Origin of the sequence: Salinibacter pepae, assembly GCF_947077775.1 — a bacterium.
Taxonomy (GTDB): Bacteria; Bacteroidota; Rhodothermia; order Rhodothermales; family Salinibacteraceae; genus Salinibacter; species Salinibacter pepae.
In genome coordinates, this window is the sequence record NZ_CAMTTE010000001.1 from 3,416,167 (window position 1) to 3,531,509 (window position 115,343).

Annotated in this window: 93 protein-coding genes, 1 tRNA gene and 1 pseudogene (2 of these 95 only partly in view); 59 read left to right on the top strand and 36 right to left on the bottom strand. The window is 67.0% G+C overall.

The genetic code is table 11. The features are described 5' to 3' along the window. The 8 genes from thiO to OJA40_RS14435 all read left to right on the top strand — a co-directional run. Positions 1–762 carry the 3' portion of a glycine oxidase ThiO gene (gene thiO / locus OJA40_RS14400; protein ID WP_263810942.1) on the top strand. 378 nt of this gene lie to the left of the window's left edge, so 762 of the gene's 1,140 nt are visible here — the last part of the coding sequence; the start codon falls outside the window, past its left edge; the stop codon is at positions 760–762. Continuing rightward, positions 759–1,001: a sulfur carrier protein ThiS gene (gene thiS / locus OJA40_RS14405; protein ID WP_208427525.1), complete on the top strand. Its 243-nt coding sequence runs from the start codon at positions 759–761 to the stop codon at positions 999–1,001. The genes thiO and thiS overlap by 4 nt, the downstream gene beginning before the upstream one ends. Before the next feature lie 48 nt (positions 1,002–1,049). Next, positions 1,050–1,871, top strand: a complete 822-nt coding sequence (gene thiG, locus OJA40_RS14410; protein WP_208427524.1) for a thiazole synthase — start codon at positions 1,050–1,052, stop codon at positions 1,869–1,871. 364 nt (positions 1,872–2,235) lie between these two features. Next, complete coding sequence (locus tag OJA40_RS14415) at positions 2,236–2,868, top strand: thiamine phosphate synthase (protein ID WP_208427506.1); 633 nt, start codon at positions 2,236–2,238, stop codon at positions 2,866–2,868. A 48-nt stretch (positions 2,869–2,916) separates the two neighbouring features. Next, positions 2,917–3,792: a bifunctional hydroxymethylpyrimidine kinase/phosphomethylpyrimidine kinase gene (gene thiD, locus OJA40_RS14420; protein ID WP_208427507.1), complete on the top strand. Its 876-nt coding sequence runs from the start codon at positions 2,917–2,919 to the stop codon at positions 3,790–3,792. 82 nt (positions 3,793–3,874) lie between these two features. Further along, positions 3,875–3,948 (top strand) — tRNA-Arg (locus OJA40_RS14425). A gap of 194 nt (positions 3,949–4,142) precedes the next feature. Next, entirely contained in the window at positions 4,143–4,412 is a 270-nt protein-coding gene (locus OJA40_RS14430; RefSeq protein WP_208427508.1) for a cyclase family protein, read from the top strand. A 412-nt stretch (positions 4,413–4,824) separates the two neighbouring features. Beyond that, complete coding sequence (locus OJA40_RS14435) at positions 4,825–7,065, top strand: ATP-binding protein (RefSeq protein WP_263810943.1); 2,241 nt, start codon at positions 4,825–4,827, stop codon at positions 7,063–7,065. 69 nt (positions 7,066–7,134) lie between these two features. Here OJA40_RS14435 and OJA40_RS14440 read toward each other — a convergent pair whose 3' ends face one another. Both OJA40_RS14440 and OJA40_RS14445 read right to left on the bottom strand, forming a co-directional pair. Next, positions 7,135–7,662 carry a rhodanese-like domain-containing protein gene (locus tag OJA40_RS14440; RefSeq protein ID WP_208427509.1) on the bottom strand — a complete coding sequence of 176 codons (528 nt, stop codon included), beginning with the start codon at positions 7,660–7,662 and terminating at the stop codon, positions 7,135–7,137. Positions 7,663–7,699: 37 nt separating this feature from the next. Further along, the gene (locus OJA40_RS14445; RefSeq protein ID WP_208427510.1) at positions 7,700–7,993 is read right to left on the bottom strand and encodes a DUF493 domain-containing protein; all 294 of its coding nucleotides are present in this window, start codon (positions 7,991–7,993) and stop codon (positions 7,700–7,702) included. Positions 7,994–8,200: 207 nt separating this feature from the next. On the opposite strand from OJA40_RS14445, the gene OJA40_RS14450 reads away from it, so the two are divergent. From OJA40_RS14450 to OJA40_RS14460, 3 genes are all read left to right on the top strand, one after another. Continuing rightward, complete coding sequence (locus tag OJA40_RS14450; protein WP_263810944.1) at positions 8,201–9,757, top strand: insulinase family protein; 1,557 nt, start codon at positions 8,201–8,203, stop codon at positions 9,755–9,757. A gap of 61 nt (positions 9,758–9,818) precedes the next feature. After that, positions 9,819–12,029 carry a M16 family metallopeptidase gene (locus tag OJA40_RS14455; protein WP_208426505.1) on the top strand — a complete coding sequence of 737 codons (2,211 nt, stop codon included), beginning with the start codon at positions 9,819–9,821 and terminating at the stop codon, positions 12,027–12,029. 171 nt (positions 12,030–12,200) lie between these two features. Beyond that, positions 12,201–13,124 (top strand): hydroxymethylglutaryl-CoA lyase, encoded by a 924-nt coding sequence (locus OJA40_RS14460; protein WP_208426504.1) that lies wholly within the window; start codon positions 12,201–12,203, stop codon positions 13,122–13,124. A gap of 37 nt (positions 13,125–13,161) precedes the next feature. Here the strand turns inward: OJA40_RS14460 and OJA40_RS14465 are convergent, their stop codons facing one another. From OJA40_RS14465 to OJA40_RS14485, 5 genes are all read right to left on the bottom strand, one after another. Next, complete coding sequence (locus OJA40_RS14465) at positions 13,162–13,998, bottom strand: UDP-2,3-diacylglucosamine diphosphatase (protein ID WP_208426503.1); 837 nt, start codon at positions 13,996–13,998, stop codon at positions 13,162–13,164. A gap of 133 nt (positions 13,999–14,131) precedes the next feature. Continuing rightward, positions 14,132–15,145, bottom strand: a complete 1,014-nt coding sequence (locus OJA40_RS14470) for a DUF4340 domain-containing protein (RefSeq protein ID WP_208426502.1) — start codon at positions 15,143–15,145, stop codon at positions 14,132–14,134. A 67-nt stretch (positions 15,146–15,212) separates the two neighbouring features. Beyond that, positions 15,213–16,802, bottom strand: coding sequence for a GldG family protein (locus OJA40_RS14475; RefSeq protein ID WP_208426501.1), 1,590 nt, complete (start codon positions 16,800–16,802; stop codon positions 15,213–15,215). A gap of 51 nt (positions 16,803–16,853) precedes the next feature. Next, entirely contained in the window at positions 16,854–17,579 is a 726-nt protein-coding gene (locus tag OJA40_RS14480; RefSeq protein ID WP_208426500.1) for an ABC transporter permease, read from the bottom strand. Between the two features lie 101 nt (positions 17,580–17,680). Beyond that, the gene (locus OJA40_RS14485; RefSeq protein ID WP_263810945.1) at positions 17,681–18,652 is read right to left on the bottom strand and encodes an ATP-binding cassette domain-containing protein; all 972 of its coding nucleotides are present in this window, start codon (positions 18,650–18,652) and stop codon (positions 17,681–17,683) included. Between the two features lie 240 nt (positions 18,653–18,892). On the opposite strand from OJA40_RS14485, the gene proB reads away from it, so the two are divergent. Then, a complete protein-coding gene (proB, locus tag OJA40_RS14490) occupies positions 18,893–20,026 on the top strand; it encodes a glutamate 5-kinase (RefSeq protein ID WP_263810948.1) in 1,134 nt (377 codons plus the stop codon). Positions 20,027–20,164: 138 nt separating this feature from the next. Then, positions 20,165–21,445 carry a glutamate-5-semialdehyde dehydrogenase gene (locus tag OJA40_RS14495; protein ID WP_263810950.1) on the top strand — a complete coding sequence of 427 codons (1,281 nt, stop codon included), beginning with the start codon at positions 20,165–20,167 and terminating at the stop codon, positions 21,443–21,445. 36 nt (positions 21,446–21,481) lie between these two features. On the opposite strand, the gene OJA40_RS14500 is transcribed toward OJA40_RS14495, so the two are convergent. Then, positions 21,482–22,333 carry a DUF3667 domain-containing protein gene (locus OJA40_RS14500; RefSeq protein WP_208426497.1) on the bottom strand — a complete coding sequence of 284 codons (852 nt, stop codon included), beginning with the start codon at positions 22,331–22,333 and terminating at the stop codon, positions 21,482–21,484. A 237-nt stretch (positions 22,334–22,570) separates the two neighbouring features. Between OJA40_RS14500 and OJA40_RS14505 the strand changes: the two genes are divergently transcribed. Then, a complete protein-coding gene (locus OJA40_RS14505; protein WP_208426496.1) occupies positions 22,571–24,220 on the top strand; it encodes a potassium channel family protein in 1,650 nt (549 codons plus the stop codon). A 23-nt stretch (positions 24,221–24,243) separates the two neighbouring features. Here OJA40_RS14505 and darG read toward each other — a convergent pair whose 3' ends face one another. The 3 genes from darG to OJA40_RS14520 form a co-directional block, all read right to left on the bottom strand. Then, entirely contained in the window at positions 24,244–25,320 is a 1,077-nt protein-coding gene (gene darG / locus OJA40_RS14510; RefSeq protein ID WP_208426495.1) for a type II toxin-antitoxin system antitoxin DNA ADP-ribosyl glycohydrolase DarG, read from the bottom strand. A 136-nt stretch (positions 25,321–25,456) separates the two neighbouring features. Beyond that, positions 25,457–28,369 (bottom strand): aminomethyl-transferring glycine dehydrogenase, encoded by a 2,913-nt coding sequence (gcvP, locus tag OJA40_RS14515; protein ID WP_208426494.1) that lies wholly within the window; start codon positions 28,367–28,369, stop codon positions 25,457–25,459. A 202-nt stretch (positions 28,370–28,571) separates the two neighbouring features. After that, positions 28,572–28,796, bottom strand: coding sequence for a hypothetical protein (locus OJA40_RS14520; RefSeq protein WP_208426493.1), 225 nt, complete (start codon positions 28,794–28,796; stop codon positions 28,572–28,574). A gap of 179 nt (positions 28,797–28,975) precedes the next feature. On the opposite strand from OJA40_RS14520, the gene OJA40_RS14525 reads away from it, so the two are divergent. The 3 genes from OJA40_RS14525 to OJA40_RS14535 all read left to right on the top strand — a co-directional run bounded on the left by OJA40_RS14525 (position 28,976) and on the right by OJA40_RS14535 (position 32,555). Further along, positions 28,976–30,412, top strand: coding sequence for a pyridoxal phosphate-dependent decarboxylase family protein (locus OJA40_RS14525; RefSeq protein WP_263810951.1), 1,437 nt, complete (start codon positions 28,976–28,978; stop codon positions 30,410–30,412). A gap of 154 nt (positions 30,413–30,566) precedes the next feature. Further along, positions 30,567–31,763 (top strand): MFS transporter, encoded by a 1,197-nt coding sequence (locus OJA40_RS14530; RefSeq protein WP_263810952.1) that lies wholly within the window; start codon positions 30,567–30,569, stop codon positions 31,761–31,763. 102 nt (positions 31,764–31,865) lie between these two features. Beyond that, positions 31,866–32,555, top strand: a complete 690-nt coding sequence (locus OJA40_RS14535) for a haloacid dehalogenase type II (protein ID WP_208427463.1) — start codon at positions 31,866–31,868, stop codon at positions 32,553–32,555. A 124-nt stretch (positions 32,556–32,679) separates the two neighbouring features. Here the strand turns inward: OJA40_RS14535 and OJA40_RS14540 are convergent, their stop codons facing one another. From OJA40_RS14540 to OJA40_RS14575, 8 genes and pseudogenes are all read right to left on the bottom strand, one after another. After that, positions 32,680–37,860 carry a translocation/assembly module TamB domain-containing protein gene (locus OJA40_RS14540; protein ID WP_263810953.1) on the bottom strand — a complete coding sequence of 1,727 codons (5,181 nt, stop codon included), beginning with the start codon at positions 37,858–37,860 and terminating at the stop codon, positions 32,680–32,682. A gap of 52 nt (positions 37,861–37,912) precedes the next feature. Further along, the gene (locus OJA40_RS14545) at positions 37,913–40,201 is read right to left on the bottom strand and encodes a BamA/OMP85 family outer membrane protein (protein ID WP_263810955.1); all 2,289 of its coding nucleotides are present in this window, start codon (positions 40,199–40,201) and stop codon (positions 37,913–37,915) included. A gap of 319 nt (positions 40,202–40,520) precedes the next feature. Then, positions 40,521–41,360 (bottom strand): annotated as a pseudogene (locus OJA40_RS14550) (YihY/virulence factor BrkB family protein); the annotation flags it as partial. A gap of 114 nt (positions 41,361–41,474) precedes the next feature. Continuing rightward, positions 41,475–43,592, bottom strand: coding sequence for a putative porin (locus OJA40_RS14555; RefSeq protein ID WP_263810956.1), 2,118 nt, complete (start codon positions 43,590–43,592; stop codon positions 41,475–41,477). Positions 43,593–43,636: 44 nt separating this feature from the next. Next, a complete protein-coding gene (locus tag OJA40_RS14560) occupies positions 43,637–44,296 on the bottom strand; it encodes a deoxynucleoside kinase (protein ID WP_208426488.1) in 660 nt (219 codons plus the stop codon). A gap of 193 nt (positions 44,297–44,489) precedes the next feature. Beyond that, entirely contained in the window at positions 44,490–45,002 is a 513-nt protein-coding gene (locus OJA40_RS14565) for a CIA30 family protein (RefSeq protein ID WP_263791870.1), read from the bottom strand. 144 nt (positions 45,003–45,146) lie between these two features. Continuing rightward, positions 45,147–46,112, bottom strand: a complete 966-nt coding sequence (locus OJA40_RS14570; protein WP_208426486.1) for an aldo/keto reductase — start codon at positions 46,110–46,112, stop codon at positions 45,147–45,149. Between the two features lie 150 nt (positions 46,113–46,262). Beyond that, positions 46,263–47,438, bottom strand: coding sequence for an aminotransferase class V-fold PLP-dependent enzyme (locus OJA40_RS14575; RefSeq protein ID WP_208426485.1), 1,176 nt, complete (start codon positions 47,436–47,438; stop codon positions 46,263–46,265). 216 nt (positions 47,439–47,654) lie between these two features. On the opposite strand from OJA40_RS14575, the gene metE reads away from it, so the two are divergent. Beyond that, positions 47,655–49,964, top strand: a complete 2,310-nt coding sequence (gene metE, locus OJA40_RS14580; RefSeq protein WP_208426484.1) for a 5-methyltetrahydropteroyltriglutamate--homocysteine S-methyltransferase — start codon at positions 47,655–47,657, stop codon at positions 49,962–49,964. 157 nt (positions 49,965–50,121) lie between these two features. Here the strand turns inward: metE and OJA40_RS14585 are convergent, their stop codons facing one another. Then, the gene (locus tag OJA40_RS14585) at positions 50,122–51,117 is read right to left on the bottom strand and encodes a threo-3-hydroxy-L-aspartate ammonia-lyase (protein ID WP_263810957.1); all 996 of its coding nucleotides are present in this window, start codon (positions 51,115–51,117) and stop codon (positions 50,122–50,124) included. A gap of 556 nt (positions 51,118–51,673) precedes the next feature. On the opposite strand from OJA40_RS14585, the gene OJA40_RS14590 reads away from it, so the two are divergent. The 16 genes from OJA40_RS14590 (at position 51,674) to OJA40_RS14665 (ending at position 68,296) form a co-directional block, all read left to right on the top strand. Then, a complete protein-coding gene (locus OJA40_RS14590) occupies positions 51,674–52,075 on the top strand; it encodes a hypothetical protein (protein WP_263810958.1) in 402 nt (133 codons plus the stop codon). A gap of 302 nt (positions 52,076–52,377) precedes the next feature. After that, positions 52,378–52,563, top strand: coding sequence for a hypothetical protein (locus OJA40_RS14595; RefSeq protein ID WP_263810959.1), 186 nt, complete (start codon positions 52,378–52,380; stop codon positions 52,561–52,563). A 325-nt stretch (positions 52,564–52,888) separates the two neighbouring features. Next, positions 52,889–54,244, top strand: coding sequence for a type II secretion system F family protein (locus tag OJA40_RS14600; RefSeq protein WP_263809606.1), 1,356 nt, complete (start codon positions 52,889–52,891; stop codon positions 54,242–54,244). A gap of 57 nt (positions 54,245–54,301) precedes the next feature. Then, complete coding sequence (locus tag OJA40_RS14605; protein ID WP_263810960.1) at positions 54,302–56,557, top strand: GspE/PulE family protein; 2,256 nt, start codon at positions 54,302–54,304, stop codon at positions 56,555–56,557. A gap of 105 nt (positions 56,558–56,662) precedes the next feature. Further along, on the top strand, positions 56,663–57,175 hold the full coding sequence (locus OJA40_RS14610; protein ID WP_208426481.1) for a hypothetical protein: 513 nt from the start codon (positions 56,663–56,665) through the stop codon (positions 57,173–57,175). 52 nt (positions 57,176–57,227) lie between these two features. Continuing rightward, positions 57,228–58,049, top strand: coding sequence for a hypothetical protein (locus OJA40_RS14615; RefSeq protein WP_208426480.1), 822 nt, complete (start codon positions 57,228–57,230; stop codon positions 58,047–58,049). A gap of 201 nt (positions 58,050–58,250) precedes the next feature. Next, positions 58,251–59,207, top strand: a complete 957-nt coding sequence (locus OJA40_RS14620) for a hypothetical protein (RefSeq protein WP_263810962.1) — start codon at positions 58,251–58,253, stop codon at positions 59,205–59,207. 359 nt (positions 59,208–59,566) lie between these two features. Continuing rightward, positions 59,567–60,997 carry a type IV pilus twitching motility protein PilT gene (locus OJA40_RS14625; protein WP_208426478.1) on the top strand — a complete coding sequence of 477 codons (1,431 nt, stop codon included), beginning with the start codon at positions 59,567–59,569 and terminating at the stop codon, positions 60,995–60,997. Between the two features lie 66 nt (positions 60,998–61,063). Then, on the top strand, positions 61,064–63,271 hold the full coding sequence (locus OJA40_RS14630) for an SPOR domain-containing protein (protein ID WP_208426477.1): 2,208 nt from the start codon (positions 61,064–61,066) through the stop codon (positions 63,269–63,271). 124 nt (positions 63,272–63,395) lie between these two features. Further along, positions 63,396–64,388, top strand: a complete 993-nt coding sequence (locus OJA40_RS14635) for a hypothetical protein (protein ID WP_208426476.1) — start codon at positions 63,396–63,398, stop codon at positions 64,386–64,388. 171 nt (positions 64,389–64,559) lie between these two features. Next, positions 64,560–64,946, top strand: coding sequence for a hypothetical protein (locus OJA40_RS14640; RefSeq protein WP_263810966.1), 387 nt, complete (start codon positions 64,560–64,562; stop codon positions 64,944–64,946). Between the two features lie 221 nt (positions 64,947–65,167). After that, positions 65,168–65,926, top strand: a complete 759-nt coding sequence (locus OJA40_RS14645; protein WP_263810967.1) for a type II and III secretion system protein — start codon at positions 65,168–65,170, stop codon at positions 65,924–65,926. A 119-nt stretch (positions 65,927–66,045) separates the two neighbouring features. Beyond that, on the top strand, positions 66,046–66,846 hold the full coding sequence (locus tag OJA40_RS14650; protein WP_263809685.1) for a sugar phosphate isomerase/epimerase family protein: 801 nt from the start codon (positions 66,046–66,048) through the stop codon (positions 66,844–66,846). A gap of 105 nt (positions 66,847–66,951) precedes the next feature. Further along, positions 66,952–67,239, top strand: a complete 288-nt coding sequence (gene gatC / locus OJA40_RS14655; RefSeq protein WP_208427574.1) for an Asp-tRNA(Asn)/Glu-tRNA(Gln) amidotransferase subunit GatC — start codon at positions 66,952–66,954, stop codon at positions 67,237–67,239. 79 nt (positions 67,240–67,318) lie between these two features. After that, complete coding sequence (locus tag OJA40_RS14660) at positions 67,319–67,822, top strand: MarR family winged helix-turn-helix transcriptional regulator (protein ID WP_263810968.1); 504 nt, start codon at positions 67,319–67,321, stop codon at positions 67,820–67,822. Positions 67,823–67,936: 114 nt separating this feature from the next. Beyond that, a complete protein-coding gene (locus OJA40_RS14665; protein WP_011404036.1) occupies positions 67,937–68,296 on the top strand; it encodes a nuclear transport factor 2 family protein in 360 nt (119 codons plus the stop codon). Positions 68,297–69,174: 878 nt separating this feature from the next. Here the strand turns inward: OJA40_RS14665 and galT are convergent. Further along, the gene (gene galT / locus OJA40_RS14670) at positions 69,175–70,215 is read right to left on the bottom strand and encodes a galactose-1-phosphate uridylyltransferase (RefSeq protein ID WP_263793184.1); all 1,041 of its coding nucleotides are present in this window, start codon (positions 70,213–70,215) and stop codon (positions 69,175–69,177) included. Positions 70,216–71,116: 901 nt separating this feature from the next. On the opposite strand from galT, the gene OJA40_RS14675 reads away from it, so the two are divergent. From OJA40_RS14675 to OJA40_RS14720, 10 genes are all read left to right on the top strand, one after another. Then, the gene (locus OJA40_RS14675; RefSeq protein WP_263809689.1) at positions 71,117–72,871 is read left to right on the top strand and encodes an alanine/glycine:cation symporter family protein; all 1,755 of its coding nucleotides are present in this window, start codon (positions 71,117–71,119) and stop codon (positions 72,869–72,871) included. Positions 72,872–72,945: 74 nt separating this feature from the next. Further along, the gene (gene upp / locus OJA40_RS14680; RefSeq protein ID WP_208427343.1) at positions 72,946–73,575 is read left to right on the top strand and encodes a uracil phosphoribosyltransferase; all 630 of its coding nucleotides are present in this window, start codon (positions 72,946–72,948) and stop codon (positions 73,573–73,575) included. Positions 73,576–73,592: 17 nt separating this feature from the next. Continuing rightward, on the top strand, positions 73,593–75,539 hold the full coding sequence (locus tag OJA40_RS14685; RefSeq protein ID WP_263810969.1) for a Na+/H+ antiporter NhaC family protein: 1,947 nt from the start codon (positions 73,593–73,595) through the stop codon (positions 75,537–75,539). A 79-nt stretch (positions 75,540–75,618) separates the two neighbouring features. Then, entirely contained in the window at positions 75,619–75,963 is a 345-nt protein-coding gene (locus tag OJA40_RS14690; RefSeq protein WP_103017550.1) for a phosphomannose isomerase type II C-terminal cupin domain, read from the top strand. A gap of 135 nt (positions 75,964–76,098) precedes the next feature. Continuing rightward, a complete protein-coding gene (gene def, locus OJA40_RS14695; RefSeq protein WP_208427344.1) occupies positions 76,099–76,686 on the top strand; it encodes a peptide deformylase in 588 nt (195 codons plus the stop codon). A 61-nt stretch (positions 76,687–76,747) separates the two neighbouring features. Beyond that, positions 76,748–77,413 (top strand): class I SAM-dependent methyltransferase, encoded by a 666-nt coding sequence (locus tag OJA40_RS14700; protein ID WP_208427348.1) that lies wholly within the window; start codon positions 76,748–76,750, stop codon positions 77,411–77,413. Positions 77,414–77,438: 25 nt separating this feature from the next. Continuing rightward, the gene (locus tag OJA40_RS14705; protein WP_263810970.1) at positions 77,439–78,257 is read left to right on the top strand and encodes an ABC transporter ATP-binding protein; all 819 of its coding nucleotides are present in this window, start codon (positions 77,439–77,441) and stop codon (positions 78,255–78,257) included. A gap of 98 nt (positions 78,258–78,355) precedes the next feature. After that, positions 78,356–78,952 (top strand): cob(I)yrinic acid a,c-diamide adenosyltransferase, encoded by a 597-nt coding sequence (locus OJA40_RS14710; RefSeq protein WP_208427345.1) that lies wholly within the window; start codon positions 78,356–78,358, stop codon positions 78,950–78,952. A 35-nt stretch (positions 78,953–78,987) separates the two neighbouring features. After that, on the top strand, positions 78,988–80,298 hold the full coding sequence (locus OJA40_RS14715) for a peptidoglycan DD-metalloendopeptidase family protein (RefSeq protein ID WP_263810971.1): 1,311 nt from the start codon (positions 78,988–78,990) through the stop codon (positions 80,296–80,298). 25 nt (positions 80,299–80,323) lie between these two features. After that, positions 80,324–81,292 (top strand): isoaspartyl peptidase/L-asparaginase family protein, encoded by a 969-nt coding sequence (locus OJA40_RS14720; protein ID WP_263810972.1) that lies wholly within the window; start codon positions 80,324–80,326, stop codon positions 81,290–81,292. Positions 81,293–81,297: 5 nt separating this feature from the next. On the opposite strand, the gene OJA40_RS14725 is transcribed toward OJA40_RS14720, so the two are convergent. After that, positions 81,298–84,801 (bottom strand): TonB-dependent receptor domain-containing protein, encoded by a 3,504-nt coding sequence (locus OJA40_RS14725; RefSeq protein WP_263810973.1) that lies wholly within the window; start codon positions 84,799–84,801, stop codon positions 81,298–81,300. Positions 84,802–84,951: 150 nt separating this feature from the next. On the opposite strand from OJA40_RS14725, the gene OJA40_RS14730 reads away from it, so the two are divergent. Then, entirely contained in the window at positions 84,952–85,740 is a 789-nt protein-coding gene (locus OJA40_RS14730) for a TatD family hydrolase (RefSeq protein WP_208427178.1), read from the top strand. 205 nt (positions 85,741–85,945) lie between these two features. On the opposite strand, the gene dnaK is transcribed toward OJA40_RS14730, so the two are convergent. Then, on the bottom strand, positions 85,946–87,943 hold the full coding sequence (gene dnaK / locus OJA40_RS14735; RefSeq protein ID WP_208427179.1) for a molecular chaperone DnaK: 1,998 nt from the start codon (positions 87,941–87,943) through the stop codon (positions 85,946–85,948). Positions 87,944–88,304: 361 nt separating this feature from the next. Between dnaK and pgsA the strand changes: the two genes are divergently transcribed. From pgsA to OJA40_RS14755, 4 genes are all read left to right on the top strand, one after another. Next, on the top strand, positions 88,305–88,910 hold the full coding sequence (pgsA, locus tag OJA40_RS14740) for a CDP-diacylglycerol--glycerol-3-phosphate 3-phosphatidyltransferase (protein WP_208427180.1): 606 nt from the start codon (positions 88,305–88,307) through the stop codon (positions 88,908–88,910). Between the two features lie 46 nt (positions 88,911–88,956). Next, positions 88,957–89,631 carry an orotate phosphoribosyltransferase gene (pyrE, locus tag OJA40_RS14745; RefSeq protein WP_208427181.1) on the top strand — a complete coding sequence of 225 codons (675 nt, stop codon included), beginning with the start codon at positions 88,957–88,959 and terminating at the stop codon, positions 89,629–89,631. A gap of 92 nt (positions 89,632–89,723) precedes the next feature. After that, positions 89,724–90,962: a competence/damage-inducible protein A gene (locus OJA40_RS14750; RefSeq protein WP_208427182.1), complete on the top strand. Its 1,239-nt coding sequence runs from the start codon at positions 89,724–89,726 to the stop codon at positions 90,960–90,962. Positions 90,963–91,096: 134 nt separating this feature from the next. After that, on the top strand, positions 91,097–92,080 hold the full coding sequence (locus OJA40_RS14755; RefSeq protein WP_208427183.1) for an NAD(P)H-quinone oxidoreductase: 984 nt from the start codon (positions 91,097–91,099) through the stop codon (positions 92,078–92,080). Between the two features lie 75 nt (positions 92,081–92,155). On the opposite strand, the gene OJA40_RS14760 is transcribed toward OJA40_RS14755, so the two are convergent. The 3 genes from OJA40_RS14760 to OJA40_RS14770 form a co-directional block, all read right to left on the bottom strand. After that, positions 92,156–92,581, bottom strand: a complete 426-nt coding sequence (locus OJA40_RS14760; RefSeq protein ID WP_208427184.1) for an OsmC family protein — start codon at positions 92,579–92,581, stop codon at positions 92,156–92,158. A 127-nt stretch (positions 92,582–92,708) separates the two neighbouring features. Continuing rightward, positions 92,709–93,560 (bottom strand): mechanosensitive ion channel family protein, encoded by an 852-nt coding sequence (locus OJA40_RS14765; RefSeq protein WP_237702024.1) that lies wholly within the window; start codon positions 93,558–93,560, stop codon positions 92,709–92,711. A gap of 71 nt (positions 93,561–93,631) precedes the next feature. After that, positions 93,632–94,720 carry a metal-dependent hydrolase gene (locus OJA40_RS14770; RefSeq protein WP_208427186.1) on the bottom strand — a complete coding sequence of 363 codons (1,089 nt, stop codon included), beginning with the start codon at positions 94,718–94,720 and terminating at the stop codon, positions 93,632–93,634. 116 nt (positions 94,721–94,836) lie between these two features. On the opposite strand from OJA40_RS14770, the gene OJA40_RS14775 reads away from it, so the two are divergent. After that, positions 94,837–95,319 (top strand): hypothetical protein, encoded by a 483-nt coding sequence (locus OJA40_RS14775; RefSeq protein WP_263810974.1) that lies wholly within the window; start codon positions 94,837–94,839, stop codon positions 95,317–95,319. On the opposite strand, the gene OJA40_RS14780 is transcribed toward OJA40_RS14775, so the two are convergent. Next, positions 95,280–95,936: a hypothetical protein gene (locus OJA40_RS14780; RefSeq protein ID WP_208427188.1), complete on the bottom strand. Its 657-nt coding sequence runs from the start codon at positions 95,934–95,936 to the stop codon at positions 95,280–95,282. The genes OJA40_RS14775 and OJA40_RS14780 overlap by 40 nt on opposite strands. A 120-nt stretch (positions 95,937–96,056) precedes the next feature. Here OJA40_RS14780 and OJA40_RS14785 point away from each other — a divergent pair, with 120 nt between their 5' ends. Further along, positions 96,057–96,473: a hypothetical protein gene (locus OJA40_RS14785; RefSeq protein WP_146031930.1), complete on the top strand. Its 417-nt coding sequence runs from the start codon at positions 96,057–96,059 to the stop codon at positions 96,471–96,473. A gap of 9 nt (positions 96,474–96,482) precedes the next feature. On the opposite strand, the gene OJA40_RS14790 is transcribed toward OJA40_RS14785, so the two are convergent. Both OJA40_RS14790 and ytxJ read right to left on the bottom strand, forming a co-directional pair. Next, a complete protein-coding gene (locus OJA40_RS14790; RefSeq protein ID WP_208427190.1) occupies positions 96,483–97,055 on the bottom strand; it encodes a TlpA family protein disulfide reductase in 573 nt (190 codons plus the stop codon). Positions 97,056–97,063: 8 nt separating this feature from the next. Next, positions 97,064–97,423, bottom strand: a complete 360-nt coding sequence (ytxJ, locus tag OJA40_RS14795) for a bacillithiol system redox-active protein YtxJ (RefSeq protein ID WP_208427191.1) — start codon at positions 97,421–97,423, stop codon at positions 97,064–97,066. Between the two features lie 174 nt (positions 97,424–97,597). Between ytxJ and OJA40_RS14800 the strand changes: the two genes are divergently transcribed. From OJA40_RS14800 to OJA40_RS14820, 5 genes are all read left to right on the top strand, one after another. Then, positions 97,598–99,421 carry a M3 family oligoendopeptidase gene (locus OJA40_RS14800; RefSeq protein WP_208427192.1) on the top strand — a complete coding sequence of 608 codons (1,824 nt, stop codon included), beginning with the start codon at positions 97,598–97,600 and terminating at the stop codon, positions 99,419–99,421. Positions 99,422–99,592: 171 nt separating this feature from the next. Next, the gene (locus OJA40_RS15525) at positions 99,593–100,270 is read left to right on the top strand and encodes a class I SAM-dependent methyltransferase (RefSeq protein WP_341482960.1); all 678 of its coding nucleotides are present in this window, start codon (positions 99,593–99,595) and stop codon (positions 100,268–100,270) included. Between the two features lie 30 nt (positions 100,271–100,300). Continuing rightward, positions 100,301–101,260 carry a universal stress protein gene (locus OJA40_RS14810; RefSeq protein WP_208427193.1) on the top strand — a complete coding sequence of 320 codons (960 nt, stop codon included), beginning with the start codon at positions 100,301–100,303 and terminating at the stop codon, positions 101,258–101,260. A gap of 43 nt (positions 101,261–101,303) precedes the next feature. Continuing rightward, a complete protein-coding gene (locus OJA40_RS14815) occupies positions 101,304–102,212 on the top strand; it encodes a universal stress protein (protein WP_263810978.1) in 909 nt (302 codons plus the stop codon). A 42-nt stretch (positions 102,213–102,254) separates the two neighbouring features. Next, a complete protein-coding gene (locus OJA40_RS14820; protein WP_208427195.1) occupies positions 102,255–102,947 on the top strand; it encodes an adenine nucleotide alpha hydrolase in 693 nt (230 codons plus the stop codon). A 137-nt stretch (positions 102,948–103,084) separates the two neighbouring features. Here the strand turns inward: OJA40_RS14820 and OJA40_RS14825 are convergent, their stop codons facing one another. Next, a complete protein-coding gene (locus tag OJA40_RS14825) occupies positions 103,085–105,712 on the bottom strand; it encodes an ATP-dependent Clp protease ATP-binding subunit (RefSeq protein WP_263792738.1) in 2,628 nt (875 codons plus the stop codon). A 306-nt stretch (positions 105,713–106,018) separates the two neighbouring features. Further along, positions 106,019–106,390 carry a HesB/IscA family protein gene (locus OJA40_RS14830; protein WP_208427197.1) on the bottom strand — a complete coding sequence of 124 codons (372 nt, stop codon included), beginning with the start codon at positions 106,388–106,390 and terminating at the stop codon, positions 106,019–106,021. A gap of 251 nt (positions 106,391–106,641) precedes the next feature. Here OJA40_RS14830 and OJA40_RS14835 point away from each other — a divergent pair, with 251 nt between their 5' ends. Then, the gene (locus tag OJA40_RS14835) at positions 106,642–107,304 is read left to right on the top strand and encodes a DUF6992 family protein (protein ID WP_263810979.1); all 663 of its coding nucleotides are present in this window, start codon (positions 106,642–106,644) and stop codon (positions 107,302–107,304) included. On the opposite strand, the gene OJA40_RS14840 is transcribed toward OJA40_RS14835, so the two are convergent. The 3 genes from OJA40_RS14840 to OJA40_RS14850 form a co-directional block, all read right to left on the bottom strand. Further along, the gene (locus OJA40_RS14840; protein WP_263810980.1) at positions 107,295–109,718 is read right to left on the bottom strand and encodes a prolyl oligopeptidase family serine peptidase; all 2,424 of its coding nucleotides are present in this window, start codon (positions 109,716–109,718) and stop codon (positions 107,295–107,297) included. The genes OJA40_RS14835 and OJA40_RS14840 overlap by 10 nt on opposite strands. Positions 109,719–110,164: 446 nt before the next feature. Then, positions 110,165–110,866 (bottom strand): arylsulfotransferase family protein, encoded by a 702-nt coding sequence (locus tag OJA40_RS14845; protein ID WP_263810981.1) that lies wholly within the window; start codon positions 110,864–110,866, stop codon positions 110,165–110,167. A gap of 120 nt (positions 110,867–110,986) precedes the next feature. Further along, complete coding sequence (locus OJA40_RS14850) at positions 110,987–111,517, bottom strand: hypothetical protein (RefSeq protein WP_263810982.1); 531 nt, start codon at positions 111,515–111,517, stop codon at positions 110,987–110,989. Between the two features lie 902 nt (positions 111,518–112,419). Between OJA40_RS14850 and OJA40_RS14855 the strand changes: the two genes are divergently transcribed. Next, complete coding sequence (locus OJA40_RS14855) at positions 112,420–112,977, top strand: YopX family protein (RefSeq protein ID WP_208426739.1); 558 nt, start codon at positions 112,420–112,422, stop codon at positions 112,975–112,977. A 67-nt stretch (positions 112,978–113,044) separates the two neighbouring features. Here OJA40_RS14855 and OJA40_RS14860 read toward each other — a convergent pair whose 3' ends face one another. After that, positions 113,045–113,518 carry a nucleoside deaminase gene (locus OJA40_RS14860; protein ID WP_208426738.1) on the bottom strand — a complete coding sequence of 158 codons (474 nt, stop codon included), beginning with the start codon at positions 113,516–113,518 and terminating at the stop codon, positions 113,045–113,047. 219 nt (positions 113,519–113,737) lie between these two features. Between OJA40_RS14860 and OJA40_RS14865 the strand changes: the two genes are divergently transcribed. Beyond that, entirely contained in the window at positions 113,738–114,931 is a 1,194-nt protein-coding gene (locus tag OJA40_RS14865; RefSeq protein WP_208426737.1) for a pyridoxal phosphate-dependent aminotransferase, read from the top strand. Between the two features lie 40 nt (positions 114,932–114,971). On the opposite strand, the gene OJA40_RS14870 is transcribed toward OJA40_RS14865, so the two are convergent. Beyond that, positions 114,972–115,343, bottom strand: the 3' portion of a protein-coding gene (locus tag OJA40_RS14870; RefSeq protein WP_208426736.1) for a nucleotidyltransferase family protein. The gene runs 444 nt beyond the window's last position; 372 of the gene's 816 nt are visible here — the last part of the coding sequence; its start codon lies off the right edge, out of view; the stop codon is at positions 114,972–114,974.

Below are 115,343 nucleotides of genomic sequence, written 5' to 3' on the forward strand. Positions count from 1 at the left end.
GCGGAAGCGCGCGACGTGGAGCCGTTCGTGGCCCCGAGCCTCGCCGCCGCCGTGTACGCCCCGTCGGACCATCAGGTCGACAACCGCCGCCTCGTGGGGGCCCTGCGAACGGCGTTCGAGGCGGAGGGGGGCACGCTGCACGAGGAAACCCCCGTCGAGGCCGTCGTGCCGGACGAGGACGTGCCGGCGGTCCGGACGGCCGGCGGGGACCGCGTCGGGGGCACCCGTGTCGTGGTGGCGGCGGGCGTCTGGTCCCGCGAGCTCGACGGGCTGACCCCCGACGCGACGCCCCCGGTGCGCCCGGTAAAGGGGCAATCGCTGCAACTGCGAAGCAAGCGCCCCTTCGACCTGCAGCACGTAATCCGGGGGCCCGAGGCCTACCTCGCCCCCAAAAGCGACGGGCGGATCGTCATGGGGGCCACGAGCGAGGAAATGGGCTTCGACACGACGGTGACGGCGGGGGGGCTCTACGACCTCCTGGAAGGGGGATGGGAGGTGGTGCCGGGCATCCGCGACCTGCCGGTCGACGAGACGTGGGCCGGACTGCGGCCCGCGAGCCGCGACCACGCGCCCCTCCTGGGCCGGTCGGCCGCGCCCGGGGTGCTCATGGCGACCGGGCACTACCGGCACGGGATTCTGCTGACGCCCATCACGGCCGAGGAGATGGCGCGACTGATTCGCACCGGAGAAACCTCGGACTGGCTCCGGCCGTTTTCTCCCTGTCGTTTCTCTGATGCCAAGTCCCCGACGAGGTCCGCATGAGCACCCCGACCGACCCCTCCATTCCCGTGACGGTCAACGGGGACGGGCGCACTGTGCCCGAGGACTATCCGTTGACCGATCTGCTTCGGGACCTGGAGATCGACCCGGACAACGAGGACGAGGCCGCCGGGGTCGCCGTGGCGCTTAACGAGAGCGTGGTCCGCCGCCAGGACTGGGAGGACGTGCGGCTGGCCGAGGAGGACTCGATTGAGATCATCCAGGCGCAGCCGGGCGGGTGAGGGCGGGAATCGGGTGCCTCGAGGTCTTTTGTGTTGAACAGTCTGATTATGAGTGACGTCACGCACGCCAACGGAGCGGTCGCGAACGAGGCGGACGACGCCCTCGTGATTGGCGACCATTCCTTCTCGTCCCGCATTCTCGTCGGAACGAGCCGCTACCCGAACCCGCAGGTCATGCTCGATGCCCTGGAGGCGACGGGCACCGAGCTGGTCACGGTTGCCATCCGGCGGGTCAACATCGAGAACCCGGCCCCCGAGAGCCACCTCGATCTTCTCCGTAGGGGGGGATACGAGGTGCTGCCGAACACGGCGGGCTGCTACACGGCCCGCGAGGCGGTCCTGACGGCCCGGCTCGCGCGGGAGGCCCTGGGCACGGACCTGCTCAAACTGGAGGTGATCGGGGACGACGAGACGCTCATGCCGGATGTGGAGCAGCTGCTCGATGCCGCCAAGACGCTCGTTGACGACGGCTTCACGGTCCTCGCCTACGCCAACGACGACCCCATCACGTGCCGCAAGCTGGCGGACCTCGGGTGCGCGGCCGTCATGCCCCTCGGATCGCCCATCGGAAGCGGCATGGGCATCGTCAACCCGTACAACCTGCGCATCATCCGTGAGATGATCGAGGACACGCCCCTGATCGTCGACGCCGGGATTGGCACGGCCAGCGACGCCGTGACGGCGATGGAGCTGGGCTACGACGGCATCCTGGTCAACACGGCGATTGCGCAGGCGCAGCACCCGCTCGACATGGGCCACGCGATGCGCAAGGCGGTCGAGGCGGGACGGAGTGCCCATCGCGCCGGACGCATCCCACGGCGTCTGTACGCGGAGGCGTCGTCGTCCATGGAGGGGCGCATTGGAACGTGACGAGAAGAAGACGAGAAGAAAAGGGGGCGCCCCGGCCTCTCCTGGTGTCTGGCGCGAGTCTCCTTCGGGCCGCCCGGCGTTCAGAAGCGGTCTGTCGGATGAATATTCAGCCGAGACACAGCGGGCGACGTGCACAAACGAGGCCCAGGCGAGCCTCGTAGCAGGGGCCGAGCAGACGCGGGATCACGCCTCCGGTGCGGCTACCGGGCGAGTGCCGAACCCGGCCTGCCCTGGGAATGCAGCGGTCGAGTAGTCCCTGGGCTGCAGAGAGCCGCGCGGTCGAAGGCGACAACCAGTCCGGCAAACAGCGTCCCACACCCCGAAACCGTACTGCTGCACTGCACCGCAACTAAACGGGTTGCTCATGGCCGTCCTTCCGTATCCCCGCCTGGCACTCATCGCCGACGGCTTCACGAACGACGCCCGGGCCGACCGGGCGGTCGAGGCGGTGCGGGCAGGGGTGCGCTGGGTGCACCTTCGCGACCACGAGGCGAGTCCGGAGGGGTTTGCGGCGGCGGCGCGTGCCCTCGCAGACCGGCTCCAGGCCGCGGCCGACGACGTCACGATCACGGTCAACACCCGCGTCGACGTGGCCGACGCGCTCGGGCGCGGGGCCCACATCGGATGGCGTGGGCCGTCGGTGGGGGAGGCCCGCCAGAGGCTTGGGCCGGAGGCCCTCATCGGCTACTCCGCCCACGAACACGTGGAGGCGGAAGGAGACCGGACGCAGGGGGTTGATTATTACTTCTTCAGTCCGGTCTTTCCAACCCCCAGCAAGCCGGACCGGCCCCCAGCAGGGATTGGCCCGCTCCGTGCCTTCTGCCGCGTTGCGGCCCCGGTGCCCGTGCTTGCCCTGGGCGGCATTACCCCCGAACGGGTCTCGGTGTGCCGGGCGGCCGGTGCCCACGGGGTGGCCGTGCTTTCGGGAATCATGAACGTAGACACGCCCCGCGCCGCGGCCCGGGCGTACCTCCGTGCGCTTGCCGAACACGCGTAGCCACGGCCTGTCCACCACTGCCTACATCGACCAAACTCCGCTTTGCCCATGCCCACGAAACCCGTAGCCCTCACCATCGCCGGAAGCGACTCGGGCGGTGGGGCTGGCATTCAGGCCGACCTGAAGGCCATGGAGGCCAACGGCGTCTTCGGCGCGTCCGCCCTCGCGGCGATCACGGCACAGAACACCGAAGAAGTTTCACGGGCGCACGACCTGCCGCCGTCGCTCGTCGCCGCTCAGATCGACGCCGTGGCCACCGACATGGACGTCCAGGCGGCCAAGACCGGGATGCTTTCGGCCCCCGACATTATCGAGGCGGTGGCCGACCGGGTGGCGGCCCATGACCTGCGCCCGTTCGTGGTCGACCCGGTCATGATCTCGAAAACCGGCTTCAAGCTGCTGCAGGACGAGGCCATCGACACGTTGGTCAATGACCTGCTCCCCCTGGCGACCCTCGTCACGCCGAACGTCCACGAGGCCGAGCACTTGACCGACGTGGACATCGACACGCCGGAGGACCTGCAGACGGCCGCGGCCGCGCTGCTCGACCGCGGGCCGGATGCCGTGCTCGTCAAGGGCGGGCACCTGTCCGGTACCGAGGAGGCCGTCGACGTGCTCGCGGACGGGGACACGACACGGCGCTTCCGGGCCCCGCGGATCGATACGGAGCACACCCACGGCACCGGCTGCACCTACGCCTCGGCCATCGCCGCCCACCTGGCACAGGGGCACGACCTGGGCGCGGCCGTCGACCGGGCGAAGCGGTACGTGACCGGGGCCATCCGCCACGCCCTGCCGCTCGGCGCAGGGCGGGGCCCCACGAACCACTTTTTCCACCTCGACCCCGAGGCGGCCCGTGCCGACGCCGACGTGGCCGCCGCGTCGATGGGGCCGCACGCCCCTGACAGCGTGAACACTTCGTAAGAACGACAGGGAGAGGATCTTTTGCGTTCCGCGGAGCGTGTCAGTGATGCTTCATGCAGAAATCGGCACACGAGCGACACACCTGCCCGTAGCTCAGTTGGACAGAGCGCAGCCTTGCGGTGGCTGAGGCCGGGGGTTCGAATCCTCCCGGGCAGGCTTTTTGGTCTACTGCTTCCCCTCGGTCCCATGCGGCCGAGGGGTTTTCTTTGTTGCCCGCGTGGCGTTCAGGGACGACGGCGATTGATTCCCTGCGGCGTGAGGAATAGCCCAAGACTTAGGCACGTTCGGCTCCTGTCGTCCCTCAACCTCTGCTCACCGGACTGGTGCCTCGTCCCACGTGCCGCTGTAGGGTGCGTCTCCTCGCGTTTGGTCCGTTCGCCTTCGCGCCCACGAGTCCCGTCTGGCCCGGGTTCAACAACGCCACGTTCCGGGCCACTGCCGCCGGCAACGCCATCCCGGGGTGCGTGGAGGAGGGGGAGCCCCACACCTACGACGAGCACGGCTTCGTGGCCACCTTCTACGTGCTGCCGACCGACCAGTACAGTACGCAGCTCGACCCACCGGCCCACTGGAACGAGAACGGGGTCCTGCGCCCGGCCCCGGCGGATTCAGCACAGTGACCCTCAGGGGCGTACAAATGACGGCGACTTCCGGGGGCCGCAGCGAAAATTCCTGTAGCAGATGGGGCCGGTCCAGCGCTGTCCCGCGCACGCCCGTCAGCGGCCGGGAAATTGATGAGGGACTCGTCCCCGGACCCGGCTGTGCCCTGGACCGCTCCCCCGTCACCGTCAGGCACGAGGTGCCCCACGCCCTACGGGGCTCCTACTGGGGGACTGGTCCGCAAACCGCTGCTCCCTCGATCCCACGTGCTCCCCTATCGTCGTCTGCACCTCGGTGAAGTTTTGTGGGCGCTCCAGCCAATCCCTGTACGGTTCTTGAGGGGGTGATAACAAAGCGGGCCTTGCAGGGGGAGACGTCACTTTCTACTGGCTCCCTGGTATCGTTTCGGGAATTCTTACTCGAGAAGGTTACATGGCCTACCTGTTTTCAGTCGCCGCCTCGCTCCTCCTTCCGGACGCCCCGTCCCTGTCGGAGCGCGAATCCGTACAGGTGCAGCAGTATCGGCTGTCCTCGCTTTTGGCGGCCGTTCTGGTGCCCGTCTTCGGCACTCTGTACGGCTGGGCCGCCCCGCAGGCCGTCGATCCGGCCTGGATTCGCCTCGCGCTTTCGGGCCTTCTGGTGGGGCTTTTCGTCGGCTCGTACCTATCGGACCGCGTGTGCCGAAACTATGTGCCGCTGACGTGGGGCCTTATCTATCTGTGCATGGCCTGGGTCACGGTCCTGGCCACGCTCAACGGCTTCTCCAGCGACTACACGATCGGGCTCGTCGTCTTCTACGGCTCTGCGGCCGTGGTCATTGGGCTCGGGGCGGAGTCCATCGCCCCGGTGTTCTGGTTCCTGGGAACCGGATTCCTGTTTGCCGTGGGCGGGCTCCTCGCGGCCCCCACACCACAGACCGATCCGCTCATCCTGATTTCTGGGCTGTCCACGGTGGCCTTTGCCGAGGGGTTCTCCCTCTGGGGGCAGTTTGCCGCCTGGACGAAGGTCGAAAGCCAAGAGGCCCGCCTGCGTTCAATTGCCGAAAACGTCTCCGACGGCATCTACCGATCGACGCCGGACGAGGGGCTCGTGTTTGGCAATCAGGCACTGGCCGATATGTTTGGGTACTCGAGCCCGCATGAGCTCCTTCAAATGGACTCGGAGGCCCTGTACGCCGAGCCCGACAAGAGAAAACAGCTGGCCGCGGAGCTGAGACGAGAAACGAGCGAGCTGGATGGCATGGAGATTCGGTTCCGCCGAAAGGACGGAACGACATTTACCGGGCTTCTCAGTGGCACCGTGGTCCGGGACGAGGAGGGAACGGCCCGGTACTACGACGGGGCCATCACCAACATCACGCAACTAAAAGAGCAGCAGCACGCACTTCAGAAGCGCCGGGTCAAGCTCGAAGCGCTCTACACGGCCACCGACTCTCTGCTCCGGGCCTCCAGCCGGAAAGAAGTTGGGCAGGTTTTGACCGAGCTCGTCCAGGACGCACTCGGGTACCGTGGCGTTTTCATCCGGTTTGCTGAGGGGAGCGTCCTCAAGCCCACCCACGTGGCGACATCGGCGTGCGAGTTTATGCCGGAGCGTCCGGCTTTCGAGATCGGCGGGGAGAGCGCCGTCGCCGAGGCGTACCGGACCGGCGAGACGCTTATTGTGCCGGACCTGCAAAAGGCAACGATGGACGACCCCAACGACTACGGGGGCCTCCGCTCGGCGGTTGTCGTGCCGCTAGGAGCGCACGGCGTCTTTTCGGTGGGCTCGCCGACGCCGGGGGCCATTGGGACCTTCGACACGCATCTAATCGAGGTGCTGGGCACCTACGCGATGGTGGTGCTCGACCGTCTTCAGCAGGAGCAGGTTCTCCGATCCGCGAAGGAACAGGCGGAGCGGGCCCGGGCCCGGGCCGTAGAGGCCTCGAAGGCGAAATCGGCCTTCCTGGCCAACATGAGCCACGAGATTCGGACGCCCCTAACCTCGATCATCGGGTTTGCCGACGCCATTGGTGAAGAGATCCAGTCGCTAAAAGACTGCCCGGACGAGGCGGATCTCGTGCAGCTGGATCAATTCTCGGAACTCATCGGACAGGGCGGGGAGCGACTGCTCGATACGCTTGACGCCGTGCTTAATCTGTCCAAGTTGGAATCCGGACAAATCGAGCTGGCCGAGGAGGCCGTCGATCTGGTCGAGAAAACCCGTCAGGTTGCCGAGGAGCTTCGGCCGTCGGCGCAGGAGAAGGATCTTTGTCTAGACGTGTACACGGAGGCGGATGAGATTTTGGCCTGGGCCGACGAGGGAGCCGTGCAGATTGTCCTACAGAATCTTCTCTCCAACGGAATCAAGTACACCGAGGAGGGAGGCGTCCAGGTTCACGTTCACGGGACCGCCGGAGACGCGGTCCTGGAGGTAGAAGACAGCGGAATTGGGATGGAGCCGGAGCGGGCCGAGGCGCTCTTCGAGCCGTTCCGCCAGGCGTCGGAGGGGCTGAGCCGAAAGTTTGAGGGGTCCGGCGTCGGACTGGCGGTCACCAAGAAGGCCGTTGAACAGATGGGCGGTCGGGTGGACGTGGAGACCGAAAAAGGAACGGGCAGCCGCTTCGTCGTGCGGCTTCCGTGCTGTGAGAAAAACGAGGCGCGCCGTGACGTTGCGGCCCCATCCGGTCGAGGCTGAGGCGAAGCGACTGCGCGCATGGCGGCTGGGGAGGGCACGCCCCTGTGCTCTCATCGGAGAAGGAGGCCCCTACAGGCGCTCCGACGAAGGGGAGGCCCGCAGGGAGTCCGTCAGCAACTGTCCCCAGGAGGCATCGTAAGGGTGGACGGCGGACACCGGCTCGCCGTTTCGGACAACCGGCCGTCCCTCGTTCGCCCAGCGGAAGATGGAGCCCTTCAGGTTGTAGACTTCGGAAAACCCCTGCGCCTGCAATGCCTGCACCACGCCCGCCGACCGGTATCCGACCGAGCAGTACACCACGATCGGCGTGTCCGACGCCAGGGTGTCCAGGGCCGGGTAGGCGTCCGCCGACGGGCGCACACGCCGCGCCCCCCGCAGGTGGCTTACGGCGTACTCGTCGGGCGAGCGGGCGTCCAGCAAAACAGGAGTGGGAGAGGTGTCGTCGGCCAGCTGTGCGGCGAGCGAGTCGGTCGTGAGGGCGGTGACGTCCGGATACTCGGCTGCGATCATATGGTCGACCGCGCGCCAGGTGAGTGCCTCCGAGCACCCGGCCTGGAGCGCCACCGCGCACAGCAGAGACGCGAAGAGCCTGTGCATCGTTCGGGACGGGAGATTGGAACAGAGAAGAGGAGGTCTACAGCGCGATGACGTCTTCGATGCCGGAGGCCCGTTCGTAAATCCCAACGACCTCTTCGCTCGACGACATGCGGAGGTGGGCCGTTACGCTCTTGTAGTTGCCCTTGCTGGACTCCCGCACCCGGACCGGGTGGTCGTCGAACACGGCCTTTAGGTCGTCCAGTCGGGCCGCCGGGGCGATAAATTTGAAGGTGTACTGCGTTGGCCAGTCGTTCTGATCGTCGAGCAGCTCCTCAAAGCGGTCCCACCAGGCCTCATCGTTTTCGGCATCCGGCTGATTAATAAACTGCATCAAAGGAGAAGGTTGATTCGAAGGCTCTTGACGGCAGTGTCTACGCACGGCGGAATCGGTTCGTTCTACCGGGGCGGGGCGTGGTGAAAATGTGAAATTGTCAGTAAAGGGCGGGGCGGGCAGGGGGAGGCTGTATCAAATCAGCGGAGCAGGGGCGTTATTAAAGAGGCTCCACACTACTCCCACTTCAAAGAGTCTCTGTGTCTCATGGATTGGACTTCGCTTCGCGAGGGCTGGTCGCGGGTCGCCCTCACGCTCACGGCACTGCTTGTCTTGCTGGCAGGGGCGGCCCTGCCCGCGCAGGGACAAGACTTGCTGGCGCAGTTTGAGGACAAGGTGACCACCTTCACGCTGGACAACGGACTGGACTTCGTGGTGGTCGAGCGCCACGACGCGCCCGTCGCCTCCTTCGCCACGTACGCCGACGTGGGGTCGGTCGACGAACCGCAGGGCAAGACCGGCATCGCCCACATGTTCGAACACATGGCGTTTAAGGGCACGACCACGATCAGCACCAAGAACATTGAGAAAGAGATGCAGGCCCTGGAGCGTCAGGAGGAGATTTACCTGCAGCTTCGCCGGGAGCGGGCGAAAGGCCCGCAGGCCGACTCGTCCCGCATCGCGGCGCTCGAAGAGCAGTTTGAGCAGGCCACGACGGAGGCCGAGTCGTACATCGAGAAGGGGGAGTTCGAAAACATCCTGGAACGGAATGGGGTGAGCGGCCTCAACGCCACCACCTCGGCCGACGCGACCCGGTACTTCTACAGCCTGCCGGCCAACAAGGCGGAGCTCTTCTTTGCCCTGGAATCCGACCGGTTCGCGAACCCGGTGCTCCGTGAGTTTTACACCGAGCGCGACGTGGTCATGGAGGAGCGGCGCCAGCGCACGGAGTCGAGCCCCACGGGCCGCCTGGTCGAAGAGTTCTTGACCACTGCGTTCAAGGCGCATCCCTACGGCAACCCGACCATCGGCCACATGTCGGACCTTCAAAACCTGTCCCGGACCGACGCCAAGCAGTTCTTCGAGAAGCATTACAGCCCGCGCAACCTGACCATTGGGATTGCCGGGGACGTGAACCCGGAGCAGATGCGGGCCCTCGCAGAACAGTACTTTGGGGACCTGCCCGGAGGAGACGAGCCGCTGCCGGTCCGGACCGAGGAGCCGGAGCAGATTAGCGAACGCCGGGTTGTCATCCGCGAACAGACGCAGCCGTTTGTCGTGATGGGCTTTCACCGGCCCAGCATGCAAAGCGAGGACGCGCCCGTCTACGATGTGTTGGGGGACGTGCTGACGGGCGGGCGCACGAGCCGCCTCTACGAAAACCTGGTGACCGAGGAAAAGGCCCTTCAGGTTCAGGCCCTGCCGGCCTTTCCGGGCAGCAAGTACGACACCATGTTCGGCATCTTCGGGGTTCCCAACCGGGGGGTCTCGCCGGACAGCGTAGAGCACATGATCTACGACGAGCTGGAGGCGATTAAAGAGAACGGCATCAGTCAAGAGGAGCTCGAGCGGGCGAAGACGCGAGCACGGTCCAATCTCATCGGGCAGCTTGATTCCAATCAGGGGCTTGCCCTGCAATTTGCCCAGATGGAGGAGCTGAAGGGCGACTGGCGCTCGGTCTTCCGGCGTCTCGACGCCATTCAGGCCATCACGGTGGAGGACGTGCAGCGTGTGGCGCAAAACACGTTCAGGCGGAGCAACCGCACCGTCGCCATGATCAAAACGACCGACGACGAGCAGCAGCCCACGACCGCCGCCAACTAGCGCGTGCTGCTGTTCCTGCATTCCTCTCGGTATCTCCTGCTGACCAGAATTCCTTCGTACGATGGATCGCTTTTCGCCTACTCGTCTGCTGTCCGTGATGGCCCTGGGCCTTCTCCTCGTGGGGCTGGGGGCCCTGCATCCGGCCTCGGCCCAGGAGACGGACATCCAGACGGCCGACTACGACGTGACAGAGCTCACGTATCCGGAGCTTCGCGACTTTGACGTTCCGGAGCCGGAGCGCGTTGAGCTCGACAACGGCATGACCATCTTTCTGCTGGAGGATCCGGAGCTGCCCCAGGTCAACGCCACGGCCCAGATCGGTGTGGGCTCCGTCTACGAGCCCGCCGAGAAGCGGGGCCTCGCCTCCATCACGGGGACGGTCATGCGCACCGGCGGGACCGCATCGATGGCGCCGGACAGCCTGAACACGGTGCTCGAAAACATCGCGGCCACCGTCGAGACCAGCATCGGCGAGACCTCGGGGTCGGCCTACATGTCGACCCTTGCCGACCACGTCGACACGGTCCTTCCGATCTTCGCCGAGGTGCTTCGCCGTCCCGCCTTCGCGGGAAATCGAGTGCAGCAGGCCAAGAGCCAGGTCAAGTCGGGCATCTCGCGCCGGAACGACCAGGCCAGCGCCATCGTGGGGCGCGAGTTTGACAAGGTCCTGTACGGGGGGGACAGTCCGTACGCCCGCACCCCGGAGCTGTATACGGTCGACCGGATCAAGCGGCAGGACCTCGTGGACTTCCACGACCAGTATTTCCACCCGAACAACGTCATCCTGAGCGTGTGGGGCGACTTCGACACCGACCAGATGGAGCAGGCGCTCCGCGAGCAGTTTGGGGACTGGGAGGCCGCGGCCGACTTCGAGCCGCCGACCCCGCCGGAGCCGGACGCCGAGCGCGCGCATTCCGTCAATTTCGTCCCGAAGGGCGACGTCAACCAGAGCAAGATCCGCATGGGACATCCTGGCGAGATCACGCGTCGGAGCGACGACTACGCCTCGGTGCAGATGATGAACGAGGTGCTCAGCGGGGGCTTCTCCGGCCGCCTGTTTCAGCAGGTGCGTCGGGAAAAGGGCCTGGCGTACTCCGTCGGCGGCGCCTACACGGCGGGCTACGACCGCCCGGGGCGCTTCTACGCTGGAATTGCCTCTCAGAGCGCCAGCACTGTGGAGGCCACGAACGCGGTGATGACGGAGGTCGAGCGGATGCGGGAGGAACCGCCCACCCAGGAGGAACTCGGGCTCGCCAAAGACAGCTACCTGAACTCGTTCGTCTTCAACTTCGACTCGGAGCGGGAAATCTTGGGGCGCCGTGCCACCTACGAGTACTACGACTATCCCGCCGACTTCCTGCAACAGACCCGGAATGCCATCGAGGAGGTGACGCCGGACGACGTGCTGTCGGCGGCGCAGACGTACCTCCATCCTGACGAGTCGCACATCCTGATCGTCGGGAACGGCGATCAGTTTAGCGAGGCCCTGTCTACGCTCAGTCAGGACGGGACGGTCGATACCCTCGACATCTCGATCCCCCGCGAGGCGCCCGGTGCGGACGAGGCCGCCATGACGGCCGCCGAGGAGGAGGCCGCGATGGCGGGGCAGCAGCTGATGGCGAGCGCCAAGGAGGCCCTCGGCGGGTCGGCCTTCGACCAGATCCAGAACATGCGCGTCGTCACCAAGCAGCAGAACACTGAGAGCACGCTCGTCGTGCGGCTTCCCGATCAACTGCGGACGGAGGTCAGCACCGCCATGGGCAACATCACCGTGGTCAACGACGGCGAGACCATGAAGATGAAAACCCCGCAGGGGACCCGCACCGCGCCGCCGTCGGCCCGCGGCCAGATTATGGGACAGCTCTGGCGCAGCCTCCCCTACCTGATGGCCAACCTGGACCACGACGGCCTGACGGTGACGGCCCAGGCAGACACAACCGTGGAGGGCACGAGCTACCAGCAGGCTCGCGTGACCCCCCCCGCCGGGCCCGAGTACACCCTCTACCTCCACGCCGAGACGATGCGGCCGGAGCGCCTCACGCTCGAGCAAACCAACCCACAGACGGGCCAGCAGGTGCAGGTGACCCAGACGTTCACTGACTTTCGGACGGTGAGTGGCGTCCGGTTGCCGTTCACGACCGAGACGGTCCAGTCGACAGGCGACGGCGAAAACACCGTCACGGCCACCATTCAGAGCCTCGACATCAATGCGGACCTGGAGGACGGGCTCTTCACGCTTGGCTCCTCATCGGGCGGCGGGGCGTCGCAGTAGTGCTCCAGGAGAACCGACGACACGCCACGAGCGCCCGGGGCTCTCTGCACGGAGGCCCGGGCGTTTCGTGGTTCTAGGGGGACTTTGGAGGGGGCGCGTCCGGCCGAACGTTCAGGCACGCTGGAGCATTGGACCACCGCTCATTCTCACCCACAGCGCTTGGTTACACTCATGTCTCTTCCGCAGTCCGTTGCGCTCTGCGACGTTGGGCCCCGCGACGGCTTCCAGTTTGAGGAGCAGTTCATCCCCACCGACCGGAAGGTCGACGTCATCACGGCACTGGCCGACGCCGGCCTGCCGCGCATCCAGGTCACCTCGTTCGTGCATCCGAAGTGGGTCCCCCAGATGAAAGACGCGGAGGCGGTGTGCAGCCGCCTGCCCGACCGGGCAGACGTGACGTACGCCGGGCTTGCGCTCAACCAGCGAGGGCTGGAGCGCGCCCACGCGGCGGGGCTGTCGCAGGTGGACCTCTCGATTGCGACGCACGACCGGCACAGCCAGGACAACGCCAACCGGTCGGTCGACGAGGCCGTTGCGCAGGCGGAGGACATGGTGCGGTACGCCCACGAGCACGGGCTGACCGTGCAGATGGGGTTCCAGACCGTGTTCGGGTACCAGGCCCCGGGCGACACGCCGCTCGATCAGGTCGTGGACATGAGCCGTCACTTCGCCGACCTGGGCGTCGAGTCGCTGTCCCTCGCCGACTCCACGGGCCTCGCGCACCCCCGAATGATCAAAGAGCGCGTCCGGGCCGTGCAGGACGCCATCGGCGATACGCCCCTCGTTCTGCACCTCCACGACACCCGTGGTCTCGGCCTCGCCAACGTCTACGCGGCGCTGCAGTGCGGCGTGGAGCGCTTCGACACGTCGCTGGCGGGCATGGGGGGATGTCCGTTCATCGACGGGGCCACCGGCAACATCGCCACGGAAGACACCGCGTACCTGCTCGACGGACTCGGCATTGAGACGGGGGTCGACCGAGACGCGGTGGGACGCGCGTCGGCCCGTGTCGAGTCGTTTCTGGCCAAGAAGTTTCCGGGGAAGCTGCATCGGCTCCTGCAGCGAGCGGAGGGCGCCGAGACCGCCGTCGAATAGAACGGGGAGCCCGTGGACGCCCGGTTCCTAAGCACAGCTACTTGTCCTGCGGGCCGGCCTCGGGGGCGGACACCAACGAGGGAGTGCCGTTCTGCGGCGGCGACGCCTCCGACGCAATCGCGCGCCGCGGGCCGACCCCGTCGGGAATCCACTGGCGGAGCTCGAGCCGTCCGTCCCGGTGCTCCACCAGCGCCGTACAGTTCTCAATCCAGTCGCCGGTGTTGACGTACTGGGCGTTGCTGACGGCCCGCATTCGGGGGCGGTGAATGTGGCCGCAAATCACCCCGTCGAAGCCCTCGGCGTCCGCCTCGCGCGCAGCGGTTTCCTCGAATTCCGCAATGACCTGCCGGATGTGACGGGTCTCCTTTATGTAGTTGGCAAGGGACCAGTAGGGCAGGTCCAGCAGGCGCCGCAGGCGGTTGTACCAGCGGTCGGCCGCGAGGACGCCGGTGTATGCCCAGCTCCCCAGAAGCTCGATCCATTCGGCGTGGCGGACGACCCCTTCAAACTCGTCGCCGTGCACCACCAGAAAGCGACGCCCGTCCGCCGTGGTGTGCTGGGTCTTCCGCTGAACGGTAATGCCGCCGAGTTGGAGGCCGGGAAAATCGCGTGCCACCTCGTCGTGGTTGCCGGGGATGTAGGTGACGTTGGTGCCCTCGGCCTTTTGGAGCAGGCCCCGGATCAGGTCGTTGTGTGAGGAGGGCCAGTACCAGGATCGCTTCAGCGCCCACCCGTCGATGATGTCGCCGAGGAGGTAGTACCGGTCGGCGTCGTGGGTGCGCAGAAAGTCAAGCAGGTAGGCGGCCTTGGCCTGCGGGGTCCCCAGGTGGACGTCGGAAATCCAGATCGCACGGTACTGCGTGGGGGCGGCCATGGGGGCGCAGCGAAAAATGACGAGCAACGTGCCGTGGGAAAACAGGAAGCCTCGTCTGGAGTTGCACCGTCGGCCCGGTGAACTTTGCTGGCCGAATGGGATGGTTTCAACCACACGGCCAAGCGGGGCCGACTCAACGGGACTCCACGAGGGCCGAGCGGCCCCGCAGGACCGACCGGTCCCAGCTGCCTGATTGGAGCTCGACGACGTACGGGAGGCCGTCGGCCACGGCGCGGTACTGCTGGGCGTCGGGGGCGGGGCGGAGGCGAATCGACCGCCGAGAACCGTCCGTTAGGTGGAGGCGCACCTCATACTGCGCCTTGCCGAACTCGTCGGGCGCGGTGGACTCCGCAAAGCCGTCGGCTTGGGGCGACGAAAGCACACGCAGCATCGACGAGACCTCGGTCTGAGACAGCGTATCGCCCGCCGACACCCACGCGTCCGGGGCCGCCGCCGTATCGCTTGCGGCCACCCGCCGCATCGTAAAGGAACTATCAGCAGGGTACCGGAGGTCGATCCGCCGGATGTCCGAGCGGGCAAGGCCCCAGATGGTCTTGTCGCGCCAGCCCTCCACGGTCCGGGCCGTCACCGAGCGGAGCGACTGCTCGACGGAGTAGACATCCGGCCGGTCGGGGGGGCGGACGTACGTGACGGGTGTGCCCCGACGCCGCCGTTGCCGAAGTCGGGTCTGAGACGGGCCTCCGCTGCCGGACGGAGAGCGCCGGACGCGAGTGCGCCCGACAATGAGCGTTCCGAGGGCCTCGCCCCCGTCTCCGAGCATCGTGACTGTGGTTCCGGTCGAGTCGACACCGTACCGCGGGTGTTTGTCCGGCTGGCGAGTCGCCACGGCGCTCACCTCAAGGGCGGGCACCGTCCCCAGAAGTCGATCCACCGCACGGGTGCCGGCCGGGTACGTGGCCGACGTGTCGCCGGGGGATACGCGCCAGCCGTTGTCCGTTTGTGCCAGGCGGATCGAGGGCCGGCTGGGCCGCTCAATGCGCACGGCCTGCACCGCGCTCGTGTCTACGGCGAGCAGTTGCTCCTGGAAGGCTGCGCTCGACGCGGTGCTCCAGCTCCAGGAGGTGGCGAGCGCAAGGGCAAGGGTGCTGGCGAAAATGAGCGCCAAAGTCTTGGTCGCGTTGGTCATGCCGGGGGGATCGGGGGAGTCTCGGTGTAGCAGTCTCGTTGGGCCTAGGGGAGCAGGCGAAGCAGCCTCAGGTGCTGAGGCCGGCGTCCTTCCAGCGCCGACGCTGTGCCCGATTGCGGCGATAGCGCACCAGTCCGTACCCGGTGACGAGAAGGATGGGGAGCAGGACGTTGAGGTACTTCAGAACCGTTTTCGTGGTCGGCTCCAGCTGCATGAGGGGACGACTGGTGACGCGCTGGGTCCGCAGCGAAATCAGCCCCGTGTCGCCCGCCAGGTAGTCTACGCTATTCGCCACGAGATTCGTGTTTCCCTCCGGCAGCCGTTGTTTTCGCCGGCCGGTTCCGTTCACGATGAAGTCCCCGTCCCCGATGACGACCAGCTTCGTGTCCGGGCTCTTCGTGCGTTCCACCGAGAGCGTGTCACTCCCGGCGAAGGCGGAAGAGAAGGTGCCCTCCAGCAGGCCGGCCACGGGATAGGACGCGCCCGAGAAGTCCGACACGGTCCACTCCTGCTGTGGGCGAATGCTGATGGGAAGGGCGGCGAGGCCCGACTGCTGCGACGAGCGCGCGAGCACGGTGAGTTGTGCGGTCGAGTCAACCTGAGTGGTGTCGAGCGGAGACACGAACCGGAAGACGACCTGATCGAGGCCGTTGCTAATGGGGTGGTCGGCGAAGTTGGCAATTTGCGGGATGTACGGATACCGAACCCGATTCATCACCGCAAACCCGCCGCGCTTCTGCCGGACCCGAACGGCGCTTGCGTTCCGGTCGCGCACCAGACGGGTCCGGATGGGGAGCCCGTAGCTTTCGAGCAAGGGTTCAAGTCCCGTCGTCTGAGGACGGGCCTGCCCGAAGCGCATGTTGGCCTGTGCCCGGTTGAGCGCGAAGATGGCGGGGCCGCCCCGCATCACGTACTGGTCCAGGGCGAGGGCCGTTTGCGTGGAGAGTTCGCTCTCGGCGCGGGAAACGAGAAGCACGTCCACCTCCGGGGGCACCCCCGCCGTGTCCACGCCCGAAATGGTCCGCATGTCGTAGCGGCCCTTGAGCCCGTTTTGGAGCTGCGTCATCGCGTTCAGGCCGGGCTCGCCCTGGCCCTGCAAGACGCCCAGGACGGGCTTGTCGTCCACGGTCAGCTTCTTCATGGTACTGGCAATCGTATACTCCAGGGCCGAATTCGGCTCCACGAACGGGACGACCTCCCGCTGGTCCCGGTACTGAAAGACCGCCCCCAGGTACGCGCGCTTCTGCGTCATCTTGTTCTGCTGCCGCACGTTCACCGTGACCGGACGGATGCCGGCCTGCTGGGCCTCGCGCGCCGTCTGGTCCCCCTCGTTCGGGTTTACGAACTGGAATTCGACGTTGCCGCCGGCCGCCGCGCGGAACTCCTGCAGGAGCGCCCGAAACTCCTCCTTCGTGCGTCCAAACCGGGCGGGCAGGTTGGACGAGAAGTAGGCCGTCACCGTCACCGGGTCGTTCAGGGTCTGGGCGATGTCGTGGCTTGCGCCGGCGAGCGTGTAGCGGTTGTTTGCCGTAAGGTCGGCCCGCAGGACGAACTGGTTGGCGGTGTAGGTGAGGGCGGCGAGACTGCCCGCGATGAGCAGGACCTGAAGGAGGGCTTCGCGCCGGTTCGCAAGAAAGCCTGCGAAAGCGTTCGACATGGGTTGACGGATCAACGATTCGCGTTTCGGACTCGAGGCGAAGTTGGGAGGTTAGCTCCAGCGTCGGCTCTTTAGTGACACCGTGGCGGCGAGCAGGCCAAGTACTGCAAGCGTTCCCACGTAGAGCACCGATGCCGCGTCGATCACGCCCCGCGACATCGTTCGGAAGTGCCCCTGCAGGTCGAGAAACGACGCGACATTGGCCGGCGCATCGGGGAGAATAGAGGCCATTTGTCCAAAGAGGAGGTGCAGAAAGACGGCGATGAAGAGGCTCAGGAGGAAGGCCACAATCTGGTTGCCGGTCAGGCTCGACGCAAAGAGCCCGATGCTCACGTAGACTGCGCTCACGAGGAGGAGGCCCAGGTACCCGCTGATGGTGGCGCCGTGGTCGATGGGGCCGAGTTGTGCCACGGTGACGTAGTACGGGAGCGTAAAGGCGAGGGCGATGGCGACGAGGCTCCACGCCGCGAGCCACTTGCCAGTGACAATTTCGAGGTCGTCGACCGGCTTGGTGGCCAGCAGCTCAAGGGTCCCGCTTCGCTTCTCCTCGGCGATCATGCCCATGGTGACGGCGGGAATGAAGAAGAAGAGGGTCCAGAAGGCGACTTGAAAAAATGTATCGAGCGAGGCCTCGCCCACGAAGAAGACATCCCCCTGGCCAAAGAGCCACGTGAAGGTGCCACTCAGGCCGAGGAAGACGACGAGCAGGATGTAGGCGGTGAGGGAGTCGAAGAACGCGTTGACCTCGCGCTTGCAGATCGTCCAGACGGCGTGCATGGTCGCGGGGGAGTGACGAGTGGTGCGTGATCGGTGCGATGAAGAGAGGCGTCGGCGATGGTTTTGAGCCTCCTCACGAGTCACGAGTCACGAGTTACGAGTCATGATTCAGACCGCTCATCGTCCGCTGAGGCGATCCCCGCTGGAGCGTCCGGGGTCTTCGTGAGGTCACGGAAGAGGTCTTCGAGGCTCGACTCGATGGGCGTCAGCTCCGTGAGGGTCCATCCGCGGTCGGCACAGAGGCGGAAGACATCGGCGGCGGGCTCCGCGTCGCCCGCGGTGGCGAGCTCGTACGAGCCGTTCGTGCGTTGAACCGAGGCGACGCCCTCCATCTCCCGAAAGGCGCGACCGACGTCGGCGTCGCCGGGGGCGTCCACGGAAACCCGGAGGCGCGTTCCGCCCATGAATTGTTTCCGGAGCTTCTCGGTGGGTCCGTCGGCCACGACGCGCCCCTGGTCGATGATGAGAATGCGGTCACAGGTCATCTCCACCTCCTTCAGGATGTGAGAACTGAGCATGACGGTTTTCTCCATGCCGATCTCCTTGATCAATTCGCGGATCTCGACGATTTGATTCGGGTCGAGCCCGGTCGTCGGTTCGTCGAGAATGAGGACCGGCGGGTCGTGGAGAAGGGCCTGGGCGAGGCCAATTCGCTGTTGGAAGCCCTTGGACAACTCGCCAATTCGCTTGTGGCGTTCGCGGCCCAACCCACACACATCCATCATCTTCTGAATCCGGGACGTGACCTTTGCCTGAGGGACCGACTGCAGCTCAGCGGCGTGGCGCAGGTAGTCAATCACCGGCATGTCGGTGTACAAGGGCGTGTCCTCGGGGAGGTACCCGATGCGGCGCCGCACCTCTTCCGGGTGCTCGTGGATGTCATAGCCGTCGAGCGTCGCGGTGCCGGCCGTCGGATCCAGGTAGCAGGTCAGGATCCGCATTGTCGTCGTCTTGCCGGCCCCGTTGGGGCCGAGAACCCCGAGCACCTCGCCGGTGCTCATGTCAAAACTCACGTCGTCGACGGCCTTTTGGGTGCCGTAGACCTTGCCCAGGTTCGACGCGGTGATGCCCATCAGAAAAGGAAGCGTTGGCTGAAACGGAGGGTGGATACGGAATGATGTGGGCGCCTGGAGCGCCATCGGTATGCAACGAGGAGCAGGAGGCCGATATTGTCCGCCAGCTCGGTGCTGTTGTGAAAGTCGTCCAAAGAACGAGGGTCCGGGCCCGGTGCGCAGGGCTTCACGTTGTCCGGAGGCGTCCGTACGTTAGAACGACCACCACCGTGCTTCCGTCGACTGATCTGCCTGATGCGTATGGCCCCCGTCGTTGCGCTCCCGGACTGGAGCCGTGCCGTTGTGAAGGTGGGCAGCGCGCTCGTTGCGCCCGACGATCGGGGCTGCAGCACGACGCACCTGTTGCCCATTGCGCGCTTTGTAATTCAGAGCCGTCGGCAGGGCAAGGAGGTGATTCTGGTCTCCTCCGGCGCCGTGGCCGCCGGGCTCGCCGAGCAGGGCCGGGGCGGGCCGGGCACGGGCCTCTCCATCCCGGAGCGGCAGGCCCTCGCCGCGCTCGGCCAGCCGCTGCTGATGGCCCATTGGCGCCGCCTCTTCGACGTGCCCTGTGCGCAGGTCCTGCTCACCTACGACGACCTGCAGCGCCGGGCCCGCTTCGTGAACGCGAAGAACACGATCGCCGAGCTGCTCGACCGCGACACGCTGCCGATCGTGAATGAAAACGACACCGTCGCCACCGAGGAGTTGCGGGTGGGCGACAACGACAACCTCGCCGCCTACGTGGCGGTGCTGGCCGAGGCGGATTTGCTCGTGATCTGCTCGGACGTAGACGGCCTCTACACCGCCGATCCGCACGACACCCCGGACGCGGAGCGCCTGCCGGCGGTGGACGACATCACCGACGAGATCTACGACATGGTCGGGCCCTCCCACCGCAAGGTGGCCACCGGCGGCATGCAGACGAAGGTGGAGGCGGCAGAAAAAGCGACGGACCGCGGGATCGATACCGTTCTGGTCAACGGAACCAAAGGCGGCCACCTCGACGCGCTGGGGCGCGGTGAGATGCCGGGCACGCTCTTTCGGCAGGCCGAGCAGCCGCTTCCCGCGCGCAAGCACTGGATGCTCCACGCGCTTCCCTCAGCGGGCCGCCTGACGGTCGACGCCGGGGCGGCCGACGCCCTGCGACACGAGGGCGCTTCGTTGCTGCCGTCGGGCATTGTGGCGGTGAAGGGCCGCTTTGCCCGGGGCGACGCCGTGGAGATTGCGGTCGAGAAAGAGGGGACCTGGACCCGCGTGGCGAAGGGCATCACGCAGTACGGGGCCGCCGACCTGAAGCGCATCCAGGGGCGACAGAGCCACGCCATCGCCGAGGTCCTCGACGAGGCGCCCGCCGACCACGTGGTGCACCGCGACGATCTGGTGGTGGAGGCGTGAGGCGGATTGTGGACTGTGGCCCCCCTGTCCGTCCACGCCGTACGAACGACGGCAACACCGGTCGGAGCACCGGCGGGCGCTCTGTGTATAGCAGCTTGCTTTTTCGGCATGAACAAACAAATAAATTCAGTCGCGCCCATGTCCGACACGACCTCCGAAGCGCTCTCCGTCGACGCTCTCGCCGCGGCCTGCAAGGCCGCCGCCCGCGAGCTGAGCACGCTTTCGACCGAAACGAAGAACCGCACGCTGCGCCGCATGGCCGACGCGCTGGAGGCGGACGAGGAGGCCATCCTGGCCGCCAACGGCAAGGACGTGAGCGCTGCGCGTGAGGAGGGGCTCGACGACGCCCTGATCGACCGGCTTGTCCTGAATCCCGACCGGATCACCAAGATGGCCGACGCGCTGCGTGACGTGGCGTCCTTCGCCGATCCCGTGGGCGAAATGGGGGGCACCACCCGACGGCCCAGTGGCATCGAGGTGGGGACGATGCGCATCCCGCTGGGGGTGATCGGCATGATCTACGAGGCCCGTCCCAACGTCACGGCCGACGCCGCCGGGCTCTGTTTCAAGGCGGGCAACGCGGTCCTGCTGCGGGGCGGCTCCAACGCATTCCACTCGAACCAGGCCGTCGCGGCGGCGCTGCACACGGCCCTGGAGGCGGAGGGCGTCCCCCCCGCGGCCGTCACGCTCATCCCCACCACCGACCGGGCGGCGGTGCGGGAGATGCTGACGCTCAACCAGCACCTCGACCTCGTCATTCCCCGCGGCGGGGAGGGCCTGATCCGCTTCGTGGACGAGACGAGCCAGATTCCCGTCATCAAGCACTACAAGGGCGTCTGCCACCTCTACGTCGACGAAGACGCGGACCTGGAGGTCGCCGAGGATCTCCTGCTCGACGGCAAGGTCTCGCGCCCCAGCGTCTGCAACGCGCTCGAAACGCTGCTCGTGCACGCGGACGTGGCGGACGACTTTCTGCCCCGCGCCCGGGCGCTCCTCGACGACGCGGGCGTGGAGCTCCGTGGGGACGACCGGACCCGACAGCTGCTCCCGGGCGTGGGGGCGGCCACCGGGGACGACTACGCCGCCGAGTACCTCGACCTGACCCTCGCGGCCCGGGTGGTCGAAAGCGCCGACGAGGCGCTGGACCACATCGCCGAGTACGGCTCCAACCACACGGAGGTCATCGCGACCGACCGGCTGCCGACGGCCCGCCGCTTCGTCCGCTCGGTCGACGCGTCGGTCGTGCTCGTAAACGCCTCCTCACGCTTCTCGGACGGGGGCGAGCTGGGGCTGGGCGCCGAGATCGGCATCTCGACCACCAAGCTGCACGCCTACGGCCCGATGGGCCTGGAGGCGCTGACCACCGAGAAGTTTGTGGTGTACGGGGACGGGGAGACCCGCCACCCGGTAGAGAAGTAGTCCATGTCTGTGGCCGGAGGCGTGGGGGAGGATTGCTCAGGCTAGGTAGGTCACAACGCCGACAGTGACGAGGCCGGAGCCAATAACGAACAGGACCACGCTGGCCAGATAGGCACAGGGGGGCAGGAGGCGAGCCCGCCAACGGGTTCCGAAGAACGCCTCGGCGCCGTGGACGTGGAGACCGACCTGCAAAAAAATAGGCAGAACGCCGATGAAGGCGGGGGCTCCCCAGAAGAGTAGTGGGCCGAGCATTCCGAGGAACAGGGTGGCCTGGGCCGTAACGTAGAGCTCAAACACGAGGATCTCGGCGACGGTCCGTTTCGGAAATGCCCATCGAAGGAGCAGGCCCGCAGCGGCACAGGTAAAGAGCCCGACGTACGTCTGTACCTGTTGGAAAAACTGGAAGATGCCCGCCGCAAGATCCTGAGCAGAAGACCAGCCGAGCGACCGGAGCGGGGATCCGGGTCGAAAGATCTCGTCGGAACTCGCGCCCAGCGATTGCCACATCACCTCGTACGCCTCGGCCTGGTTCTGCACCCACGCCTCCTGAAAAACCGAAAAGACGAGAAACGTGGCCGTGGCAGTCAACAGGAAGTAGCCGAGGGGATTGACGAACTCCCTCCGTTCCCCGTCCACGTACCGACGGGCCACGCGGCCCGGATTGCGCGCGGCGCGACGGAGCGTCTGCCCGACGCCCCGTTCCAAATCCTCCAGGTCCAGGGCCGATTCGAGGAAGCGCCGCACCAGGTAGAGCACCCGGAGCGTGGGGACGTGCCGTTGCCCGCACTGGTGGCAGTACTCGCCCACGAGGGGGGCGCCGCAATTCTGACAGGGGACTCCTTGACCCGACGAGCCATCATCGGGCTGGGCCTCCGGGGCGTCGGACATCGAGCAGAGAGAAAATCATGCAAGAGAAAACCTCCCGGTTGCATTTGTGCGCCCGGCGCGTCGTTCCGTCTGGCTCAGATGGCAACAGGGGCGGATGGCCGGTGCACGAAGACGTTGTGCCTCGGGGCGCCGAGGCATAGGTTAAGGCCGACCGTTTCCCAGTCCCCACGGGCCCTCTTCCGGGTCGGTCGAGGCCTTCATCCCCTACCTTTATCTTCCCGACGACTCTTCGGCGCGATGACGTCCCTGACCCGCCGCACGGCGTACTACCTACTGGTGCTCGCAGCCGCCACCGTGGGACTGACGGGCGCGTACAGCCTGGGCATGAGCGTATGGGAGGGACGGCCGCGGCCGTGGTACCAGGCCCTGGAGGTGGTGGTGCAGACGTTCACGACGACCGGATACGGCGAGGACGCGCCGTGGAGCAGTCCCCAGATGAACATGCTGGTGGTTGTGATTCAACTCGCGGGCATCGGATTCATTCTGAGTGCCGTGGACGTGTTCGTGGTGCCCTGGCTCCGCGAGGCGCTCCGGCCCACGGCCCCGAAGGGCCTCCCTGACCGGTCCGGTCACGTCATTGTGTGCGGCTACACGCCCCGGGTGGAGGTCTTCATCGACGAGATGAGTGAGCGGGGAGAGGAGTACGTGCTCATTGAGCCCGACGCGGAGCAGGCCGCGTCGCTCTACGAGCGGGACTACGAGGTCATGGAAGGGGACCCGACGTCGACTGCCGCTCTGGAGCGGGCCTCCGTCGGGGCGGCAAAGGCCCTGGTGGCTGACGTGGCCGACGACGAAAATGCCAGCATTGTGCTTGCGGCCCGTGAGGCCAGTCCGGACCGCCGCATCATCACGTTGGCCGAGGACGCCTCGGCAACCCGATACCACCGGGCGGCGGGGGCGGACGTGGCGCTTTCGCCCCGGCAGGTGCTCGGGCGGAGCCTCGCCGCGCAGGTGCCCGTGGCCGCGGCGGCCAACGTGGAGGAGCAGGCGACGGCGGGAACTGAGGTTGACTTTGCGGAGCTCATCGTGACCCGGCACGGCCCGTCTCCCAATCAGTCACTCCGCGCCCTTCGGCTTTCGGAGCGGTTCGGGGTGCGCGTCATTGGGGCCTGGCTCGATGGCACCTTCGAGACGTCCGTGGACGCCGACACGCCCCTCGAGGCGGGCACGCGCCTGTTTCTCGCCGGCACGCCCGACCAACTGGATGCCCTTCGCAGTGAGATGGCCCCGTACGTGCGGGCCTTCACGCCACAGTCCATCATCCTCGCCGGACACGGGGACTCGGGGCAGGCCGCGCGGGACTCCCTTCGGGCGGCACGTGCCGACGTGACGGTGCTCGACCTCGAAGACGGGGCGGAGGTGGACGTGGCGGGGGACGTTCGCGACCCCGATGCGCTCCGGGCCTGCGGAATCGAGGACGCGTCGGCCCTCATCATCGCCGTGGACGACGACAGCGTCGCCACGTTCGCGACGCTCATCGCGCGCGACCTGAACCCGGAGCTGCAAATCCTCGTCCGGGCCCATGACGAGACGGCCGTTCAGAACCTCTACCGGGCCGGCGCGGACTTCGTGCAGGCCCTGCCGACGGTCTGTGGGCGGATGCTGGCCGCCACGGCATTTGAAGACGAGGACCACCGGTCCCGCGATCGACACATCAACGTGGTCCGCCTCTCGGCCTCCCCATTGGCCGGAGAACCGTTGAGGGAGGTCGAGCCGGACGCACAGACCAACTACACAGTGCTTGCGGTGTACCGGGAGGGCGACTTTCTCACCGATCCCGACGACGCCCTCGTTGCCTTCGAGGCGGACGACGAGGTGCTCGTCGCCGGAACCGAGGACGGGATCCGGCAATTTCGGGCGCGGCTTGAGGACAGGCAGTCGGCGTAGTGCCGGCCCGTCCGCCACGCGCCCTACGGGTGCTTGGGATCCGCCGGGGGCCCTGGGCGGATCCACTCGTGTCGGTGGAGCCGCTGCCAGGCCGCCGCAATCTGTTCCGGCGCGAAGCGCTCCGCCTTGCGGCGGCTCCAGTCCTGCACGGCCCGCACGACCGCCTCGGGACGGCGCCGGGCCTGCGCGTCGTGCCGCGCGAGCCAGCCGACCGTAGCGAGCAGTTCGAGCGTGTCGGGCGTGTCGTAATCTTCGGTGAGGGCCCGCACCCGGCCCAGGCGCTCACTAGCGGTTGGGTGGTCCGAAAGGGTGTCCCGCGCCGCACCGACCGCGGGCGGGCGAAGGCGAAACGAGGCGCCCTGGTGCGACGGGTCGTACCCCGCAATAAAAGCCCCCTCAATCCGGCGCAGCACGGCCGTGAGGCCCGCGGCGCGGAGCCCGTACGTGCCCGGCTCGAACGTAAGGCGCAGGTCCTCGCCCGTCCCCTGCAGCAGGAAGGCAAGATTGTGCGCCGCGTGTGGACTGACGGTGTCGCCCGGCGTGGCGTAGGCGTCGAGGACGGAGAGAAGGAGGGCACGTCCCCGGGTCATGGCGGGGCGATCGTCTGCGTCGGGGCCGCCGCCCTCTGCGTGCGCCGACCGGGGGGCGTAAACGAGCGCCCGGACGCCATCGAGCGACGTGAGCGGAGTGGTAAGCAGCGGGCGCACCGTCGGCCAGTCGAGCCCGCCCCCGCCGCAGCCCAGCGCGGGCACGGCGAGCGACGAAATGTCGTGAGCAGTAACTTCGTCGACGAGGGCCGCCATGCCCGCCTCGATGTGCGTGGCGGACGAGGCATCGCGCCAGTGGTCCTTCGTGGCCACGTTTAGGACGTAGCGGGGATGCTGGGCGTCCCCGAAGAGCCCCCCGCGGTCGTGGACGAGCACGTCGCCCGGCGCCAGGGCCCCGGCGTCGCAGGCCGCCTCGTACTGCTCGTAGTTGTCGGGAAACCGTGTCTTGAACTGGCGACACAGCCCGCGCTTCATGAGGCCGGCGCAGTGGACCGGGGTCACGAGCGCCGCCACGTCCGCGTCGAACAGATCCCCGTGTACAATTTCGACCATGGACCGCCTCTATCGCAGTGGGCGCAACCGACAAAGAGAAAGGGCCGCGAGACGGTCTCGCGGCCCTTCTGCTGAATGTGTTCGAACGTCCCGTTCCCACGAAATACGCGCGGGGACAGGGCCCTGAGCGACATCGCTACGCGGTCTTGAGGGCCGACGTCAACTCCTCCTCTTCGTCCGCCTCGTAGGCGTCGGTCGGGGGACAGGCGCAGTAGAGGTTCCGGTCGCCGTAGGCGTCGTTCACGCGCCGCACGGTGGGCCAGAACTTGCGCTCGCGCACCGCCTCCACCGGATAGGCCGCCGTCTCGCGGCTGTACGCGTGGTCCCACTCGTCGGCGGTGGCCATCTCGGCGGTGTGGGGGGCCTGCTTGAGCGTGCTCTCCTCCGCCTCCAGCGTCCCGTTCTCGACGGCCTCGATCTCGCTGCGGATGGCGGCGAATGCGTCCACCAGGCGGTCGAGCTCCGCCTTCGACTCGCTCTCCGTGGGCTCCACCATGAGCGTGCCGACCACCGGCCAGCTCATCGTGGGGGCGTGGAAGCCGTAGTCCATAAGCCGCTTCGCCACGTCCTGCTCGTTGATGTCGAGCTCGGAGCGGAACGGGCGGAGGTCGAGGATAAACTCGTGGGCCACACGGTCATTGGGCCCCCGGAAGACGATGTCGTAGTGGTTCGACAGCTGGTCGGCCAGGTAGTTGGCGTTGAGGAGGGCGGTCTTCGACGACTTCGTGAGGCCCTCGGGGCCCAGCAGCTTGATGTAGGCCCACGAGATGAGCAGAATCAAGGCGCTGCCGTGCGGCGCCGCGGCAATCGCGGGAATGTGTTGGTCGCCGCCCGTCTCCACCACCGGGTGACCGGGGAGGAAGGGACTCAGGTGCTCGGCCGTGCAGACCGGCCCCACGCCCGGCCCGCCGCCGCCGTGCGGGATGCTAAACGTCTTGTGCAGGTTGAGGTGGCACACGTCCACGCCGTACTCGCGGGGGCGGCAGAGGCCGACCTGTGCGTTGACGTTGGCCCCGTCGAGGTACACCTGCCCGCCGTGCTCGTGGATGACGTCACAAATCTCTTCGACGTGCTCCTCGAAGACGCCGTGCGTCGACGGGTACGTAATCATTGCGGCGGCGAGGCGCTCGCTGTTCGCCTCGGCCTGCTCGCGGAGGTCGTCCAGGTCGACGTCCCCGTTCGCGTCGCAGTCGATGGTGATGACCTCCATCCCGGCCATGTTGGCACTGGCGGGGTTGGTCCCGTGGGCGGACTCGGGGACGAGGCACACGTCCCGCTGCTCCTCGCCCCGCGCCTCGTGGTAGGCCTGAATGATCAGGAGGCCGGTGTACTCGCCGGAGGCCCCGGAATTGGGCTGGAAGGAGATGTCGTCGAAGCCTGTGATCTCCGTCAGGTAGCCGCTGAGCTCGTCGATCACCTGCTCGTACCCTTCCGCCTGCTCCTGGGGCGCGAAGGGGTGCAGGCCCGCAAACTGCGGGTTCGAGATCGGCTGGAGGGCGGCGGTCGGGTTCAGCTTCATGGTGCACGATCCCAGCGGGATCATGCTGTGGACGAGCGACAGGTCCTTGTCCGCCAGCGACTTCATGTACCGCGTCAGCTCGCCCTCGGAGTGGTACGAGTTGAAGACCGGGTGCTCCAGGTACGAGGTCTGCCGCGGCATCGGGCCGTCGTAGCCGCTGTCGAGGCCCGCGGCCAGGTCGTCGGCGTACAGCTTCTGGCCGTTGGTGGCCCCAAAGACGGTGAAGAGCGCGTCCAGGTCCGCGGCGTCGACGGTCTGGTCGAGCGCGACGCCCACCGACCCGTCGTCGTAGTAGCGGAGGTTGATCTCATGCGCCTCGGCCCGCTCGCGGACCTGCGCCTGGGTGGCGTCGGTGAGGTCCACGCGGAGCGTGTCGAAGTACGCGTCGTGGCGGACGGTGTGGCCCGTTCGGTCCAGCCCCTCGGCCAGCGTCTTCGTAAGGTCGTGCACCCGCGTCGCAATCTCGCGGAGCCCCTCGGGGCCGTGGTAGACGGCGTACATCGACGCCATCACGGCCAGCAGCACCTGGGAGGTGCAGATGTTGGACGTGGCGCGCCCCCGCCGGATGTGCTGCTCGCGGGTCTGGAGCGCCATGCGGAGCGCCATCTCGCCGTCGGCGTCCTTCGTGACCCCGATCATGCGGCCGGGCACCTGGCGCTGGAAGCGTTCGCGGGTCGCGAAGTAGGCGGCGTGCGGCCCGCCGTAGCCCATCGGTACCCCAAAGCGCTGCGTGGAGCCGACGACCGCGTCGGCCCCCCACTCGCCCGGGGCCTCCAGGAGCGTGAGGCTCAGCAGGTCGGCGGCCACGGCCACGTAGGCGTCCGCCTCGTGGGCCCGGTCGGCCACGTCGCGGTAGTCGTGCACCGCGCCGTCGGTCGTGGGGTACTGCAGGAGGCAGCCGAACGTGTCCTCGCCGAAGACGAAGTTCTCGGGGGATTCCACGATGATGTCGATCCCGATCGGCGCGGCGCGGCCCTTCACCACCTCGATGGTCTGCGGGTGGCAGTCCTCCGACACGTAAAACGTAGCGGCGTCGCTGCGGCGGTCGACCCGATTCAGCATCATCATCGCCTCCGCCGCGGCCGTCGCCTCGTCGAGCAGCGACGCGTTGGCGATCTCCAGGCCCGTCAGGTCGATGGTCATGTCCTGGAAGTTCAGGAGCGCCTCCAGGCGGCCCTGCGCAATCTCGGCCTGGTAGGGCGTGTACTGGGTGTACCAGGCCGGATTTTCCAGAATGTTGCGCTGGATGACGGGGGGCGTGTGGGTGTGGCGGTAGCCCATGCCGATGAACGAGCGCCACGCGTCGTTCTTGGCGCCGGCGTCCTGGGCCGCGTCGAGCACCTGCTGCTCGGTGAGGGCGGACGGCAGGTCGAGGGGGGCGTCGGTCTGGATCGAGTCCGGAATGGCCGCGTCGACGAGGGCGTCGAGCGACTCGGCCCCGAGGGCGTCGAGCATGGCGTCCACGTCGGCGTCCGTGGGGCCGAGGTGACGCTCGTCGAACGTGTTTGCGGACGAGAGATCAATGGCCATCTGAAGGCGGGAGGTTGGGTGAAAAGGCAAAACCAGGGCGTGAGGGCAAATGGACACTCAGGTATATGCCCCGCAGGCGCGCCGTGTTGTCCGGAATAGCTGAAAAGCCTGCAACAGACGGGGCGGGAATGGGCCTGTGCGGGACAGGTTAGCAAATCGAGCCGTCGTCCTCAATGTAACAGGCGCCCGGTTGAAACCGGTTTCATTCGGCCATCAGGGCGCGTAGTGTTTGGAGGTGTGAACGGAGGGCCGACGCTCCGGTTACGACCTCGCCGTCGTCGTGCAGGGCCGGGAGTTCGGAAATGACCTCGGGGAGGGCGTCGGCATCTTCGACGTGCTCGACCCCGTGGGCAATGACCATTTCGCGAAGGGCCTCTTCGATCTCGTCGGCCCACGGGTCACCAGGCTGGCGGTAGAGCGTGACCATAGGATTGGGGGAAATGCGTCAGTGACGAGATTCTGGGCGCTTGTTTGCACGGGCCGGACGGGCGCGTGGTTGCTGCGGGCGAACGTGCATCCCCCACCCTCCAGGCCTTCGCGCAACTCGCGTCCCGGGACTCCGTTTCCCACCTGCTTTCGCCTTCATCGTTTGCGCGTGGTGTGCCCATGGATCACGACCGTCTCGAACTCTCCCCCGAAAAAATGCGGACGCTTGGCTACCGGGTCGTGGATCTCCTGGTGGACCACTTCGCGGACGGAGGGGACGAATCGCTGGGGGAGGCGCCGTCGCGAGACGAACTAGAGGCTCACCTCCGGGAAGACCTCCCGGAAGAGGGAACCCCCCCGGAGTCCGTTCTCGACCAGGTGGAGGCGGAGGTGCTGCCGAACACAATGCGGGTGGACCACCCCCGCTTCTTCGGGTTCGTGCCGGGGCCGAACAACTTCGTCGGCGTGCTCGCCGACATGCTGGCGTCGGGGTTCAACGTGTTCTCGGGGACCTGGATCTCGGGGGCCGCCGCCGCGCAGATCGAACTGGTGGTGATCGACTGGCTGCGGACGCTCTGTGGCCTCCCGGAGACCGCAGGGGGGCTGTTCACGAGCGGGGGCTCGATGGCAAACGTCACGGCCCTGGCCGCCGCCCGCCACGCCCGGCTGGACGACGACGTGACGGGGGCCGTCGCCTACTGCTCCGACCAGACCCACACGTCGGTCGACCGGGCCCTGCGGCTGCTCGGGTTCGGCCCCGACCAGCTCCACCGGGTGCCCACCGACGATCAGTACCGACTCGATCCCGTGGCGCTTCGAGAGGCCATCGCGGCCGACCGGGCGGCGGGGCGGCGTCCCTTCTGCATCATCGCCAACGCGGGCACCACCAACACCGGGGCCGTCGATCCGCTGCCCGCCCTGGCGGCCCTGGCCGACGCCGAGGACCTGTGGCTGCACGTGGACGGGGCGTACGGGGCGCCGACGGTCGTCTGTGAGCGGGGCCAAAACCGGCTCGACGGCATCCAACGGGTCGATTCGCTGACCCTCGACCCGCACAAGTGGCTCTTCCAGCCGTTCGAGATCGGCGGCGTGCTCGTGCGCGACGAGCAGCACCTCCGCCGCGCCTTCCGGCTGGAGGCGGAGTACTTGGAGGACGCCGTGGGGGAGGCGGACGAGGTCAACTTCTCGGCCGCCGGCATCCAGCTCACGCGCAGCTTCCGGGCGCTCAAGCTCTGGATGACGCTCAAGGTGTTTGGCCGCGAGCACGTCGCCACCGCGGTGGCGCGGGGCTTCGAGCGGGCCGAGCAGGCCGAGCGGCTGCTTCGGGATCGGCCCGGGTGGACGGTGGTGACCCCGGCCCAGATGGGCATCATCACGTTTCGCTGCGAACCGGACGGGTGGACGCCCGACCAGGTGGACGCGCTCACGCGCCGCCTCATTGCGGCCGTGAACGACGAGGGGGCGGCCTTCCTGACGCAGACGACGCTCGACGGCCGGCCCGTCCTCCGGCTGTGCCCCATCAACCCACGGACGACGGCGAAGGACCTCGAAGAAACAATTGCACGGCTCGACGCCCTCCAGGCCGAAATAGAGGGGGCGGCAGCCCCGGCATCCTGACGCGGCGGGCGCCTCCGGAGAGACGGGCGAGCGAACACGCTGCGAAAGACGACAGCGGGCCTTGATCGTCACACTCCCTTTCAAACCGACGGACGAGGGGGGCGTACCTTTCAGTCGTTGCGCGAACCTTTCCTCCCAGCCTCTTCAGCTCACTGTGAAACTGTGGTCGTACCAGGGGGCCGTCCTCGGGGCGTGCACCCTGGCCTTCTTCGCGACGATGGCCGCGCGGCTGGCCATCAGTCCGGTCGTGCCCGCCATCGGCGACGCGTTTGGGGTGTCCAACAGTGCGGTCGGCCTGGCCCTCACGGGCATGTGGATGGCGTACGCGGCCTCGCAGTTTCCGAGTGGGCTGCTGGCCGACCGGTACGGGGAGCGGCGCATTATCCTCGTGGCGGTGGGGGGGACGGCCCTGGCGAGCGCGCTGGTGGCGATGGCGCCGACCTATCCCGTCTTTCTCGTCGGGACGGTGGTGCTGGGGGGCGTCGCCGGGCTCCACTTCAGCGTCGCCACGTCGCTTTTGACCCGGACCATCCCGAACACCGGCTCCGCAATTGGGCTTCACACCGCGGGGGCGCCGGTGGCGGGCGTGCTGGTTCCGCTGGCCGCGGGAAGCATCGGGGTGTGGCTGGACTGGCGGTGGGCCGTGGCGTTGGGGGCCGCCATTGCGCTCCCGAGCGCCCTCCTCTTCGGGATGGTGGTTCGCCCCATCGCGCCGGTGCGGCCCGACGAGTCGCCCTGGAGCCGCCTTCGCCTCGGGCCGTTGCTCGAACTGCTCGGGCGTCCGCCCATCGCGCTCACGGCGGGGCTCTCCGTCGTGGGGGCCTTCGTGTGGCAGGCCACCGCTTCGTTTCTGCCGGCGTTTCTCATCGAGTATCAGGGCTACGGGGAGGCGGGCGCCGGCGCGCTCTTTTCGGCCTACTTCGTGGTGCAGGGCCTCACCCAGCCGCTGCTGGGCACCCTCTCGGACCGCGTGGGCCGGTACCCGGCGGCCACCGCCGCCGTAGGGGTCGGGGTGGTGGGCTACACGGGGCTCGTCGCGGGGGGCGGGCCGTGGATCGTGGGCGGGGCGACCCTCTGTGCCGGATTGGCGATGGGGTGGGGCGCGGCCCTGCTGCCCAAGTTCATGGACCATCTGGGGGAGGAGGAGCGCAGTGCGGGCTTCGGGCTCATCCGGACGGCCTACATGGTGCTGGGGGCCAGTGGCAGCGTCGTGACCGGCGCGGTGGCCGACCTGCTGGGGTGGGGCTCGGCCTTCCTCGCCCTGGCGGGGCTGCTGGGAGGAATGCTTCTGGTGCTCCTGTACGGAATGCGGCGCGCCCGAACGGATGCGGCGCAGCGGGTTGTCCCTTGACCACTGCGGAGACCGTCCTGCTGCAGACCGTGCATCCTGTGCCGGGGCGAACCCATAAGAAGCCCCACGTCTGCGCGCAATTCCCCTTTCTCCTCCCGACCCATGCCCCTCGCTCCCGACGACTACGACGTGCTTACGTTCGACTGCTACGGCACCCTCGTCGACTGGGCCGACGGCATCGCCACGGCGCTGCGGCCCATTCTCCGCGCCCACGACGTCGAACTCGAGGACGAGGCGCTCTTCCGGCACCACAGGGAGTTCGAGCGGGACGTGGAGTCCGGCAGCTACGTCAAATACAAAGAGGTGCTGGGGCGCGTCCTGCGGCGGTTCGGGGACCGGTTCGGATTTACCCCGACCAACGTGGAGACGGAGCGGTTCGTCGGGTCGGTACGGAACTGGCCCCTGTTCCCGGACACGAATGCGTCCCTCCGGCGGCTGAGCGCGTCGTTTCGGCTCGCCGTCATCTCGAACGTGGACGACGACCTCTTCCACGATACGGCCCGCCACCTCAGCGTGGACTTCGACGACGTCATCACGAGCGAACGGGTGCGGGCCTACAAGCCGGCGCTCGACCCCTTCGAGACGGCATTCACGCGGCTCGGCGTGCCGCCCAATCGGCTCCTGCACGTCGCCCAGAGCGTGTACCACGACGTGAACCCCGCGGGGCGACTCGGCATTGACTGCGTCCGGGTCCGGCGCTACGACGACCGGTTTGACCCGCCGGCGCCCCAGACGGATCCGGTGCACACGGTGCCCGACCTCGCACCCCTCGCCGATGAACTCCTCGACTGACACGGGCCGGCGCTTTGGCCCGGACGGGTGCGTTCGGGGGGGGGCGTCGCCGACGCCCCATCTCTGCCCCGAGGACCGCCGCCCCCCCTACCGCAGATGCGCCGTGCGCCGGATCGCGAGATCGTCAGTAGGCGTACTCGAAGAGCAAATTGAACTGCAGGGACTGCTGGTTGCTCCGGGAGCGGAGCTGGAGGTAGTTGGTGAGCTGGTATTCGAGGGTCACGTCCGGGATGAGGGCCGTCGACTGTGTGGACGTTTGCGAGCTGGGGGCGAGCACGGGCTGCTCGATCGACGCAAAAAAGCGTGGCGTGAGGTAGCGGCCCACCGTGAGGTAGGAGGTGCCCTCCGTGCGAACGTCGAGGCGGACGACGTCCAGGCCCAGCTCGCTGGCCGCAAGGTTTTCGACAAAGTTGGACGCCTGCCCGAGCGCGACCTGTGTGGCCAGGCTTCCGCCCTCCGAGCTGCCGCTGAAGAGCGCGTCGGCCGGGCGCCCGGTCGCGAGGTAGGAGAAGATGTTGCGTGTGCTCATCGTGGGCTCCGACGAGAGGGCGGGGGAGAGGTTGTCGGGACGGCCCGAGAGGGAGAGGGTAATGCGCACCTCGGAGCTCTGGCTCCCCTGCGCCCGCTGGTCGTACACCGCCGACAGGTCGAGATACGGCGTGAACGGATCGCCATTGAAGGTGAGGGAGCCCTCCGTGATCTGAAATTCCTGCCCGAACTGTCGCAGGGTGCTTCGCTGCTCCACGACATCGATGGTCCCGAAGACCTGTGGGTCGTCGAGGGCGGCCTTCTGCACGTCCAGGTCGCCGGTAAACTGCACGTTCAGCTCCGGATTGCTGCTTGACCGCAGCCACGTGTTGCTCTGGATCTGGACGGCCAGGTCCAGGGCCAGGGCCTCGTAGGCGTCGAAGGTGGTCGTGTCGGCGGCGGTCAGGCGAAGGCCGAACCGCTCTTCGAGGGTCAGCTGGTCCTGTGTCGTCAGCTCCACGGCCCCCATGGCGGCGGCGCTCTCGGCAAGGGCCTCGGCGTAGTAGACGTTTGCGCTCTGCACCTGCAGGCCGCCCGACAACACCGGCCGGCGGACGGTGCCGCGCAGGGTCATGTCGCCGTCGATCACGGCCCGGCGGTAGGCGGGGGTGTTGATGGCGAGGAACTCGGATGCGTTCAGCGCAAGGTCGTACTCGCCGACCGTGAGCTCCGGGAGCGAGATGGTGCCGTCGGCCCGCAGCGAGCCGCCATTGGGGGTGCGGAGGCGGGCGCGCTCGAGGGTCAGCTCGTTGCCCGAGAGTGCAAGGCGTGCCGTGCCGCCGTCGTAGGTCGCATTGAGGGCCGGGATGGCGGCGCCGGCGTCGGTCACGGAAGCGGATCCTGAGAGCGACGGGCTGCCGAGGGTGCCCTGGACCCTGGCGTCCGCGGTGAGGGTGCCGGCGATGGAGCGGACGGTCGTGGGGTCGAAGAAGGGGTCCACCCAGTCGAGGGGAAACTGGTCGGTCGAGGCTTCTAGTTGGACGGGCCGGTCGGAGATCGAGGCGGGGGTGGGGGCCTGGAGGCGCAGGTCGGTGGGGACCGAGCCGTTCACCGTCAGGACGCTGCCGTCCTCATGGGCGAGGCGCGCGTCGAGGTCCGCAGTCAGATCTTCGTAGCCCACGTCCAGCTGAAGGGTCCCGACCCTGCGGTCTTCGGACCGCACGTTGAGGTCGAGGGTGCCGTCGAGGACCGGGGCGGAGGCCTTTCCGGTGAGCCGGAGGCGCCCCGTTGCCGCCCCGCCGAGGCCGGACAGCCCCAGCAGCGGCGCGATGCCGCGGAGGCGGACCTGTTCGAACGCGGCGTCGAACGCCTGCGTCCCGGTCGGGGCCACGACGCCACTGGCCTCGATGCGTTGCGCCCCGCTTTCCAGCAGAAGGTCCTCCACGCGGTACGCGTCGCCGATCGCAACTGAGGTGGGGCGGCGCAGGGACCACCGATCGGGGCCCAGCCGGGCCGTCAGTGTCTGGAGGTCGATGATTGTCGAGTCGGCCGTCGGGCGGATGCCGGCGTCAACCTGCACGCGGCGTTCGGCGTCCAGCTGCACGTCCGTCGACAGATTGACGGCGGTGCCGTCGTAGTCGGCATCGATGCGGGTCCGGGTGGCCGTAAAATCGAAGGCCGAGAGGTATCCGGCGGTCCCCGTCACCGTCAGGTGATCCAGGAGCTGGGTGGTGCCGCGCCGCCCGGCGAACAGGGCCGTGGCGTCGCTAAGCCGCAGGTCGTCGTAGATGAGTCCGTCCACCGCGACGGTGCCGTCGAAGCGCTGCGCCTCCGACGAGCCGTAGACGTGGGCCGTCAGGCGCCCCGTGCGGAGCGTTAGCGAGGACAGGCCGGCCAAGCCGCGGAGGGGAGCAACATCCGTCACGCGGGCGCTGAGGTCAAAGTCCGAGGACCCCGCTCCGGGGGCCAGGGCGAGGGGGCCCTGGCCGTGCCCCGCCCCCACGTTGGACTGCACCCCGAGGGTGTCGACCCGAAAGAGGCCGCGGTCGAGGCGGCCCGTCATCCGTGCGCTGCTGAGGCGCAGGGCGCCGACGCGAACAGAGTCGGCCGCGAAGCGCGTCGACGCCTGGAGGCTGTCCGGGCGGAGGCCCCGGCCCTTGACCCTCCAGGCCGCTGTGTGAAGGCGGGCCTGTGTGGAGTCGAGCCCGGCAAGGGCGCTCAGGTCCACCGACCGGGCGGCCGTGCGAAGCGCGTAGGTCGGGGTTTGGGCGAGGCTGTCGAGGTGACCGCGGAGCTGGAGGGCCCCGCCGGCCAGGCTGAACTGTCCGTCCGCCGCCACGCGGCCCTGCGTCGTCGTCACGGAGAGGCGACCGTCCGCGGACGCCTGATTCAGGGTGGACGGGCGGAGCGTCAATTCCGAGTCCAGGTCGAGCTCGGGGAGCCGTACGCCCTGGCCATCCAGGGTGAGGGTCCCCGAGAGGGCCGTGTTCAGGGACGCCAGCCCGGCGAGGGCCCCCACGTCGATGTTGTCGAAGTGCCCGCCCCGAACCTGGTAGGAGGGCACATCGTCGAACGGGCGGGCCCGAAGCGGAAGCTCGACGGCCCCCGCGGGGGTGTCCAGCCCCAGGGTGGAGCGGAGGGTGCCGTTTTGCAGCGACGCATCCAGGGCGGCCGACGTGATGGGCTGCCGGTTCACGCGGGAGGTATCGAGGGCGAGCCCCACGTTCAGGGACAGGCTGTCGGGGCGGGTGCCCCGGAGCCGTCCCTGAACTGTGCCGTGGAGGGCAGTCGACTGCGTCGAGTCCTGCAGGAACGGGCCGAGGTCTACGTTTTGGAAGCGGCCCTCCGTGAGGGCCACCGTCGGACGGGACGCAAAGGGGCGGGCAGTGGCCGCGAGCGTCCACGTACTGCCATTTAGTTGAGCGGAGGCGTCCGCGGTGACCGCCCCGTCACGGAGGCGTGCGGTGGCCGTCATCGCGGAGAGCCGGTGCGGCCCGTAGTGCGACTCTTCAACGGAGAGGGTGGCCTGCCCGTCCATCGTGCCAGGGGCGAAGCCTTGTCCCTCCCCCGTCAGGGTCGCCGTCACGCGGCTGTCGGTCGTGTCGCCGGCCAGGGCCGCCAGGTCCACCGCTTCCAGGCGCCCCGTTTCCAGAACGAAGCGCTCGGACCCGTCCAGGGCGGCGTGCCCGGCCGCCCGAAGCCGACCCGTCGGGAACCGGACGGCGCCGTCCACACGGGCCGCCCGGGGCCGCAGCGCGGCCGCGAGGCGCCCCGACTCGATCACCTGCGTCCCGAGGCGGGAGTCCCGGAGGCGCACGTCGGCGTCGTACGCGGCGGTGTCCGTCGTGATGGACCGGCCCTGCACCTGGGCCGTGGCCGTGAAGGATCCCTCGAGGTCCGCGTTCGGGGCCACGGCCGCCAGTGTGAGGTCTTGCACCTGCGCACGCAGGTCCACCGAGGGGGCCACGTCGAAGGGACGAGCGGATCCGGCGACCGAGAGTCGAACGTCGTTCACCGTCCCCTGCAGGTCGAGGGTGGCGGTTCCGGCCTGGACGGTCGATTCGAGGGTTGCGTCGGGGACCCCCAAGCCCTGGAACCGCGTGTCGGTGACCGACGCCGACAGGGTTCCGCTGAGGGAGTCGGACGCCGGCCCCTTCAGGGCCCCCGTGACGGCGGCCGTGATGCTGTTCTGAGTGGGGTCGCTTTCCCCAAGCAGGCTCGTCGTGAGGCGCTGCGCCTGCGCATCGATCCGGTACTTCAGCGGGGAGGCGCCGGGCGACGACGTGGTGCGGGGCGTCGCCGTCGCCTCGGCGGTGAAGCGCCCCCCGCCGTTGCGCACCGTGACGTCCGTCGTGAGGGCGAGTCGGTCCTCAGAGCCCGTGAGTTGGGCGCGAAGGTCAAGGGCCTCGCGTGGGTCCACCTCCAGAAACGGGGCGAACGCCGTAAGGTCGCCCAGGACGAGCGGGTCGGCCCGGACCGAAAGGGCCACGTCGTCCAGCGAGTCGCCGGGGGCGGCCGGCAGGCGGGCCGTGCCGCCGCCCTGAACCGCACTGCGGGGAGAGGTGAGCCGCAGCGTGTCGAGGGCCACCCGCCGCTCCGACACCGCCCCCCGCGCCGCCAGTCGCAGGTCCGTCGTATCGGGGGGCAGGCGGCCGCGCAGGCCGAGCGTGTCGAGCCGGCCGCCCACCGAGAGCCCGTAGTAGAGATCCCGGGCCCGCACGGTGATGCCCCGAACCCGGGCCGTCGAGTCGCGCCCCCCGGCGTAGAACTGCGCCGCAAACGCCCCTGCCGAGACCCGAAGCCGGTCCACCCGGATCGGAAGCGCCGCGCCCGTGTCCTCGGACGCGGGGGCCGGGGCGGGCAGGTGGCGCGCCCAGTCCCACGTCGAATCGGCGGCCTGGCGCAGGGTCGCGGAGGGGCCGTGGACCGATACCGCCGTCAGGTGGAGCCGGCCCCGAAGCAGGGCCCACGGGCGGTACTCCACCGCCAACGAGTCGACGTGCGCCATCGTCGCGGGGGCGGCCCGGCCGGGGGCCGGTCGCGTGAGGGACACGTCCGCGAGGCGGAGCGACTGGACCCAGCTGCCGGACGCCCGCTCGACGGTGAGGGTGGTCTGTGGAAGGGGGTTGGCCTGGCGCGCGAGGAACTGCGCCGCCGCGGTGGCGCCGGTCTCCGTCTGGAGCCCGATCAGCACGAGGCCCACGACCACGACGACCGTGCCCCCCACACCGCCTACGCCCCACAGCAGGCGGCGCCCCCATCGGCGGAGGCGCGAGCCGGCGGACGCGTCGGCCGGCGCGTCGGATCCAGCGTCTGGTGAATTGGAATCAGGGGCCACGACGAGTGCAGAAGCGGGGAGAGAAGGCGGCGTGCAGAGCAGGCGGGAGCGGTCAGAACGACCGGCCGATGCCGAAGTGAACGCGGAACCGGCGCAGGGTGCGCGTATCGACCTCCGACAGCGGCATCGGGGCCTCCGCCGTTGCGTTCCGGCCGACGTCCTCCGCCGCGCGGAGGTCCAGCGCGTCGGGGGTCAGCTTGTACGCGAGGTCGATCCGGAGGAACCCGAACGAGGTCTCGTAGCGGAGGCCGGCCCCGGTTCCCACCAGGACCTGCGACGGATCCGTGCGGACCGGGGTCCCGTCCGGGCCCGAAATAATGGACGGGGCGTTGGCCGGGGGCGTGAGGTCGAGCGCGCCCGAGGTGACGTAGGCGCCGTCGAGAAACGCGGCGGTGCGCCAGCTCGCCCCGAGGCCGGGAAGGGGGAACCGGGCTTCCAGGCTCAATCCCACCTTGCTGCGGGCCCCGATCGGGCGGTACGCAAAGCCCTCGCGGAGGACGCTCGATTTCCGCAGCACCTTGCCGCCCGCGAGGCGCGAGGCCCACCCCCGGACGTCGCTTCCGCCCCCCGCGTAGAAAACGTTATCCGAGAAGCGGTTCTGGTAGATTAGGTTTTTGCGGCGGTCCGCGTCGGAGGGGGTGGCGGGCAGGGTCAAGTTCTCGAGGCTCTCCCCGAACGGCCAGGTCGACCCGGCGAAGACACGGCCCGCCAGCTCCACGTACGGGGACACCGGAAGGTATCCGCTCAGTTCAGTGCTCACCTGCGCGAACTCGACCCCGGACCGTAGAAAGACCCCGCCCAGCTGAATCGTAGGCCGGATGATGTATCCTGTCGTCGGATTCAAGAAATCATCCGCGTCGCCGAACGTCCCGTTCAACGTGAAAATGCTCTTGTTGAACAGGTCGTCCTCGCCAGTGAGGGCCCCGTTTGTACGGTTCGGATTTTCCGCCCCCGAGACCAAAAACTGCTGGGTGCGGGACACCGAGTGTTGCAACGAAAGGGTGCGGTACGGCAGGAAGTCGTACACCAGCGTGGATTCGAGCCCGAACTGGCGCTCGTTCAGGTCCAAGGGGCGGGACGGGTTCGGGGCGAGGGCAGGGTTCAGGCGTTCCTGAACGAACGGCGAGAGCGACCCGGAGACGTCCTCCGACAAGAGGAACGGCTGGCGGAGGGTGACCGACGCCCGAAACCGTCGGCTCAGCTCCTGCGACGACGACCGGGCCAGAAACCCGGGCAGAAATTCCGGCACGTTTTCGGGGTATCCGGTCTCGGCGGTCAGGTTTACCAGGAAGGTGCGGGCGTTGCCGTAGAAGTTGCGGTGGCGCCAGCTTCCGTCCGCCGTCACCCCCGAGCGCGTGTCGTACCCAACCTGGCCGGAGTAGCTCCGAAGTGCGCGTTCCCGGACCCGATACCGAACCGTGGCCGTGCTGTCGCGGGGCTGACTCGGCACGTCGGCCAGGGCCACGCGGAAGAGGCTCAGGTCGAACAGCTTCTGCTGTCCCTCCGTGACGGCGTCGGCGGAAAACCGGTCCCCCACGGAAAACGGCAGCTCCCGGAGAATGATGGAGCGGTCGACCGACGCGTTGCCCTCCACCCGGATGTCGGAAAACACGGCGCGGGGCCCCGGGTCGACCAGGAAGCGCAGGTCCGCGGCGTACGCGGTCGTGTCGACCGACGCGGACGAGCGGACCCGGGCGAACGCAAAGCCGTGGTCCCGGAGCCATCCCTGCACCTCGTCCTCGATTTGGGTCCGCTCGAAGTCGGTGTACCGTCCGCCGGCGCCCACCTCGCCGCGCCGAAACGCCGCCCAGTCGCCCCGCAGGTCCTCGGGCAGGGTCGGCCCGAACGGAGCCCGGCTCGCGGCCTCCAGGAAGTCGACGTTACGGATCTGGAGAGAGGGCCCCTCCCGAATGGTAAAGACGACGTGGATCCGGTTGCGCGCGGAATCGAGCTGGGAGGCCGGATAGTCGATGTCCGGGGACGGAAACCCGTTCTGCCGGTAAAACTGCCGCAGACGAACGACATCTTTCTGGAGCATCACCGGGTCGAACGCCGGGTAGTTCGCCTGTAGGCCCGGAAGGAACGAAAGGCGGTTGCGCAAGCGCGTGAGGGTCCCGGGGCCTGCGGTGCCGATCTGTTCCCGAAGCCGATCCGGGTCGAAGGTTTGCTGGTCCACAAACCGGAAGGACACCTCCTGGACCGACGTATTGACGTCGGCGGCGCGGAGCGGGGCCTGAGCGAGGACCCGGGGCGGGCCTACAGCCCATCCGGCGAGCAGTACAAGCAGCAACAGCACGAGGGGCCGCCCGGCGTCCGAAGCGGCCGGCAAGGAAGACAGCACCGTGGTGGAAGGGAGCGGTCGGTTGGCGGAGGTGCGGCAGAAAGGGGCTTAGGCCTGCGAGGCTGACGGGGGTGAGGTTGAGGATCCCGTGGCGGGCGATTCGGGGGGACGTGCGGGGCGGAGAGAAGGGGGCGGCGGAACCGTCTGTTTCCGTTTCGGAGGCGTCCGGCCCCGCGGTGTCCGCCTCCGCACCGGCCTGAGGCGACAGGCCCAACTGGGCCGGCAACTCCGTTCCCGGCAGCTCTCCGGCGGTCACGTGCCGGTGCTCCTGCAGCGACGCCACGACGGCCCCAATCATCAGCACCACCCCGGAAAAGTACACCCAGAACACAAAGGCAACGATCAGCCCGAACGTGCTGCCCAATGCCTCGGTCCCGGTCCCGTACCCGACGTAGGTCGCGTAGAAGGTAAAGGCCTGCTTGGCCGTCTCCCAGAGCACCGCGGCGAGGAGGGCCCCCGCGAGGGCACTCCGCTTTCGGGGGGACGGCTGGGGCACCAGGTAGTAGAGCTGAAAAAACATGGTGGTCGTGAGCAGAAGCGGAAGCAGTAGGCCGGTAATCCAGATGGCCCGTCCCCACAGCCACCGTGCCCACTGCTCGGAGCCCAAAAACTGCCCAATGATCACCTCGTTCACAAACGACGGAAGCGACACCGAGAGCCCGACGGTCATGAGGAAGAGCCCCCCGACCTGAATGACCATCCGTACGTCGAACAGGTAGCCCCAGAGAAGAGAGCGCTCCTGGTGCCAGTCCTGCTCGAAGGCGTTGCTGACCGCGATTCGCAGCGTAATGAAGAGCGACATCGCCGACAGAAACAAGCCGACTCCCCCGATGCCCACGATCGTCGCACTGGCATCTTGAAGCTGGGTCAGGAAGTCGATCAGCTGCTGGCTCTGGCTCCCCGGAAGGAGCTCCCGGATAAACCGCGTGACGGCCGCAAAGGCATCCTTCCCCTGTAGCACGCGGCCCACGACGCCGGTGGCGAGGATCACGATGGGGACGATCGTGACCAGCACCTTGAAGGCAATGGCCTGGGCCCACAGGAAGACGTGCTTCTCCGAAAGCTCCAGGTACAGACCGACGGCGTAATACACCACGTCCGTCCAGAGGGACGATGCTGTCTCCCGTACGGACACCGGAAGGTCGGACCAGGCGGGCATACGGCCGAGAAGGGGCACAGGGGCTGCGAAGGCGCTTCAAAATGCCCGTTTATACCCGCTGGCCTGCGGTCGTGATTCCTCCTGCGCGTGCCGGGCGGTGCCGCTGCCGGCAGATCAGTTGAAGATCGGCCAGAATACGCCGAACCGGAATTGCCGAGGGGGAAGGGGGTAGACGGGCGTCACGAAGGTGCCCGGCTGCAGTTGGGTGCCGGCCTGCACGTTTTGGAATGTAAAAAAAAGCGTCGCGCTGCGAAACTGCACCTCGGCCCGCACGTCGACGGTTCCGCTCGGCCCGATGCGTCCCCCGGAGGTCGCGGGCAGGGCGGAGGTCCGGGGGGGCACGACGAGGCGCCCGGTCGGCGGATGAAACCACCGGCTGTTCATCACGCCCCACCCCCGCCCCTGCACGTAGAGGTCCGTCGTCAGGTCGTTGAACAGCACGAACCGCGCCCCCATCCGCGCCCGCCCAAACGCCGTGGGCAGGGTCTGGGCGAGGCGGGCGTGGAGGGGGGACGCGTCGGCGTTCAGGGTTTGCAGAAGCGTGCCGTGGCCGGTGGCGTACAGGCCCCGCCGCGCGTCCTCGCGCCACCCGAGCGAGGCGGTCGCCCCCACCCGATGGACGGGGGACGACGTCTGGCGGGCGGCCGCCTGATTGGTGATCGTCGTCGCCACAGAGTCCCCCGGCGCCACGGCGTACAGGTCGACGGCATTTCGGATGCGATGGGCAAACCCGGTCACCCCGAGGTTGAAGGGGCCGACCTGCGTGCGGGCCCCGACGGTGCCCTCCAGCATCCGGTCGGCGATCCCGCCGCGCCCCGCGGACAGGGGCTGGACGTGCGACGCAAACCCGTCGTCCTCGATCCAGGCGCTGCGCTGGCCGGTGGCCCTCACGGAGGCGGAGAGCTGGACGGGCCCGGCCGGGCGCCGGACCCGGGCCGTGACCGAGGGGTAGCGCTGCTGGGACGTGAGGTGGCCGCCCACGTTGAGCATCAGGTCGGACCGCCCCAGGCGAAGGGAGTCTTGAAGAAGAACGTGGGCGGCGCCCCGGCGTCCGTCGAGGGCCGGCAGGTTGGTGTCGCCGACCCGCCACAGGGACCCGCGGAGGTGTGCCGTCAGGTGGTGGGGCCCGGCCCGCAGCGACTGCCGGGCCCGGACGTGCCCGCCGGTCACCGGGACGGTCCAGGTCGTGTCGGCCTCGCCCCCGGTGGAGCGGAAATCAAAGGTGTGGGAGGTCCAGCGGGCCGCCACGGTCGTCGGGCGGGACAGCCCCGGCACCAGCGGCCCCTGCAGGCGGGCCGTCAGGTCATTGCGTGTCGTCTTGCGCCGATCGTCCGGCCGGCGGACGTTGGCGGCCGCGAGGGGGAGGGCGTAGATCGAGAGCCCGGAGCGCGGGGTGGCACCGCCGTGGGCGCCGATGCGGTAGCGCGTCGCCCGGTCCGACAGCTCGACGGTCCAGTCGTTTGTGAGGTAGCGCAGGCGCCCCCAGATGCGCCGCTCGGTCCGCAGGGCGCTGCCGTTGTAGATCCCGTCGGCCTTCCGGCCGCCGTACCCGAACGTCAGGTGGAGCACCCCAGGCCGCCCGAAGAGGTCGAGGCGACGCTTCTGGGAGTGGCCGACCTCGATCGCGTGCAGCCCGTCCCGGTCGAACCGGTACCGCAGCTCGGTGACCGGCCGTTTGGGGGCGTAGTTCCGCCACGTGGTGTGCACGCCGACGGCGCCGCCCCCCGGATCGAGGCCCGTGCGGGGCGGGCCCAAAAAGGAGGGCGGCAGCAGCTCAAACCGAGCGCGGCCCGTGAGGGGGTCGTCAAGCGGAAAGCCGTCCGACCAGAGGTGGACGCGGTGGGGGGCCAGGCCGCGCGGGCTCCAGCCGTGGGGCCACCCGTACTCCCCGAGGTCGTAGAGGAAGCTTCCCGGCTGCTCGGCGAGCATCATCTCCACGCTCACGGGGGGGCGCCGGCCCGGCAGAGAGTCGGCGCGCACGCGGCCGTACAGCGGCGGCGGGGCCGGCAGGGGGCGCAGCGATTCCGGGCGGGCCCCGGTCGTGTCGGACGGGCGGCGGGTGGCGGCGGTGTCGGCGAGCGGACGCCGAAGCGTGTCCGGGGGGGCGGCGTCGGTCGTGTCCGCCTGTGCCCGTGCGCCCCGGACTGGACCCAGCGCGGCCCCCAGCGCCACGCCCACGACGAGAAGGGGGCCGAACGGCAGGCGCAAAACCAGGCGGAGGGCGGAGGGCATGGCCGCTACAGGTCAGGATCGAAGCCGAGGGGGCCGGGCGCCGGTTATTCGTCCGGGAACAGGCCGAAGAGCCGGCTCTCGATCTGGTTCAGCACCATCCGTCGGTCCTCCTCCTCCCCCACGAAGTCCAGCTCGTCCACGTCGATGATGAGCTTGGGGCCGCGCTCGTAGTTCGCGATCCACTCCTCGTAGTGCCCCTGCAGGCGCTCCAGGTAGTCGATGCGGATCGTCGACTCGAACTCCCGGCCGCGCTGTTGAATGTGATCGACCAGGGTGGGCACCGACGCCCGCAGGTAGATAAGCAGCGACGGCGGCTGGAGGTAGGACGTCATGATGGTGAACAGGTCCGTGTAATTGTCGTAGTCCCGGGCGCTCATGTGCCCCATTTCGTAGAGGTTCCGGGCAAAAATGTGCGCGTCCTCGTAGATGGAGCGATCCTGCACGACGGACGTCTCCCCCTCTTCGATCCGCTGCAGCTGCTCGAACCGCTTGGACAGGAAAAAGACCTGCAGGTTGAAGGACCACCGGCGCATGTCGTTGTAGAAGTCGGTGAGGTACGGGTTGTCGTCGACCTGCTCGAACACCGTTTCCCACCCGTAGTATTCCCCGAGCACTTTGGTGAGGGCCGTCTTTCCGGCGCCGATGTTGCCGGAGATGGCCACATGTTTCGGGGATTCGGGGGCGTCTGCGGGCGTGTCGTCCATGGAAGAGAAAGTCGTGCCTCAGTCAATCGAACCGCGTAGCAACCTAGGGGGACCGAGGCAAAATCGACACGGCGCCCCGATCTTTTTTGTGCAAAGACACGGGACGGCCTCCCCCGAAGCCCCGCCCCTGAAATTACGTCCCGTCGGGACGGACGAGTGGGGGACGTCGGGTTCGTCGGGGACCGGAAAGGGGTTAGGCCGAAGGGGCAAGGCCGGCCCGGATCCAGGCCACCTCCAGCCGAAACGGGCCGGCCTGCTCGTCGGCAATCAAGAACCCCATTGTCCGGACCTGGGCGGGGGCGAACGAGGGCGCGTCGGGGACCTCGCTGCCGCGACGGTACGGGGTCAGGGTGTCGAACGGCACCTCCAGGGTGGTCCACTCCGTTGTTGGGGCGAGGGAGGTTCGGTAGCTGACCGAACGGCCCGCCTCGGTGTACGCCGTGAACCAGTAGTGCTTCCCATCGCCCCGGAGGCGGAGGTGGAGGCCCGCGTGGTCGCTCAGGTCGTAGGTGCGCTCCGGCGCGCGCACGGAGGCAAAGCCCCCGCCGCGGTCCAGCGACACCGTCCCGGTGAACACGGCGTGGTCCTCGCCCGCCACGAACTTGCTTTCGGAGACGCCCCCCATCACCGGGTCGTCGACGCTGCGCCAGTCGTCCGGGGCGTCGGGCGCCGGAGACGAGAAGTCGAACAGGGGGGGTGCGGTCATGCTAGAACCCATTGCAACCTGTTTTGTGATGCCAAGGCCACGTGCACTCGCCTCCAGGCGCCAGAACCGGCCGCCATCGGCGCCGTGTCAAGCTCGGGCCGACGGGGCCCACGCGGAGCGCCTTCCGTCCGCCCGAGCCGCGTACTAACGAATTTGCTTCTCGCCCCACAGGCCGGCCTGCGTGTACGGACTGCCCTCCATGGTCCAGGCGGCGCCGGCGAGGTAGCGATACTTCGGGTCGAGGTTGTCGATGGTCTCGAGCTCGTCGGCCGACAGGTTGAGGTCGGCGGCGGCCAGGTTGTCTTTGATGTGGGCCGGGGTCGTCGACTTCGGGATGACCACTGTGCCCCGCGCCACGCCCCACTGGAGGAGCACCTGAGCGGGCGACACGCCGTGGCGGTCCGCAATGTCGTTGATCGTGGGGTTCGCCATGAGTGTCGGCTCGTCGTCGGCCTTCATGGCGTCGGGGCGGTCGCCGGAGCCGAGGGGGGAGTAGGCGGTGATGGGGATGTTGTGGTCCTCGGCGAACGACACCAGCTCGGGCTGGGGCAGGTAGGGGTGCATCTCCACCTGGTTCATCTCCGGCCGGACCTCGCCCGCATCCAAGATCATCTGCAGGTTCGGCACGCTGAAGTTCGAGACGCCGATGTGGCGGACGAGCCCGTCTTTCTTGAGGGCCTCCATCGCGGCCCAGGTCTCCGTCAGGGGCGCCGCCTCCGGCGACACGAAGTCGTCGGGCGACTCCGGAAAGTCCACCTCCGGCTGCAGGGCCACCGGCCAGTGGATGAGGTACAGGTCGAGGGCATCGAGCTGGAGGTCCGCAAGGGTCTGTTCGAGGGCGGGCCGGACGTCGTCCGGGTCGTGGGCGTTGTTCCAGAGCTTCGAGGTGACCCATACGTCGTCCCGCCGGGTCACACCCGCGTCGAACGAGTCGCTCAGGGCCGCGCCGACCTCAGTCTCATTCTTGTAGATGGGGGCGCAGTCGACGTGGCGGTAGCCGGCCTCCAGGGCCGTCGTCACGGCCTCGTAGACCTCCCCCGGTGGCGACTTCCAGGTGCCGAGGCCGATCATGGGCATTTCGTCGCCGTTTTCGAACGAGATGGACTGCATCGGGGGCGTCGCGGGTTGTGTGCGGGGAGCGTCGAGAAATGAGACTACACCTATGAAGCACACGCCCCCCTAAATGATTCTTGCGACGCGAAGGCCTCGGGCAGTCTCTTGGGGTCTTCAAGGGACGCCCCGCGGGCGGCTGGGTCTCCGTCAGGACGAAAGAACCGAACGGAGGGCGGTCACAAAGCGGTCAATCTCGGCCTCCGTATTGTAGTAGTGGACCGACGCCCGGACGAGCTCCGGGAGCGACCGCGCCTCGGCGTCGAGCCGGGTGGAGCTGGGCGGGGAGACCGAGGTGTTGATGTCCCGTGTGCGGAGGGCGGCCTGGATTGTTGAGGCGTCTTTCTGCTCCGCGCTAAACGTGGTGATGCCGCACCGGACGCTGCCCTGGGCGTGGACCGCAACCCCGGGCACGTCGGCCAGGCGGGTGCGGAGGGCGTGGGCGAGCTGCTGATTGCGGTCGAAGATGGCGCCCAGCCCCCGGTCGAGGGCGTAGTCGACGGCCGCCCCGAGGGCCACCTGCCCGGCGACGTGGCTCTCCCAGTTTTCAAATCGACGGGCGTCCGGGTGAATCTCGTACGCGTCGGGGGCGGTCCACGTGGCGGCGTGGAGGTCGAGGAGGGGCGGCTCGATGCGCTCGATCCAGTCCTCCCGCACGTACAGGAAGCCGGTTCCCCGCGGCCCCCGCAGGTACTTGCGCCCCGTGGCCGAGAGCATGGTGCACCCGAGCTCGTCGACCGGCAGCGGCATCTGCCCGGCGGACTGGCACGCGTCGAGCAGAAAGGGGACGCCGGCGTCGGCCGCCACCGCGCCCACCTCCGGGGCCGGGTTTACGAGCCCGCCGTTGGTGGGGACGTGGGTGAGCGCGATCAACGCCACGTCGTCGTCCATCGCTGAGCGGAGCGCGTCCACGTCCACCTGGCCCTGCTCGTCGTGCGGGAGCACCTCAATGGCGGCGCCCGTCCGCTCCGCCACCTGCAGGCAGGCGATGTGGTTGCTCGCGTAGGCGGAGGGGGAGGTCAGAATGCGGTCGCCGGGGGCGAACGACAGGCCGTAAAAGGCCATGTCCCAGGCGCGGGTGGCATTCTCCAGGAGGGCCACCTCGTCGGGGGCGCACCCCAGCATTTGGGCGATGGCCTCGTACGTGTGGTGGAGGCGCTCCTCCGCCTCGGCCGCCGCCTCGTACCCGCCGATGGTGGCCTCCCGCTCCAGGTGCGTGACCTGCGCGTCGAGGACGGGCTGCGGCGGCAGGGCGGCCCCGGCGTTGTTGAAGTGCAGAACGTGGTCGGTGCCGGGCGTCTCGGCGCGGAGACGATCGAGGTCCATGCGGGGGCGAAGGAAGAAGAGAAAAGACGCTTGACGTCGGGCCGTACGCGTGCCCCGCCGCCCCGTTCGCCCGGGTCCGGTTTTCCACGGCGGGCGGCGTGCGGACGCGGCCAATGTGGAGGTTCTGGAAAATGGGGGGAATGGAGGTAACAATCCTGAGGCCGCCCGTACACCTTATAGTCTTTAGTTGTCCAGCAACCAACCATCCCTACGTCCATGGCGACGGCAAGCAATCTCGGCTATCCCCGAATCGGCGCGCACCGCGAGCTCAAGCGGGCCGTGGAAGGATACTGGAAGGGGGACCTCACGAAAGACGAGCTCCGCGATTCGGCCCAGGCCCTCCGCGAATCGCACTGGGCGACCCAGCAGGAGCTGGGGCTCGACGTCGTGCCCTCCAACGACTTCTCCTACTACGACCAGGTGCTCGACGCCTGCGCGATGGTCGGCGCCGTGCCCGAGCGCTTCCCGTGGGACGGCACCGAGGTGGACCTCGACACCTACTTCGCCATGGCGCGCGGCCTGCAGGAGAAGGACCTGGAGGGCGAGGAGTCGGGCGTGCAGGCGATGGAGATGACGAAGTGGTTCGACACGAACTACCACTACATCGTCCCCGAGTTTTCCCACGACACGACGTTCTCGCTGTCGTCGACGAAGGTGATCGACGAGTACGAGGAGGCGAAGGCCCAGGGCGTGGACACGCGGCCCGTCGTGATCGGGCCGGTGTCGTTCCTGCTGCTCGGCAAGACGCAGGCGGACGACCTCGACGCGCTCGACCTGCTCGACGACCTGCTGCCGGTCTACGCCGAGGTGCTGCAGGAGCTGGCCGACGCCGGCTGCGAGGCCGTGCAGCTCGACGAGCCGAACCTCGTGCTCGACCTCAGCGACGCGGAGCGCGCCGCCCTTGACCAGGCCTACGAGGCGCTCGCCGACGCCGCCGACATTGAGCTCCACGTCGCCACGTACTTCGGCGGCCTGGAGGACAACCTGCCCACGGCGCTGGGCCTGCCGATCGACGTGCTGCACCTCGACCTCACGCGGGGCGAAGAGCAGCTGGACGAGGCCCTCGACCACGGCGTCCCGGACGACCTGGCGCTGTCGCTCGGCGTCATCGACGGCCGCAACGTGTGGCGGGCCGACCTCGACGCCCTGCTCGGCACCGTGGAGACGGCCACCCGTGCCCTCGGCACCGACCGCGTGCTGGTGGGGCCGTCCTGCTCGCTGCTCCACGTGCCGGTCGACCTCGACACGGAGCCGGGCCTGAGCGACGAGATGAAGACCTGGTTCGCCTTCGCCACGCAGAAGATTGAAGAGATCGTGGCGCTGGCCGAGCGGGCCGACGGCCACGAGGACGCCACGGAGGCCCTCTTCGAAAAAAGCCGACGGGCGCACGCGGCCCGCGCCGAGTCCGACTGGATCAACGACGCCGCGGTGCAGGACCGCGTCGCGGGCATCGACGCCGCCATGACCGAGCGCGACTCGCCCCACTCCAGCCGCAGCCCCCTCCAGCGCGAGGCCCTCGACCTGCCGACGCTGCCGACCACCACGATCGGGTCCTTCCCGCAGACCGACGACATGCGCCGGATGCGCGCCCAGTACAAGAAGGACGACATCTCGAAGGACGAGTACGAGGCCTTCATCGAGGAGCAGATTGCCGACACCATCGCCGCCCAGGAGGAGATTGGGCTCGACGTGCTCGTCCACGGGGAGCCCGAGCGGGGGGACATGGTCGAGCACTTCGGCCGCCAGCTCGACGGCTTCCTCTTTACCGAGAACGGCTGGGTGCAGAGCTACGGCACCCGCTGTGTGCGGCCGCCGATCATCGCCGGCGACGTGAGCCGCCCGGAGCCGATGACCACCCGCTGGCTCTCCTACGCCAACGAGCAGACGGACACGCCGGTGAAGGGCATGCTGACCGGCCCGGTGACGATGCTGCAGTGGTCGTTCGTGCGCGACGACCAGTCGCGCGCCGAGACGTGCCGCCAGATCGCGCTTGCCATCCGCGACGAGGTGCTCGACCTCGAAGACGTGGGCATCCAGGCCATCCAGATCGACGAGCCCGCCTTCCGCGAGGGACTGCCCCTCCGCGAGCACCAGTGGGACGACTATCTCAACTGGGCCGTCGAATGCTTCCGGCTCGCCTCCAGTGGGGTCCGCGACGAGACGCAGATCCACACCCACATGTGCTACTCGGAGTTCAACGACATCATCGAGGCGATCGCCGACATGGACGCCGACGTGATCTCCGTGGAGGCGTCCCGCTCGAAGATGGAGCTGCTCGACTCGTTCGACGCGTTCGACTACCCGAATGAGATTGGGCCGGGCGTCTACGACATCCACTCCCCCCGCGTGCCGTCGGTGGAGGAGATGGAGGAGCTCATCCGGACGGCGCTCGACGCGCTGGAGCCGTCGCAGATGTGGGTCAACCCCGACTGCGGCCTCAAGACGCGCCGCTGGGTCGAGGTGCAGCCCGCGCTCGAAAACATGGTCCAGGCCGCCGAGAACGTCCGCGAGCGGGCGACGGCGTAACGCCGAACAGGAGTTCGCAATTGTCTCCGAGCAGAGGGCGGGCGCGCCGCGTTGCGGCGTTGGCCCGCCCGTTCTGTTTGGCCCATACTTGAAGGCCCACCGGTCTCTCGGTGAAGTGCCCCCGCGTGCGTAGAGATGAAGCCCGACGCCACCGGTGTCATTCGAGGTCGTACTGCTCGAACAGGGCGTGGGCCCGGGAGAGGTCGACGTTGCCCCCGCTCACGACGACCCCGATCCGGCGGTCGTTGCCGGGCACGACCCCGTCGAGCAGGGCCGCGGCGCCCAGCGCGCCGGTCGGCTCCACCACCATTTTCGTCCGCTCCCAGAGCAGGTGCATCGCCCGGACGAGGGCGGCGTCCGAGACGGTGACCATGTCGTCCGCGTGCTCCAGCACGAGCGGGAACGTTACCTCGCCGAGGTAGGGCGTCCGCGCCCCGTCGGCCACCGTGTCGGGGGTCTCCACCGTCTGCAGCTCGCCGCTGTGGAAGGACCGTGTCGCGTCGTCGCCGGCCGCCGGCTCCACCCCGATGACGGTGCAGTCGGGGGCGTGGTGCCGCGCCGCCAGGGCACAGCCGGACAGCAGCCCGCCGCCCCCGCAGCACACGAGCAGCACGTCGAGGGCGCCCGCCTGGTCGAACAGCTCGTCGCCCACGGTGCCCTGCCCGGCCACCACGTCCGGGTGGTCGTAGGGCGGCACGAGCGTGAGCCCGCGCTCCGCCGCGAGGCGCCGTCCCAACTCTTCGCGGACCGTCTCGGTCGGGTCGTACTCGACCACCTCCGCTCCGTAGCCGCGGGTCGCGTCGAGCTTCACCTGCGGGGCGGTCTCCGGCATGATGATCGTCGTGTCCACGCCGAGGAGGCGGCCCGCCAGCGCCACCGCCTGGGCGTGGTTGCCGGAGGAGTAGGTAACGACGCCCCGCTCCTTGGCCGCCGCCGGCAACTGCGAGACGGCGTTGTACCCGCCCCGAATCTTGAAGGCGCCGGTGCGCTGGACATTCTCGCACTTGAAGAGCACGTCGGCGCCCACGCGGTGGTCGACGGTGCGGGAGGTCATGACGGGCGTCCGGTGCACCACGTCGTCGAGGCGCCGGGCCGCGGCGGCGACGTCGGCGTAGGTGACGGCGGGGGAGGAGGCGGTCGAGGGAGTCGACATCGATAGGGAAAAGATGGCGCTTGAGAGTGACGCACGATCCCTACGAAAGTGCGGGGCGGAGGTTGGCCGGCGGGGGGCGTCTGAAGGGGACCGTCCATTCCCTCTGAGGTGAGGGCTGAAGGACCACCCACCCGGCCGTCCTTAATATCTGTTATTGCAGTAAACACGTCGTTCGCAGATTTCCGTGGCGGGGCAAAATCAAGGCGGTCGTTGAGGCGCATCCCGGTCCGTGTAGGACGAGAATGCTACCGGGCCGGTTACATATTGTACCAGTGCCGGACACGAATGAACGACGGGACGCCGCTCAGGACCCGGCAGAAGTGCAGGGGACCCCGCTACGTCCGCCGTTGAGCGGGCAAAATAGAGGGAATGTTATCTTTAAGACCATGAATTTGGTCGTTTGTAATCAAGTGGCACGGTTCATGTGGCCATATGGGGGCGAAGATGCGGGCGACTCCGAGTGCGGCCGTGGCGACGGGCTTTCGGGCTTCGGAAGACGGTCTCCGCGGTGCGCGTTCCGCGACACGCGACCCTCTAACCACAACTACTTAACACCATGGGACAGCAGCAGCTTTTACTTCTCGTGTTGAGCACCGTCATCGTCGGCCTGGCCACCGTGGCCGGCATCCAGGCCTTCAGCGAAAACCAGGCGCAAGCCACCCAGGATGCACTTGTGCAGCGAGGGACATCTCTAGCCTCAGACTTGCAAGGGGCGCTGGCTAAGCCTGCTCAGCTCGGTGGTGTTGACTCGAGTTCAACTGGCTCAAAGGCCGCTAGTGCGATTGGCCTCGACAACGCTACCGTCGATGTTGACGGAGCGAGTGGGCAAGATGCAACGTGTACAATTAATAGTGCGACTCAAATCACGTGTACTGCCTCCGAATCTCCCCAAAACGTACGGGTCAATCTTCAGGGAGATAGCCTCGCCACTAACTTCAGTACCGACGGATTCGACTAAGGCTGAAGTCGCTATTCATTCAGTTGGTTCTTGAGGCGGTCCTAGACAGGACCGCCTCATTTTTTTCCTACTGCGTGCACAAAATAGACAGATACCGGCGTCGGAGCCCACCAATTCCGTCCATGTGTTCCTGGTAGGGACTGTACTTGCGGCAACGTCCTACACCATGGTCAGTGATTTCTCGCATCAAGCCCATCAGCCAAGTCTTCCTCGCGTTAGTCGGCGGGTGGGCGTGGGGGCGATATCAATTCAAGCAAAAGCCAGCGACCGTTCCCTCAAATCTGACGCATGCGGCGCTGTGCGTGCTGCTCGTTGGTGCGATGGGCGTGGTGGGGTGCAGTCTCAAAGACCTCTCGACCGTCGAGGAGCGGCGGGACGCCCTGATCGAGGCGGTGGATCGGAATCGGTTCTCCCCTCGGCACTGGGGACAGGGGTTCCTCCACGTCCGGGACTCCGAGGTAATCGACCGAGCGCGCCGGGACCGGTAGGGCACCGCGTCCCCGCCCTGAGTTGAGCGACCGACGATTCCTGAGGTGGTCCGCACGGCCCGGGTGACAAGCCGCACATCCTCCTGGACCGAATTCCTTGTGCGGCCGGCGAAGAGGGCGACCGGAGAAGCAGGTAAAGATTCCGTTCATGGTGTCGATAATAAACAATGGCCCCGGACACATCAGGACGGAGAGCCCGCTAAGCGAAGGCCCGAATGCGGCACGGTGTATGTAGGGTGTAATCCGTAGGAGTAAAACAAAAACGTTCGGTGCTCTTACAGTTACACGAGAGGCATAGGAACAGACAAATCCAGCCCCTTCTGCCATGGCGACTCGCGAATACCGGTTTCAGGGCGTGGCGGCCGGCGGCCAGTCGGTGCAGGGCACCGTCATGGCCTCCTCGAAGCGCAAGGCCCGCGAGAAGGTCGAGGACCTGTCCGACGAGCACGGGTTCAAGCCGTCGGACCTGAAGAAGCGCCGCACCTACTACTACAAGGTGCGCCACCCGAACGGCACCGTGAAGACGGGGGAGCAGAAGGCGTTCTCGGCCGGAGAGGTGGAGGAGGCCCTCGAAAACATGGGGCTGGAGGTCGTGAAGGTGCAGAAGAAGTGGTTCGACTTCGAGTTTTCGCCGCCGCAGGACGACCTGATTATGTTCGTGCGGCTGGCGGCGAACCTGCTCCGGGAGAACCTGCCGTTCGACGAGGTGCTGGAGATGCTGGTGAACGACGTGTCCTCGAAGAGCCTCCAGCAGGTCATCCGGGACCTCAACTCCGACCTGAAGGGCGGCATGAACGCCGAAAAGGCCTTCAACAAGCACCGCGACAAGCTCGGCAAGTTTACGGCCTACATGCTGGGCATCGCCTCCAAGAGCGGGAACATGGCCGAGATCTACGAGGCCACGGCCCGCTTCCTGGAGCGGAAGGACGAGTTCAGCTCGCGGGTGCGGAGCGCCATGATCATGCCGGCGGTCACCACGGTCGCCATGATTGGGGCGATGGTCTGGTACATCTGGTACATCGTGCCGGCAACGGCGGGGCTCTTTGAAGGGATGGAGGTGACGATGCCGCCGCTCACGAGCTTCTCGCTCGACATGGCGGCCTGGCTGGACCAGTACTGGGTGTGGGTGCTGATCGGGACGGTCGGCCCGCTCCTGGCGTTCGTCGTGTGGGCCCGCACGGAGCAGGGGAAGTTTTACCTGCACAAGTACATGATCAAGATCCCGCTCATCGGAAAGCTGCTCCACAAGATTAACATCGAGATTTTCTGCCGGGTCTTCTCCATTCTCTACTCCGGGGCCGGCGACAACCTGCGGGTGATCCGGATTGCGGCCGAGGCCTGCGGCAACAAGTACATGGAGTACCGCATCCGGAACGTCACGATTCCGATGATGACGGCCCAGGGGGCGAGCCTCGTGCAGGCGCTCAAGGCGAGTGGGGTGTTCACCTCCATGGCCATCACGCGCTTCAAGAGCGGGGCCGAGACGGGGAGCGTGCGCGAGAGCGCCCGGCAGATGGCCGACTACTACGAGCAGGAGACCGAGCTGAGCCTCGACGCGGCGGTGGAGAGCATCCAGACGGGCGTCTCCATCATCATCGCCCTCGGGGTGCTGTTCCTGACGATCCTCTCGGCGGAGATGGCCTTCATCCAGCCGTCGCAGGCCGACATGATGGGCATGTAGGCGGGGACGAACGCGGACGACTGAATTGACTGGGTTCTTAATTCTTGTGTTGACGCAGTGAGCAATTCGATCGACAGCGACCATTCAATCTCCTTGCGGGAGGCAGCAGAGGACGAGGCACCCTCGTCCGCGGCGAGCAGCGGGGCCGAGGGCCCGGGGGCGGACGCCCCAGATTCGTCGACGGGGGCGCCGCGCCCCGACGCCCTGACGCTGGGGCCGGTAGATTCCCCGCGCTTCGCGGTGCCGCCGTTCGCGTCGAGCGACCGGCCGCCCGTGTCTCGCCGGGGCACAAAGGACCCATCGTCGGACGATCCGTCGCCCGAAGACCCCGATCTGGGCGGCGTCTCCTCCGAGCCGCACGGGGACGGGTCCGCGGCCCCGGAGCCCGATCTCGACGGCGCGCCCGGGGAGGGGCCCCCCGTGGAGGGCGGCCCCGACCTGCCGAGCCCGGAGGAGGCGCTCGACGAGCTTGAGGCCGAGATTGACACCGAGCTCATCGACGAGGCCGCCTCGCGGATGGCCTCGGGCTCCTCGGTGGGCACGAACGACCGGGTGGTGGAGATGCTGCTGCGGCGCGGCGTCGTGGGCGTGGGGGCGGTGGAGGCCGCCCAGGCCCAGCGGGACGCGGAGACGCCGGACCTCGCCCTGTGGCGGGTCCTGGCGCAGCAGGACGGGGTGGACGAGGACGTCGTCTACGAACGCGCAGCCCGCATCTACGCGTTCTCGGTGGCGGACGTTGAATCCCAGGAGCCCGATCTCGACTTCGTCCGTGCGACGGTCGATGCCTTCTCCGAGGACCAGCAGGAACAGCTCTTCGAACTGGGACTCGTGCCCCACCACGTGCAGCGCGAAGGGGGGCGGAAGGTCATCCTCATTACCCACGACCCGATGCGCCCCGAGGTGCACCGGGTGGCGCGGTCGCTCGACCTGCGCCGGTTTGAGCTGCAGTATGCGCCCAAGGCTGCCGTCAACGAGCTGCTGACGGAGGCCTTCCCGAAGGACAACGAGTACCTGGACCGGATCGACGAGGAGTCGACCGTCGACCTTGGGCAGAACTTCGAGGAGGAGGAAGACCTGGTCGACGAGGAGAAGCTGGAGGAGGAGATCAACCGGTCGACGCTCATCAACCTGTTCGAGGCGACCCTCGTGGAGGCGGTGCGGGAGGGGGCGTCCGACATCCACATTTACCCGAACTCTGAAAAAGAGGTCGAAATCCACTTCCGGGTCGACGGGCGCCTCAACCACTGGCACACGGAGGACCGCGTGCACCCGGAGGCCCTCCTGTCGGTGATCAAGGACAACGCGATGAGCGTCGACCGCTTTGAGAGCGACGCCGCCCAGGACGGCTTCATTCAGCGCGACGTGGACGGGACCCGCATTCGGTACCGGGTGTCCATCATGCCGATTGCCAGCTCCAACCAGGACATCGACTCGGAAAGCGTCGTCATCCGGGTGCTGGACGACCGGAAGGTCATCACGAACCTCAACAAGCTGGGGCTGGGGCCGCGGGCGCTCGACCGGTTCGAGCACGCGATCAGCCAGCCCAACGGCATGGTCATCCTGACCGGGCCGACGGGCTCCGGCAAGAGCACGACCCTGGTGGCCGCGCTGCACCGCGTGATTGGGCCGGGCGAGAACGTGCTCACGATTGAGGACCCGGTCGAGTACATCATCGAAGGGGCCCGGCAGATCAAGCTCAGCGACAAGCTGCGGCTCAAAGACGCCCTCCGCTCCATCCTGCGCCACGACCCGGATACGGTGATGGTGGGAGAGATGCGGGACAAGGAGACGGCCGAGCTCGCGATTAAGCTCGCCAACACGGGGCACCTCACGTTCTCGACGCTGCACACCAACGACGCGCCGAGCGCCGTGAGCCGCCTCTACAAGATGGAGATCGAGCCCTTCCTCATCGCCTACGCCATCAACCTGGTGGTGGCCCAGCGCCTGATCCGGACCCTCTGCCCGAACTGCAAGCAGGAGGTGACGAACCCGGACGCCGTGAAGCTGCGCCAGCTGGGCTTCTCGGAGGAGGAGATCAACAACGGCACGTTCTACGCCGCGGACGACAAGGGGGGCTGCGGCCAGTGCGGCGGCACGGGCTACGACGGGCGGCGCGCCATCGCGGAGGCCCTGTACCTCACCGAGCCGATCCGCCACATGATCGTCGAGGCGGAGGGCATCGTCGATGAAGGGGCCATCCGGCAGCACGCGGAGCAGGAGGACGGCATGCGGTCGCTTCAGGCGTCGGCCCGACAGTCCATTCTCAACGGGGAGACCTCGGTGGAGGAGATGATCCGGGTGGTGTCCACGTAGGCCCCGGCTCGGCCCAGCCGTGCGTGCGGAGAGGCGGCGCCAGGGCCGCCGCGAGCAGAAGACGACGCGCATTCGATACCCTGTTCGACATGCAGATCGGTTGCCATGCAACAGACGCTTCTGGCCCTTCTGGCGCTCATGATGGCCACGTTTTTCAACTTCAACCAGATGAAGACCGAGCTGCAGAAGCAGCGCCAGGTGGTCCGGTCGGAGATGGAGCAGATGGCCCTCGGGGTGGGGATGCAGACGATGGAGGTGATCCGGGCGCGGGCCTTCGATGAGGCCACTATTGGCGGAACGGAAGACCGAATCACGGACCCCACGGAGTTCCGGGGCTCATTTGGGGGAGGCATGGATTGTCAGGCCTTCGGGGGCAGTCAAACCTGCGACTCGGTGGGGGACTTCCACGACATGACGCCCAGCACCGAGACCTTCAAGACGCCGGAGTTCGACATGGAGTTTACCGTTGAGGTGGAGGTCCGCTACCTGGATTCGAGCATGAATGTAGCGTCGGGCCCTACCTTCCGAAAAGAAGTCGTGGTTTACGTCCAGGATGCGGGGGACGACCCCTTCCTGGCCGAGCCCATCCGGTTTTCGGAGGTGCTGAGCTACTACTAGGTGCTCCCTTGATGCCCAACGCCCGACGCTTCTCACAGAGCGGACGCCCGCCATGCAGTTTCTCTACGACAACTTGACGGCGACGGTCATCGCCTTGATGACGACCCTGATTCTGCTGTCGATCCAGTCCCGGGCGACCCAGAACAGCGTGGCGGAGGTGTCCCGGAATCGGATGGGGGAGCTCACGCAGACCTTCGCGTCGTGGCTGGAGCGGGACATTGAGCGAATGGGGGAGAATTTCGAGGAGGGCGAACGGGCTCCGTTCGACAACCCAGTATACACCGAGGGCAGTGGGGGCACCGACATTACCACCCAGTTCACGTTCTACCGCGACTCGACCGCGAGCAGCGGCGACGAGTACCGAATTGCGACCCGCTACGAGGTGACCCAGAAGGGAACCCGCACGGTTGACGGCACCACGAAGCCCGTTTATCAACTGACCCGCACGAAGCGGCGAAAGGAGATGGGAGGGAGCTGGGAGTCGTGGTCTGGGTCGAAGGGCGTAAGTCCTTCTTCTCTCGGGTACTTTCAGATCGATCTACTCGACAAAGACGCGAGCCCGGTCCCAAACCCGAACGGGAATGCGGACCAGGTTCACAGCGTTCGGGTCCGGTTTTCCGTGGTGTCGCCGTTCCAGAACGCCCAGACGTTTCCGCGGGCGACCCACGTCGGGTCGGTCCTGCTCGTCCGGGATCAATCAGATGCCAGTGTGATCAACACCCCGTCGACCATGGGAGACTGCAAGGGCGGCGGGTGGAAGCAGTTGACGGATGGTACGGGCACGCCGTTCGGCTGCGCGGCGGCGTGTATGTACATGGCGTCGGGGGGACGCCAGGGGTCCGACAACTGCACGGGGGGCAAGGGGAGGCCCTAGTGATAGGCATGCTCCGAGCAATCCGTTGCCCTTCCTGCTGAAGTCGCGCGAGGAAGGAGACGAAAGTGGAAGCACCCGAAGCACCGGTCGGCCGACGCCTCGGATCAGGCCGTAGCGCCATCAAACAAGCCTTCTTACAACCAACATCTGTTCGCCATGGGAAAGTTCAGCTTGCTTCTTAGCTTATCGGTCGTAGGTGCCGTGACCATTCTCGCATTCCAGGGCAATCAAACCTCCGTCGACACGAGAGAGCGCCAGTCGCTCCGTCAAGGGAAAGTGATCGCCCGCCAGATTGCCCGGTCCGGGTACAACTCGGTGCTGTCGGAGGCCCACAAGGCCGACGGCCCGGACAAGGAGGTCGGGCAGGTGGTGTCGGCGGTGGACACGGTTCAGGGAGAGTACGAAGGGGGCACGTACAAGGCGTGGCTCAAAAAGATCAGTTCCTCGGCGTACACGGCCGTGTCGGTCAGCCGCTTCTCGGTGGCGGACTCGCTCGTGGAGTACCGGATCGGGGGGTACGCCAACAATACGATGAAGGCCCCGACGGTGGAGACGCCCAGCCAGCTGAACGTCACCTTCGAGCAGTCGATGGCCGGCTACTGCTCGGCGGTATACTTGAAGCGGGTGAAGCCGGGCACCAAGCCAAAAAATCAGCCGGATCCCGAAATGGTGTTTCCGCCGGGCAACAACCGGAACGATGCCTCGTCGAGCTACGAGAAAACCATCGAGTCGGGCACGCGGCTCAACTTCATCCTGGCGGTGGACAAGAACTGCAGCCACGAAGGGGACGAGTCCGCCGACTTCCCCGACGACTACAATCACATCCAGCGGTCCTTCAAGCAGGACGTGGACAAGCTGAATACGATGCGGGAGGCGCCGTACGGCATGGTGGAGGAAACGACCATCGGGGCGTCGGACGGCTGGCGAGTGTCCTTTGAGGACCAGCGGGTCTTTTCGGAGGCCCAGTTGTGGGACATCAAGGAAAACGGGTACCCTGCCAACTCCTACTGGAGCAGAAGCCGAAAGACGTACGGCGGAAACGGCTGGCGAACGACCCCCGATGGCCTCCGCCACCTCAACGACTATGGCGCCGTGCCGGATTTCAGTGACCAGGTTTTTAAGGTCGCGCTGACGGATCCGAACTCCGGATCGACGTAACGGCCTTGGGAGAAATCACGTCTCGTGCCCGCAGTGTCCGTGCCGGGGGGCTGCGAGGAGAAGCCGGCCCGCCTATGTGCGTTCTCCTCGGTCCCCGTGCGGCCCGCCCCCACCGTCGCTTTCAACCGTCGGGGCCCGCTCGGGCATTCAGGGGGCTCAACAGTCGAGAAAGAACGGAAGCCGCAGGGCGAGCCGTCGTCCTGCGGCTTCCGTTGTGTAATCTCTTCCTGTGAAAGACTACCAATCTACGGCCGGCATCTGCCGCCCACCGACGCCGCTCTTCTCTGTCTGCGGGGGCTGTCCGTGCATCCCCGGTGGTTTTCGGCCCGCTGATCCGGCAGCAACGAGAAGCCCCGCCCGTGTGCGCCGCCTCGTCCCCCAAGCGAACAGTTCTGCGCGGGTGGCAAAACGGCTCGGCGTGCCTTTTGCGTCGTGTGATCATGGAATTCCGTCCCCCCGAATCCTTCAGAACCCGCCCGACTCGTCCCGTGGCTCAAGACCCCCCGGAATTTATTTCGGCATCCCTGGACGCAGGAGACGAACAGAACGGTCGCTCGGGAACCGATTCCCGCCCTGCCCTTCCGGATGTCTGTGAGCAAATCATCACCTCCATCCCGGAGTCGCACCGGGGGCAACGGCGGCTCCGCTACCTGGCGGAGCAGACGGCCAAGCTCTCGCCCAAACGCGAACGGGCCCTCCGAGACCACGTCAACCAGTTCGTCCGGCGGACGCTGGAGCTGGACGCTAGCGACATGGACCTCGGGGGGCGGGCCTGTGACGGCAACGTGTGGTACCGGGTCGACGGGGAGAAGCGACGCGAGGACGAGTTCGGGGCGTACGACCCGCTAGAAACCGACATTCTCGTTCTCAACCTCCTCAACGAGCAGCAGACCCAGCAGCTTCTGGAAGCGGGGGCGACGGACTTTTCGTACCGGCTGGAGGACGTCACGGGCGAGGACGGCCGGCCGCGTCGGTTCCGGGCCACGGCGTACTCGGACTACGACCACGCGGCCCTCAACATGCGCGCCATCACCGACGAGGTGTTTGCGCTAGAGGACCTGGGCTTCCACGAGAAGATTCAGCAGGGCATGATGTTTCGGCACGTCCGGGACGGGCTGACCCTGATTACGGGCGTCACGGGGTCGGGGAAAAGCACCACGCTCGACGCCATCATCGACGCGAACAACGAGGACTTCCCGGGCCACGTCGTCGTGATCGCCCAGCCGGTGGAGTACATGCACAAGCCGAAGCAGTGCATCGTGCGCCACCGCGAGGTGGGCAAGGACGTGGCGACCTTCAAGACCGGCATCACGCAGGCCCTGCGTCAGGACCCCGACATTGTGGTGATTGGGGAGATGCGGGACCCGGCGACGATCCAGGCCGCCCTTGAAATCACCGACTCGGGCCACAAGGTCTTCTCCACGCTCCACACCTCGTCGGCCATGGAGACCATCGACCGCATCGTGGCGGAGGTGCCCCCCGAGGAGCAGCAGCGCGTGCGGCACCGCCTCGCCGACGTGCTGCGGTGCGTCATCTCGCAGCAGCTGCTCCCCAAGGTTGGCGGCGGCCGCCAGATGGCGAAAGAGGTGCTCTGGGTGGACTCCTCCGCCCGCGCAGCGATCAAGAATGACAACGTGGGCGAGGTCTACCAGATGATGTGGGAGGGCGGGAACCAGGGGCAAACCACCCTGGAGCAGGACCTGTACCGCCTCGTCCGGAAGAAAAAAATCAAGCCCGAGCACGCGATGGACTACGCGAACAACAAGAAGCGCCTCCGTCGCCTGTTTTAGAGCCGCAGGCCCTGAGCCCCCTCAAGGGACTTCTTCTTCCTCCGAACTGGTGATTTTTCCGAGCCGATGAGCGCACACGCCCTTGGCATCATGGTGTCGGCGGACGCCCTTCATGCCGTCCTCCTGGAGCGCACGGACGAGGAGACGAGCGTCCAGTTCCGGTGGTCGTCGGGCTCGTCGGGCGCACGCGGGGGGGACCTCCCCTTCGAGGAGCCCGGTGACATGACGCCCGACGTGGAGGAGGAGTCCGACGACGTTACCATTCAATTTGGCGATGACGAAGGGAGTGGCGGCGAGATGTTCATGGGGTCGGAATTTGACGACATCGACGGGGGCAGTGAGGCCCTTGGGGGGGACGAGGGGGGCGAGGCGTGGAACTTTCAGGTGGAGATCGACACCCTGCTCGACGAATGTGCCGAGCGGGGGTACGAAGACCCTGAGATCGCCTTTTGCAGCTCCACGTCTCAGATCGACGACGTGGAACTCCGGCTCCCGCCGGACGAGACCGACGCGGAGGAGGCCGAGGAGACCGAGCACGGCCTTCCCCTCCCGGCCTCCCGCTCCACGCTCCTGGACATGCTGGCGGAGCAGTACGAGGGGGAGGCAGACGGCGAGCGCGTGGGCTTCGTGCCGATGCACCGCACGGGCGACGGATACCAGCGCGTCCTGGCCCTTATCGCGCGGCCGGGCGGTCCGGTCCTGTCGACCCTCGATTCGATGCAGGACCAGACCCTGTCCCGCGCCCCGCAGACGCGTCTGCTGGACGCCGAGGTGTCCCTCTACCTCGGGCTGGCCCGCTCGGTGCTCCAGCTGCCGCCCGGCACGCCCGAAAAGACCATCTTCGTGCGGTCCGGCACCGACGACACGCTCGTTCTCTTCATTGAGGGCAACACGCTGCGCCAGTCGGAGCACCTCCCCGAGCTCACGGCCGAGGACTCCGCCGAGACCATCTGCAGCCGCGTGCTTCTGCTGCAGGACGAGTACGGAATGGGGCAGGTGCAGCACCTTATGCTCGTCGCGGAGGAGGACGAGGAGGTGCTCGCCAGCGCGTTCAAGTCGTACTTCTCCACGGCGGAGCTCCACGTGCTCCGGTCGCACCTGCCCGGTGGGGACGACACCGACGCCGAGGCGTACGTGGGGGCCACCGGCGCGGCGCTTCGGCTGCTCGACGACGCCGCGTTTGCGCCGCATTTTCAGCCGGTCAACCTGCTCGCAAAGGAGTACGTCCCGAGCCGCCTGCGGCTCCCGGTGGGGTGGCCCGTGCCTGCAATGCTGACGCTCCTCGCCATCGCGACGCTCGGGTTCGTGTGGCTCTACTTCGTGAACGCGAGCACCATCAGCGAGAAGCGCACGAAGCTTCGGGCCCTCGGGCAGAAGGTGAACCAGGTGGACCAGGAGGCGCTCCGGCGACGCATCGACAGCATGAAGGCCATGACGACCGAATACGCCGCGGCGAACAAAACGATTGGCGGCCTCCTGCGGGGGAGCAACAAGTGGAGCCGCGGGCTCGCCACCGTTACGGGGCAGATGAATGACCTCCGCGGCCTCACCATCAACCAGTGGAGCCCGCAGTCCGGAACGGAAGTGACGATCCTTGGGCGGTCCAACGACCGGTCGAAGGTGGTCGAGCTGGCACAGCGAATGGACGGCCGCATCCTGGGGCTCACCTTTACGGAAACGCGGGACGTGTCGCTGTACGACTTTGAGCTCACGGTCCCCCTGGATACGACCAAGCCGGAGGCCATCGAGTACTGGCGGGAGCAGCGGGGCGAGCAGCTGGCCGCTGGAGAGGAGGGGGTGGAGATGGGGCCGGACGCCCCCGCGCCGGACTCATCCACAACGGCCGGGCCGTCCCCCATGGCCCAGGCGAGCCCCGGCACGGGCGCGCCCGCCGCCCCGACGGGGGCGGAGTCGACCGGCGATGCGCAGGCCCGCCGCGATACACTCGACGCGTCGTCGGTCTGGACGGTCGTGGTGGCCTCGGTGCTCGAAAGCGCGGCGGCCCAGGAGGCGGCGCGGCGGTTTCGGAAGCAGCTCGATGGGGACTCCCACCCGGTGCAGGTGCAACAAAGCTCAGAAAATGGACGGTACCGGGTCGGCGTTGGCCGGTTCGTCTCGGTCCAGAATGCCCTCGCAATGCTACAGGACATGAGCGGCACCCTCCCGGAGGGGGCGTGGCTGCTCAAAATGACGGGGGAGGACGCCGATCCCGCTTCCGCCGAGGCCGCCGCGTCGACCTCGTCCGACCAACCGGACGCGGAACGCTCCGTCTGACGGCCCCCCCCCCCCCCCCCCCCCCCCCCCCCCCCCCCCCCCCCCCCCCCCCCCCCCCCCCCCCCCCCCCCCCCCCCCCCCCCCCCGACCGCACGCATTCTCTCTTTGCTCACGTGGACGACGCATGTTCTGGCCCGACTCCAATCAGATTTTGCTCCTCACCTGCCTGGTCCTCGTGTGCGGGGCGGGCACGTACCTCACGTATTTTCACCAGCAGGACACGATTGCGTCGCTGGAGCAAAAGATTGAGGCGAAGAAGCAGGATCAGGAAGAAATTCGGTCGCTCCGGGCGGATCGGGCCAATGCCGAATCGCGCCTCCGAACGGTTCGCCGCCGGTGGCGAACCCGATACAAGGTGGTGCCCGCGACCCTCTCGTCCCCGGACATCGTATCCTACCTCACCGAGCTGACGGAGACGGGGTTTCAGCAGTTCGACGTCACCTCGGCCGGACCGGAAGCGCGGGACGGGTACAGCGTCCACACCTTCGACGCGACGGGCAAGGCCTACTTTACGAATCTCTACCGGTTTGTCTGGACGATCGAAAACAACCGGCCGTTCTACCGCATCCGCGGCTTGAGTCTAAGCTACCTCGAAGAACGCGAGACCGACGAGGAGAGTGGACGCACGACGATGGACGTTCTCGTCTCGTTCGACATGGAGGTGGAAGCCATCTACGGCGCCGCTACGGATCTGCCCGCCCCCACATCTCCCGCCGACGGAGAAGGGACCGAACGGCTGCCCGTGGCGACACTGGAGGCCAGCCCGCCCCTTCCGTCCTCGGTCGTGCCCACCCCCGCGCCCGAAATCAATCCGTTCTACCCCCTCGTCTTCGAAAAGGTGCCGCCCAACCAGTACGATCGCCTGAACGTCGAGTCCGCACAGCTGCTCTCCATCGTGGACGGGAAGGCCGTCTTCCAGACCGATGAGGGGCTTCAGCAGGTTGGGGAGGGCGACCGGGTGTACCTCGGGCGCATCGAAGAGGTAAGCCCGTCGGAGGGCCGGGTCGTCGCGCGGTTGAACCGAGGCGGGATCGTCGACCGCGTGGAGCGGACGCTGGGCACCGAGAGTCCCCTCCGGGTCCGCGGCACAGACGCTGCGCCTTCCACGAGCCCGTAGGAACGGTCCTTGCGTCCATTCCCGGTAGCATGTCGCTTCATCGTCCGATACGCCGCACAGTACGGCACGACCGGCACGTCTCCCATTTTCTCTCTCGCACCGCCGACGTTTTGCCTTCATGACTTGCTCTTCTCGCCTCCGGTACGTGCTGTCGGTCCTCGTCGTTGTGGTGTGGGGGGAGGACTGGGCCTGCCGGCCGAGGCCCAGGAACGACCGGAGCGTCGCAACACCCGCACCAACATTTCCCCCGAGCTGCTGGTGTCCTTCGGCCAGGAGACCTCGCTGAGCCAGTTCATTGAGATCATCAACCCGATTTTCGAACGGGAGTTGGGCAAGCGGGTCGTCGATCCGGAGGACCGGGCGGCGTCGATTGGCGTTTCGATCTCGGGGATGTATTACTTCGATGCCTTCCAGCGGGCCCTGGAGGCCAACGGACTGACGTACCGAGAAACCGACGATGTCTTCCTGGTGCAGGAGGCCGAGCCGGAGGAGAGGGGCGACCAGACGGAGGCCCCGGCCGAGTCTGGCGGGGAAGGGGAGGGCCGCCCGCCACCGTAGACACCCGCGAGATCCGGATCAACGCCATTCTCTTCAACCTCAACCTCACAAAGGTCCGCAACCGCGGGCTCCGGTGGGACGAGATCCTGGGTTCCACGCAGGGCGGCGGACAGGGCGGCGGACAGGGCGGCGGCGTTGGGGGCGGCACTGGAGGGGGCGGGACGGGCGGTGCCGGAGGGACGGGCGGCCAGAGACAGAACTATGCCATCCAGACGGAGAACTTGTTTGAGAGCGTCGACAACATTCTCCAGGCCCCCGATCAGATCTCTCTTTCTCAGTTCCGCCGGTTCCTTAATCTCGTGGAGCAGGACAACGTGGGGCGCACCGTCGCAAACCCGCAGGTGACCGTCCAGAGCGGAGAGCAGGGCGAGATTCAGATCGGGCAGGACGTGCCGATCCAGACCACCGACTTTGCGGGGAATACCGTCACGGAGTTCTTCTCGACCGGCATCATCATCGACGTCACGCCCACGCTGCTCAGCCAGCCGGTGGCCGATACCTCCGGGGCGCCCGTGCTGGACTTTATTCACCTGAACGTGGACGTCGAGGATTCGAACAGTCAGCCCTCCGGCTCCGGGCCGATCATCAACCGCAACCAGGCCAGCACCCAAATTCTTCTCCTCGACAACGAGGCCACCGCCATCGGGGGGCTCATCTCCACCCAGAAAACCACGAGGCGCAGTGGGATCCCCATCTTGAAGGACCTGCCGGGCTGGGTCTTCGGGCTTCGGTACATCTTCGGATCGGAAACCACCAACGTGACGAAGCAGGAGCTTCTCATCGTGCTCCGGGCCGAGATTGTGGATCCGCTTCGGGCCCGGGCGAAGCAAGAGGGCGATCAGGAGCTCATCGACCAGCGGCGCCGGAACGCACAGAAGGCCCTCCGTCGGCTCGGCGAACGGTACGCCGAGGACGCGGAGTTTCCGGCTCCCGAAACGGAGGCACAGGGCACAGAGAAGGGATCGAACCCGGAGCGCTAGTCGGAGGCCTCCGCCTGTTTGCGGGGCGCGCCGCCCCCGAGCGGCAAGCGGAACACCCCTTGGGGTGGTTGATACGGAGGGGCACGCCGTTGCGAAACGTACGCCTTCCGATCCGCCGCATGGTTCCCGTCTGGCTCACCGACACCGTCACGAGCGACCTGAACCGGGCCCTCCACTACACCCAGCTTTGGGGCCTGCACGGCATGGAGCTGCGGACCGTAGGGGGGCCCGACGACCGAATTCCGTTCGTCAACGAAAAGCAGATCCGGGAGCAACTGGAGGGCACCGATCTTCTGCTGTCGAGCGTGGTGCCGAGCATGTTTGAGGGGCCGGTGAGTGACCGGGCGGCCTGGATGAATGATCTCCTGCAGTTTGAGGACACCCTCGAGCTGTGCCGTCGGGTGGGGTGTCCGCGCGTCACGATTAGCCCGTTCGCCGCGGAGCCGGGGGCGTCCCTGGAGCCGATGGCGGAGGCCCTGCAGCAGGCCGGGGAGAAGGCCGCCGAGTACGACTTTCTGGTCGCGGTGCGGAATGGTCCCGAGACCGCGTGCCCGACCGGGCAGGCCCTCGCCGATTTGTTGTCCCGCGTGGACGCGCCGAATGTCCGGGCGGCGTGGAACCCGGTCGGGGCGCTGCGGGCGGGGGAGGACCCGGCCACGGGGCTCACGGCCCTCGCGGGGCTCGTCACGCTCGTCCGGTGCAGCGACGGGCGCGTGGAGGGCGGGCGGTGGGTGGATACGCCCCTAGGGGATGGGGCGGTGGGCTGGGCCGAGCAGCTGGAGCAGTTGTCCGCGCAGGGCTTTCAGGGACCGATCAGCCTAGAAATGTTTCTGGAGCCCCGCCCGAAGCACGGCCTGCGGTCGGCCACCACCCTCATTCGAATGATCCGGACGGTCCGGGCCGCGGCCCCTTCGGACTGAGGGCAACGGGCGACCGGTGGAGAAACTCGTGTTGATCGCCTGTCGTTTCGGCCCTGTTGGTCTGCTGCCTTTCCGCTTCTTAATCGTCCAAGTCCCTGTGTTCAGATGTCTGTAACCCGCGACGATGTTCGGCACGTTGCACAGCTTGCCCGGCTCAATTTTTCGGAGGAGGAAGAGGCCCGGATGGCGGAAGAGCTGAGCGAGATTCTCGGGTACGTGGAGAAACTCGATGAGCTCGACACCGCCGGGGTGCCGCCCATGTCCCACGTCCTGGACGTCACCAACGTCTTTCGGAGCGACGAGATTGAGGAGCGGATTGATCGGGGGCAGGCCCTGGAGCCGGCTCCGGACGCCGACAACGAACACTTCCTCGTTCCACAGGTGGTCGAGTAGCTTCAGTCCGTGCGGCCCACCACAGGGCATCGCCGGGACACTACCGCACCGGCATTTACGTGTTGCAACATAAAAATTGATGCTCGCAACTGGCTTCCGCGACATGGGACACATTCTGCGCGACCACATCAAACAGACCGAGCCGTTCGAAGACGCGGCCCAGGAGGCGATGTTGAACCTCTTCGTGGCCGCGGCCGAGGTGCGGCGGCGCGTGGAGCAGGTGTGTGAAAAGCACGGTCTCCAGTTCAGCCACCACAACGTGCTCCGGATTCTTCGGGGCGTGCACCCGGAGGGCCATCCCCGATGCGAAATCATCGAGCGGATGCTCGATCCCTCCCCGGACGTGACGCGTCTCATCGACAAATTGGTGGACCGCGGGCTCGTCCGACGCACCACCAGCGACGAAGACCGCCGAATGACCATTCACACGATCACCGTCGACGGACTGGATCTCCTGGAGCGGATGGGCCCTGAAATCCGCGAGGTGCAGCGGTGGTTCGACGAACGGGTCGCGGATCGGGATCTCCAGCACCTCTCGAGAATCTGCGAAGGGATCTACACCGGCTTTCAGGACGACGGCTAATCATCGCCCGAAACATGTTGCAACGTACAATGTTGCAACAGTGGACTGATCCACAGTGGCCAGTCCGACTCCGCGAGCCTTTCGATTGTACGTGCATTCAACCCCAACCGACCCATGAGTGACCTGAACGCCCTCGACCAAGAGCTGAACGAGATGATCCTCCAGGGCGAGATTCTCGAGGCCTTCGACAAGTTTTACGCCGACGACGTCGTGATGGAAGAAGGAGACGACCGGCGCGTGGGCAAGGAAGAGAACCGAGAATACGAGGAGCAGTTTGTCGGCTCCCTGGAGCAGTTCCACTCCGCGGAGATCAAGGCCCGTGCCATTGACGAGGAGAACAGCGTCACCTTTTCCGAGTGGCACAACGAAATGACCCTGGAAGGAGTGGGCCGCGTGGACCAGAAGCAGGTGGCGGTCCGCACCTGGAACGATGACGGCCAGATTACCAACGAGAAGTTCTACCAGATTGGGTAGTTGACGCGACGGGTCTGACGGAGGGGGCCGGAGTGGGCCGACGGGGACGGTCGGCCCGTCCCCTCTGCCAGGCGCTCCCGAAGATGGTTGTGCGTCCCCCCCGCTTCCGGCCAGACAGCCCTACGACGCCCTCCACACGCCGCCCTGCCGGAGTCCGCCTCGGCCCCATCGTCCGTGGGTCTGAAGCGAACAATAGCGCCGGCCTTGACGGCACGTCCCGACGCGGACCCGAATGCGGAATGTTGGCGACGATGCCTCGGAGGGGGCGTGCTCGTTCTGGGTCCCGCAACGCCTGCGTCCGCACCGACTTCGGTCGGCAGATGCAGGCGATCATATTTCCTATGTAAACACGCAGAAATACGTTTATTCGAGAGCCATTCTGAGCGACCGACGACCGGAGGGAAAAGCGAGTCGATGAATCTTACTGGGTCCAGCGCGAACGCTGATTGGGGAATATACTGGCCCGAAGGTCGCCTCTGCTGATCTTCGAAGAGATTGATTTCATCAGTCGCTTCGCTCGTGTCTCGACTCCGCTTCGCTGCGCTCGGAATGACTTGTTGTTAGGGTTCTTTTGCGTGTCTACTTAGACGTCTCTCGATCAGAAGAGAGCTCCTGGTGCGGATGATACACGGGCCCGGTCCGTGCCGCCTGCGCCCGAAGACGACCCCATTTCCCAGCGTGGACGGCGGGCCAGGCGTACCGTTCTCGCCCTCTTGCTGGCGCTTCCGGACGGTACCCCTCGGTGCGTTCGGAAAATTAGAAACAAAAGCTGTTTGTCTGGGTGGTACCCAGTAGCAGGTTGTTTCCCCCACCAGGAGAAGCCCCAGGGCCGTCTGTGCCCCGGGGCTTTTTGTTGTCTTTGTTGTCGGACTGCGCATCTACGCCGGATTGCCGTTGGCGCTGCCGTCGGGGGGGCGAAGCACGGCCGCGTCCCGTTCGGGGATGGAGGGGTTGATGCGCTGACCGGTGCCCACCTCGTAGCCGGCCTGCACCGTGGTACGGGGCCGTATTCGAAGGCTCCAATGCAGGTGGGCCTGGCTGGTGTCGTAGTCCAGTGCCGTCCGGACGAAGAAATTGTAGTCGGGGTCGTTCAAGCACTGGTGGAGGCGCTGCAGGACGGTCCGTAGGGCTTGGGCGAGGGCAGTACGGTCCTCGGCCGCGAGCCGCCCGAACTCCGGATCGTGCGTGCGGGGAAGAATCCACATCTCGTAGGGGACTTCGGCGGCAAACGGGACGAACACCACAAACGCCTCGTTCGTCCACACGAGCCGATCCTCCGTGTCGAGCTCGTTCTCGATCATGACGCAGTACGGACACGCACCCAGCTCCTCGTATCGCGCCCGGGCCGCTCGCTCCTCACGTTCAATTTGGGGCGGGCGAAAATTCGGGGCAATGAGCTGACTGTGGGGGTGTGGAATGGAGGCGCCGGCTCGCGCGCCATGGTTGCGAAAGAGGGCCGGAATGAGCTCCTCGTCGGCCGAACGGATTGCGTGGTAGCGCTGCAGATAGGTCTCAAGGACGGCGTCGACCTGGGCCACGGACATGTGGGCCAGGGGCTGGTGGTGGCGAGGGGTATCGATGATTACTTCCTGGCGCCCCCGACTGGCGCGGGTGCGGTACAATGTGCTTGAGCGGGGCGCCCCATTTTGGTCCGGGGCCAGGGCGGCGTACTTGTTGGGAACCACCCGTGTCGTCCACCCGGGAGGGGCCTCCTGCGGCTTTTCCCAGATCACCGAGGGCAGCATCGCCTCGTGTCCCGGGCAAAAAGGGCATCCCTCCACGGGGGGGGCCTCCGCGGGGGGCGACGAGGCCGATTCCGCTTCCGTGCGTTTGGGGCGGTCGCTCCGGGAGGGCGCGAAGGCGACCCACCGGTTGGTGATGCGGTCCTGGCGTGTTTCTGGGGTGTATGAAGGGGCCATAGCGAAGTAGCTGAAAGACGAAAACAGTAGTTCGAGGGCCGGGCAGGGGCAGACGGGCAGACCGGACACACAGCAGACCGGACACACAGCAGACCGGACACACAGCAGACCGGACACACAAACGCCCCACGGGTCCCTTTTTGCCACGCCTTGATGGGGGCACTGCGACACCCCGGTCGGGTCCAGCCAGCCCAGCGCCGGCGGCGAGCGTCAAATTCACCATCGGCGTCCGCCGAAACAGCCCCTGCATCGGATTTCCATGGGCGGTCGGCTGGAAAAATCCGGGGGAGGGACGAGAGCGTGTCCGTCCCACACCGCCACACGCAAGAGATGGACGCCAGGAGCAACGCGGTCGACCCCCAAATCTTGCCGTCGAATATGCTCGTGTCCAGTAACGCCCCCGGCGTGTGTTCGTTTGTGCGGATCAGTTACAAGATTTTCCGGAATTGGTCGCCCCGTCTGGCCGCCTGTCTGTGCCGTGCCGACGGCCCTTGGGCTGCGGGGCCCAGCAGATTCAGGGGAACTGCCGTGCCGTGTAGCCGGCTCAAATCGTGTTGGGGACGGGGACGGCGGCTGACTGAGTGCCACATGGGTCCCGGAGGCACTGCGGGCTGGAGGGCATTGTGGGGCGTCAGGCTCTGCCTCGCCGGGAAGCGCCTGCACGGGGAGGAGATTCGGTCCTCAGCGGCTTCATTCCGCATCCCAAAGCGGAAAACAGCGTCCGTTTGCGCAGGCGCATCCCACCTCCTATATTCCAACGGCGTTCCAAAAAAGAGAGGATCGTCCCCCTGGCAATAATCGTGGGGGCTTGCGTGTGGAGGTCGGAGCTGCCCCCCTGCGGGCCTCCGGGGCACGACTGCATGTTTTCGCGTACTTACTGCCGTGTCACTGCGCTGACCCTATGCTGCAAACGATCGTCGACACCCTCTACGATGTGGTTTGGACCTACGGCATCCCAATCGGGGGGGGACAGTACATTCCGTGGGTGGTGCTGCTCCTGCTGGGGGCGGGCATCTACTTTACCCTTCGACTGGCCTTCGTCCAGATTCGCCAGTTTCCGCACGGCCTTGCCGTCACGTCGGGGCGGTACGACGATCCGGACGACCCCGGAGACGTGTCGCACTTCCAGGCCCTGACGACGGCACTGTCGGCCACCCTCGGGATCGGCAACATCGCGGGGGCGGCCCTTGCCATCCACGTGGGCGGCCCGGGGGCCCTGTTGTGGATGTGGGTCACCGGCATCCTCGGCATGGCCACCAAATACAGCGAGGTGACCATCGCGCAGTTCTACCGGAACGTCGAGGAGCCGACCGAGGCGGAGAAGGGCACTTGGCAGCAGACCTGGAAGGGGACGGTGGCCGGGGGGCCCATGTACTACATCGAAAAGGGACTGGGCTCAAACTGGAAGCCCCTGGCGATCTTCTTCGCCGTGATGCTGATGATCACGTCCTTCCTCACCGGTAACGCGGTGCAGTCGAACACGGTGGCCGACGTCATGAACGCGGAGTTTGGCGTGGCGGTGTGGCTCTCGGGACTTGTGCTGGCCACCATCATCGCCCTCGTCATCCTCGGCGGCGTGACCGCGATTGGGCGCGTCACGGGCATCCTCGTGCCCGTCATGGCCGCGGCGTACGTCATTGGCGCGCTCCTCGTCCTGGCCTTCAACTACACGGAGATTCTCCCGACGCTCGGGAGTGTCTTCACGAACGCCTTCAATCCGTCCGCGGGGGTGGCGGGGACGGGGGCTGGGGCCTTCTTGCTGACGTTTACATACGGGGTGCAACGCGGCCTCTTCTCCAACGAGGCCGGCATGGGCTCGGCCCCCATTGCCCACTCGGCCGCCAAGACCGACGAGCCCGCCTCGGAGGGCGTGGTGGCCCTCCTGGAGCCGTTCATCGACACGATCACGGTCGTCACGCTGACCTGCCTGGCCATCCTCGTGAGCGGGGCCTGGGGGGCCGAAGTGCCCACGGAGTTCAACTTCGATTCCGGCAACGCGGACTACCGGGTGGAGAACGAGGGCGGCATCTTTCCCAGCTCCGATACGCCGGAGGAGATCCGAATTGAGAACGGCGAGCAGCAGGTCCCCAATCCCGACGAGGACGCGCAGTTTGCCTGGCGGCAGGCCGTGGTAAGCTCCTTCTACACGTCCTGCGCCAACGACTGCGACGAGGCAGAAGACCTCCAAGAGCCCTTCACGGGCACGCTCTACCCGACGAAAGAGCTCGCCGTGGCCGACGACGGGACCGAGTACCAGGTCCTGTACGGAGAGGGGGTGCGCAGCGGGGCCCCCCTTACCCGCCTTGCCTTCGAGCGCGGCCTCTCCCCGCTCGGCGACTGGGGCGGGTACGTCGTGATCCTGAGCGTGCTGCTCTTCGCCATCTCGACCTCCATCTCGTGGAGCTACTACGGCGACCGCTGCGCCTACTACCTGTTTGGGGAGCGGGCCATCTTCCCGTACAAGGTCGTCTTCGTCCTCATGAACTTTACCGGCGCGGTGACCGCCCTTACGACGATCTGGACCATCGGGGACATCGCCCTCGGGATCGTGATTGTGCCGAACCTGATTGGCGTGATCCTGCTGACGGACAAGGTGAAGGAGATCACCGACGACTACGGGGCCCGAAAACCGTGGCTGGAGGAGCCGGAGACGTGATGGGCCCGGGGGGTGGGGCCTCGCCCCCTGTTGCGACGCGTCGGCCGTGCTGTGCGCACCATTCTCAATTTCCCATGGAGAACCTCACCGTTGTCGACCACCCGCTTTTGCAGCGTGACCTGACCCTCCTGCGCCGGAAGGAGACGCCGCACGGCCAGTTCCGGAAGACGGTGTCCGACGCGGCGGCGATTCTGGCCTACGAGGCGATGCGGGACATCGAGCTGGAGGAGACCTCCATCGAGACGCCCCTCGAACAGACGACCGGCTACGAGATCGCCGAAGAGGTGATGGTCGTGCCCATCATGCGGGCCGGGCTCGGAATGGTGGATGGCTTCGTGCGGTACGTGCCGGAGGCCCGGGTGGGCCACCTCGGCATGCAGCGCGACGAGGAGACCTACCGGCCCGTCGACTACTACAGCAACATTCCGTCGAGCATCGAGGGCGCCCACGTGTTTGTGGTGGACCCGATGCTGGCCACAGGGGGCAGTGCGTCCTTTGCCATCGATCACCTAAAGGAAGAAGGGGGACAGGACTTCACGTTTGCGTGTCTGGTCGCGGCGCCCGAGGGGGTGCAGAAGCTCCGCGAGGAGCACCCCGACGTGCCCGTGGTGACGGCGGTACTGGACCGGGAGCTGGACGACAACGCCTTCATTCGCCCCGGCTTGGGCGACGCGGGGGACCGAATCTTTGGAACGCGATCGTGACTGAGGGACGCTGACCGATGGGCCATCTCGTTTCGTTTCCCCGAACTCTTCTTTTGCTCACGGGTCTGCTGTGCCTCTGGGGGGGCACGACGCCGGCCGTTGCACAGGACGGTGCGATCGACGTCCCGGACCCGGTCCTGAGCGGCATCGAGTTTGCGGTCGCGGTGCCCGGCGACTCCTCGCTGGCTGCACAGGGGGCGCCGACGCTGCGGGTGGCGGGGGCCTCGTTCTCGCTATCGTACGACGCGGCGGAGGGGGCGTGGACCGCGGACGATGTCTCGATCGCGTCGAGCGGAAGCGCCACCGTCGAGGTCGTGGCCGACGGCGCGGTGCTGCGCTCAACCACGACGCGAACCATTCCGGGCTGGCTCTCCATCCTGCCGCCCCTCTTGGCCATCGGGATGGCGCTGCTGTACCGGCGTGTGGTGCCGGCGTTGTTCTTTGGAATCTGGGTGGGCGCGGTGATTGCCATCGGCGTCACGCCGTGGGGCGCGTTCAAGGGCCTGCTGGACAGCTTTCAGGTCTACGTGCTGAACGCAATGTCCAGCTCCAGCCACGTGGCCATCATTCTGTTCTCCCTCATGATCGGGGGCATGGTGGGCATCATCTCCAAGAATGGGGGGACCCTCGGCATCGTGGAGCGCCTGACGGGGTGGGCGAGCGACTCGAAACGGGGACAGATGGTGACCGGGGTGCTGGGCGTGAGCATTTTCTTCGACGATTACGCCAATACCCTCATCGTGGGCAACACCATGCGCCCGGTCACGGACCGGCTTCGCGTTTCCCGTGAGAAGTTGGCCTACGTCGTGGACTCGACCGCGGCCCCCATCGCGACGCTCGCGTTCGTCACCACGTGGATTGGGTACCAGGTGGGCCTCCTGGGGACCGCCATCCAGAACATCGACGGATTTGCGCAGGGGGCCTACTCGGTCTTCCTCAGCTCACTGCCCTACAACTTCTATCCGCTCCTCACGCTGTTTTTCGTCTTCCTCGTGGCCTATTCGGGACTCGACTTCGGGCCGATGTACCAGGCGGAGCGGCGGGCCCGCGAGACGGGGGAAGTGCTGGGCAAGGAAGCGAAGGTCGACGAGGCGGCCTCGGAGGGGGAGGAGCTGCAGCCCCCGGACGGAACGCCGTTCCGGGCCGTCAACGCCGTCATCCCGATTCTGGTGCTGGTGGGAGGGGTGCTCGGCGGGCTGTACGCGACGGGCGTTCAGGCCGCTGGGGGGGAGGCCCCCTTGCGGGACATTATCGGGGAGGCGAACTCGTACACCGCCCTGATGTGGGGATCGATCCTTGGGGTGTTGGTGGCGGCGGCGCTGTCCATCGGGCAGGGCATCCTCGACCTGGAGCAGACCGTGGAGGCCTGGTACGAGGGCCTGAAGTCCATGCTGTTTGCGATGATCATCCTCGTGCTCGCGTGGGCCCTGTCCAACATCACAGAGGTCCTGCACACGGCCGACTTTCTCGTGTCGGTCCTCGGGGAGTGGCTTCCGCCTGGGGTCGTGCCGGCACTCATCTTTGTCCTTGCGGCCGCGACGGCCTTTGCGACCGGGTCGAGCTGGGGCACCATGGGCATTCTGATGCCGCTGGTGGTTCCGCTGGTGTGGGCGGTTCTCGTCCAGAACGGGATGGACGACCCGTCGCACTATCACATTCTGTACTCGTCGGTGTCGTGCGTGCTGGCCGGATCGGTGTGGGGGGACCATTGTTCGCCCATTTCGGATACGACGATTCTCTCGTCAATGGCCAGCGGCTGCGACCACGTGGAGCACGTGCGCACGCAGTTGCCGTACGCGCTCAGCGTGGGCACCGTGGCGATCGTGTTTGGCACACTGCCCGCCGGCTTCGGCCTGCCGTGGTGGGTCGGGCTCTTGGTCGGGGCGGCGCTCCTGTACGGCCTGCTACAGGTGGCCGGCACGCCCGTCGATACGGCCGAGGCCCCTGCGGAGGCCCCGGCGTAGGCCGATGGCAACCGCCGCGTAGGGCGTGGCGCTCGTCTCTTTCCTTTCCCTTTTTGTTCACCAATCAACATCCCTCCCTATGTTTCTCGACGCCGACGACCGTCCCTGGGGCCGCTGGGAAGAGTACCTGAACGAGCCGGGGTATCGCGTGAAGCGCATCATCGTGCACCCCGGCCAGCGGCTCTCCCTGCAGAAGCACGAGCAGCGACAAGAGCACTGGGTCGTCGTCCGGGGGACGGGCGTCTTCACGCGCAACGAGGAGGAGATCGCGGTGTCTGAGGGGGACACCTGCTTTATCGACGAGGGCGACGTGCACCGCATCGAGAACACCGGCGACGGGCCGCTCGTCTTTATCGAGACGCAGATGGGCCGCTGCGTGGAGGACGACATCATCCGGCTGGAGGACGACTACGGGCGGGAGTAGGGCGGAACGAACGGGGGAAGGCGGGGCGAGGAGTTTGTAGGATTTCTGCTTTCAAGAAGGGCATCGCCGGCACTTCCGGGTGTGTCGTTCCGTTGTACGCCACCGCACACAGTTTCTTGGCAATCCCCCTCGCCTATGATATTGCCGATATACGTCTACGGCCACGAGGCGCTCCGGAACGAGACCGATCCCGTGCAGGAGAATACGGAGGCGCTCCAAGAGCTCATCGACAACATGATCGAGACGATGCACAACGCCGCCGGCATTGGGCTGGCGGCGCCCCAGGTTGGGCGCACTGAGCGTCTTTTCGTGGTGGACCTGACCCCGATGGCCGACGAGATTGCGGAGGCGGGGGCGCCGCTCCCGCCCCAGCCGATGGTCTTCATCAATCCCGAGATCGTGGAGGAGAGCGACGGCACCGCGGAGATGGAGGAGGGCTGCCTGTCGATTCCGGAGGTGCGAGAAGCCGTGGCACGCCCCGAACGGATCCGGATGCGCTACCGGGATCGCGAGTTTGAGGAGCAGGAACTGGAAGCCGGGGGGATGCTGTCCCGGGTTCTGCAGCACGAGCGCGACCATCTCGACGGCGTCCTCTTTACCGACTACCTCAGCAGCTTCCGCAAGCGACTGCTCCAGCGTCCCCTGCGCGAGATGGTGAACGGGGAGGTGGAGGCCGACTATCCGCTCGTGACGAAGGACGACGAAACCGTTCCGTCCCGGTAGAACACATTCCTCCCCAGGAAGCTTGGCCCTCCGTTTGAGCCAGCTGCTGTGGACATTCCCCATGACCGCCCGCCGGACGCTCTCCCGCTCGGACATCGAGGCCGTCTACGACCGGACTGGGGCGTGGCAGGACACCCAGGCCTTCTACGAGGCGCCGGCCTTCGACGTGCTCGTGGCCCGTGGGGGGTTTGGGGACGCCCGGTCGGTGGTCGAGGTCGGATGCGGCACCGGAACGCTCGCCGAGCGCCTCCTGCAACGCCATTGTCCGCCGGCGGCGCGCTACGTGGGATACGACCTCAGCGGAACAATGGTGCGGCGTGCCCGGGCCCGACTCGGGCCGTTTGGGGGCCGCGCGACCGTCCACGAGACCGACGGCGGCCTGACGTTTGACGCCCCGGACGGGACGCACGATCGCGTGGTGGCGACCTACCTGTTGGACCTTCTGTCGCGAGAGGACGCCCGGACCTTCCTCGGGGAGGCGCATCGCCTCCTGCGAGAGAACGGCCGGCTCTGCCTTGCGGGGCTCACCTGGGGACGCGCGCTGGTGCCTCGGTGTGTGAGTGAGCTGTGGAACGCCCTTCATCGAATTCGCCCGGCGTGGGTCGGCGGGTGCCGGCCCCTTCGGCAACGGGCCCTCCTGGACGAGACGCGCTGGTCCGTCCGGGCTCACGCCTTGGTGACGGCATGGGGCGTTCCGTCGGAGGTGCTGGTGGCGACGCCCACATAAACGCGCATGCGGTCTCTTTGCACTGATGTCCGGCAACGGCGTGGCCCTGCTTTCGGTCGACCGGCTTTCCGTGACGCTCGACGGACACACGATTTTGCGCGACGTGGGCTTCGAGGTTGCGGCCGGCCAGTGGGTCGGCATCCTCGGGCCCAACGGAGCGGGCAAAACAACCCTTCTGCGGGCAATTGGGGGGCACATCCCGTTCGACGGCGAGGTCCGGCTCCGGGGGACGCCCATCGAAACGATGAGTGCACCGGAGCAAGCACGGGCGCAGGCCTTCGTCCGTCAGGCGCGGTCCCTCACCTTCGACTTTGCGGTGGAGGAATTTGTGCTGCTCGGCCGGGCCCCGCAGCGAGGGTGGTTGCAGCCGTACCGGGAGTCGGACCGGGAGCGCGTTCGAGAGGCCCTTGCCCGAGTGGAGCTGGAGGGCTTTGAGGCCCGGTCGGTCCTGTCCCTGAGCGGAGGGGAGATGCAGCGCGTCTTTCTGGCGCAGGCCCTGGTGCAGGGGGCGGACCTGCTGCTGCTGGACGAGCCGACCGCCCACCTGGACGTACACTATCAGTTCTCCTTTATGGAGCAGATACGGGCGCAGGCGGAGGCCGGCCGGACGGTGCTCGCCGTGGGGCACGACCTGGAGCTGGCGGCCCGCTACGCGGATCGGCTGCTCCTGATCGCAGACGGCGAGCTGCGGGCCCAGGGGCCCCCGGCGTCGGTCCTGACGCCGGAGCGCATCGCCTCGGTATTCGGCGTGCGGGTCGCCCTGGATCAGCACCCGGACGGCACGCTCCGGATCGACTACCTGGGGCCCGTCTCGTCCGCCGACGCGAACCGCGTCCCCGGGTAGGGCCGGAACGGGCTGCGCCCTCCGGAAACGCACCCGGAGGTCAGCCGTGCCACGCTGTGGTCAATTGTAGTCCCCTGTTTCCCGACGGATTTTCTCTGATGAGCAAACGCATCTACACCCGGACCGGCGACGACGGAACCACGTCCCTCTTCGGGGGAGAACGTGTGGGCAAGGGAACCCCCCGCATCGACGCGTACGGCACGGTCGACGAGACCAACTCGATTGTCGGGCTCGCCCGGTCGCACCTAGAGGGCGAGCCGGGCCAGGAAACCCTCGACCCGGTCCTGGGAGCCGTGCAGGAGGAGCTGTTCGTATTGGGGGCGGACCTGGCCACGCCGATGGACGCCAAGCCGGTCGTGGAGCGCATCGAGGACGCCCACATCGAGGCGCTTGAGGAACGGATCGACCGGTTCGAGGCGGACCTGCCCAGCCTGGAGCGCTTCATCCTGCCGGGGGGCGCGCCGGCCGGGGCGTCGCTCCACTCCGCCCGGACCGTGTGCCGCCGCGCGGAGCGCCGCAGCGTAGAGGCCAAAACCTCGACGCCCATCAATGAGCAGGTCATTGTCTACCTCAACCGGTTGTCCGACCTCCTCTTTGTGCTGGCCCGCTGGGCCAACCGGCAGGCGGGCGTCCGGGAGGACACGTGGAGCCCCGGAGGGGGTGGGGGCGACGGTGCGTCTGCCGACCCGTCGTAGTCTCTTCGCATCTCACTCACTTCCCGGCGGACTCCATGTCCTTTTCACGCGGGCCCGTGCGACTGCTTGCCGTGCTTCTGATCGTTGCTGGAGGGGGGCTTGCCTGCCAGACGGGCGCGACCGCGCCGCCCCCGCCGACCGAATCGACGGCAGTGTTTGAGGTCTCGACGGACCGGTACGGACTTCCGACGGGGCGCTATGAGGTTGAGGAGGGACGCGTGGGGCGGGCGGAGACGTTCTCGGACGTGCTGGGCGAGCATGGGGTGGACTACCAGACAATCTTGCGCCTTGCGGACGCGGCCCGGCCCGAGTTCGAGGTCACGGATCTGCGGGCCGGGCGTCCGTATCGGGTCTACGTGAACCCTTGGCTCCAGCAGCCACAGTACCTGGCGTACCAGATCGATGCGCGCCGGTACGTCGTCTTTGATCTGCAGCATCCGAACCGCACCCACATTGCCACCCGGCCGGTCACCCGTCAGTGGGCCACGGTCGCGGGCACGGTGGAGGGGTCGTTGTACGAGACCGTCGTGGACAATGGCGGGCACCCGCTCCTCGCCCTGCGGCTGTCGGAGGTGTTTGCCTGGCAGATTGACTTTTTTCGGCTGCGGGCCGGCGACTCGTTCCGCCTCGTGTACGAGGCCCGTGCGGTGGGGGGCGATGCGGTGCAGCCCGGAGACATCGTGGCGGCGCACGTGCGCCACCGCGGTGAGGACTACTACGCGTTTCGGTTTGAGGCGGGAGCGGGCGACGCCGAGTATTTCAACCGGGCGGGACAGAGCCTTCGGCGCCAGCTCCTGAAGGCGCCGCTGCAGTACTCCCGCATCAGCTCGGGCTACACCAATCGCCGGTACCACCCGGTCCTGAAGGAGTACCGCCCCCACCGCGGGGTCGACTATGCCGCGCCGCGCGGCACCCCAGTGCGATCGGTCGGGGAGGGGGTTGTGCAGCGGGCCGGGTACGAGGGGCCGAACGGAAACTACGTCAAGATCCGCCACAACGGCACCTACACCTCCGGCTACCTCCACCTCTCGCAAATCTCCGTGGCGTCCGGCGACCGCGTGCAGCAGGGCGAGACCATCGGCTACGTCGGAAGCACGGGCCGATCCACGGGGCCCCACCTCGACTACCGCCTCTGGAAGCACGGCTCCCCCGTCAACCCGGTCACGCTGGAGCTGCCGCCCTCCCAGCCCGTTCCGCTGCGGCACCGCGACGCATTCCGGGCAACCGTCCGGGCCCTCCTGCCGCGCCTCGACGGGGAGTCGGTGCTTGCCCGGGCGTCGCCGGGGGCCGGACCGCGCTGGAATGATCGCACGGCCCCGTCAGGCCCCCATCTCGCGAACCGGTAGCTTCTCCAACCTGGGCGCTCCTGGAATGTCCCTCTTCCTCCACAGTCGGCAGGTTGAGACGCGTGGGCCGCTCCTCCTCGTGCACGGCGGGGCCTGGGACATTCCGGACGCCGCGCTTGCGGCGCACCGCGAGGGGCTTCAGGCTGTACTCGAGGTCGGGACCGCCGCGGTGCAGGAGGAGACGGGGGCCCTGGCGGGCGTCACGACGGCGACGCGGGCCTTGGAGGCCCACGGCGCCTTCAATGCGGGCTACGGGGCGATGCTGAATCAAGACGGGGCGGTGGAGCTGGACGCCGGGGTCATGACGGGGGCCACTCTGGGCTACGGGGCCGTCATGGCCACGCAGCGTCTGGAGCACCCGGTCGGGGTGGCCCGCCGGTTGTTGGAGACAGGGGAGGGGCGCGTGCGCATGCTGGCGGGGGAGGGGGCGGAGCGGTTTGCGGACGCCACGGGGACGGAGCTCGTTCCGAACGAGACGCTGGTCCACCCTCGCGAGCGACGACGCCACGAGCGGATTCGGGCGCAGGCCGAAGCGAATCACCCGAGCCGGTCGTTTCGTCCAGGAGGCGCCGATCCGCAGGGGCGCGACACGGTGGGGGCGGTGATGCGGGACGCCACGGGCACGCTCGCGGCGGCGACCTCCACCGGAGGCACGCCCTTCAAGCCGCCGGGCCGGGTGGGCGACTCGCCCCTGCCGGGGGCCGGCTTCTACGCGGACGCCCACGTGGCGGTCAGCACGACGGGCTGGGGCGAGGCCATCGCGGCCGTGGGGCTGGCCCGGAGCGTGCGGGAGCGCGTCCGGGCGGGCGCCTCGGCCGAAGCAGCCGCGCGGGCCTCCCTCTCCCGCATGCACGAGCAGGTACGGGCGCCGGACGGGGAGGGGGCGACGGGCGGATGCATCGTGGTTGCCCCTGAAGAGGCCGCGGTGGCCTTCACGACGCCCCGGATGGCCCGGGCGTGGACGGATGGGACCGACGCGCGTCAGCGTCTGTAACCGGACTACCACTCCACGTTGAGCCCCGCAGAGAACGACCGCTCGGGGGCGGGTTCGTAATAGCGCCCGCCAAACGCGTTCACGACGACGGAACCGGCGTAGCGCTCGTTGAGCACGTTGTTGACGGTGACGAAGGGCTTCAGGGTGAGTCCGTTCGTGTCGACGCCCCGGTGCCCGAGGTTGAGGTTCACCAGGACGTATCGGGGCGCCTCGGCGGTGTTTGCGTTGTTGGTGTAGTAGCTCGGCACCCCCTGGCCCGAGATCCGCCCCCACCACCCGTCGTGAGTGAACTCGGTGTGGAGGTAGAGACGGCGACTCGGAATGCCGGGCACCCGATTGCCGACCAGGGAGTCGTCGTTCGATTCGTCGATGACAAACCGGCTTCCCGTGTAGCGCGTCGCCACTTCGAGGGCGTCCGTGGCCTGCCACGTGAGACTGGCTTCAATGCCGTCGTGGGTGTTGGCCGCAAGATTATCGTAGACCTCGCGCCCGTCGGCGTCTTCGTAGGCGGAGATGAGGTCGTCGACCTCGAGGCGGTACAGGGCCACGTCGAACCGCAGCCGAGCCTCCGGGACGGTGCCCCGGGCGCCGATCTCGAAGCCCCGAGTAACCTGCGGCTCCACCTGTTGATTGAAGCCGCCGCCCCCGCCCGGGCGGTTGGAGAGCTCGGAGGCCGTCGGCGTCTCGAACGCCGTGCTGTACTGGGCGAACACCTGAGCGGGGCCGGCATCGAATGAGAGCCCAAAGCTCGGGCTGACCGACGAGAAGGTGCGGGTGCCGGACTGATCCCCGTCCTCGGTCAGTCCATCGTCGGCTTCGAAGCGCATTTGGTCGAGCCGGAGCCCGCCCGTCAGGGCCAGCCGATCCGTCGCGTTAAGGCGGGCGTAGCCGAACGCGGAGCCGTTCAGTACGGTCTCCAACTGGTCGAGGCCGACCTCAGGGCCGGGATCCCCGTCGGGCGTCGTGGACGTAAATTCGATGCGGTCGTCGGACTGGATCCCGGCGTCCACGCCCAGGCCGCCCTGCAGTCGACCCTCGGTCCGGCGAAGGGTGAACCGGGTGCCCCCGCTCCACCGCGTGTACCGAATGAACGCGTAGTTCAGGGGGTTGTCGAGGTTCCGGCGCAGGCCGTAAGCGGTGCCGGAGAGGGTGGCGCCGCCCAGGTCGTGGTCGACGGAGGCCCCGAGCTGGATCTGTGAGCTTTGCTTGCCCGCATTCACGTCCACGAATGCGGAGCGGGCCTGTGAGGGGTCACTGGTGAACTGCTCGCGGGTGAGGCTGCTCGGGTTGTCGGTGTCCTGCTGGTCGGCCGCCGCCATCACGCGGAGCTGCGTGTTGGGGCCCAACGCCCGTCGGGCCGTTCCGCCCGCCCGCACACGATGGCCCTGGCTGTGGGCCCGGTACCCCTCCTGGCGCTGGCCGGAGGCGTATCCGTGCACGGTCCAGGGGCCGACCGTGCCTCCCCCCTCCACGAGGCCCTGCCACTGCCCGTAGCTGCCGCCCTGCACCCGGACCCGATTCGGGGGAGGCGATGGGCCCGACGACGAGAGAAAAAGGACGCCCCCGCTTCCGTTGCCCCAAAACACCGAGGCGGGGGAGCGAACCAGCTCCACCTGGCGGACCACGGCCGGGTCCACCACGTCAAGAAAGGCCTGCCCGTCGGGCAGGGTGAGTGGAATGCCGTCGTAGAGGACCTGCACCCCACGGACCCCAAAATTGGACCGGTAGCCCACGCCCCGCACGCTGATGCGCTCCCCGAGGGCAAAGTGGTGACGATCGTTTACCCATACGCCGGGCAGGGGACGGAGCACATCGTCCAGAGACGTCGACGCAGTCAGGGATACCTCCGCCGGCGACCGCGACCGCACCGTCACGGCGAACGGCGCGGACGCCTCCGTTTCGGCGCCACGGACGGCCTCAACCGTCACTTCCGGCAGCTCGACAATCGTGGAGTCGGGGGATTGCCCCACCGCGAGGTGGGGGCCGACACCAGTCCACAAAATGGCTAAGAGGAGGAAGAGAGGGGGACGTCGTGTTACGAAAACCATGCAACTGGAAACGGAAACGGCGGAAAGAGAGCGGGCGGAGGGCGGGTGCTCGCAGTAGCGGGTGGCGATCTCGATAGACGGATTCTCAACTCGTGGGTCGGAGACCTCGTGTCGGGCGTCGTGCAGGCCAAATTGCGAGGGGTCCTCACCAGCCAATTCGGGGAGCGGTGGAGTCGGTGGGCGGGCTGGGCGGGTCCTGGGCCACCGCGGGGAGGGGGACGTCTCGTCCAGTTGCTGAATCTGGACGCCCGTGTAGTAGAACGAGAGGATTTCGCGGTAGCCCTTGCCCTGCTCGGCCATGGCGTGGGCGCCCCATTGATTGAGGCCCACCCCGTGGCCGTGGCCCCGACCGGTCAGCACGTACGCCGAGCCGTCGCGGCGCGCGTCGAACCATGTGCTCTTCAGCGTGACCCCGTCGACCCGCTCGTTCACCACCGACCGGAAGGTGCTCGCCTCCATGTCCGTCTCCGTATCGTCCGAGAAGAGCACCTCGATGGTGGCCAGCCGGCCGCTTGGGGTGCGGTCGCCCAGCAGAAACCCCTCGACGGAGGCGCCGTGGTGCAGCGACAGCGCCTGCAGAAGGGCCCGGCGGTTGATGCGCGTCGTCCAGCGGTGCTTGGGCGAGGCCTGGTCGTACGGGTCCGCCTTGCCCCGGAGGTAGGGGAGGGAGGGACTGTCCGTCCAGACGGACTCATTGCTGGCCGTGTGGCCGCCGCTTGACGAGAAGTAGACCGCTTGGATCGGGGCCCCGTCGTAGGTCAAAATTTGACCCCGCGTCTCCCGGGCGGCCCGACGGGCGGCCGCGGTGATCACGTCTTTGCCCCGGTACACCTGAGAGGCCGTGCCGTCGACGTGGTCGTAGTCCCCATCGAAGTGCTTGGTGGAGAAGAGGGCGTAGGTCCGAGCCACGACCGCCATGGCACGGGTGCCCGCCCGGTCGTCGAGGCCGTACTCCGCGGCGACGACGCTCGCGACGTAGTCCTGCAGGGGCACGCGGTTGACGAGCTGAAGGCCGGTGCTGGAGTCGGCGGGCCGAAGGGTGAGCCGGCCCGTGTACGTGCGCGTCGACTCGGAGGGCAGGGCGAGCGTCCAGCTGCCCCCCCTGGACGGCGCGAGGCGAAGCGACCGGGCGTACAGGTTGGCCGTCCCGCGCCGGGCATACACATCTCCTTGGCGGCGCCCGAGCGTCACGGTCTCGTCGCGGTTCAGCCGGAGGATTCGGGAATCACTGCTGGGAAGCAGCACCGAGAGCGAACGGCGCCTCGGGGTCAGGCGAACAGACTCAACCTCCGTCCCGTGATGCAGGCGCACCTGTACCCAGTCTGTGCTGTCGGGCGAAGACTGGGCGGCGGCCGGAGACGAGGCCCCACCCGCAATCAGCCCCAGCATTGAGGCGGCTAGTGCCCAGAGCAGGCCCCGAGTGCCCGGGCGGAGGATCGGGTGAAATTTACACCAACGCATTTACAGTGTGGGGCCTTCAGTTGATGTTCTAACGCACGGTGCCAAGACGATGAGTGCCGGTCTTCCTACGGTGCAAAATGGGGACTTCGTTCCCGGTCGTCATCGGCTCGTTTTGTCCACCTCTTTCGCTTTCGGTCGTCGCTTCAGCCTATGATTATCGACACACACGCGCACCTGTACCTCGACCAGTTCGATGGGGACCGAGACGCGGTTCTGCGTCGGGCCTGGGGCGCCGGGGTCGACGTCGTCGTGATGCCCGCCATCGACGTTCCCTCCATCCAGCAGGCGGTAGACCTGTGTGAGGAGTACGACGGGCTCTACGCCATGGCGGCCCTGCATCCCTCGGAGACCCAAGAGGTCACCGAGGAGGACTTTGAGGCGGTCGTGAACTGGTGTTCGCACCCGAGTGTGGTGGCGGTGGGGGAGAGCGGGCTGGACTACTACTGGGACCGGTCGTTTGACGACCGCCAGAAGCGCTTTTTCCGCAAGCACATCCGCCTGGCCATTGAGGCCGACCTGCCCCTTGTGATTCACAACCGCGACGCCGCGGAGGACATACTCGCCATTCTTGAGGAGGAGTACGTGCGGGCCGAGGTCCCGGAGAAGATGCGCGGGATTCTGCACTGCTACGTCGATCCGCCCGACGTGGCCGAGCGGGCCTGGAATTTGGGGTTCTATCTGGGGGTCGGGGGCATCATGACATTCTCCAACAGCGAGGTCGACGAGTACGTGAAGGAAGTGCCGCTCGACCACATCGTCGTGGAGACCGACAGCCCGTACCTCGCCCCGGAGCCAAACCGGGGCGACCGCAACGAGCCGGCCTACGTCCGACACGTTGCCGAGCGGCTCGCCGAGATCAAGGATCTTCCGCTGGAGACGGTCGCCGAGGTGACGACCCGGAATGCCCGGGCAATCTACGAGCTCGACGGTACGCGGTGAGCGGCCGCGGGGCCTGAGGCTTGCGGCATCTGCAGTTGTAGTCCCGCAGGGGCTGGCCCGCAATGTAACAATAAAAAACGCCCCGACCGGAACTTGCCCGGTCGGGGCGCCTGAATGGCCGCGGGCTCCCGCGATCGTCGGGGAGGGCGGGGCGATGTAGAGGGACGCGGGCACGTCGAGTCCGCCCGCGTCCAAACGGCCGCATCTACTCTTCCTCGCCTTCGTCTACCACTTCGTAGTCGGCGTCCTGGACGTCCTCCTCGTCGGAGTCGGGGGCGCCGTTTCCGGGAGTCGGTCCCTCCGTGGGACCGCCCGCGGGGCCTCCGGCACCGGCCGCCGCACCGGCACCCGCCGCACCGGCACCCGCCGCGGCGCCCTGCTGCGCCTGCTGCTGTTGGGCCTCGCGGATCTCCTCGCCGGCGGCGGACCACGCCGCGTTGAGCTCCTCGAGGGCGTCCTCCAGCGCGGTGATGTCCTCGTCGGCGCTGGCCGTTTCGAGCTCCTCGTTCAGCGAGTCGAGGGCGTCCTGGAGGGGCGACCGCTTGTCCTCCGGAATCTTGTCGCCGTACTCCTCGAGGCCCTGCTCCACGGAGTAGGCCATGGAGTTCGCCTCGTTGATCGTGTCGGCGCGCTCCTTGCGGCGCTCGTCCTCCTCGGCGTGCTGCTCGGCCTCCTCCTTCATCTTCTCGATCTCCTCGTCCGAGAGGCCGCTGTTCGCCTCCACGCGGATGGACTGCTCCTTGCCGGTGTCCTTGTCCTCGGCGGACACGTTCAGGATGCCGTCCGCGTTGATGTCGAACGTGACCTCAATTTGCGGCGTCCCCCGCGGGGCCGGCGGGATGCCGTCCAGGTGGAAGCGGCCGAGGGTGCGGTTGTCCTTTGCCATCTCGCGGTCGCCCTGCAGGACGTGCACCTCGACGGAGGTCTGGTTGTCGGCGGCCGTGGAGAAGACCTCGCTCTCCTTCGTCGGGATCGTGGTGTTCTCCTCAATCAGCGTCGTCATCACGCCGCCGAGCGTCTCGATGCCGAGGTTGAGCGGCGTCACGTCCAGCAGCAGCACGTCGTCGACGTCGCCACTAAGCACGCCGCCCTGTACGGCCGCGCCGAGGGACACCACCTCGTCCGGGTTCACGGACTTGTTGGCCTGCTTGCCGAAGAAGTCCTCGACGGTCTCCTGCACAAGCGGCACGCGGGTGGATCCGCCAACCAGGATGACCTCGTCGACGTCGCTCTTGGAATGCCCCGCGTCGTCGAGGGCCTTCTCCATCTGTGGCACCGTCTTTTCGACCAGGTCCTCGATCAGGTTCTCGAAGGTGGCCCGGTTGAGGTCCATGTTCAGGTGCTGCGGCCCCTCGTCCGTGGCCGTAATAAACGGCAGGTTGATCGTCGTCGTCTTGGCGCTCGACAGCTCAATCTTGGCCTCCTCGGCGGCCTCCTTCAGCCGCTGCAGGGCCATTGGGTCGTCCCGGAGGTCGATGCCGGTGTCCTGCTCAAACTCGTCGGCAATGTGGTCGATGAGGCGCTTGTCGAAGTTGTCGCCCCCGAGGTGCGTGTCGCCGTAGGTGGCATTCACTTCGAAGACGCCATCGCCGAGCTCCAGGATGGAGACGTCGAAGGTGCCGCCGCCGAGGTCGTACACGGCGACCACCTGATCGCTCTCGTCGTCGAGGCCGTAGGCGAGGGACGCTGCGGTCGGCTCGTTGATGATGCGCTGCACGTTCAGGCCCGCAATCTCGCCGGCCTCCTGCGTGGCCTTCCGCTGCGCGTCGTTGAAGTAGGCCGGCACGGTGATCACCGCGTCGGTGACCTCCTGGCCCAGGTAGTCCTCGGCCGTCTGCTTCAGCTTCTGCAGCACCACGGCCGAAATCTCCTGCGGGGTGTACTTCCGGTCCCCAATCTGGACGCGCGCCGTGTCGTTCTCGCCGCGGACGACCTCGTACGGGACCTCTTCAATTTCGTCCTCGACCTCGTCGTAGAAGCGGCCCATGAACCGCTTGATCGAGGACACGGTGTTCTCGGGATTCGTGATGGCCTGACGCTTCGCCGGGGCGCCCACGAGGCGCTCGCCGTCGTCCTTGTAGGCCACGACGGACGGCGTGGTGCGCGCTCCTTCCGCGTTTTCGATGACGTCGGGATCGTCCCCCTCCATCACGGCCACGACCGAGTTCGTCGTGCCAAGGTCGATTCCAATGACTTTACCCATGAGTACGTGTGCGTTGGTTCGGATCAGTTCGAAAGTCGAAGGCGTGTCGGGGGCGAGGGGCGGCCGCCTCTCGGCGTCCCCAACTCTACATCGCCACGAGACATACTTCTCAAGAACAATGCCGCGCCGCAAAGCCCCCGAAACAGTCCGTCAGAATGACAGGGTGGCAGGGCCGGGCCGGTCGATTTCCCCTGGCGGGGCGTCAGGACTGGCACCGGGACGCCCGCACGCTGAAAAGTTTGCAGGACGGAGGCATGGTCCTTGGGGGGCAACCGTCTCCCCTCCGTTTCCGTGCAAAATTTCACCAATATCGAAGGGGGCCCAAGATATTCCCGCGACTCGTGCTTATCGTGTGATTGTCATGTACACGTCTGCTGCCCTCCGGTACATCCCCAACCTTCTGACGGTCGGTCGGATTCTGGTGACCCCGTTGCTGCTCCTGCTCCTGTCGGTTCCGAGCACGGCCGGCCAGATGAGTGCGGTCGTGCTCTTCGTTCTGGCGTCCTTGACGGACTACTACGACGGGGTGTTGGCCCGTCGGTACGGCGTGCGGTCGCGGCTCGGGCAGTACCTCGACCCCCTGGCGGATAAGATTCTGATTCTGGGGACCTTCATCGCCCTCGCCCTGGAGGCCCCCGACCTCGTCCCGTGGTGGGCCGTCGTGGCCATCGCCCTTCGCGACGTTGTCGTGACGGTCCTGCGGTCGTGGGCCGAAGCGTCCGGGCAGACGCTGCACACCTACCGCGTGGCGAAGGGGAAGACGATGCTGCAGGCCGCATTCCTGTTCGGCGTGCTCACGCTCCGGGCCGCGACGCACTTTTCCCCGCCGCTTCGCGACGCCGCCCGGTGGCTGCTTTACGACAGCGGCCTGCCGGGGCTGGCCCTAACGGTCGTCGTCGGGTTTACGCTGGCCACGGGCGCGCTGTACGTGGTGGCGCCGGTGGAAGAGAAGGGGGAACTGGAGTAGCGCTCCATGCCGCACTCGCGCCCTCGACTGACTGCTGTCGTCCGTGATGTCCCAAGACCTCTTCGCTCCATCGTCGGCTGAGCGGGCCCGCGCCCTCGCGGATGCCCTGCTGAGCATTGATGCCGTCTCGCTCCGCCCGCACGACCCGTTCACGTGGTCCTCGGGCCTCGCGGCGCCCATCTACTGCGACAACCGGCAGACCCTGGCCCATCCGTCCGTTCGCGGACGCATTGCGGACGGGTTTGCGGAGGTTGTACGGGGGGACGACGGGGCCTCGCTCACCGTGGCGGGCACGGCCACGGCCGGCATCCCCCACGCGGCCTGGCTGGCCGACCGGATCGAGGCACCGATGGCGTACGTCCGTGACTCGGCCAAAGGGCACGGCCAGGGGCGGCGCATCGAGGGGGCACGGCCGGGGGGAGGGGATGAGGTTGTCGTCGTGGAGGATCTCATCTCGACGGGCCGATCCGCGTTGAACGCGGCGGCGGCCGTTCGCGAGACTGGGGCCAATGTCTCGGCCGTACTGGCCATCTTCTCGTACGGGCTGGACGCCGCCGCCACGGCCTTTCGGGAGGCCGGCGTGCCCTGCCACGTGCTGACGACGTTTCCCGTGCTGCTGGACGTGGCGCGCCGCCAGCACTCCCTCTCGGCAGACGCCGAGGCGCTCCTTAACGACTGGCAGGCCGACCCCGAGGCCTGGTCGCACGAACACGGCGGCTGAGCCGGCGTGCGCGCACCCCCGGCTGACTCCCGCACCGGCCGGACTGGGGACGCCCCTTGTTTCCGCTCTCTTCTGGTTGCTTTTCCCCCTTGATGAAGGCACAACTCCTGACCATCGGCGACGAACTGTTGATTGGCCAGACCACCAATACGAATGCCGCCTGGCTCGGGGGCAGGCTCAGTCGCCTCGGCGTCCGCATGACCCGGACGGTGACCGTCGGGGACGCCCGCGAGGCGATCTTCCGGGAGCTGGACCGGGCGTACGAGGCGGCCCGCCTCGTCATTTGCACTGGGGGGCTCGGCCCCACCCACGACGACCTCACGCGGACGGTCATCGCCGATTACTTTGGGGCCCCGCTCCAGACCGACCCGGACGTGCTGGAACGGGTTCGCCAGTACTACGACCGGCGAAACCGAGACGTGCCGCCGTCCGCCCCGGCCCTTGCCCAGCGGCCCCAGGGCTTTGAGACGCTCGACAATCCGGTTGGCGCCGCCGTGGGGTTGTGGTACGAGGCCCCAGACGGGCGGCTGATCGTGCTGTTGCCCGGGATCCCGGAAGAGATGACCGCCATCTTCGAGGCCTCGGTCCAGCCGCGGCTCGAAGAGCAGTCGGGCGTGGGCGAGGTGCGCCACCGAACCCTCGTGACGGCGGGGATCGGGGAGACGGCCCTGCAGGAGAAGCTGGGCGACCTGTCCGACGTGCTGGGGGACGACGTGTCCCTGGCGTACCTGCCCTCCACGAGCGGGGTGCGCCTGCGCCTCTCGGCCGACGCCCGGCAGACGACGGCGGGTGCGCGCCTGGATACGGTGGAGGCGGCAATCCGGGAGCGTGCGGGAGACGACATCATCGGCACCGGCGATGTGACCCTGGAAGCGGTGCTGGGGGAGGCACTGCGGACCCGCGACGCCACAATTGCCAGTGCGGAGAGCGCGACGGGCGGGCTCATTGGGCACCGGTTGACGGGGGTCGCCGGGTCGTCCGACTACTACCTGGGAAGCGTGGTCGCCTACGCCAATTCCGCAAAGAAAACCATCCTGGGCGTGGACGAGGCGGCGATCCGTGAGCACGGCGCCGTGAGCGAGGCGGTCGCCGTCCAGATGGCCGAGGGGGTGCGGGCGGCGCTCGGCACCACGGTGGGCGTGTCGACCACCGGCATCGCGGGGCCGACGGGCGGCACGCCCGAGAAGCCGGTGGGCACCGTGTGGGTCGGGTACGCCGACGCGTCCGGGCGGCACGCCCGGCGCCACCAGTTCGTAGAGGACCGCACGTTGAACAAAGAGCTCTTCGCGTCCGCGGCCCTCGAACAGGCGCGCCGGACGCTGTCGGCGTAGGGCCGAACGGCCGGGCCGCCGAGCCCGTCGGTCGCCGCGCCCCGTGGGGCACCACCGCCGGACCCGTCGGAGGGCGTGCCGCACTGCAGGAAAGCACTCACGCGTCATTTGCCAACCAACCCATCCGCGCATCCATGCGAGCCGTTCGCGTTCCCGACCCCGGCGCCCCGTCCGCCATGACCATCGGCGAGGTGCCGACCCCGACGCCCGGGGCGGACGAGGTCCGTGTGCAGGTCCACGCCACGGCCCTCAACCGCGCCGATACGTTCCAGCGCCGCGGTCACTACGCCCCGCCGGAGGGGGCCTCTTCCATCATGGGCCTCGAAATGGCCGGCGTCGTTCAGGAGACCGGACCCGACGTGATCGACTGGCACGAAGGGGACCGCGTATTCAGCCTGCTGGCCGGGGGCGGATACGCCGAGCAGGTGGTCGTCCATAAGGACCTGCTGATGGCCGTCCCGCCGGGTCTCTCCATGCGGGCGGCGGCGGCAATTCCGGAGGTGTTCCTGACGGCGTACCAGGCCCTGCACTGGCTTGGGGGGCTGCAGCGCGACCACGACGTCCTCGTCCACGCCGGCGCCAGTGGCGTGGGGACCGCCGCCATCCAGCTCGTGCGGGAGGCCGGCGCGCGCCCCTACATCACGGCCTCGGCCCCGAAGCACGATCTTTGCCGCGATCTGGGGGCGGCGGCCACCATCGACTACGAGTCGGAGGACTTCGCCGCCCGGATCGACGATCTCACGGGCGGAGCGGGGGTGGACATCGTGCTCGACTTTATCGGCGCGCCGTACTTTCACCAGAACGTGGAGGCCCTGTCCGTGGACGGCCGCATCGTGCAACTCGCGACCCTCGGGGGGAGCACCGTCGAGGAGGTGAGCCTGCGTGCCCTGATGGCCAAACGCATTCAGCTCTTAACCTCGACGCTTCGCGACCGAAGCCTCGACTACAAGGTGCAGCTGACCCATGAGTTTGCGGGGGACATCGTGCCCACGTTCGTGGATGGGCAGCTCCGTCCCGTGATCGACTCGACCTACGACTGGACCGAGGTGGCCGACGCCCACCGGCGCATGGAAAACAACGCAAACGCCGGCAAGATCGTCCTCCAAGTGGTCTCGTAGACCGACACACGAACACCCCGAGTCCTCGACGGAGGACCCGGGGCGGAGAAGAGTACTGACCGAGCGCGTTGAAGCCTACGTCAGGCTCGCGTCGAGCGTGATCTCCGTGCCGGCGAGGGCCTTCGAGACCGGGCAGCCCTCCTTCGCCGCCGCGGCGTGCTCGTCGAACGTGTCCGCGTCGAGGCCCGGCACGGACGCCTCCGTCGTCAGGTGGATCTCGGTGATGGTCGGGTCCCCCTCGACCATCTGGAGCGTCACGTCCGCCGTGGTGTTGACCGATTCGGGGTCGTGCCCGGCCTCAGCCAGGACGTTGGAGAGGGCCATCGAGAAGCAGCCCGCATGGGCGGCGGCAATCAGCTCTTCGGGATTGGAGCCGTCTCCGTCCTCGAAGCGGGAGCGAAACGAGTAGGCGCCCTCGTAGGCCCCGCTTTCAAGCTGCATGGTGCCGCTGCCGTCGGGCAGGTTGCCGGTCCACGTTGCGTCCGCAGAACGAGTAGGCATAGATGGGTGTGTGGGTTGGTCGTTGGGGATGTCAGAGGTCACACACTGCAAATGCGTGCCCCCCTGTACGTTCCTCCCCGGCCCCGCTTTTCGGAAAGAACACACCAACACCAGCCCCGCCTCGGGGCTACGCCGCCTCGTCGCTGCCGTCGAGCTCGTCGAGGTGCACGTCCATCTGCGGGTAGGGGATGCCGATCTCGGCCTCGTCGAGCTTGTACTTGACCTGCCGGGTCAGCTCCTGCTTCAGGCGAAAGTAGTCGTCGGGCGTGGCCCACACGCGCACCTGCCAGTTGATAGACGAGCCCCCCAGGGCTGTGAGCGCGGCCTGTTCGCCCTTCTCTGTGACCCGGTCGTCAACGTTCCGGGCGGCCTCGAGTAGGACCTCCCGGGTGGCGTCGATGTCCGCCGGGTAGTCGGTGCCCACGTCGCAGTCCACCCGGACGACATCGTGGGCAAAAATATTGCGGATGGTGGAGCCAAAGATGTCGCCGTTGGGCACAATGATAAGCCGGTTGTCCCGGGTGGTCAGTCGCGTAAAGAAGAGGGAGATGTCGCGTACAAAGCCGGTTTCATCGGCAATCTCGACGTAGTCGTCCACCTTAAAGGGCCGGAAGATCAGCAGCATGATGCCGGCAGCAAAGTTGGCGAGGGTGCCCTGCAGGGCGAGGCCCACCGCGAAGCTGGCGGCGGCCAGAACGGCGACGAAGCTGGCCGTTTCGACGCCGACCGTTTCCAGACCGGCGAAGATCGCTAGCAGGAAGATGGCGTAGTACGCGAAGTTGCCGGCAAACTTCGTCAGGGTCGTATCGACCTTCGGCTTGTCGAGACCGCCCCGAATTACATCGCGAACCTTGGTCGCTACGTACCGTCCCACGACGAGAATGAGGACAAAGGCCACAATGCTCAGCACGTAGGAGCCGAGCATCTGAATCGTCTCGGCGTTCAAATAGTCCTGAGACTGAGAAAGGAGATCGTTCATGGTGGCGTTGGGGCGCGACGGCGAGTGTAAGTGAAAAGTGTCCTGAAGGTACTGGGAAACGGGGGGAAGTATCAATTCGTCCCGCGTCGCATCCGCCAGACGGGCAACGGCCCCCCACACCGGACCGACTGGAGGGAGGCGACGGACTGGCCCTGAATACGGGCGAGAAACCGGCGGAGGAGGGCGGCGTCGAGTTCGAACGGCGGCTCGGGCCGTGCAATGCCGACGACGGTTCCCGCCGGTCCCTGCTGCAGCCGGTACGTGAAGAGGTACTCGCCGTCGTCGGTGAGGCCGACATCGCTGCGCCCAAACCGGAGATCGTGAATTCGAAGCGCGCCGTCGCCCCGGCGGACGACGAAGTAGCCCCGAGAGAACCGGCGCAGGTCCCGCACGACGGGATTGCTCCACCGGTCGGCCAGAAGGTCGTGCTTCTTGGGAACGTACTGGAAGTTGACGGCCCGATCCGGGTCCAGCAGCGAGTAGTCCCCGACGTAGTAGCCGTCCTCGGTCTCCGCGACGCCCTGCCAAAGGAGGTTGTTGAACGGGGTGGGGGACGTGAAGAGGCGTTCGTAGTGGGGGGCCGTCTCCGAGAGGGCCTCGTCGAAGACCAGCCTGACGTATTCCTTGTTGACGACGGTGAAGACGAGGTACGCGGAGCTCAACGCGAGGCCCGCGTAGTTCGCCCAGCGCCGCGCCGATGCCGTGGCGTTCCATCGGAGGGACACGAGCAGCCCTGCGGCCAATGGGACGGTGTACAGCGGGTCGATGATAAAGACGGCCCCGTGGACGACAGGGTAGTTGCTGAAGGGCCAGAAGACCTGCGTGCCGTACGTTGTGAGGCAGTCCAGGCCCACGTGTGTTCCGAGCGTGAGGGCCACCAGCGCTCCCCATCGCCCCATGGAGACCGGGACGTCTCGGTGAAAGCGCCGCAGTCCGTACGCCGCACAGGCACTGACCAGGGCGACAAACACCAGGGAGTGTGTTACGCTCCGGTGCATGGTGAGGGCCTGGAGTTCGGTCAGAAACGGGTTGGCGAGCACGTCCAGGTCGGGCAGCAGCCCAAAGGCCGCGCCCCACAGCGGCGCTTTGAGGCCGGCCTCGCGGCCTGCCGTGGCCTCGCCCACCGCGGCGCCCAGTGTAATCTGTGTCACGGAGTCCATGAAGCAGGGAGCATTCGCTGTGGAAGAGGAACGTGAAAGAGGGCCCCCTGTACGGCGCTGTCCCCCTCCTGAGCCGTGCCTTGCCGCCGCCTTTGCCCACCCGTTACGAGGTCGCCATGCCCGACCGCTATCGTTGTCGCGTCGAAGATGCCGTTGTCCGTCCCGAGAAGCGCGAGGCGCTGGAGGGCCTCGTGCGGAAGCTGTTTGAGCGGCGGCACCACGGCCTCATCGGCGGACGGGAAAAAGACTGGCTGACCGTCGAACTCGTCCAGTCGCTGCGGGCGGAAAGCCAGGTGTATCAGGAGGCCCTGAGCACAAAGACCGACGGCCCCCTGCCGTTTGCCCTTGGCTACTTTCAGGTCCGCAGGGACCGGCTCACGCTGGTCAGCGACGAGGTCCCCGCCAATGTCTCCCCCGAAACGCTCGTGCGGTTCCTAAGCGAGTTTTTGCAAGTGGGGGCGACCTTCTGGTTCGCGGACGAGGAGGGGGAACAGGCGTGGACGATTCAGGGGGTTGGGGAGGTCGACCGGGGGGCCGGCACGCCCGGCGCCGCCCCGCGTCAGGTGCCCGAAGACGAATCGGCAGGTGCCAACAATTGAAGAAGGCGCGGCGCGGCGTCCTGCATCGACAGATTCTCAAGGTCGTTCCGGTCGTCCGGCAGGAGCGCAACGGTGCGGTACCGACCGCCCTGTTCGTTGCCCAGGTGCTCTCGCACCCGCACCCCCAGGCACGAGCCGTCGTGGGCGACCAGGCCGGTGACCGTGTTGGGCCGGTTCGGAAACGGGGTGCCGTCCGGAAGGGCCTCCTCGACGGCATGCAGGGCCGCCCGTGCGGCGTCGGGGGACGGCGCCTCCAGCCGCGTGAACAGGTCTACGGCAAGCTCGCGGTGAAAGTCGACCTCAACGCGACTCATGGTGGGGTTCATGGGCGTCCAGTCGAGGTCGATCGTCCCGCATCCCCCCGTCAGCTCCTCGACGGCGTCGAGGAGGGTAGGAAAGCGCTCCTCGAAGGCCCCCTTCAGCTCCGCGTACCCGCGCATCTCGCCGCGCATGTCCGGGCGCCGACTCATGCCCTCGGCCGCCTTCGTCGAGGCCTCCCGGAGCCACTGTCGGATCTCCTCGGTCTGCATGAGCCGCTCGTTGGCGGCCTGCACCGAGGTCGAGAGGAGGGGAGCAAGCAGAGACGTCCAGTCCTCTTTGGAGCGAGCGGGGGGCATCGTCAGGAGGGGGAAATGGCACGATCAACGACAGGCAGGGCACGAACACGGAGGAACAAAAGAGGCCCTTCTATGTCCAATGTAGGCCTCCCTTTTTCTAAATGTCACCGGATGCATATTGTGCCTGACCGACCCGCGACGTCGCGGCAGCCGAAGACGATGCCGCTCGACGAGCTTTCCGAGCACCTCCAGCTCTCGAAGCAGACCCTGGTCCGCTGGACCGATCGCCACCTGATCGACGCGGACCTCTACTGGTCCCTCTCCGACGCCAACGAGGAGATTCGGATGATCGACCTCACGGACGAGACCCTCGACTTCCTCGAGGACTTTGCTGCCGACTACCGAGAGGATGTCGTGAGCCGCACCGAGGCGCGGCGCATTCTCAAGCAGATTGACCGGAAGAAAATCAAAAAGCTGATTCGGGCCGGGGACGTCGAAGACGTGGAGGTCGATGAAGAGACGCGAGTCGTCGTGGGCAGCCTCGAAGACTACCTGATGAGGCGGGAGCGTGTGGAGGAAGAAGAGGACGACGAATGACGCTGCCGATTACGCCTCGCCGGAGAGCATCGCCTTGAGGGTCGGGCGCATCTCCTCGGTGGGGAAAATGCCGACGACCCGCTTGGTGACCTGTCCGTCCGGGGTTACCAGAATCGTGGTCGGAAGGCCGGGAATGGGGCCGAACGCCGCCTCGGCGGCGCCCGACTTGTCTATGACAATCGGGTAGCTGATCTCAAGCTTCTGCGCAAACGGCTTCACCACCTCGCGGCCCTTGCGGTCCAGTGCGACGCCGATGACCGTGAGGTTCTCAAAGTCTGTGTGCAGGCTCTTGAGGTCCGGAATCTCCTCCCGGCACGGCGCGCACCAGGTGGCCCAAAAATTGACGAGCAGCAGTTCGCCGTCCCGGGCTTCGAGGTCGATGGATGCCCCGTCGAGCGTTTCCAGTGTGAGTGCGGGCACCGGCTTGGGCCCCACGTCCCGCACCTTTCCGGGAATGGGGCCGCGCGACGCGGATGCGGACGGCGCGGCCTGGTCGCTCGTCTCGGCTGTATCGTCCCCCCCACATGCGGTCAGCAAAACGAGCAGTCCGACGGTGCAGGCGAGGGTCAAGAGGCGACGCATAAGGGGCGTTAGTTGGTGGAAGAAGGCGCAGACTGGACGGCCTCGCGGACGGCATCGGCCGTAACGTCGAAGTGAGACGCGTCAAAGACCGGGGCCTCATCGTCGAGGACGATGACCTGCGGCGTCTCGTGTCGGATGTCCAGGGCCTCCGCGATCTCGTCGGACAGGGCCCGACTCTCCTGCACGACGAGCCTGTAGACGGGCAGGGCACTGTCCTCGGCCAGGGGCTGCAGTTGCGTCTCGGCCTTGGCGCTCACCGGACAGGCCGAGCTGTGCTTGAACACGAGCACCGGCTGGGTTTTGGACGCGGATCGGGCCTCGGCCCAACTGGCGTCGGTGGAGAGGGGACGGAAGGAAGAATCGGACACTGCACGTGATGCGTCAATGGTACAAACGGCTCGTTCCATCTGTACCACGACGCGGGGACCGTGATACACGGGCGGGGGTGAACAATCGGTCAATACCGTTTGGTCGGGCCCGAGACGGTCGACTCGGTCGGGGCGGGCCCTGCATTCTCTTGCTCATTCAATGCATGCACGCTTATGGAAACGCCGGACACCGGGGCCAACGACGTGCGGTGGGCCCTCGACGACCTGTACGCCGACCCGGATGCCCTCGAAGAGGACCTTGCGTCACTGGAGGCCGACGCGACGGCCTTCGCCGAGCAGTACCGAGGACGGATTGGAGAGTTAGGACCCGAAGCCTTGTCTGAGGCCCTGGACACGCTTGGGGCCCTTCAGGACCGGCTCGGCCGGGCACACGCCTACGCGCACCTGTCCTGGACCGCCGACACCAACGACGCCGAGCGAGGGGCCCTCCGGCAGTCGGTGCAAGAGACGGTGGACCGCATCCAGCAACGTCTCGTCTTCTTCGACACCGAATGGGTGGCCCTCGACCCGGAGCGCGTGGAGGACCTCCTCGGCCACGAGGCCCTCGACGACTACCGCCACTACCTCGAGACCGAATATCAGCGCAAGGAGCATGTCCTGAGTGAAGCGGAGGAGAAGGTGCTCTCGGAAAAGAGCATTACCGGCAAGAACGCCTGGACGCGCTTCTTCGACGAGACCCTCGGCGCGGCGCGGTTCGAGCTCGACGGCGAGTCGCTTCCCCAGGAACAGACCCTCTCGAAACTCTACGACCCTGATCGCACCGTTCGGCGGGAGGCGGCGCACGCCTTCACGGACGGACTGAAAGACCACCTCCGCACCCTCACGTACGTCTTCAACACGCTCCTGGCGGACAAGGCCTCCACCGATCGGCTCCGCGAATACGACCACTGGCTCGAACAGCGAAACCTCGCGAACGAGGTGGACGACGAGACGGTCGATACGCTCATCGAGGCCGTCACCGGTCGATACGACCTGGTAGCGCGGTTCTACCGCCTCAAAAAGCAGCTCCTAGACGTCGACGAGCTCTACGACTACGACCGCTACGCGCCCATCCGCGAGGCGGACTCCACCTACGAGTGGGGCGATGCGCGGGCCCTCGTCCTGGAGGCGTACGGGGACTTCCACCCGACGATGGCACAGGTCGCCCGCCAGTTCTTCGAGGGCGACTGGATCGACGCTGCCCTCGTCCCGGGCAAGCGCAGCGGCGCCTTCAGCCACGGGACGGTGCCGAGCGCCCACCCCTACGTGCTCCTCAACTATACGGGCAAGCCCCGCGACGTGCAGACCCTCGCCCACGAGTTGGGCCACGGCGTGCACCAGTCCCTGGCCCGCGAGCAGTCCATTTTTCACCACGGCACCCCCCTTACGACTGCCGAGATGGCCTCCGTCTTTGGCGAGATGCTCGTCTTTCAGCGCCTGATGCGCAACGAGGAGGACCCGGCCAACCGACTCGCCCTCCTGGTTGCCAAGATCGACGACACGCTCGCGACGGTCTTTCGGCAGGTGGCCATGAATCGGTTTGAGCACCGGATCCACACGACCCGTCGGAATCAGGGGGAGCTTCAGGCCGACCAGTTCGCGGAGCACTGGATGGAGACGCAGCGAGCCATGTTCGAGGGAAGCGTGACCCTTGGCGAGCACTACCAACACTGGTGGAGCTACGTCCCGCACTTCCTGCACACGCCGGGCTACGTGTACGCCTACGCGTTCGGCGAACTGTTGGTGCTGGCCCTGTACGCCCGGTACGAGTCGTCCGACGGGGGCTTCGCCGATCGCTACCTGGATCTCCTCCGGGCGGGCGGGGCCGACTGGCCCCACGAGTTGGTGGGGCAAATGGGGGTGGACCTGGAAGACGAAGACTTCTGGACCGACGGGCTCTCGCATATCGAGGCCCTCATCGAGGAGGCGGAGGCGCTGGCGGACCAGACGGCGCTCGGCTCGGCCCGCGGGAACGGACGGGCGCGACCCTCCTCCTGAGTCATTCACCTCGTCACTGGTCTCCGTTTCCTTGTGTCCGATTCGCCACGCCCGAGCAGCCGGCCCGATTTCTGGGACGTCCGCTACGAGCAGGACCGACATCTCTTCGGGGCGTGGCCGAATGCCTTCGTGAAGGCAGCGGCCCACCGCCTGCCCCCCGAGAGCGCGGTTGTGGAGCTGGGGGCGGGGGAGGGGCGCACGGCGGCCTGGCTGGCCCGGGAGCACGGGCATCGCGTGACCGCCGTCGATTTTTCGGAGGCGGCCCTGAAAACGGCGCAGGAGCGGGCGGAGGCCGAGCACCTCCGGCTCGACACCGTTCGGGCCGACGTGCGCACCGGGCGGCCCGATCGGCAGTGGGACGCGGCCGTCGTCACGTTCCTGCAGTTGCTTCCCGACGAGCGTCTTCATTTGTGCCGCTTGCTGAAAACCAGTGTCCGTTCCGGCGGTTGGCTGCTTGCCGAGTGGCTTCGGCCGGCTCACCTGACGGGTCCCTACCACCGCATTCCCTACCACCGCATTCCCTACCACCGCATGGGGCCGAGCCGGGCGGACCGGATGGTACCAGGTGCGTCGGGCCTTCGCGGGCGAGCGCCTTGCGTCTGTGGAGGCCGTAGACGTGCACCTCCAGGAAGGCCCTCACCGCACTGGGGACGCCGCCGTCGTTCGGGGCGTTGTGCAGGCCGGAGGGGGCTGGAGGAAAAGCGGCCGTGGGGGACCGCCCCACGGCTGTCTTCCAAATGGCCGTGCCCGGTCGTCAAGGCTTCCCGTGTAGACATTGCCGGTGGCAGAAGATACATTTGCACCTACAAAACTGTGGGGCATACGTCCCCGGCATCCTTTCTCACTTAGACTCACTTCCTTAGACTCACTTCCCTCCCCATGCTCGAAATTAATGACCTGCTGGTCGCCCGCGACTTCTCGTCGGTCTCCAATCGGGCCGTCCGGTACGCCCTGGACGTGGCCGCGCGGACCGGCGCCACGCTTCATGTCCTGCACGCCGAGGTCCTCCACGAGGCCTCCACCCCGGACGCGGAGGGCGGCGGCCGCTCGCCAGGGCACGACATTCCCCGATTTCGGGACGAAGTGCGGCAGGAAAGCACCGTTTCGACGGACGCCCTCGACGCGGTGGCCATCAAGGAGATCGAGCGACGTGACGTGTCGGCCGGCCCCGCAATCCTGAGTTACGCGGCGGAGACGGGCGTGGATCTCATCGCCCTCGGGACCCATGGGCGCCGCGGCCCGAGTCGCATCCTACTGGGTAGTGTGGCCGAGGAGGTGGTGCGCCGGTCCGATCAACCGGTGTTGACGGTCCGTGGCGACGCCGAGGAGCAGACTGAAGTCCACCCCCGGATTGTCGATCGGATTCTGGTCCCCGTTGACTTTTCTGAACCGTCCCGCGAGGCCCTCCGCACCGCGAAGGAATGGGCGGCCCTTTACGACGCGTCGATCGACGTTCTGCACGTCGTGGCCGAGCGCATTCAGCCGGCTTTCTATACCGGCGGGGTGCAGTCCATTTACGACATGGAGCCGGACATTGAGCAGAAGATGATGGACCGCCTGGAGGCCTTCGTCGCCGACACCGGCGGGCCGGAGCGGGCAATCCGACCGCACGTCACGGTCGGGAACGCAGCGCCGGACATCGCGGAGTTTGTAGACGCTGAGTCGGTGGACCTCGTGGCCATGTCGACCCACGGCCGCACGGGGCTGGATCGCTTTCTGCTCGGAAGTGTGGCCGAGAAGATCATCCGACATGTGCACTGCCCGGTTCTGACAACGAAGCCGTTTGGCACGACCTTCGCCCCGTCGGCGGACGCGGCCGAATCGGATGCCGGTGCGTGATTCGACTTTGCGCTGCCCGTCGCACGGCCCCGACCGGGTGCCCATGTTGCACGTCGACCGCATTCTGTGTCCCACCGATGGGTCTGGGTGTGCGGGGCGGGCCCACCGCCACGCCCAGCACCTTGCCGCCCATCTCGATGCCGCCCTCCATGTGATCTCCGTCGAGGAGTGCGACGTGGATCCCGACGAGGGGATTGGGGTCGAGCCTGCGAGTCCCCGAGCGGACCTGCACGGACTAAAACCGGGGGCGGGGCCGGTGCCGGCCCCACGCGTTCGGGAGCGGACCGTCGCCCACCCGACCGCGGCGGGCGGCATTCTGAACTACGTCGTCCAGTACGACATGGATCTGGTCGTGATGGGCACCCACGGCCATCGAGGCGTCCGGCGCTTGCTCCTGGGAAGCGTGGCGGAGGAGGTGGTTCGCAAGGCCCCGTGCCCCGTGGTGACGGTGGGCCGGGGGGCGACTGCCCCCGAAGGCCTGGAAGGCAGCACCCTGTTGGTTCCGGTCGACGTTTCGGAGCACCGATTTCGGGTCATGGCCCACGCCCGGGCGATTGCCCTCGTGTACGGCATGGCCCTCAGGCTTTTCCACGTCGTGGAGGTGACGGGCCTGCCCGATGCCTACGGGGTATACGGCTCGCCGCCCGACCCGGGCGTCCTGTTTGACCGGGCCGAGACGGTGCTCGAGGGGGAGGCCGAGTCGCTCCGGACGACGAGACTTGAGGTCACGCTCGATGTGCGTGGGGGGCATCCGGCCGCCGAAATTCTGGACGCGGCGCGGGAGGGCGGGGCGGCCTTCATCACCCTCGGAACCCACGGTCGGACGGGGCTGGAGCATATGTTGACGGGCAGCGTGGCGGAAAAGGTGCTTCGGCAGGCCCCGTGTCCGGTCTGCGCCGTGAAGTCCTTCGGTCGGTCCCTGGTCGACGGCGACGACATCGCCGACGCGTAGCAGCCCCCCCAACGCAGTCTCCTTCCAACCGCCTTTCATGCCATGGCGCTTCCCCGTTCGCAGGACGGCCTCGTGCTGATGTGGAGTGGGGGCAAGGATGCAATGCTGGCCCTCGACGTGCTTCACAGCCAGTCGCCCCGGCGGGTGGGGGCGTTGCTCACAACGGTGACGGCGCACGAGGAGCGCGTCACGATGCACGGCACCCCACTGTCCCTCGTCGAACGACAGGCCGACGCGCTCAATCTTCCGCTCCATGTCATGCGGGTGCCGCCCCAGCCCCCGAATGAGGTGTACGAGGCGCGTCTGGAGGCGGCCCTGACGCCCCTCCTGGAGGACGGGTTCTCGACCGTCGTCGCGGGGGACCTGTTCCTCGATGATGTGCGCGCCTACCGCGAAGCGCTGATCGAGTCGGTGGGGGCCACGGCCCTGTTCCCGCTGTGGGGACGCGACACGACGTGGCTGGCCCAGCGCTTCTCGACGCGGGGCTACCGGGCCGTCGTGACCGCCGTCGACACCACCCAGCTCGATTCCTCCTTCGTGGGGCGGGCCTACGACGATTCGTTTTTGGAGGACCTGCCCGATGCGGTCGACCCCTGTGGCGAGAAGGGGGCCTTCCACACGTTCGTGAGCGACGGCCCGCCGTTTGCCGCGTCCGTGCCCGTGGCCGAGACCGGTCGAGACACCACGGGACGCATCCACACGGTCCGCCTTCGGGCGACCGGGGAGGAGGCGTAGGCGTAGCGTTTTCGCCCCGGGCCGGATTGGATCCGAGAATCGTGACGTGAGGGCCTGCTTCAACTCCCTGCAAACACAAAAACCCCTCCGCCCGGTGCTGCCGAACGGAGGGGAAGGGGGGCTTTGCAGGAGAACGGCTACTCCTCGTCGGAGGCTGTTGAGGGCTCCTCCCCGGATCCGTTCTCGTCGGTGGACGCGCCCTCGGCAACCTCCTCGGCGGAGACGCTGCTGGCCTCTCCGTTTGCGTCTGCCGGGGCCTCCTCCGTCGGGGCCTCGCCCTCCTCAACCTCGAAGGACAGCTCCTCCGATTCGCCGTCGTGCGTGATAAGGACCGTGTCGCCCTCCGTGATCTCGTCGTGGAGGATGTCTTCGGCCATCGGGTCCTGCACGTACTTCTGAAGGGCCCTGCGGAGCGGCCGGGCGCCGTACTTCTGGTCGAACCCGCGGTCCGTTAGGAATTCCTTGGCGGCCTCGTCAAACTCGAGGTCGAGGCCCAGCTCCTCGGCCCGCTCGAAGAGATCCTCCGACATGATGTCGATGATGTCGAAGATGTTCTCCTTGTTGAGCGGGTTGAAGACGATCACGTCGTCGAGCCGGTTCAGGAACTCCGGGTTGAAGACGTTCTTGAGGGCGTCCTGAACGGTGGACTTCATGGACGTGTAGTCCATGTCTTCCCCGTCCGTCTGGTCGAATCCAATCCCCTGGCCGAAGGACTTGATGTCCTGCGTGCCAATGTTAGAGGTCATGATGAGGATCGTATTGCGGAAGTCAACCTCCCGCCCCATGCCGTCGGTCAGGATCCCATCATCCAACACCTGCAGGAGGATGTTGGAGACATCCGGGTGGGCCTTCTCAATCTCATCGAGCAGGACGACGGAGTACGGCTTTCGGCGCACCTTCTCGGTCAGCTGGCCGCCCTCCTCGTGGCCCACGTATCCCGGCGGGGCCCCCACGAGTCGGCTGACGGAGAACTTCTCCATGTACTCGCTCATGTCGATTCGGATGAGCGACTCTTGAGAGTCGAAGAGGTACTCGGTGAGAACCTTGGCCAGCTCGGTCTTGCCGACGCCGGTGGGCCCGAGGAAAATGAAGGAGCCAATGGGCTTCTCCGGGTCCTTCAGGCCGGCACGGGTGCGACGGATGGCCTTCGACAGCTTCTCGATGGCTTCGTCCTGTCCCACCACGTGCTCCTTGAGCGACTCCTCCATCTTGAGGAGCTTCTGCTGCTCCGGCTCGCTGATCTTGTCAACCGGGATGCCCGTCATCATGGCCACCACTTCGGCGATCTCCTCCGAGGTGACGTCGTGGACCTCGGTCTCGGCCTGCTCGTGCCACTGCTGCTTGGCCTCCTCCAGCTCCTCCTGGAGCGTCTTCTCCTTGTCGCGGAGGCGGGCCGCCTCTTCGAACCGCTGGCTCTTGACGACCTGGTTTTTCTCCTCCTGGACGTCCTCGATCTGCTCCTCGAGCTCCAGAATTTCGGGCGGGACCTCGATGTTGGAGAGGTGAACCCGCGCGCCGGCCTCGTCCATCACGTCGATGGCCTTGTCCGGCAGGAAGCGATCGGTGATGTAGCGGTCGCTCAACTGGACCGCCAGGTCGATCGCCTCTTCGGAGAAGCGGACGTTATGGTGGTCCTCGTAGTAGGACTTGATGTTCGAGAGGATGTTGACCGTCTCCTCGGGCGTCGACGGGTCGACGATAATTTTCTGGAAGCGGCGGTCGAGTGCGCCGTCGCCCTCAATGTTTTGGCGGTACTCGTCCAGCGTGGTCGCCCCGATGCACTGCAGGTCGCCGCGGGCGAGCGCGGGCTTGAACATGTTCGACGCGTCCAGGCTGCCGGACGCCCCGCCGGCCCCGACGATGGTGTGGATTTCGTCGATGAAGAGGATGATGTCGTCGTTGTCCTCCAGCTCCTTCATCACGGCCTTCATCCGCTCCTCGAACTGGCCCCGGTACTTGGTGCCGGCCACAAGGGAGGCAAGGTCGAGCGTGACGATGCGCTTGTCGTAGAGCACGCGGCTGACCTTGCGATCCACGATCCGCGCGGCAAGCCCCTCCGCGATGGCGGTTTTCCCGACGCCCGGCTCCCCAATGAGAACCGGGTTGTTCTTCTTGCGTCGGCTCAGGATCTGGGCGACACGCTTGATCTCTTCCTCGCGCCCGATGATGGGATCGAGTTCGTCCTCCTCCGCTAGCTCCGTCAGGTCCCGGCCGAAGTTGTCCAGGACCGGCGTGTTGCTGTTCTCCGACTCGCTGCTCTCCTGCCCGTAGCCGGAGGAGAGACGGCCGCCGGATCCACCGCTGCCGCTGGAAGAGGAAGAAGCCTTGCCACTGATAATGGAGTCTAGCTCGTTTCTCACGGCGTCGTACGTTACTGAAAAGCCTTGTTGGAGAATTTGCGCGGCGATGTTCTCATCGTCCCGGAGCAGGCTCAGGAGGAGGTGCTCCGTCCCAATGACGTCGCTCTTGTAAAGCTTCGCCTCCAGGTACGTGATCTTGAGCACCTTCTCGGCCTGCTTGGTAAGGGGGATGTTCCCCACCGAGGTGGAGCTGCTGGTGCTTCGGACCGTGTCCTCCACGGCCTCCTTGAGCTCCAACAGATCGCACCCGAGGTTGCGGAGGATCTTCACCGCGATTCCGTCGCCCTCCCGGATGAGCCCGAGCAGGAGGTGCTCCGTACCGATGTAGTCGTGCCCGAGTCGGACCGCCTCTTCGCGGCTGTAGGAAATAACGTCCCGGACGCGATTCGAGAAATTGCCTTCCATACCAGATGGGTTGAACGATCAAAAGCGCCGCGTCGGCGCCCTACACGAACGGGGATGCAACGAGGAGACATCGAAGCGCCCGTCCCTCGAAGGACGACCCCATGCGTGAAGCACGTGGTGCAAGCAGTAACCAGGCATCTGCGCATTCTGTTCCCCTCCCCGATCCGCCTGCATATTGGGAGGCGAACTAGTGCAGGAGCGTTACAAGATTGACGAAGCGGTCGGGCACGATGGTGTGACGCCAGACGGGCGTTAGGGGCCGAGCCCGGGGATCGTCAAGGGGCAGTGCGCGAAGGAAGGCGGGGACTAGGCCGCAAAGCTGGCGCCGCAGCCGCACGTCTCGGTCGCGTTGGGGTTCTCGAAGGTAAAGCCCCGCGCGTCGAGCCCGTCGTGATAGTTGATGGTGGTCCCCATCAGGTAGAGCCCGTGTCGCTTGTCCATGTAGACGGTGATCCCGTCGAGATTAAACACCTTGTCCTTCTCGCGCTCCTTGTCGAACCCGAGCACGTAGCTCATCCCCGAACAGCCGCCGCCTTTCACGCCTACGCGGAGCCCATAGCCGTCCGGAATGTTCTTCTTGTTGATGATCTTTCGGATCTCGCGCGCCGCGTTCGGACTGATTTGGATTGGGGCGTCCTGGGAAGAGGTATCCGACGTCGGGGAGGCAATATCGGGCATAGAAGGAAAATACGGATGAGCCTTTCTGCAGACCTCTCGATTCGTGGTCATGCCTACCAAACAGGGCATTTCCCTGTTCCGGTGCCCACGGCCTCGCAGGCAGGCATCCCTGGAGAACCCGTCCCTTCACCGCGAAGGTGCCGGCCCCGAATTGGTGGATTCGAGAAATGTGTTTGGGACCGATGGACCCGTGGGCCATGCAGACAGTCCGTTGACGTGCTCCCGCTTCCCACAAGTTTCTCCGTGCCGTCGTGACTTCTATCAAACCGCCCGCGTCCGTTCCGCCTTCTGCAATCGCTGCTGTCCTGGGGGCTTTGCTCTTGCTGGGGGGGCTCGACACAAAAGCCCTGGGACAGTCCAGGGGGGCGTCCCACGACTCGTTGGCCCAGGTCCAGTCGGCGCAGTTCGGAGACGCCCGGCGCGCGCATCTGTGGCGGGTTGGGGCGTGGGGGGGCGTCAACGCGCTGGGGGGACTGGCGCTGGTCTGGGCGTCGTCCCGCTCGGCCCAGTCGACCCGATGGCACTTTGGGGCCATGTCGGCGGGGTGGGGGCTCGTGAACGCCGGCATTGCCGCCGGGGGGCTTCTGGCGTCCGGGCCCCCGCCGGCGGAGGCCGGCCCCTTGCTGGCGGCGGAGCGACAGTTTCACGACGTGCTGCTCCTCAACCTCGGGCTGAACGTTGCGTACTCGGCCGTCGGCGCCACCATGCTCGGGGCGAGCTACTACGGCATCGACACCGTCGGCCGGTGGCGCGGCTTCGGCACCTCCCTCATCCTGCAGGGGGCCGGGCTGCTCGTGCTGGACGGCATCGCGTTCTGGGCGTCGCGGGGCCGCCTGTCGTCGCTCCTCGACGCGGGCGTGCAGCTGTCCGTGCACCCCGCGCCGACGGGCCTGGCCCTCACGCTTCAGTTCTGAGGCCGGGCCGGCCCGACGCTCTCCTGAATGAGTTCGAAAATGCGCCGGTACTCGTCCGTCCAGCTCGACGGCTCCTCAAAGCCGTGCCCCTCCACTGGATAGATCGCCAGCTCCCAGTTCTCCTTGCCGAGCTCGATGAGGCGCTGGGTGAGCCGGAAGATGTCCTGCGGCTGCACGTTCGTATCGACGAGGCCGTGGGGCATGAGGAGCGGGTCCTCCAGCCCCTCCGCGTGGTAGATGGGGGAGGAGCGGGCGTAGGCGAGGGAGTCGGTTTGCGGGGTGTTCAGGATGTTGGACGTGTAGACGTCGTTGTAGTGGGCCCAATCGGTGACCGAGCGGAGCGCCGCCCCGCCACCGAAGTGCTCCGGTTCGGTGAAGAGGGCCATCAGGGTCATGAAGCCGCCGTACGAGCCGCCGTAGATGAACCGACGCTCGGCGGGAATGCCGTAGGTGTCCCCCACCCACTTGGCGGCGTCAACGTAGTCTTGCAGGTCGCGCCCCCCCATGTGGCGGTAGACGGCCGTGCGCCAGTCGCGCCCGTAGCCCGCCGACCCGCGGTAGTCCACGTCGACCACCGTGTAGCCGAGGTCCGTGAGCATGTTGTGGAACATGTACTCGCGGAAGTACGGCGGAAAGTCTTTGAGGACGTTTTGCAGATAGCCGGCGCCGTGGACGAAGAACACGGCCGCGCCGTTCGGATTGCCGGGCCGAAAGACGTGGGCGGGCACCTCCACCCCGTCCGAGGCCTCAAAGCGGGTGAGTTCCGGCATGCGCCAGTCGTAGGCGGCCCACTCGTCGGTGGGAGACGTGGTAATGCGGACCGGGTCCGCGTCCGCCGTGGCGTCTTTGAGGTAGAGGTCGGCGGGCTGGTTGGTGGTAGAGTAGAGCGTGGCGAGGCGCTCCCCATCGGGACTCAGGGCGGCGTCGTGGGTGCCCGCCATCTGGGTGAGGCGCGTGATGTCGCCACCGTCAGCGGGCATTCGCTCCACGTGCTGCTGGTGCGGCGAGTGCCGGTTGGTGGTCAGCGTCCACGTTGAGCCGTCCTGCGACAGCCGCGCGTCGAGCACCTCGAAGTCCCCGCTCGTGAGTTGGGTGGTCTCGCCGGTTTCGACATCGACGGTGTAGAGGTGGCTGTAGCCGGTGGCCTCGCTCTGGAAGTAAAAGTGCTCTCCGTCGGGCATCCACCCCACGTTCCCGGGCCCGCCGTATGCGCTGATGCCGGGCCCCCCAATCCAGGCCGTGTCGTGCTGCCGATCGAGCAGCGTAAGATCGCCCGTTTCGGGGTCAAGACGGGCGATCCACCGGTCCTTGTTGTTGTCCGCCCGCACCACAAGAACCCCGTGGTCCCCGTCCGTGCTCCAGTAGGGGCCGTAGCTGTAAAGGGCCCGCTTCGTCTCGCTGGAATCACGCTCTGCGCCCTGCTCCTGTCGGTATTCCGGCACGTCGTAGGCGCCGGGGAGCTGGTGCAGGTTGACCGCAATCGTGGTGTCCCGCTGCAGGTCCTGCACGTACAGCGCAAAGTCGCCGGGCGGGATGCCAACCTTGGGCCGGGCGCGCTGAACGTCGGCGTGGCCCGATTCCGTGACGTAATCGATGACCTGCGTGGGATCGGCGGCGTCCGGCTGGGACTGCTGCGCGATCGTGACGAACCGCTCGGTCGGGTCCATGCGAAGGGCACTCACCTCGGCGTCTCCGGTGTAGAAGGGGGGCGGCGGGTCGTCGGCCTCGCGGTCTCGCTCTCGCGCTTCGTCGGCCTGCTCTTCCTCCTCGTCTCGCGCGCGGAGGGTCTCGAAGAGCTCCAGTTGCTGTTCTTCGAGGAACCGCTCGCGGGGGGACGGCGCGTCTTCTTGCGGTTCGCGCCCGGACTGCACGTCGGTCAGTTGCCGAATCTGGCCGGTGCTGAGGTGGACAGAAAACAGGTTGTCGTCCCGCTCGAACAACACCCGGTCCTCCTCCAGGCCGAACCGCGGATTGCCTTCGCGGGCCGGGGTGTCGGTGAGCCGCGTCTGGGTGTCCGTTTCGCGGTTGTAGAGGTACAGGTCGCCGTCGGCGGCGTAAACCTTCCGGGAAAAGTCGTCGGTGTAGACGTGCTCGCCGTGGTGCCAGCCGTCGAACGTGGGGGGGTTGGACCGTCGCTCCGCCGGGGACACTTTTTGGGGGGCGCCGCCGCTGCGCGACACTTTGTAGAGCGAATCACTGGGAAAATCCCCGCCTGGGTTCCAGTTGAAATAGAGGGCCTGTCCATTTTCGTGCCAGCGGGCATTGGTCGGCCAGTCGCCGATCCACGTCTCGGGTGCCTGCATGATTTGCTCGACCGTGAGCGACGAGGTGCGCTCGGCGGGCTGTCCCTGCGCCGGGCGCAAGGGGAGAAGAAGAACGGAGAGCGCGAGGAGAAGAGAGGAAAAGCGAGTCATAATCGAAGTACGCTTGGAATCGAGGATGTCACCCCGTAGCATAACGGCTGACGGACCCAATGTCGATGGGGCTGTCCCGCGTAATGCTGTTATTGCACAGCCGGGCTTTTGAACGACTGTTCACCGCCTACAGGGGCTTCCTGTAGACGAGCGTGTACACGGCCCGACCGGGTCACTCGCAGTCGACACACTGTCATCCTCTCGCTGGGTCCTGGTGGACCCCGCTGTTGCGTTGATGTCTTTGATGGGGGCCGCATCACAGTACGGCCTAGACAACCGCATTGGGGGGATCGGTTCTCGCCCACCTGGTGATGAGGCGTCCCCGACGCGACGCTTCCTCCCGCGAATACGAACCCCTTTGCGTGTGCACCGTCCCAAAAAAGTGCGGACGTCTCCGTCCCCGGCAGGGACACACGCACAGCGCTCGGGGCGGGGGCACGTCCCCACTACGGCACAGCGGACGTATTCCCCGACGAACACGCCCACGCGTCAACCTGCTGCCGTGTGAGATGGAGCCGGGTGGCCTTTGTAACCACGGGCACCTGGCGTGCGTCGTAGGGCGGATGAACCCATTCCCAAACCGTTCGGCCGGTGGAATCGACCTCCACAACCCGCCCCGCCTGTGCCTCGGTCAGCAGCATGTTGCCATTCGGCACGCGTTGAAATTTGCCCCGAACATCCGTGTAGAAAGGGTCCGAGGCGGACGTGGGGAATCGGATTTCCATCGAGTCGGTGTGGGGCTGCATGGCCACGATTCGGCTTCCCCCGAGCATCGTCCCCCGTTCGGTAAAGTCTTCGTTGTTGTCGAAGACGCCAATCCAGCCGTCTCCGACGAAATCGGGATCGTGCTGTTGGATGAAGGGCGCTGAGGCATGCCACTTGGTCTCCTTCGTGTCGGGGTCGAGGACAAAGACGAGGTGCGGTTCCCGAAGCGAAACCAAGAGGTCGCCGGCGTCGAAGAGGGGGTATTCGTCAGCCATCCTGGGGGAGAGCGGCTCCACGTCGTTGAGGTGCAGCAGGTCTTTTGTCCCGGGGCCGTCCGTGCCGGCCTCCGGCTGGTTGACCTTGACTGCGTACCGCTCTAGGTCGTTCGCGTAGAGAACGTCGAGCACATTGATGCTTTGCAGCAGGTCTCCGTTTTCGCCCACATGCAGCAACCTCTCGATCCACACCGACTCGTCGAGTCCGGAATATCCGTCGGGGCGGGCCGCGCTCGTCTGGCGGGGCCGCCGGCTCGTTCCTGGAATCCAGAACGTACCGTCGTGTGTCTACGCAATCGAGTGGTGGTTTCCCTCCGCCAAGCGCCACTGAATTCGCCCGCACGCGTCCAGCCGCACGGTGCCGACACGGGAGAGATTGACGAGGAGATCTCCATTCGGGGCGACGTGAGACCCGTGCAGGGCCCGGACCTCGGGGTATGTCCAACGCAGGTCGAGGGAGTCGGGAAAGAGCGATGCCTTCTCGACGGACCAATGATGAACCACCTGCCCCGTGCGGTCCATGAGCCTCACGCCAGCCGACCATGTGTCCTTCGTCTGCCACGTAGACGTGATGGCCGTGAGGCCGGGCTGAATGCGGCTCGAATCTACGGTTCGGGCGCCAGAACGATCGTACACGCGATCAGCGAGGGGAGTGGGCTTTTCTGACCAGTATGTTTTCAGAATTGTGGCCTGGTCCGAGGCCTGCTCCAACACCTCGTTGGGAACCCACCGGTGCCACCGAGTCGCAAATCCGAGAAGAAATGCGATGAGGGCGACGGAAAAGACGAAGGAGAGCTTCGCAAAATGAGAAGATCGCATCTTGGGCCGAAAACAATTCTACGAACGGAGGGGCCGTGGCAGAAGGGGCCACGCCGGACCCCGAAAAGGGGATGAGGGGGCTTTTCGAGCCGCTCCTCCAGCCTGGTGGCTTCGGGAGAGGACGCCGGAGCGGGCAGACAAAACCAGGGAATGTACAGGGGGACGGCGGTTTGTCTACGGGCAAAAGGCAGTAGCGGGGCGTCTAACGGCTCGGGGCGGGGGGGGGGGGCGATTCGCGGGCGGGAAGGGAAGCGCGTCGCCTTCCGCATGATGTCGTCGGTATGATACAGTGTGTACCGGTATGCTGCAATTCTGTACCGAACCCATGGGGCGCACGGCCGTCGGGCAGGACGGCAGGCCCAACCAATCGTAGACCGGATCAACCGCAGACGGTGGCTGGTCGGGGGGGCACTCCACTCCTGCTGTCGAACCCATCAGTGTGCCATTTCAAGCCCCACCCAGAGAGAAAAGTCCCACACACGGACCGGAGGACAGCACAGAAAGTGCTGTTTGTGCCACTGCGCGCCGGTCGGGCGGTCGTCGATCCACGTCTGAGGCACTGGCCCGATGTGTTCGACCGTAAGCGACGCGGTGCGCTCGGCGGGCGGCCCCCCACCGCCGGTGGACGCGGGAAAGAAGACGAGCAAAGGTGGAACGCAGGACATGCGTTCACAAAGAAGTGGGCGGGCATATCGGCTCCCAAATCGGCGGGGCGGAATCCATCGTCAATCCTGCCGGCACGCACAATCCCCCCCACAAACCGAGTTGAAAAGTGCACGACTCATCCAAATCATGATGGGGGGATTCCTCCAGGAAGTGTGGACGGACCGGTCCCCATCCTGGACATTCACGGGCGTTCAGTGTTTAGATGATCGGCCGCTTCCGGAACCGACCGAAGGTACATGCCAGCTCCAGAATTTCGTGTGTGGGACGGAGACGAAATGATTTACGTCAACGACAGCGCCGTCTGGTCGCTCAAGATCGAGGACTCTTCGGATTGGACCCTTCACCGCAAGACCCGGCTCCACTGCCGGGCGTCTCCGGACACGAGCCTCATGCAACACATTGGACTGGCCGATGCCGAGGGGGCGCAGATCTTCGACGGCGACATCCTGCAGGATGAGCACGGGGCGGTCGCGATGGTCCGTTGGGCGTCGGACGCGGGGGGGTACGTCCTTCTACGAGAAAACGGCAAACCCGTCGGGCTCTCCGAAGACAACATTCAGAACGGGCCCTGGCGCGTTGCGGGCAATCTCCACGAAACCCCGAACAGGATCGACCCGGACCTGAGCCGACTTCTGAACCGGCTCCGAGAGTATACCGGCGAGGTGGAGTGTCCGATGTGTGGCGGGACCGAGTTTGAGGCGGGCGGCACCCCCGAAGACCGTCAGGGCCCCATCGCGGTCCACTGCGTGCGCTGTCACCACGTTATGTTGTTTCACGACGATGTCCTCCGGTAGGGCCCGCCCGTGGCGAGCGCGCCTGAGGATGCAAGCCCCGACGCACTTCGAGTCCGGACGAAGGGGGTCAGTAGGCAACCCGGTCCTCGTAGTCGAGCCAGGCCTCAAAGGGGCGATCGGCCTCCTCGGAGAGAGCCTGGTCCATCGGGATCTGTCGCTCGGTGGGCGGCATTGCCATCTCCTCGTAGATGTGGTGGTCGTCGAAGCCGGCCTTGGCGGCGTCTTCCTGGGTGGCGGCGTAGTAGACCCGGTCGAGCCGTGCCCAGTACGCGGCGCCCAGGCACATGGGACAGGGCTCACAGGTGGCGTACAGCGTACAGCCCGTCAGTTCAAAGTCGTCTAGCGCGTCGCAGGCCCGTCGGATGGCGGTGACCTCGGCGTGGGCCGTCGGGTCGTTGAGGGTCGTGACCACGTTTGTGCCCCGTCCGACGATTTCTCCGTCCCGGACGACGAGGGCCGCGAACGGACCGCCCTGTCCGGTGGTCACGTTTTGGATTGCCATCTCGATGGCCTCACGCAGAAATGAAGAGGGAGAAGGCATTGGGGGGGTGGACTCGATGGGGAGGACTCGAAAACGAAAGCCAGGGAGGAGAAACGGGTCGCCTGCCCAAATCGCCTCCATCATTCGGCTGCCGCGTCGCTTGGTTCCGGGGCGGAGTGGCGCGCGTTCGTGCGCCTGCTCCGAACCGCCGCTTGCATACCGCGCCGGGAAGCACTTTCTTGGCGGGTCCATCAGCGCACCGTATTTGGCGTTCCTGCCATGGACCGTGCCGCACCGCCGTCGCTTGCCGCCCGCGCCGACGACCTGCAGCAGAGTGCCATTCGTTCCGTGACCCGTCGTGTGGAGGAGGTGGACGGCATCAACCTGGGCCAAGGCGTCTGCGACCTGCCGACGCCGGAACCAATCAAGGCCCGGGCGCACCAGGCCATCCGGGACGACGCGTCGATTTATTCCCACTACGCCGGCATCGAGCCCCTCCGGCGCGCCATTCTCGAAAAGGAGCAGGCCCACAACGAGGTCCCCGCCACCTCCCCGGAGGACGTGGTGGTGGGTGTGGGGTCGACCGGCGTGTTTGTATCGGCGGCGTTCACGCTCCTGGAGGCCGGCGACGAGGTGGTGCTCTTCGAACCGTTTTACGGGTACCACCGCAATATTTTGGAGCTCACCGGGGCGACGATCCGGTACGTTCCGCTCGGCGGCCCCGAGGCGACCTTCGACCGGTCGGCGATGGAGGCGGTCCTCACCGACGACACCAAGGCCGTGGTGGTGAACACGCCGGCCAATCCCAGCGGCAAGGTGTGGACCCGCGAGGAGCTGTCCACCCTCGCCGGCCTGCTCCACGCCCACGACCTCGTGGCGATTACGGACGAGATCTACGAGTACATGCTCTACGACGGGGCGGAGCACGTCTCGCTCGCCAGCCTGCCGGGCGCCTACGAGCGCACGATCACCCTCTCGGGCTTCTCCAAGGCCTACAACGTGACGGGGTGGCGCCTGGGCTACGGCGTGGCCCCCGCGCCCATCGCCGAAAAGATCGGCCTGATGAACGACCTGCTCTACATCTGCGCCCCGCGCCCCCTCCAGCACGCGGCCCTGGCGGCCTTCGAGGACCTGGACAGCGACTACGTCGCGCAGCTGCAGGCGGACTACGCGGAGCGCCGCGAGCTCCTGTGTGAGACGCTGGAGGCCATCGGGTTCGACGTGCCGTGGCCGGACGGGGCCTACTACGTCCTCGCCCACTTTGGGGACCTCGCCGGCACGCAGGCGGGCTTTGCCGACGACGCGGCCGCCTGCGATACGCTCATCGAGGACGCCCACATCGGGAGTGTCACCGGGCGCTCGTTCTACCGGGACCCCGCGGACGGGCAGCATGAGCTTCGCCTCTGTTTCGCAAAGGAGATGCCCGTCCTGCGGCAGGCGTGCGACCAGCTCCGTGATGCCTTCGGGGGATGACGCGCCGTGCGCCCGTCCGCCGTCCGTCACGTCGTCACAGTCACGCCCCAGTCCCGGCGAGAGCGTCCCGCACGGGGGCCGGGCCGAGCACGTGCCGCGGTCCCTCACGGAGGAGCCGGCGGGCGTGCTCCAGGTCGTCGGGCGTGTTGCAGTGGAGGCGCAGATGGGCGGTCTGTGGGAGGCGGTGGGCCCGCACGGAGTGGGTCCGGGCCAGCCGGTCGAGGAACGCGCCCAGCATGTCGGGCGGCCCGCCGCCGTTGAGGTAAGCGGAAACGGCCTCTAGCCCCCCGGCACTCAGCAGGAGCCAGGAGGGGCAGATGCGGGTGGAGGCGGTGCCGGTCGGGTCGTCGTGCACCGCGGTCACCGTGGGGCCGTCGAGCTGGAGGACGCTACTCTGGGCGCGGCGCGCAGG

Bases quoted from the DNA above. Each gene is read 5' to 3' on its own strand.
- thiS (WP_208427525.1), top strand. From the start codon at position 759: ATGAGCACCCCGACCGACCCCTCCATTCCCGTGACGGTCAACGGGGAC.
- thiG (WP_208427524.1), top strand. From the start codon at position 1,050: ATGAGTGACGTCACGCACGCCAACGGAGCGGTCGCGAACGAGGCGGAC.
- OJA40_RS14415 (WP_208427506.1), top strand. From the start codon at position 2,236: ATGGCCGTCCTTCCGTATCCCCGCCTGGCACTCATCGCCGACGGCTTC.
- thiD (WP_208427507.1), top strand. From the start codon at position 2,917: ATGCCCACGAAACCCGTAGCCCTCACCATCGCCGGAAGCGACTCGGGC.
- OJA40_RS14435 (WP_263810943.1), top strand. From the start codon at position 4,825: ATGGCCTACCTGTTTTCAGTCGCCGCCTCGCTCCTCCTTCCGGACGCC.
- OJA40_RS14440 (WP_208427509.1), bottom strand. From the start codon at position 7,662: ATGCACAGGCTCTTCGCGTCTCTGCTGTGCGCGGTGGCGCTCCAGGCC.
- OJA40_RS14445 (WP_208427510.1), bottom strand. From the start codon at position 7,993: ATGCAGTTTATTAATCAGCCGGATGCCGAAAACGATGAGGCCTGGTGG.
- OJA40_RS14450 (WP_263810944.1), top strand. From the start codon at position 8,201: ATGGATTGGACTTCGCTTCGCGAGGGCTGGTCGCGGGTCGCCCTCACG.
- OJA40_RS14455 (WP_208426505.1), top strand. From the start codon at position 9,819: ATGGATCGCTTTTCGCCTACTCGTCTGCTGTCCGTGATGGCCCTGGGC.
- OJA40_RS14460 (WP_208426504.1), top strand. From the start codon at position 12,201: ATGTCTCTTCCGCAGTCCGTTGCGCTCTGCGACGTTGGGCCCCGCGAC.
- OJA40_RS14465 (WP_208426503.1), bottom strand. From the start codon at position 13,998: ATGGCCGCCCCCACGCAGTACCGTGCGATCTGGATTTCCGACGTCCAC.
- OJA40_RS14470 (WP_208426502.1), bottom strand. From the start codon at position 15,145: ATGACCAACGCGACCAAGACTTTGGCGCTCATTTTCGCCAGCACCCTT.
- OJA40_RS14475 (WP_208426501.1), bottom strand. From the start codon at position 16,802: ATGTCGAACGCTTTCGCAGGCTTTCTTGCGAACCGGCGCGAAGCCCTC.
- OJA40_RS14480 (WP_208426500.1), bottom strand. From the start codon at position 17,579: ATGCACGCCGTCTGGACGATCTGCAAGCGCGAGGTCAACGCGTTCTTC.
- OJA40_RS14485 (WP_263810945.1), bottom strand. From the start codon at position 18,652: ATGGGCATCACCGCGTCGAACCTGGGCAAGGTCTACGGCACCCAAAAG.
- proB (WP_263810948.1), top strand. From the start codon at position 18,893: ATGGCCCCCGTCGTTGCGCTCCCGGACTGGAGCCGTGCCGTTGTGAAG.
- OJA40_RS14495 (WP_263810950.1), top strand. From the start codon at position 20,165: ATGTCCGACACGACCTCCGAAGCGCTCTCCGTCGACGCTCTCGCCGCG.
- OJA40_RS14500 (WP_208426497.1), bottom strand. From the start codon at position 22,333: ATGTCCGACGCCCCGGAGGCCCAGCCCGATGATGGCTCGTCGGGTCAA.
- OJA40_RS14505 (WP_208426496.1), top strand. From the start codon at position 22,571: ATGACGTCCCTGACCCGCCGCACGGCGTACTACCTACTGGTGCTCGCA.
- darG (WP_208426495.1), bottom strand. From the start codon at position 25,320: ATGGTCGAAATTGTACACGGGGATCTGTTCGACGCGGACGTGGCGGCG.
- gcvP (WP_208426494.1), bottom strand. From the start codon at position 28,369: ATGGCCATTGATCTCTCGTCCGCAAACACGTTCGACGAGCGTCACCTC.
- OJA40_RS14520 (WP_208426493.1), bottom strand. From the start codon at position 28,796: ATGGTCACGCTCTACCGCCAGCCTGGTGACCCGTGGGCCGACGAGATC.
- OJA40_RS14525 (WP_263810951.1), top strand. From the start codon at position 28,976: ATGGATCACGACCGTCTCGAACTCTCCCCCGAAAAAATGCGGACGCTT.
- OJA40_RS14535 (WP_208427463.1), top strand. From the start codon at position 31,866: ATGCCCCTCGCTCCCGACGACTACGACGTGCTTACGTTCGACTGCTAC.
- OJA40_RS14555 (WP_263810956.1), bottom strand. From the start codon at position 43,592: ATGCCCTCCGCCCTCCGCCTGGTTTTGCGCCTGCCGTTCGGCCCCCTT.
- OJA40_RS14560 (WP_208426488.1), bottom strand. From the start codon at position 44,296: ATGGACGACACGCCCGCAGACGCCCCCGAATCCCCGAAACATGTGGCC.
- OJA40_RS14565 (WP_263791870.1), bottom strand. From the start codon at position 45,002: ATGACCGCACCCCCCCTGTTCGACTTCTCGTCTCCGGCGCCCGACGCC.
- OJA40_RS14570 (WP_208426486.1), bottom strand. From the start codon at position 46,112: ATGCAGTCCATCTCGTTCGAAAACGGCGACGAAATGCCCATGATCGGC.
- OJA40_RS14575 (WP_208426485.1), bottom strand. From the start codon at position 47,438: ATGGACCTCGATCGTCTCCGCGCCGAGACGCCCGGCACCGACCACGTT.
- metE (WP_208426484.1), top strand. From the start codon at position 47,655: ATGGCGACGGCAAGCAATCTCGGCTATCCCCGAATCGGCGCGCACCGC.
- OJA40_RS14585 (WP_263810957.1), bottom strand. From the start codon at position 51,117: ATGTCGACTCCCTCGACCGCCTCCTCCCCCGCCGTCACCTACGCCGAC.
- OJA40_RS14590 (WP_263810958.1), top strand. From the start codon at position 51,674: ATGGGACAGCAGCAGCTTTTACTTCTCGTGTTGAGCACCGTCATCGTC.
- OJA40_RS14600 (WP_263809606.1), top strand. From the start codon at position 52,889: ATGGCGACTCGCGAATACCGGTTTCAGGGCGTGGCGGCCGGCGGCCAG.
- OJA40_RS14610 (WP_208426481.1), top strand. From the start codon at position 56,663: ATGCAACAGACGCTTCTGGCCCTTCTGGCGCTCATGATGGCCACGTTT.
- OJA40_RS14615 (WP_208426480.1), top strand. From the start codon at position 57,228: ATGCAGTTTCTCTACGACAACTTGACGGCGACGGTCATCGCCTTGATG.
- OJA40_RS14630 (WP_208426477.1), top strand. From the start codon at position 61,064: ATGAGCGCACACGCCCTTGGCATCATGGTGTCGGCGGACGCCCTTCAT.
- OJA40_RS14635 (WP_208426476.1), top strand. From the start codon at position 63,396: ATGTTCTGGCCCGACTCCAATCAGATTTTGCTCCTCACCTGCCTGGTC.
- OJA40_RS14650 (WP_263809685.1), top strand. From the start codon at position 66,046: ATGGTTCCCGTCTGGCTCACCGACACCGTCACGAGCGACCTGAACCGG.
- gatC (WP_208427574.1), top strand. From the start codon at position 66,952: ATGTCTGTAACCCGCGACGATGTTCGGCACGTTGCACAGCTTGCCCGG.
- OJA40_RS14660 (WP_263810968.1), top strand. From the start codon at position 67,319: ATGCTCGCAACTGGCTTCCGCGACATGGGACACATTCTGCGCGACCAC.
- OJA40_RS14665 (WP_011404036.1), top strand. From the start codon at position 67,937: ATGAGTGACCTGAACGCCCTCGACCAAGAGCTGAACGAGATGATCCTC.
- galT (WP_263793184.1), bottom strand. From the start codon at position 70,215: ATGGCCCCTTCATACACCCCAGAAACACGCCAGGACCGCATCACCAAC.
- OJA40_RS14675 (WP_263809689.1), top strand. From the start codon at position 71,117: ATGCTGCAAACGATCGTCGACACCCTCTACGATGTGGTTTGGACCTAC.
- upp (WP_208427343.1), top strand. From the start codon at position 72,946: ATGGAGAACCTCACCGTTGTCGACCACCCGCTTTTGCAGCGTGACCTG.
- OJA40_RS14685 (WP_263810969.1), top strand. From the start codon at position 73,593: ATGGGCCATCTCGTTTCGTTTCCCCGAACTCTTCTTTTGCTCACGGGT.
- OJA40_RS14690 (WP_103017550.1), top strand. From the start codon at position 75,619: ATGTTTCTCGACGCCGACGACCGTCCCTGGGGCCGCTGGGAAGAGTAC.
- def (WP_208427344.1), top strand. From the start codon at position 76,099: ATGATATTGCCGATATACGTCTACGGCCACGAGGCGCTCCGGAACGAG.
- OJA40_RS14700 (WP_208427348.1), top strand. From the start codon at position 76,748: ATGACCGCCCGCCGGACGCTCTCCCGCTCGGACATCGAGGCCGTCTAC.
- OJA40_RS14705 (WP_263810970.1), top strand. From the start codon at position 77,439: ATGTCCGGCAACGGCGTGGCCCTGCTTTCGGTCGACCGGCTTTCCGTG.
- OJA40_RS14710 (WP_208427345.1), top strand. From the start codon at position 78,356: ATGAGCAAACGCATCTACACCCGGACCGGCGACGACGGAACCACGTCC.
- OJA40_RS14715 (WP_263810971.1), top strand. From the start codon at position 78,988: ATGTCCTTTTCACGCGGGCCCGTGCGACTGCTTGCCGTGCTTCTGATC.
- OJA40_RS14720 (WP_263810972.1), top strand. From the start codon at position 80,324: ATGTCCCTCTTCCTCCACAGTCGGCAGGTTGAGACGCGTGGGCCGCTC.
- OJA40_RS14725 (WP_263810973.1), bottom strand. From the start codon at position 84,801: ATGCGTTGGTGTAAATTTCACCCGATCCTCCGCCCGGGCACTCGGGGC.
- OJA40_RS14730 (WP_208427178.1), top strand. From the start codon at position 84,952: ATGATTATCGACACACACGCGCACCTGTACCTCGACCAGTTCGATGGG.
- dnaK (WP_208427179.1), bottom strand. From the start codon at position 87,943: ATGGGTAAAGTCATTGGAATCGACCTTGGCACGACGAACTCGGTCGTG.
- pgsA (WP_208427180.1), top strand. From the start codon at position 88,305: ATGTACACGTCTGCTGCCCTCCGGTACATCCCCAACCTTCTGACGGTC.
- pyrE (WP_208427181.1), top strand. From the start codon at position 88,957: ATGTCCCAAGACCTCTTCGCTCCATCGTCGGCTGAGCGGGCCCGCGCC.
- OJA40_RS14750 (WP_208427182.1), top strand. From the start codon at position 89,724: ATGAAGGCACAACTCCTGACCATCGGCGACGAACTGTTGATTGGCCAG.
- OJA40_RS14755 (WP_208427183.1), top strand. From the start codon at position 91,097: ATGCGAGCCGTTCGCGTTCCCGACCCCGGCGCCCCGTCCGCCATGACC.
- OJA40_RS14760 (WP_208427184.1), bottom strand. From the start codon at position 92,581: ATGCCTACTCGTTCTGCGGACGCAACGTGGACCGGCAACCTGCCCGAC.
- OJA40_RS14765 (WP_237702024.1), bottom strand. From the start codon at position 93,560: ATGAACGATCTCCTTTCTCAGTCTCAGGACTATTTGAACGCCGAGACG.
- OJA40_RS14770 (WP_208427186.1), bottom strand. From the start codon at position 94,720: ATGGACTCCGTGACACAGATTACACTGGGCGCCGCGGTGGGCGAGGCC.
- OJA40_RS14775 (WP_263810974.1), top strand. From the start codon at position 94,837: ATGCCCGACCGCTATCGTTGTCGCGTCGAAGATGCCGTTGTCCGTCCC.
- OJA40_RS14780 (WP_208427188.1), bottom strand. From the start codon at position 95,936: ATGCCCCCCGCTCGCTCCAAAGAGGACTGGACGTCTCTGCTTGCTCCC.
- OJA40_RS14790 (WP_208427190.1), bottom strand. From the start codon at position 97,055: ATGCGTCGCCTCTTGACCCTCGCCTGCACCGTCGGACTGCTCGTTTTG.
- OJA40_RS14800 (WP_208427192.1), top strand. From the start codon at position 97,598: ATGGAAACGCCGGACACCGGGGCCAACGACGTGCGGTGGGCCCTCGAC.
- OJA40_RS14810 (WP_208427193.1), top strand. From the start codon at position 100,301: ATGCTCGAAATTAATGACCTGCTGGTCGCCCGCGACTTCTCGTCGGTC.
- OJA40_RS14815 (WP_263810978.1), top strand. From the start codon at position 101,304: ATGTTGCACGTCGACCGCATTCTGTGTCCCACCGATGGGTCTGGGTGT.
- OJA40_RS14820 (WP_208427195.1), top strand. From the start codon at position 102,255: ATGGCGCTTCCCCGTTCGCAGGACGGCCTCGTGCTGATGTGGAGTGGG.
- OJA40_RS14825 (WP_263792738.1), bottom strand. From the start codon at position 105,712: ATGGAAGGCAATTTCTCGAATCGCGTCCGGGACGTTATTTCCTACAGC.
- OJA40_RS14830 (WP_208427197.1), bottom strand. From the start codon at position 106,390: ATGCCCGATATTGCCTCCCCGACGTCGGATACCTCTTCCCAGGACGCC.
- OJA40_RS14840 (WP_263810980.1), bottom strand. From the start codon at position 109,718: ATGACTCGCTTTTCCTCTCTTCTCCTCGCGCTCTCCGTTCTTCTTCTC.
- OJA40_RS14850 (WP_263810982.1), bottom strand. From the start codon at position 111,517: ATGCGATCTTCTCATTTTGCGAAGCTCTCCTTCGTCTTTTCCGTCGCC.
- OJA40_RS14855 (WP_208426739.1), top strand. From the start codon at position 112,420: ATGCCAGCTCCAGAATTTCGTGTGTGGGACGGAGACGAAATGATTTAC.
- OJA40_RS14860 (WP_208426738.1), bottom strand. From the start codon at position 113,518: ATGCCTTCTCCCTCTTCATTTCTGCGTGAGGCCATCGAGATGGCAATC.
- OJA40_RS14865 (WP_208426737.1), top strand. From the start codon at position 113,738: ATGGACCGTGCCGCACCGCCGTCGCTTGCCGCCCGCGCCGACGACCTG.